We start from the raw sequence: 115,343 nt of genomic DNA, 5'->3' as shown, positions 1-115,343 counted from the left end.
CGTTTTCAGAAAAAAGTGGTTTGAGAAGCCAATGTAACAGTCCCTTTTTCTCCTGCCATTTTTGCTCGACGCCATCGACGAATTTAGGGTAAAAATTATTGAGCACCCACCTGCCGAACCAGCTCCCGGTGCTGGAATAAGGGCTTCCCAGCAGCATTTCAGCCGTAACCGACAGCCCTTTTCTTACCAGCGCCCACATGGGCAAAGGTTCACCCGCACCAGGCTGCTCAGCCGTTTCTGGCAACACCAGCGGCCAGTTTGTCCACTTGCCCAGCTCCGGGATAAATTCGGTCAGTAATGTCGAATTATTGGCGACAAGGCCATCCTTGAAAAGATCCTGTAATGGGCTGCCGGGAGCAAGGTTATGTTGTTTCCTTTCTGCATATACGTCGCGCAGCAAGCGGAATGTGGTGTCGTACCAACCCTGCAAAATATGAATGCCGTGCTCTTCGATCCGGTCGCATTCTCCACGCCCGGTGGCTGTTTTTCCGCCTAGTCGCCAGCCGGTTTGATAAAGTGTGATTTCATAATGGTCCTGCCAGCCTTCATAGTCGGTCATTTCATGTGCCGCAGAAAGCGAAGCCATGCCGCCACCCAGAATTGCGATTTTCTTTTTCTTTGTCTCCATAGGGTTTCGAGTAGGGAATTTTAGTTAGCGTTTGTGTCTAAAATATTTTGGAAAACAGCTTCCTGAGCCACATTATCAGGGTGATAATCCAGGCTTTGTGAGTATCCGGCAACCGTTCGCCATTTGGATATGCGGGTTTGTGATTTACGATGAGGTTTATCAAACCGGGTTGGTTATTCCATTCGGCGGCTTCCTGATAAAGCTGCGTAAGTTCCGGCTCCACGAGCACGTCATCCAGGAACTCTACGCCCAATTCGGACAGACTGTGGGATTTGCCAAGCACCTCCCTGATCTCTTCGCCCGTCATAGGATAATGTGCTGGATAATAGGCATCCATACTCGTTACGAACTGCACGGAACGGCCACGCGGATCACCCATGATCTTGCCGAGCTTTGGAAACGGAAAATCGCCTTCTACCAGCGATTGGGCAAATAACAGCCTGTACAAGACCATGTTAATAAAAATCCTCTCCGGAATAGTTTCTTTCTCGGCCAGATCGGAAAATTTGAGATAACCATCAATAATGCTGGAATTGTGCGCCTTATACCAATTTACAGCATTGGGCTGCTGTATGAACCGCAGCCAGAACCGGGAAGGGATTGGCAGTTCGGAAATAGGTGTGCCCTTTTCATAGGCTTTCGCGCCTAATTCCGATAAATAAATAAACCAAAGATTGACATCATTCCACCAGGGACTTCCCGGGGGCGCACCGGTGACGGGTCGCAGGACAGCCCTTTTTTCCCATGTCAAAAACGCAATTTCTGAATCCCCGTAACCAAAAGATCCTGAATCACCTTCCTGTCCATATTTTTTGTAAAACTCGCACCTTGACCTGATGCGCGCATCGGGATCATTTTTCAACGGCTTCAACCTTACCCACAAGCTCTCTTCGAATTCTTTTAAATCGCCAGCATTCATGTCAGAAAAAGATGAATTTGAACGTCCTTATTTTCGGGGATTTGCAAAATGGGGGCAACCGGAAAACCGGCCATTGTAGAAGCTATGGGTTTCTACATATGCCAAAAAACACATATAGTTTTACGTAGTGTGTCGCTTACCTACTAGGCCTGAATATAGACTTGATATTTAGTGGGGTTACAGCATTGACTATGCTGCTTTTATGGTTGTCAATGTAGTCATTATTAGCGATTTATTGTAAATAGCTTCACCATTGACAGAAAAAATTTAATTAAATTTAGACAATTCAACCTCCCAGTAAACCTAACCAGTCAGTCGCACCCCACGATGAGATCAATTTTACCTTTGTGTTTCTTTTTGCTTACGACAACAGGACTTTATGCGCAGTCGATCGTGCCGCTTTCCGATACCGTAAACTGGTACGCGATCGGCCGCCACACCGCCTATTTCCGCGACCCCGGTTACCTTCGTGTTGAACAGATATTACAACCGGATTTCCAATCAAAATTCAAGCAATACGAGCAGGAAGTGCCTAATTTCGGCAGCACATCTGACGCGGTCTGGTTTAAATTTACTGTCAGTAATAATACAGATAAGGATTTCTACCTACACATCGGCTCTGCATTTATTGATAGCATTGCCCTTTATACCATTCATGACAATAAAGTGGCCCAGGTGCTGCTAACGGGCGACGACTACGTTTTCAAGCAGCGCGCTGTAATGGTTAACACCTTCCTCTTTCCATTGCAAGTCCCAAAAAACGCGCAACAGGAATATTTGCTGCGCATCAAAACCGTGCAGCCGTTCTTTTTTCCGCTGAGAGTGGGCACATTGCAGGCATTCATGGAAGACACGCACATTCTGGACCTGATCCAGGGGATTTATACAGGCGTCATGATGCTGATTTTCTTCTATAATTTGTTCCTCTATTTTTCTACCCGTGAAAAGATCTACCTGTATTATGTGGCTTACGTATTGAGTATAACGTGGTTTATGTCGAGCGTTTTTCAATATGTTTTTGAATTTATCTGGCCCAATTTTCCGATCCTTAATCAATATGCCGTCGCGGTTTCCGGCCTCACCATTCTCACAGCAACATTATTCACACGGGAATTTTTGCATACGAGCCAACTTGCACCGCGTGCGCACCGGTTTTCAATCGTCTTCATATGCTGGGGAATTCTGGCTTTTCTGCTCGTATTCACACCTTTCAAAATCACCGCGCTGAGCCTGGCGCAGGCAGGAATCGTGCTGATGGCCATTTATTTTCTGGTAGCCGGGGTGATCGTTTACAGGAAAGGTTACGAGCCAGCCAAATTCTACCTCGTAGCATGGAGTTTTCTGATTGCAGGTTTCATAGCGGCTATTCTCGAAGCATTGAATGTGCTGCCGGTCATGTATTATATCAATTCCATGCAAATTGGCTCAGCCATTGAAGTAACGCTCCTTTCCCTTGCGTTGGCCGACCGCATTAATATGTATAAAAAACAACGTGAGGAAGCGCACGCCAACACGCTCCGCATTGCGCACGAAAAATCGGAGCTGATCCTAGAACAAAATATGCTCCTTGAACAAAAAGTGGCAGAACGGACAGTTGCCCTTACGCAATCGCTTAATGATCTCAAAGTCACGCAGGCGCAATTGATCCAGAGTGAAAAAATGGCCAGCCTGGGAGAACTTACGTCGGGCATTGCCCACGAAATACAGAATCCGCTGAACTTTATTACCAACTTTTCCGAAGTGAATATTGAACTCCTGGACGAAGTAGCTGCGGACCTCAATGATGAAACACCCGCCGGAATTAAGTCCTATATCTCCGACATCCGCGACAACAGCGACCGCATTATCTTCCACGGAAAACGCGCAGATGCCATTGTAAAAGGCATGTTACAACATTCAAGAACGAACACCAATGAGCGCGAGGCAACGGACATTAATGCTCTTTGTGATGAATATCTAAGGCTAAGTTATCATGGCTTGCGGGCAAAAGACAAAACTTTTGCGTCGGATTTCAAAACCTATTTTGATGAAAGCATTGGTGCGATTAAGGTTATTCCGCAGGATATCGGGCGGGTTCTGTTAAACCTCTATAACAATGCTTTTTTTGCTGTGAAACCCTCGCTTCAACCGGTTTCTGACGAACCTTACAAGCCGCTGGTAACAGTAAAGACAAACCGGATTGTGTCGCAATCTGGCGAGTCGCTGATCGAAATCTCCGTGAGCGATAACGGCATAGGCATCCCGCATCAAATTGTCGACAAGATATTTCAGCCATTTTTTACAACCAAACCCACCGGTCAGGGCACCGGCCTGGGCCTCAGCATTTCCTATGATATTATCAAATTCCACGGTGGCCAGCTAAAAGTCGAAACCGAGGAAGGAAAAGGAACGACATTTATTATTCAACTACCTGAAAAATAACAGCTTACAATGCGATGTTGCTTGTTACTTAGTAAATTTTTCAACTAACCGCATCCTTGTTTTCTGATCGATACCCAGCTGGTTTTGGATAAAAGAATCCATACCGCCGTATTTAGTATCGATAGTATTAAATGTCGCATTGATAAAACCTTCCTCTACGGTGGTTAAGACTTCCACAGCTTTAAGATCCATTTTCCGTTTGATGATCTTGCCCATTTTTGCCTTGCCTAATGTTTTTTCAGCCTGGGCGTTGCGGTAGTAGTTGGACAGCAGATATTCGTTGACGATCGTTTCCCGATCTACATGAAGAATGGACAAAATCAATGCGGAAACAATCCCTGTGCGATCTTTTCCGGCAGAACAATGATACAAAACAGGCTCATCCGACTCCGCGATGCTTTTGATAATGTTCCGCAATGCTTTGACATTCACGGAGACCGCATCTTCATAGAACTGGGTCGTCATGTCCCGCGCCATCGATTCGGAAATTTCACCATTGATTACCTTCTTCTTCAACTGAGCGATCTCCCCTTCATTATCCGCTACCGTGGGCATATGAAGATATTCCACATTCGGCGGTAAATGATCCTCCTTGCCTTTGATCTCGTGATCCGTACGGAGATCATATACGCGCCCAATGTGCGTGGCATTGAATTTTGTAAACTCGTCGTTCCCAAGTTCAGCCAAATTTCCCGAGCGATAAATCTTACCCAAACGAACGGTTTTCCCGTCCATGGTTTTAATTCCGCCAATGTCCCGGAAATTGAGGGTTTTGCTGAATGGTATATATCGCTTGGCCAAAATCGCCGAATCCTTCCCCTGTACGAGCTGATGGTAGGCCAATTTCCCATTATGGTTCTCTGAAACGCTGACCTTGCAAGAGGCTAAGGCAATAGCGGCTATGAAAATATAAAAAGTCTTTCTCACACCGCAAAATAACAATTTTATTACACTTCCATGCGCTCGGCGTATTGTGAAAGTACCGGCAGCAAAACGAGCCAACGCCTTTCAGGATGCCATTAGTTTGCGGTCATTTGCCAATGACTTTATATTTTTTGAAAACTATTCCTTTAATTTTGATCCTAAAACAGATCTTTACCGTTATCCAGATTGTGTATACGTAAAATCAAGTCATCCCAAATCTCATTTCGAAACCTCTAACTTTAAACAAATGACTAAAAGTATTCTGCTAACCCTGGCCGGGGCAGCTTTTGTAATCGCTTCTTGCCAAAACAAATCATCTGAGAATTCAGATGCTGCGGAAAAAGACACCACAGCTGCGGCGGGCGCTCCTGTTGAAACGCAAAAGGCCAATTCGGATTACAAGCCTTCCTTTGAAGGCCAGACAAGGATCGGCAGCGTGAAATCCACAACCGCCTACGAAGGCAAAGTGCTGACCAGCGACCTTAAAAATCCGTGGGGCGTTACAACATTGCCGGACGGCCGGTTGATCATTACCGAAAAGGCCGGAACAATGCGTATTGCCACCACCGACGGCAAAGTAAGCGCCCCGATCACCGGCATTCCTGCCGTAAATTCTGAGGGACAAGGCGGTCTGCTGGGCATCCGTGTTGATCCTGAATTTGACAAAAACAGAATGGTTTACTGGGTGTTTGCAGAAACGCGCCCAGGCGGTAACCTGACTTCCGTAGCCAAAGGAAAGCTTTCGGCAGACGAGAAAAAGATCGAAGGCGCTACCGTCATTTATCGCGCTACACCTGCATTTCCAAGCAACCTGCATTACGGCGGAAGGATTTTATTTGACAAAAAAGGCGACCTGGTGATCAGCACCGGCGAGCGTTCTGACACGGTTTCCAGGCCGCAGGCGCAACATTTGAATTCAAGCCTTGGAAAGGTGATCCGTATTACCAAAGACGGAAAGCCGGTTGCAGGCAGCCCGTTTGAAGGCAAAGCAGGCGCAAAACCTGAGATTTATTCCTACGGACACCGCAATGTGCAGGGATTGGCATTCCACCCGGTTTCGGGCGATCTTTGGGAAGTTGAATTCGGGCCAAGAGGTGGTGATGAACTCAACCGCATTGAGGCAGGCAAAAATTACGGATGGCCCACCATTACGTACGGAATCGAATATAGCGGCAAGAAAATCGGCGATTCGATCCAGGTTAAAGAAGGCATGGAACAACCCGTGTATTACTGGGATCCTGTTGTTTCGCCAAGCGGTATCACATTTTACAGCAGCGACAGCATTCCGGAATGGAAAAACAATCTTTTCATCGGCGGATTGAGCAGCATGCACATCGCAAGGCTGGTGATTGAAAACAACAAGGTCGTAGGAGAAGAAAGGCTTCTGGCCTCCGAAGGACAACGTTTCCGCGACATTACCGAAGGCAAGGACGGCGCGCTCTACGCGGTAACCGACCAGGGCCGACTGTATCGCATTTATAAAAAATAATTGGGATTGCGTAAAAAAGCGGGTGTTGGTTTAGCTACCAACGCCCGCTTTTTATATACACTGGAATGGGCATGGTATTTTATAGGAATGGATTACCAAGATATCTTCTCCAAAATCATGATTAAATTTTCCGATAGTCTCCGAAGTCTGAATCTCGCCGCATCTCTGCTAAGCCTGGTTTTGATCATTGCCTTACTATATGTGCTGCAGGGCGTTCTGATCCCGCTGCTGTTTTCCATTCTCCTTGCCATTTCGCTGTTTCCTATCACACGATTTTTTGAGAAGTTCAAGTTGAACCGTGTAACAGCGTCATTGTTTTCCGTTTTGATCGCCATCGTGCTGATCGGAAGCCTGGTGTGGTTTATCGTTCACCAGGTTATTGTAATCGGTGCCAATGGAAACGACCTTCAGATTCGCTTTATGCACATTCTCGAAACGATCCAGAAATGGGTAACCATGCGTTTTGGGATAGAAGAAGGGGAGATTACCAAGCAGATCACCGGCTTTTCCAACAGGGTCATCAGCAATGCGGGCGTTATTATCAGCACCGCTTTTGGTTCTGTCGGCGGCATTTTGGCGGGCGTGGTCGTGGTGCCGTTATTCACGTTCTTCCTGTTGTACTACCGCGATTTCTTTCGTGAATTTTTCTTTCATGCCTTTGCTTCAACTTCCAAAGAACTGGTCAGTGAAGTGCTGAACAAGATCTACTATGTTGTGCAAAGCTATCTCGTAGGGCTGGTAACCGTTATGGGCATCGTGGCGATCCTGAATACGGTCGGATTGCTTGTTTTAGGCATTCCCTACGCCTGGTTTTTCGGTATTCTGGCATCGTTATTAATGTTGCTTCCCTATATCGGCATTGCTATCGGCTCGGTGCTTCCGGCTTTATTTGCGCTTGCAACGAAAGACAGCGCCTGGTATGCTGTCGGCGTTGTGGCGTGGTTTCAGGTTGTCCAGTTTTTGGAAGGTAACTTTCTGACCCCCAACATTGTAGGAGGAAAGGTGAGCATTAACCCGCTGATGGCATTAATCGGCCTGTTATTGGGCGGTATGCTCTTTGGCCTCGCCGGATTAATCCTGGCTATTCCAATTACCGCGGTTTTAAAAGTCGTTTTTGATGCTGTTCCATCCATGAAAGCTTACGGTTTCCTGATTGGCGAACCCGAAAAATACCATTTGAAGCGCTTTTCTGCTAAGATCATCATGAAGCGCTGGAAAATCAATCAGGCACCGACGAATCCGGAGTAGATGCCTGCCTGGTAGGCTTATCCTTTTCCAAATGAGAATGTCGCAGCACCCTGCGGCATTTTTTATTTTAATACCTTTTTAACATGCTTTTAACTTGCTATTAACGGTAATGTGCGGTTTTTGTATCGGTATTAGTTAAATCCAATTCTACAAAAATAGAAACCCTCATTTCAATGAACAATGTGATCCTATTCGTGATGGTTTACATCTTGTCTCACAGAAATTTCATAATTCAGGGCTTAGGATTTGATTTAATATCGGGCAAAAACATGCGTAGCAAACCATATTTTATCAAATAGCAAAACCATCATGAAGAGAATTCTCATGGTTCTCAGCTTGTGTGCAACAATGTTCCATACAAGTTGTGAATCCAAAAAAGAAGAAAAAGAAGAGGAAGTTAAGTTCCTGGTTACAAGCCCCCTACAAAAAGACACATTGGTTACAAAGGAATATGTAAGCCAGATCCGGGCGATCAGCCACATTGAATTGCGGGCTTTGGAAAGAGGTTATCTGCAGAATATCTATGTGGACGAAGGGCAATCCGTAAAAAAAGGCCAGTTGATGTTCAAAATCATGCCGATGCTTTACCAGGCCGAACAACAGAAAGCCCAGGCAGAAGCCAATTTTGCAGAAATCGAATTTAAAAACACCAAGTCGCTGGCCGACAGCAATGTGGTTTCCAAAAATGAGCTGGCGCTGGCCAAGGCCAAACTGGACAAAGCCAAGGCAGAACTGGGACTAGCCACAACGCACCTTGGTTTTACTGAAATCCGGGCACCGTTCGATGGTATCATGGACCATTTCCAGGTAAGGTTGGGAAGTCTTCTGGACGAAGGCGATTTGCTGACCACATTATCCGACAACAGCGAAATGTGGGTTTATTTCAACGTTCCGGAAGCTGAGTATCTGGACTACAAAGCCAACGAAGCCACAGCCGGCATGCTGAATGTGAACCTCCGCATGGCCAATAACCAAATGTTCTCCCATTCGGGAACGGTGAAGACGATCGAGGCTGATTTCAATAATGAGACCGGTAACATTGCTTTCAGGGCAACATTCCCTAATCCCAAAAGACTTCTGAGACACGGCGAAACAGGAAATGTTTTAGTAACCGTTCCGATGAAAAACGCTTTGCTGATCCCGCAGAAAGCCACTTTCGAGGTTTTGGAAAAGAAATATGTGTATGTGGTGGATAAGGACAACAAGATCCGTTCGAGGGAAATCACGATTGAGGCAGAGCTTCCGCACATTTTCGTTGTGAAATCCGGTCTGAAAGTGGATGATAAAATCCTGCTGGAAGGGCTACGTCAGGTGAAAGAGAACGAAAAGATCCACTCCACATTCGTGAAGCCTGATTCCGTAATCTCCAATTTAAGTCTGTACGCCGAATAGTCAGCTATCTTAACAAGCACAAAACGACATGTTTAATCAATTCATAAGAAGACCTGTATTTGCAATCGTGATCTCGATCATGATCGTATTTATAGGCATCCTGGCGATTGAGAAATTACCCATTTCCCAGTTCCCGGACATTGCCCCTACAACCGTCAACATCTTCATCGCCTACCCTGGCGCGAGTGCCGATGTATTGGTAAAATCAACATTGATCACTCTTGAACAGGCCATTAACGGGGTTCAGGATATGCGGTACATTGCTACCGATGCAACGAGTGCGGGGGAGGCGACGCTCAGGATCATCTTCGAGCCCGGCACCGACCCGAACGTGGCCGTTATCCGGGTAAAAACGAGAGTTGACCAGGTTATGCCGCTTTTGCCGGAACTGGTTCAGCGCGAAGGGGTTATTATCTCACCCGTTCAGCCTAGTATGTTGATGTATGTCAATCTTTATTCAAAAGATAAAAGCATTGACGAGAAATTCCTGTTCAACTACGCAACGGTAAAAATGATCCCTGAAATCCAGCGGACAAAAGGGATTGCAAGAGCGCAAATTTTAGGATCTAGAAGATACGCGATGCGCCTCTGGCTGAATCCGGAGCGTATGCGTGCTTACAACATTTCTACGGAAGAAGTCATGAAGGCGGTGGGCGAACAAAGTATCGTGGGTCGCCCGGGTCGTATCGGACAAAGCTCGGGTATCGCAGCCCAATCGCTGGAATATGTGCTTACTTATAAAGGTCGTTACGACAAGCCCGAAGAATACGAAAACATCATTGTCCGCGCCAATGCCCAGGGTGAAAGTGTTCACTTGCGTGACATTGCGAAAGTGGAACTTGGATCTGAATTCTTTGACATTTACTCCAACCTCGACGGCCATCCTTCGGCAGCGATCGTGTTGCGTCAAAACTATGGAAGTAACGCGAGCGACGTAATTGAAGAAGTGAAGAAGAAACTGGACGTAATGAAAGAATCCTTCCCTCCGGGCGTGGATTACAAGATCAGCTATGACGTTTCTCAGTTCCTGGATGCTTCTATTGAGCAAGTTATCGACACATTACGCGACGCATTTATCCTGGTGGCCCTCGTGGTGTTCATATTTCTTGGCGATTGGCGCTCTACGTTGATCCCAATTCTGGCCGTGCCTGTTTCGCTGATCGGAGCATTCTTTGTCATACAGGCTTTCGGGCTTTCGATTAACCTTATCACGCTTTTTGCGCTTGTACTTGCTATTGGTATTGTGGTCGATGATGCGATTGTCGTCGTCGAGGCCGTCCATGCGAAGTTTGAGGAAGAGCCGGGGATTTCCCCATTTAATGCGGTAAAAAAAGTGCTTGGTGAGATCAGCGGTGCCATTATTGCGATCACGGCTGTTATGGTTTCGGTATTCCTTCCGATCTCATTCATGTCCGGTCCGGTCGGCACATTCTACCGGCAGTTCTCCATCACCATGGCCAGCTCTATCGTTATTTCGGCCCTTATCGCCTTGACGTTGACGCCGGTTTTGTGTGCGATGCTGCTTCAAAATCACCACGGTCACCAGAAGAAGAAAAACTTCCTTACCAAAGGGCTTGATGCATTTAACAGAACATTTGACAAACTAACCGGAAGATATGTAAGCCTGCTGAAACGCATTGTTAGCCGTAGGGTTGTAACCTGGGTTGTGTTACTGGGCTTCTGCGCAGGGATTGTTTTTGTAAACAAAATTCTGCCCGCAGGTTTTATTCCTAATGAAGATCAAAGCACAATCTACGCGATCATTCAGACGCCTCCGGGATCCACTTTGGAAAAAACGAATGAAGTTTCCCGCCGTCTTCAAAAGATATGCGAAGAAGTGGAAGGAATCGAATCCGTTTCTTCACTGGCAGGTTATGAGATCATGACCGAAGGTCGCGGTTCCAATGCTGGAACATGTTTGATCAACCTGAAACCTTGGCATGACCGCAAGCAGAATGTGAAAGAGATCATGGAAGAACTGGAAAAAGAAACGCGCGGTCTTGGTGCCGTAGTCGAATTCTTCGAACCACCAGCGATCCCGGGTTTTGGTACATCAGGCGGTTTCTCGATGCGTCTTTTGGATAAAACTTCTGACACGGATTACGCAGAGTTTGACAAGATCAACAAGAAATTCATGGATGACCTTGCGAAACGTCCTGAGCTTACGGGCTTGTTCACCTTCTTCGCAGCGAACTATCCACAGTATGAATTGCAGATTGACAATCAGCTGGCTATGCAAAAAGGCGTGTCGATTGGAAAGGCAATGGACAACCTGAACATAATGATCGGTAGTACATACGAGCAGGGTTTCACCAGATTCAACCAGTTCTTTAAAGTGTACGTGCAGTCTGACCCGAGTTTCAGAAGGCTTCCTTCCGATCTTTTGAAATTGTTTGTGAAAAACGACGCAGGCGAAATGGTGCCTTACTCTTCATTCATGACATTGAAAAAAGGTCAGGGTCCGAACGAGATCACGCGTTTTAACCTCTATAATTCAGCTGCGATCCAGGGTCTTCCAGCCAAAGGTTACACCACAGCCGATGCCATTCAGGCGATCCGCGAAGTGGCTGCTAAAACTTTGCCGCAAGGTTATGACATTGCATTTGAAGGTCTTTCCTATGACGAATCGATCCGTGGAAATGAATCACTGGTCGTGTTTATGATCGTATTGGCATTCGTATACTTTGTGCTGGCAGCGCAGTATGAGAGCTTCATTATTCCGTTTGCGGTTGTATTGTCACTTCCAGTTGGGGTGTTCGGTTCATTCCTTTTGCTCAAATTAATGGGCCTCGAAAACAACATTTATGCCCAAATCGGTTTGATCATGCTTGTCGGGTTGCTGGGTAAAAACGCCGTACTGATCGTAGAGTTTGCCGTTCAGAAGCGACACCAGGGCGAAACAATCCTCAATGCTGCTATCGAAGGCGCCAAAGTTCGTTTCCGTCCGATTTTGATGACGTCGTTCGCATTCGTTGCCGGCCTGATCCCCTTAATCATTGCCACAGGCGCCGGTGCGATCGGTAACCGTACAATTGGTGCGTCAGCCATGGGCGGGATGCTTTTCGGGACCATCTTCGGGGTCATTATCATTCCGGGATTGTACTACATATTTGGCACCCTGGCCGACGGCAGAAAAATGATTAAAGACGAGGAAGATGGCTCGCTTACCGAACAATTCGTTCACGCAGTCGACATTTTCCCTCACACTCAAGAAACTCAAAATGATGAGCAATAAAAGAATATTGACGTGGGTGGGGATCACTTTAAGTGCCCTCGCCTACACCGCCTGCAACGCCCCTTCTCAGGTCCAGCGATCTCCTAACAAAACATTATCAGCTGCCTACAATGGTCAGGCAGCTGATTCCACTGCCAATGTCGGCAAATTGAAATGGAGGGATTATTTCACTGATCCTCAGCTGAATGCATTAATTGACACTGCGTTACACAACAACCAGGAGTTGAATGTTACTTTGCAGGAAATTGAAATTTCACGCAACGAGATCCGTGCCCGGAAAGGGGAATATCTGCCTTTCGTGGGTTTGAGAGGCGGAGCCGGCATTGAAAAAGCAGGCCGTTACACGCAAGTGGGTTCCAGCGAAGCCACCACGGAGATTAAGCCGGGAAGAGAAACGCCCGAGCCGCTGCCTGATTTCGTCGTGGCCGCCTATGCGCGCTGGGAAGTGGATATCTGGCACAAATTGCGGAATGCAAAAAAGGCTGCGGTAAATCGTTATTTGTCCTCGGTGGAAGGTAAAAATTTCATGATGACCAACATTGTTTCCGAGATTGCTAACTCCTATTACGAGCTTCTGGCACTGGACACGCAGCTGAACATTGTTACGCAGAACATTGAGATTCAAACCAATGCATTGCGGATCGTGAAAATGCAGAAAGAAGCGACACGTGTAACCGAACTGGCCGTTCGCAGGTTTGAGGCACAAGTGCTCAATACGCAAAACCGCCAGTACGCGATCCGTCAGCGGATCGTAGAAACGGAAAACCGGATTAATTTTCTTTTAGGAAGATACCCGCAGCCTGTTTTGCGAAACAGCCAGAATTTCGAAAATATGCTTCCGACAGTGATTCATGCTGGTATCCCATCCCAGTTAATGGAAAACCGTCCCGATGTCAGACAAGCTGAGCAGGATCTGGCCGCTGCAAAACTGGACATTCTCGTAGCCAGGGCGAACTTTTATCCTTCGCTTGGCTTGAACGCAGCCGTAGGTTTACAGGCTTTCAACCCAATTTATCTTGGGAATGTGCCCAAATCCCTGATGTCAACTTTGGTCGCCGATCTTGCCGGTCCGCTGATCAACAAAAACGCGATCCAGGCTACTTACAAAAGTGCCAATGCAAGACAGATCCAGGCGGTTTACAATTACGAACGCACGGTTTTGAATGCTTACATTGAGGTTGTGAACCAGTTGTCCAACATTAGCAACCTGGAACAAAGCTACGCAACAAAAACCCGCGAAGTGGCCGCCCTGAACGAGTCCACAAACATCGCTAATCGTCTTTTCACCTCAGCCAGAGCCGATTACGTGGAAGTGCTACTAACCCAGCGCGAAGCCCTGGAATCCAGGTTCGATCTCATCGAAACGAAAATGCAGCAAATGAACGCTACGGTTAATATTTACCGTGCGCTTGGCGGGGGTTGGAATTGATTATTCATCATTAGCAGCAGCGGGTTGAAACCCGCTGCTAGCAAATCGGTCGAGCCAGGGACAAAAATAAGCTGGTCTCAAAAGTCTAATAAGCAGCGGCACTGGCCCTGGTTCTGTAAGACCGAGCCATAAAGGCTTGGTCTTTAATTAATTTCAATCCGTTAAGTTCAGGAATAACGATCAGGCTGCCGCCCGGAACCACTCCCCGCTCTATCCAATTAGAAAGCCGGGACGGCTTTATGTTGTATTTTTTGCAATAGTCAGACAATGTCATCCAGTCCCTAAGGTGATACTCCTTGTCCATGATAACAAGTTTGCTTTTTGTGAAATCCATCAACATGGATTCCACATGATCCAGCTTGTTGTTCACTTCAGTAAAGACGCTCTTTTTCTCTTTTATAGTTTCCATTTTTCGGTTCTTAATTATAGGGGTGCGCATACATAAATTTCAGTAAAGCAACCCTGGATTTTACATTTTCAAAACATTATTTTGTTGATATTCTTCCGCAGTAACACCATCGGGAGTGTTGATCAGCAGGTTTTCAGCTTCTTCAATTATTCGCCTAAGGTCCTCGACTAATTTTTCTTTCCTGGTTTTGCTCATTCGTATAGTATGTGTTCCATGTTTTCGTAAATATATAAATTTGTGAAATAGTTTCACAAATTATTTACCGCGCGTTTGGCAAGGTTCGTGCGGACGGGCCGTGCGGTGCCGGTTTTGAAAGCGAAGGGTTACAACATGACGGAAAGCAAGCTCCTGTCCCCGATTCCGGAGGCCGCGATTGACATAAATCCAAAACTTACGCAAAACCTATATTAGAAAGGAAGGTTAGTGATGTTTTGATAACATTAAGTGTCGAAAATTACAATGAAATTCCCCGCCTCGACCATTATGTAGGCGGGTTGGAAAAGGAACTGGAACGCCAAAGGGCCATTTTAAACAACATTAACCCATTATGACCACCCGGATTTTTTTACTATTGCTTCTTTTTCTCATTGTTTCAAAAACCAATGCGCAGCAAAAAGACAAGCCCAACATCCTATGGATCGTGAGCGAAGACAACAGCCCGTTCCTGGGTTGCTATGGCGATACTTTTGCCACCACCCCGAACCTTGACAAGTTTGCTAAACAGGGCATTTTATACAAAAATGCATTTGCAACCGCGCCCGTGTGCGCGCCTTCACGCTCCACGCTGATCACCGGCATGTATCCGCCTTCGATGGGCACGGAGCATATGCGCAGCTCCTATCCTGTTCCAGATTATGTAAAATTCTTCCCTCGTTACTTCCGAGAGGCAGGTTATTACACGACCAATAATTCCAAAAAAGACTACAATACAACCGATCAGCCGGAAGCCTGGGACGAATCGAGTGGAAAGGCCACATATAAAAACCGCAAGGCAGGCCAGCCGTTTTTTGCTGTTTTTAATCTGAATGTTTCACACGAAAGCGGCATTCATACGTCTGTTCCTACGGAGAAATTGAAACATGATCCGGAAAAAGTAAAATTGCCGCCTTACCATCCTGCAACGCCTGAAATGAAGCACGACTGGGCGCAGTATTACGACAAACTGGAAGAGATGGACCGGCAGGCCGGGGCGCTTCTGAAAGAACTGGAAGCCGAGGGACTGGCAAAAAACACCATTGTTTTTTATTACAGTGATAATGGCGGGATCCTGGGACGAAGCAAGCGGTTTGTGTACGAATCGGGCCTGCGCGTGCCGCTGATCATCCGCTTTCCCGAAAAATACTCGGGTTTAGCGCCAAACACGCCGGGCACTGTTACCGATCGCATTGTTACCTTCAACGACTTCGCGCCAAGTGTGCTTAGCCTGGCCGGACTTGAAATCCCTTCGCATATGCAGGGTAAGGCGTTTTTAGGGCCAAAAGAAGTAAAAGAACGCACTTATGCCTATGGTTTCCGCGGCAGAATGGACGAGCGAACCGACCTTTCCAGAACGGTTCGCGACAAAAAATTCAGGTATATCCGCAATTATCTGCCACACAAAATCTACGCCCAATATCTTGAATATCTCTGGAAAGCGCCTTCCATGCCTTCCTGGGAAGCTGAGTTTAAAGCAGGCAGATTGAATGAGGACCAGAAGAAATTCTGGCAGGAAAAACCTTCGGAGGAATTGTTTGACATTGAGAACGATCCGCATAACATTCACAACCTCGCTGCGGATCCCGGGTATAAGAATATTTTGCTCAAACTAAGAAAAGCAAACCACGACTGGCTTATCGAATCACAGGACGTAGGCTTCATTCCCGAGGCATTGCTAAGCAAAATCTCGGAAACCACTCCCCTTCGCGACTATGCAAAAAGCGGAAAATATGAATTAAACCGAGTGATTGAAACCGCAGAAATTGCCTCTTCCAGAGACAAGTCGCAGCTCAGAGAACTCATCAAAAGGCTGAGCGATAAAGACGCAGTTGTACGCTATTGGGCAGTGATTGGAACGATCGTTCTGAAAAATGATGCTGCACCTGCGAAAACAAAATTAAACACCTTACTAAACGATCAGGAAGTGGCTGTACGGATCGCCGCCGCCGAAGCGTTGCTTGCTTTTGGCGAAACAGATCAGCCCGTGCAAACATTGAGCGAAGCACTCAAAAGCGATAATCAAATGGCACGTGTGCAGGCACTGAATGTGCTGGAAACGATTGGCAAAAAAGCGCAGCCAGCATTTGAAAACTTAAAATTACTGCTAAAAGAAAATCCCAGGGATTCTGATTACGATGTGAGGGCTGCCAAGAAGATCCTGGAAACAGAAGTCCAGCCTTTGCGGTGAAAGTGCTGGAACATCCTGTAAAATAGATAATTTGGGCAATTGGATTGCGTCTCCGCTACGGGTTTCTCATGGCGGAGATATGTGTTTTTGGTTTAAATGCCTTTTTCACGGCTGGACCTGCGCCTGCCAGCTCAATATCGTCGATCTTCAACCCGGGCGTTTTAAGTTTCTTACCCTTCTTTTTGCTCTTGCCAAATCCTTTGCGGTTCCACCACACAATAAACCCTGTCACCGGAAGTGAGGCGCCGATGAGAGAAGCGAGAAATGCAAGCACTTTTCCTGGAAACCCAAGAATGCTTCCTACGTGGATATCATAGTTCATCCGGCGAAGTTTGGCTCCCACAGCTGCTTTTTCAAACGGCGTTCCATAAATCGCATTGGCGGGTAATGGTTTCGCCGTATGCTGGTCAAATGTGTAGCTTAGTGCGTTATAAAACTGTCCTGTGCTAGGATAAACTGTCACAAAAATCGCCGATGAGGCTTTTGCTGTGTCGGGGAAACTGTAATAAAAACCGCTCGATTCGGGATGTTTTGCAATGGTGGCCTGCCAGGCTTTGTCGATGGCTTGCTCTGGCGTGAAGAATTTATGTGCATTTAAAGAGTCGGATTTGGTACGGTCGCGCCCTTCCAGTGACTGACCGCCTGAGGTAACCCAGTAAAGTCCTTTGCTATACCATTCAATTCCGTAAACCATTCCCGTAAGCGCAATCGCGAGCAGGAAAAGCAGCGAATAAAAGCCAAGTACATTGTGCAGATCCAGGTTTACCCGTTTCCATGTGCCATTCCACTTGATCTTGAAACTCTTGTCCCGCGTGCTTTTTGTCCACTTTTTGGGATACCACCAAATTAGCCCTGTAATTAACAGGATCACAAAAACCAGTGTTCCGTAATTCACGATCGGCCTGCCTATTTCAAATGGCAGCCACAGAAAACGGTGACCATTAAGCACCCAGCGGAAAAAATCGGCTTCACCTTTTTTATGCACTTTTTCACCGATCACTTTCCCTGAGTACGGGTTCACCAGGAGCGTTACATTAGGACCGCGACGCTCACCCAGGCCCAGGTAAATAGCCCGGCCCTGCTGGTAAGTGGCGTAAGACATTTTCAAACCAGGGTGCTTCCCGGCGCCGATTTTCATCAGCTGCGATGGCATGATGACGGCTTTGTCCTGCTTTTCAACACGCGTTTGAGGTTCCAGCATCGCAGTGATCTCGTCATTGAAAACCCATACGCAACCGGTAATGCAAACGATGAAAACAATGATCCCGGAGATGAGGCCAAGCCAGAGATGCAGCCAGTTGTTGATTTTTTTGAAAGTAGACATGAGATGCCCTGGTTTGAATGTGAAGAGATTAAGGGTTTTTCTATTCGTAGTTAAGCACGTTGATCGCCGTGATCACGCCTCCTTCTACTTTCAGGCCGCGTGTTCCTTTTGCTCCAACCGCATCAATTTCATACACATAACTTGCGCCGTCGGCCTGGGTAATCCCGATATAGCCAGCTTTGCCGTCTTTTGGTGTGTAATTGGTGGTGGTTACATTGGCAATGGTCGCAGGGTCCGGCATGCCATCGATCCATTTGAATGTTTGTTCATATACATTCACCGCTGCAAAGCGCCTTCCAACGGCATACGCCCCTTTTTCGGCCGGGCTTGTCATGGTCAGGATGAAATTTCCTTTGCCTACATAAAGCTGTGAGCTGATATTATAACCACCCGCAGCCTGCTCTACATTGAACAAATAGCTTTTATCAAATTCTGTTGTCCCCGCCTTGATACGCACAATTGCCGAAGGTTTTGTAGAGGTGATCTTGCCATTATTTGTGCCTACCGAAGCAGAATAAGCATACACATCGCCTTGCTCGTCCACAGCCAGTCCGTTGCTGAAATAGCGGCCAATGAAGCCGATGCGGTTGTCTTTAATTACTTTTTCAACGGCTAATGAAGGATAGGAAAGCACAGCTATCCAGGCACTGTCCGGATAGCTGGTTCCGAATGCGTCTGGAGCAACGCCTTTGATGCTCATATAAGGAGCGAAAACCTTGTCGCCCACTTGTGTAGCCCACGTAAAATGTGCGCGCTCGCCGTTTCCAGCCAGTTTTACAATGTTAACCTGTGCCTCGCCTACGATTTTGGACTGCTCTGCATTGATCCGATAAAAAGACGCGCTTTCGTTGCCTGTACGCGGCACTTTAATCGTTAAAACATCATCTGCAACCGGCGCGAACACCTGAACTGTTTCAGCTTGAAAATCAGACACTTTGTTCAGTTCTCCTTTTCCGTCCAGGTTGTAGGTTGTAACCGCACCCGGGTTTCCCTGCCCGTAAAGCAGACTGAAAAAACGGTTTTTGTGCGTTACATAATAACGGTAAGTACCATCCTGTTCTTTGCCGTTCCCTACTGTTGAAACGGTGCCGGATGTCAGGCTTTCCGCTGTCAGCAGATAATCCGCTATCCCGGTTGAGCCCACGGGCAGTGCCGAGATTACGTATTTGGTTTTGCCTCCTTCACCTCCACCCGGAGTTGGGTTTACATTGCTGTCGTCACTGGTGCAGGCAGCCAGAAATATGCCGAAGCCAAGGCCCAGCGTAATGCTTTTTAAAGAGCTTTTCATTTTTTGAATTGGAATAAAATATATGTAGTGGAAATTATTTACTGATGAAATAGCGGAGCTTCGCATAGAAGCCGCGACTGGGTTTTTGCAAGCTGAAGTTGTCGTATAGCTTAGCGTCGAGCAGGTTTTTGCATTCAAGGGAAACATTGTATTTCCCGTTGGCCATAGCATACACAATGTTCACATCGTGGCTCAACTGGCGCGGAATGTCCAGCTTGTCACTGCCCAGACTTGGCCAGTAGAGATAATAAGCATGCACATAAAGAAGATTATACCCGAATGTCAAAGTGTTTCCTTTCGTGCCGAAATCTTTGAGAAAAACAGACGCGTCCGCATTGCCGAACAGGAATGGCATATTGGGGATCCGGTCGCGGTAAAGCGGGCTCTCCGTGGTGTAACCGTCTTCGAAACGCGTGTTATTGCGCAGGTCCTGGTAAGTAAGGTTTACACCAGCTGTGAAAAGTTGTTTAAAAGAATAACGCACCTCCCCATCCACACCGAAATTCGTCACGTCGGCCAGGTTATCCATCACTTGCTTGGTCTGATTGGCATTCAGCTTGGGGCGGATAAAGCCTTGTGCATTCCTGTATAATACATTTGCGTCCACATTCACGCGGTGAATTTTGCTGAACTGTGTCTGGTAACTGAAACCCAGGTTATAGTTGTCGCTGCTCTCTGGATCGAGGTCAATGTTGCCTTCCAGATTGAGCAAATCGCCGTAGAGCTCGTCGGTTTCAGGCAGGCGGTAACTTTTTTCATACGAACCCTTCAACTGCAAGTTTTTCAGCAGAAAGAATGTGGACGCAACGCCGTAACCGAATTTATCAAAACGGTTTTTCTGAATTTTGTAAGCAACATCGCCATAAACACCCGTCGGATTATAGGTAACCGAATACTTATTAAACTGCGAGAACTGTTTCAGGAAAACAGACGTGTTCCAGCGCTCGCTATAATCAAATTTGTAGCCCAGCCCGAGCACATTTTTGGTGTTATAGCGAGGCTGTTCGTAGCGGTCCGCGTCGGGATAAAGCTCGTCGCGGCCTTTTCTGTTAAAGGTGTTATAAACGTTGTTGATTGTAATGGAATGCTTTTCGTCCAGCTGGTAAGTAACATTTGCCGTCACCAGGCCATTGTTATTGCGGAATTTGTAAAGAGAGCGCTCGCGCTCGCTGCCCAGCCCTTCGTATTGTTTGAACTGCTGAAACCAGTTGTAGCGACGGTAAACTGTGTCAACATTTTGTTCCTGACCGAGGTTATAATTCGCTGAAAGGCCCACATTCAAGCCTTTTACAAACAAATCCTTCTTTTGGTATTTCAAACTCGGCATCACAATGTTGCCTTTCCGGTGCCATTGTCCAAAGACACTTACCATTCTTGCGCCAGTCTGGATCTCGGCGCGATTTTGTCCCAGGGTTATGCCAAAAAGCAGTTTATCAGCAAATTTTTTACCTACCACACCCACATTGGCGATTACAGTTTCGTTGTGATAATTGTCGTGAAAACGGCGCAGGCGCTGGTTACGGAAATACTCGCCCGTGTTTACATCGGCTACGTCCACATTGATCCAGTAATTGTTATCCGAATAATTCTGAAATGCATTCACCTGAAACGTGAAGCCCGATTTTCCCGTAAAACCTGCATTGATGCCTGTGCGGTGCGTGTTGAACGAACCATAGGAATAGGAAGCGTCGAGATAACTGTTCTGACGAGAGCCGGTGACAATGTTCACCGCGCCGCCGAGCGCATCCGAACCGAGCCAGATCGGCACCACGCCTTTGTAAACCTCCACCCTTTCGGCCAGATTGATCGGAATGTTGTTGAGCTGAAACGAGGACCCGAAATTATCCATAGGAACGCCATCCAGGAAGAATTTCACCTGTCGACCTGTGAAACCGTTCAGCGAAAAGTTCATATTGGAGCCTACGCCGCCACTTTCCCTTACCCGCACACCAGAAACGCGGTCAAGGGCATGTGATAAATCCAATGTGGAGTTTTGGAGTTTTTTAGCATCAATGGCAGTCACATTATAAGCCTGCCGGTTCACTTCCTTTGCCTCCGAGCGGCCTATCACCGAGACCGATTCGAGCTCTTGTGAGATGGCTTTGAGACGGAAATTGGCCTCCGCTTTTTCTCCTGCTTTCAGCGTAATCTGTTTGGTTTCAGGCTCGAAACCCAGGAAAGAAACTGCGAGCGTAGCTGGCCCGGCGGGCAGGTTTTCGAGCGCATAACGCGCTTTTTCATCGGAGAATGTTCCTTTGGTGACACCGGAAATGGTGATGGATGCCCCGGGCAGCAGCTCGCCGTCATCGGACCGGACGGTGCCTTTTAGGCTTGCCGTTTGCGCAAAAGATGCGCAGGAACAGGCACATAATATGCCTGTAATCAAGATTTTTATAACTTGCATTACTTTTAATTTTTGACGACTTTAAAAGTGAACATGCCTCGGCATGTTTTGGCCGTACGGTTGGCGCCGTGCGGCCTTTTTTTTTGATTGTTTTCCGGCGTTATGGTAGACTATTCTGCATATCACTATTTAGACTAAATATAATTTGTGCCGCAAAAGTAAATGTGAAAAGCTGAAAAGCAATTATTATGCTGAGTTTTTTTGAAGTATTTGTTTCTATTCAGACCAAACTGCGAGCTCGTTATCATCAGGATCTGTGAATTGGAAGCGCTTTCCGCCTGGAAATTCAAAAATATCCCGGGTTAATACGCCTCCCGCTTTCAGGACCTTTTCCTTTGTTGCTTCAATGTCGTCTGAATAAAGAATCACCAGAATGCTTCCCCGGACCGGAGTGCCGATGGTGAAACCGCCATCTACGTAATCGCCGGAAAAAGCCGTGTATTCCGGGCCGTAATCCGTAAAGTTCCAGCCGAAGCTTTTTGAATAAAATTCCTTCACTTTTTCCAGGTCCTTTGAGAGAAATTCAATGTACTGGATCTGCTCGTGTTTTGCGCGGTTATCCGTTTTGTCCATAGCCATATTTTGATTTTTAATAATGTGATTTTTTGACAAAAGGGACAGATATCTATTTAATTTGTCTACCAACCTAATAGATTAAATATTCTGTCAATTACCTTTGCCCTCGCAAATTTAAAATATTACAACCACCAACTTTCTTATTCATCAAAATCCACCGTTTAAAATGTTAAAAAATCTATCAAAGTTTATTCCGAATTTACGGGGATGGGTTTTCTTTTCTGCGTTCATTCTGATCAGCTTACAGGCTTTGGCTCAGAATGTTACAGTAAAAGGGACTGTCACATCCGCCGCTGACAAAACCGGTTTGCCGGGAGTTAACATTGTTGTAAAAAACACCGTTACCGGCACGACTACGGATGCGGAAGGGAAGTATGAGCTCAGCGCGCCTTCGGATGCAATCCTCGTTTTTTCGGGCATCGGGTACGTTACCCAGGAGGCGTCGCTGAACGGCCGTAATGTCATTGACCTTCAACTGGCTGCGGATACGAAGCAACTCGACGAGCTTGTGGTTGTGGGTTATGGCACGCAGAAAAGGAACAGTCTGACGAATTCGGTATCGACCATTAAAGGCGAGGATGTGGCACGCAGGCCGGTTTCCAACATTCAGCAATCATTTCAGGGCTTGATGCCCGGCGTCGCGGTGACAGATCTGGGTGGATCGCCCGGCAAATCGAATGCGACAATTCGTGTGCGCGGGATCACAACATTCAACATTAATGGCAGCAGCACAAGCGGTTATGACCTGGGTAAAAATGATGCACTGGTGATCGTGGATGGTATCGAGCAGCAATTAAGCGATATCAGCCCCGATGACATTGAATCTGTATCTATATTGAAAGACGCGGCTTCCACGGCGATTTACGGATCACGCGCAACCAATGGTGTGGTTTTGATCACAACCAAACGTGCCAAAGGCAGTAAAGTTCAGGTGGATTACCACGGCTATTACGCGATTCAGAAGTCGAACAATGTGCCTAAAATGATGGGTTTGGAGGCTTATATGCGTGAGCAAGTGGCTGCTTATACCAATGCAGGCTCGGCCGTTCCAGCGCGCTTCACCGAAGAGTCCATTCAGGCATATGTGAATGCGACCGACCGTGAAAAATATCCCTTGCCAAACACCTGGTTTGAAACATTGTTACGGACTGCGCCCCAGCACAATCATGCCTTGTCGATCGCAGGCGGGACCGAAGCATTGCGCACGCGGTTGAGCGTTCGTTACCAGGACCAGCAAGGTGTTATCAAGAATTTTGGTAACAAAATTGGCGAATTCAGGCTGAATACGGATTACGATGTTTCCAAAAGGATCCGCGTTAGCGCGGACATTAACTACCGCTCGACGAGCACCGAAAACCCGACCACGAACACAGATGCCTCAACCGGCCAGGTGACTGCACCCCTTAACAACTTCTTTCACGGATCACTTTGGGCAGTCCCCAAATACCCTGACGGCACTTACGGGCTGAGCACGCAAGGAAACAACCCGCTGATGTTCATCGAGATAGGAGGACAATCGAAGCAAAAAACGGATTATCTGGCGGGTTATATCAAAGGTGAATTTGAGATTGCGGAAGGACTTACTTTTTCAACCCAGATCGCCGGTCGCGGACTTTACACGCAGCAGAAAAATTACACAAACTCGTACGTTAACAGGGACAAAATTACCAACATTACCAAGACCATTGCCAATAATAGTCTGTACGAAATCCGCAATACGCTTCGTGAATATACGATCAATAACTTGCTGACCTACGAAAAGACCTTTGGAAACCATAACCTGAAAGCGCTGGTGGGTTATTCGCAAATCGGCAACACGCAAACATTCCTGTCAGCTTACCGGGAACGCTTTTATAACAATGGCATCGGTTCTATCGGCCAGGGTGCCAATGATGGGACGAAAACGAACACCGGACGAGATGCCGAATATGGTTTGAGATCATTCTTTGGCAGGGTCAATTACGATTATGATGGCAAATATCTGCTGGAAGTGAATGGTCGCTATGACGGATCTTCCAAGTTTACCGGTGCCAAACAATACAGCTTTTTCCCCTCATTTTCGGCAGGATGGCGGATCTCGAAAGAGAAATTCTGGCAAGGACTTGAAAGCACCATTAATGATCTGAAATTCAGAGGATCGTGGGGAATTACAGGAAACCAGTCGGTTGATTTGTACAGCTATTACGCTGCACTTACGGCCAATGGTTACAGCTTTGGCGGGTTGCCTGTACAGGGTTATCGCCAGAATACTTTGGCCAACACAAACCTGGGCTGGGAATCGACCACCCAGCTGGATATCGGTTTGGACGCCGCTTTCTTCCAAAGAAAATTAAATCTGACAGTTGATTACTACAACAAAGAAACCGACGACATTCTGCTTAACCTCGACATTCCGGCGACCATTGGTTTAACAGCACCACCACAAAACGCAGGGTCGGTTCAAAACAAAGGCTGGGAATTTAGTTTGAACTATCGCGGAACGCCTACGGCTGGCGGTTTCCGGTATAATGTCGGTGGAAATTTGAGCATTAACGAAAACCTGGTTACGGACCTGAAAGGAACCGGCCCTTACCTGACCGGTTCGGACATTGACCCGCGTTACATTATCAAAAAAGGTTTGCCGATCAACACGCTCTGGGGTTATAAAACCGACGGGTTGTTCCAGACACAACAGGAAATTACTGAATACAAAGCCACTTATGCGGCCAACACCAAGCCGGGCGACGTGAAATATGTTGACCTGAATGGCGACGGAAAGATCGATGCCAATGATATGACGGCCATCGGAAATTCATTCCCGAAATACACGTTCGGTTTGAATGCTGACTTTTCTTACAAGAATTTCGACCTGAACATTCTTTTCCAGGGCGCGGCAAAAGTGGATTCCCGCTTGGCGGGTGCATTGGCTGAAATGGGAAATCAGGAAGGTTTCACGCATGAAATCTACACCGACAATTACTGGACGCCTGAGCGCACCGACGCGCGTTTCCCTCGTCCGGTTAAATTTGACCTGAGAAATGTGGCCACTTCCGATCGCCTGGTTTTGAATGGTTCTTACCTGCGACTGAAAAACGTGCAGCTGGCATACAATGTACCATCGGTGGTGTCTCAAAAAATCCGTTTGAGCAAGATCCGGGTTTATGTTTCGGCCACCAATGTTTTCACCATTTCCAAACTGAATGAGTGGAACCTGGATCCGGAAGCGCCATCGGGCCGTGCGGTTTATTTCCCGCAAACTGCCTTGTATACGGCAGGTTTAAACCTTCAATTCTGATCATTATTAGCATAGCTGAACTGAAAATTATGAAAGCGAATAAATTCAAATATATCATTAGCGGCATGGGCGCCATTGCGATCGCCATTTCATCCGGCCTGCTGGTTTCCTGCGATAATAATCTGCTCGAAACTTTCCCGAACGACCGGCTGTCGGTCGATGTTTTCTGGCAAACTGAAACCGATGCGAAGCTCGCTGTAAACTCTTTGTACACAGACCTCGACAGCACCAACATTATCAGCTGGGATGCATTAACCGAGATTGCGCATACGAACCAGAATTTTGACGTGCAGGCTTATGTGGAGCTGGGCACTTACGATGGCACGAGCTCTAAAATTTACAATGAGTGGAAACGCGCTTACCGCGGCATCCGGGCGACGTCCTACTTCTTGGAAAACGTTGACAAAGTGCCTTCCGGAAACACGGCGTTGATCAATCAGCTAAAAGGCGAAGCAAAGGTTTTGCGGGCTTACCAATACATTAAACTTGCCGGTTTATACGGCAATGTTCCGCTTGTGACAACGTCCGTAACAATTGATGAATCAAGAACTTTGCAAAATAAACCTGTTGCTGAAATCTGGGATTTTGTTGACAAAGAACTGAACGAAGCCGCTGCGTTATTGCCAGCCACTTACCCGGCTTCGGACGCTGGACGGGTAACCAAAGGCGCAGCACTGGGACTTGCTGCGAGAGCGAATTTGTATGCAGGCCGTTACGAAAAGGCCGCCGCGGAAGCGGATCTGGTGATCAAATCGGGCGTTTACGAATTGTACAGTTCTTATGAAAAACTCTTCACTTACGCTGCCGAGAATAATAAGGAAGTGTTGCTTGACAGGCAATTCATCAAAGACAATTATCCGATCAATGTGTTCCCGCTTCTGGCGCCTTACAGCCAAAAAAACAGTCAGAGCACTTACGTTCCTACCAAAGCGCTTGTGGATTTTTATGAAACCACCGCCGGAAAACAAATTAACGACCCCACCAGCGGTTATAATCCTGCAACGCCCTACGTAAACCGCGACCCGCGTTTGAAGTTTTCAGTTTTCCTGGACGGGGACATCCTGCCCAGTGGAATTGCTTTCAAACCCGCGCCTAACAGCGGAACGGCAGACGCGATCGGCAGCACTTACATTGCTTCCACAACCGGATTCAACATTAAAAAGTACGTTCTCGCAGATGACTTCGCGAACCCCGTCAATAGCGGTATTAACATTATCCTGCTGCGTTATGCGGAAGTTTTACTGACCTATGCGGAAGCAAAAATTGAATTGGGACAAATTGATGCGAGTGTTCTGGCTGCCATTAACCTCGTAAGAAATGGCCGGAGCGACGTAAAACAGCCTGCCGTAAAAAGCGCTTCGCAAGCGGAACTGAGATCGCTGGTCCGCCGCGAAAGAACTGTTGAGCTGGCATTTGAAGGACAGCATTTGTTTGACATACGCCGTTGGAAAACAGCTGAGTTGGTGATGCCCGGCCGTGTTTTTGGCATCACTTATAAGGATGCCAACGGTGCCTTGAAAACGGTGGAAGTGGTTGCCGTGAACAAAACATTTGATGTCAGCCGTCATTATTTATGGCCGATTCCACAAAAAGAGCGAGATTTAAATCCATCATTAACCCAAAACCCAGGCTGGTAATATGTTTTTCAGTAAAAAAATAAGGTTCATCATTTTACCCTTTCTTGGTTTAGGCCTGGCAGCATTCCTGGTTGCTATGGCTCCTGAACCGGCTGCCAAAACGCCCAACATTGTCCTGTTTTTTATCGACGATCTTGGTTACGGCGATCTGACGGTGACCGGTGCATTGGGATACAAAACACCCAATATCGACAAGCTGGCTGCGGAAGGAACGCGTTTCACCAATTTCATGGCTGCCCAGGCTGTTTGCAGTGCTTCCCGTGCTGCTTTGCTGACGGGCTGCTATCCTAATCGGGTGGGCGTTTTCGGTGCATTCGGGCCTAAGCAGGGACTCGGGCTGCATCCGCAGGAGGAAACAATCGCCGAATTGCTGAAAGCGAATGGTTATGCAACCGGGATTTTCGGTAAATGGCATTTGGGTAGCGATTCGATCTTCCTGCCCAAACAACAGGGTTTCGACGAATATTATGGCGTCCCCTACTCGCACGATATGTGGCCGCTGCATCCATGGCAAAAGCAGGCACAATATCCGCCGCTTTTCTGGATCGACGGCAATAAACAAGTGAAGGAGATCAAAGACCTGAACGACGCGAGTGCCCTAACACCCACCATTACGGAAAAAGCCGTTTCCTTTATCAAGCGCAATAAAAAGAAGCCTTTTTTCCTTTATGTGCCGCACCCGATGCCACACGTTCCGCTGGCTGCGAGCGCCAATTTCAAGGGCAAGAGCGAGCGTGGCATTTTCGGCGACGTGCTTACGGAGCTGGATTGGTCCGTCGGGCAGATTATGAAAGAGCTGAAAGACCAGGGACTGGATGATAACACGATCGTTATTTTTACCAGCGACAATGGTCCCTGGCTCAATTACGGAGATCATGCGGGTTCAGCAGGCGGTTTCCGCGAAGGAAAAGGAACATCCTATGAAGGCGGCCAGCGTGTGGCTGCCATGATCCGCTGGCCGGGCGTCGTGCCTGCTGGAAGGGTTTCCAACAAGTTGTTGTCCAACATTGATATTCTGCCCACACTCGTCAAACTGACCGGTGCCAAACTGCCCAAGGAAAAGATAGACGGCATTGAATTCGCCGATCTGCTGAAAGGGGATGACAGCAAAAAGCCTCGTGAAAATTTCCTTTATTACTATCGGAAAAATAGCCTGGAAGCCGTTCGGAAGGATAACTGGAAACTGGTTTTCGCACACCCGGGACGCACTTATGAAGGCTCATTACCCGGAAAGGACGGCCAGCCCGGACCTGCCCCTGAAGATCACGCGATCCCGCTTGCGCTTTACGATCTCACGCGCGATCCGGGCGAGCGCTATGACGTGTATTCGCAATATCCGGAGATCGTTGCCGAACTGGAAAAAATCGCAGAAGCAGCACGCGAAGATCTGGGAGATGATTTGCAGAAACGTCCAGGAAAGAATGCCAGGGCGCTTGGCAAAGTCGAAAAGTAAAAGCTGTTTTGCAATCCGGTGAGCCAGTTGGTTTACCGGATTGTATTTTCTAAAACAATGACAGACGGCCCGTACGTCATCCATTTCTGGCCCAGACCCGTCTTATCACCCAGTGGCAGAAAATGTACGAACGAACCTAAAACGAGATCTATATCGCCGTCTGCATCCATATCGCCCGCGTCCATAACCATCCATCTGCCTTTTGATGCTTCCGGAAATGAGAAATCTTCAAATTTCAGGTTCCCCTTATTTTTTAGGTAAATAAAGCTCTCGCCGGGATAACGCAAATAATCCGGAAAAAAGGAAATCGCGGCAATGTCCAAATCCCCGTCCAGATCATAATCACGCACCATTGCTTTATAAGCTCCATTCATTTGGTAAAAATAAGATTGCCGGAAATTTGATTTACCATCATTCAGAAAGATGTATATGCCATGATAATTCTTTAAAATGGGCGTTTTGTCCGCATTGTCGCCACATACATAGAGAATATCGTCAAAACCATCTTTATTGAAATCCGCCAGTTCCATATACTGCGAACCATTCAGCGGCATGAAGGATAGCAAACGCTTTTCCTCAAATTTGCCAGCACCCTGATTGATATACAGAAAAACACCTTCGTCTGCCTGCGCCATCAGCACGTAAATGTCCATTAACCCGTCCTGGTTGGCGTCCTTAATGATTGCCGTGATCGCGCCGGGTTTTTCACGCAGGGGCCGTTTCTCATAGCCCCCTCTCCCATTGTTTTCATACCACGAAAGTTCCCCGGTTTCATTGCCAAATTCACAGGCGACAATGTCTTCGAAACCATCCTTGTTCAAGTCGCCGTAAGCCATCGAAACGGGTCTTTGCAAATTTGCGACTGCAACATTCCCGGATTTAAAACCTTTTCCCGAGTTATTTTTGACAAGCCGTTGCAGCGCACCATCGCGTGCTTCCGTGGGAAAAATCCCATTGCCGATCATGGTCAGGTATAATTCCTCCCCTTTTTCATAAAAATCAATAGGCGTTGATTCCAGGCGCATACTGTAATTTTCGCTGAGATCGGGTTTCAGGAATGTGAGTACATTGCTTTTGCCTTTCGCATCACTATATACGATGCCGCGTTTATCGGACAGGATTTTCACCATGGAAGTCATGGCGGGGCGGTGGGAGAAGGACGTTTCCCGATATTTGAAATGTTTCAGACCCATCCGGATTTTACTCTTGCGGATTGGCGCAGCAAACGAATCCGGTGCAGCGTCCATAAAATATCGCTCTAACTTCTCCCAGTCTGCTTTCGCCAGGATCGGGCCCATCCGCTCATGCATGTCGGGAAGCACTTTTTTCCAATTTGATTTCCCCAACAGTTGCGGCGGAACAAAAGTGTGACAACGGCTGCAATGTGTTGCTGCCAACTCCCTGCCCGACTGTCCTGAAACGGCCGGCTCCTTTATTTCAGCTGTATTATTTTGCTTTTTGGCATTACAGGAGATCAGTAAGAACAGCAAAATATATAGCAGCAAATGTTGTCTCATATAGGCCAGTTGCAAGGTCAGGTTTCGTGATTGTAAACCTAATAAACAATGTCCGTAATGTCGTCACGCGCTGTTGCAAAGTGAATATTAGAAAACTATTAGAGTTTGTGCGAAACGGCCTTTCGAGTTGATTTTGCGCACGGTAATTTGTTATTTTAGATTAATCTAAAAATTGTTGCATGGAGTTATATTATTCTTTTTCTGCCTTAATCGTCCTTTCTGCCATATTTTCGTATATAAATTCACGATTTTTAAAACTACCGCCTTCTATCGGCGTTATGGTCATTGCCCTGCTCGTTTCGCTGGGTTTGATTGCTACGGATACAATTTTCCCAAAGATATTTTTGCGGATCACGACGCTGATCGGCAGTGTGGACCTCACCGAAATCCTGATGGGCGCCATGCTTAATTTCCTGCTGTTTGCCGGCGCTATCCACATTCACCTTGAAGATCTGCGTGAACAGCGGCTTCCGATCATTATCTTTTCGACGGTCAGCGTGCTGATGTCGACATTTATCATAGGCTTTTTGGTTTATTATCTGCTGCCGTTGACCGGCCTGCATATCCCGCTGATCCAGTGTCTTGTTTTCGGGGCACTGATCTCCCCTACTGATCCTATCGCGGTTTTAGGAATTTTGAAACAGGCGGGTGTTCCCAAATCTATCGAGACTAAAATTGCGGGTGAATCGCTTTTTAATGATGGGATGGCAGTCGTGATTTTTATCCTTATGCTCGCACTCGCAAGAGGGGAAGAAGTCAACACTACATTCGGCGGGATAACGATGCTCTTTGTGAAGGAAGCTTTGGGCGGAATTGCACTTGGACTGGCACTCGGATTTGTGGGATCCAAAATGATTTACAAGGTGGACGGTTATAATGTGCATGTTTTAATCACGCTCGCGATCGTGATGGGAGGACATTTGGCGGCGCAGGCATTGCACATGTCGGGCCCGCTCGCCATGGTTGCAGCCGGACTTGTGGTCGGTAATTATGGCAAAAATCCAGGTGCGGTTTCCGATATGGAACGTGATTACATTGATAAATTCTGGGAGCTTATCGATGAGATCCTGAATGCAATTTTATTCCTAATTATCGGCTTTGAATTGTTGCTGATCCCCGATTTAAAAAGATTCATGTCGGCAGGAATGATCGCCATTGTGGTGGTCTTGCTCGCGCGTTTTATCTCCATTTATCTGCCCGTTAAGTTAATTCCGTTCAGAAATAAGTTTGGAAAAAAATCGATTGCGATCCTGGTGTGGGGAGGTTTGCGGGGAGGTGTTTCGATAGCTCTGGCGCTGTCGATTGACAAAGATCTGAACAAAGATATTTTCCTCGCCATAACTTACTTCGTTGTGCTGTTTTCGATTATTGTTCAGGGACTTACCGTTGGGAAGCTGACCAAGCGCTTTCCCGAGGAAAAGATTTAAGCAATGCGTATCCGCTCATCGCATATCATTAAAATCAATTAAATATTAGGGGAATCCCCTAGTTAAGTGTCTAGTTTAAAAAGCCATGTCATATTTAAAAATTGTCGATATGAATCCATTAATTGACCCGTCCATTCAACACAAAAACTATTTTGAAGATGTATTTATTCAGGAAGAAGATTTAGAGCATCGCGTCTGGATTAATTGCGAATTTGTACGGTGCAATTTTCAGGGCAGCGACTTAACAGGGAATAACTTCATCGAATGTCGCTTCATCGATTGTGATTTTTCTCAAACCAGAATTAATGACGCCGGTTTTCGCGATGTTGTATTTTCAAACTGCAAAATAAATGACGTTGACTTTTCAGTTTGTAATGCCTTCATTTTCTCATTTTCGTTTGATCAATGCGTGCTGGATAATGCCAATTTTTTCAACACTAATTTAAATAAAACAACATTCAAGAACTGTTCCCTGCTCAACACCAACTTCGAAGAATCGGATTTAACAGAAGCGGTTTTTGAAAACTGCGACTTGCACGGAGCCCGTTTCATTGATTCTATTCTCGAAAAAACCGATTTCAGAACGGCTCATAATTTTAACATTGATCCCACATTGAACCGGCTTAAAAAATCCAAATTTTCCGGATCCAATTTAACCGGATTGCTTCAAAGATATAAACTCGATATCGACAATAATTAGTAAATTCTCCTCAGACTATCCGTAATGAAAACATGGGGCCGGGCTTATAAAAATCATTATGATTCCGGCCCCATTATTTTATTTAAACCCGAATATCAACGGGAAAACAAACGTAACGATAATGGTCCAGACGAAATAAACGGGCAAATAAGAGCCTATTGTTTTTCCGACTTCCATAATATCCTTTTTCCTGGTCATCACTTTATAAATCTGTATGGCTACCAGCAGCAAGTTGATCAGGATGAGCGTATTGCTGCCCAACACCGCAGCCCTGTTCGGTGTAATCCCCCATTCCGAGATCCTGAACAGAATGGCCGAAAGGGCAATGCCATTTACCGCAATAGTCACAACGGATAGCAGGAAAATCACCCAAACTTCGGCTTGTCCTCTGCTCGTCTTTGTCGTTTCTGCAACGGAAAAGAAAATGATCGCCATCACTCCGATCAGCAATGCATTGAAAAGCAAAAGGAATTCGCGGTCGTTATAAGGATCTTTTCCCGAATAAATCATCGCAACCAGGTAAATAACCAGCATTACCAACACCAGCGGACTGAATATTTTGGCAATAACCGGGGAAACTTTGCCTACCAACTGTGGATTGGTCTGTGTAAGATAAGTGCCAACAATGGGTGCAGCCGCAAGGCCAAAAACACCGATATTCTGAAAATAAAATTCATCTATTTTAATGCCGATCAACAGAAAAAGATTGATCGTTATGGCCGTTAGAATGCCTCCTGCGATGAGGATAAGCCCTGTCATGACGACCAGATCACCATTATATTTCAGAAATCCAAGTCGCTTTTCACTAAGGTTACTCCGGTCACCGACAAACGCAAAGCCTAATAAAGACCAGAGAAACAAAGCCAAATGAATACATGCCAGCACCAAAGTGTCGCTTGTTTGCACGTCGGGTAAAAGGTTAATGTAAATCAAACCAGCCAATGTTGCGCCCGCTAAAACCAGGATATTCCTTTTGTGCATTTTATTTTTCCAAAAGAAAAAGGCCATCAGGGCTGGAAAGACGACGAAACCAATGTTGCGCGGATAGAAAAAATCCTCATTGATCTGAAACATGGACGGGATTTTTGCAATAAAGCCCGAAATGAGCGAAGCCACAATGACAAATGTCAGTTCCTTGCTGCTACCCCAGGAAATTTCCTCCCCGGCGAAATTGAGCCGTTCGTTCCAGAAGTTGGCCAGGACATTGTCCTGCAATTCCGGATATAAAGTTTTGAACGCACGCTTGAAGCTCGGTTTGTCTGTCCGGTAGAGCTTTTCAAGCTGACCGGGGTTGTCGAGATTTAACAGGATTTGATCTTTCATAAAACAATGGCATGATTAAAGTCGGATACCTAAAAGTACTTTGCGATACAAAGTAAATGATAAAAAAATAGATATTCCAAACCGAACCCAGATTTTTTTATAATTTAAATAACGCGGTTTCTTTTTGCTAAAATTTTGGCATAGTGTTTTTGTATGCACATATTGATCCTTTCTCTTGGATCATATGCTTGACTAAGGGTCAATTACTATTTTGCTTTTTAAAACCGCAATACATGGCAGGCCGGGCTAACGCATTTGATACTGACAACACCCTAGAAATACAACGTCTCAATCTTGCTCTGGAATCCGCAGGAATAGGAACCTGGGAACTCGACTTTCCAACCGGGCAAATCCGTTTATGCCGACGTACAAAGAATCTTTTTAAACTCAGCGGCAATGATATCATTGATTTGGAAGTCCTTCTGGACCGGATCAATCCTGATGACAGCAGTAAGTTGACCAAAGAAATTGCCGATACATTAAACCAGGTTTCCCAGCGTTCTTTTTCTCTGAAACTCCGCACGCTTGAAACGGGCACTGAAACGAGTCGCTATGTGCTTTGTAAAGGCCAGTCGCACGTAACTACCACCAACATTAAGCGGCTGCTGGGCAGCTTTATTGACATTACGGAAGAGGAAGGCAATGTTTCCGCACAACTGCTGGCAAAAAAGTCATTAGAGGAAAGCGAGGCTAAATTGAGGACAGTTATCGAGTCTGCGCCGGCAGCGATCGGGCTTTTCGTTGGACGTGACCTGGTTGTGGAAATGCCCAATCAGGCGTTCATCGATATCGTGGGAAAAGGTCCCGACATTGTGGGCTTGCCGCTCCGAGAGGTGATGCCGGAATTGCAAAACCAGGCATTTTTAAAAATTCTGGACGACGTTTATACAACTGGGGTCACATTCCAAAGCTTTGGAACGCAGGTAGATATCGTACAGCAGGGAGTGATGACGCACAATAAATATGACATCACATACTCACCTGTTTACGACAATGAAGGAAATGTATATGCAATACTGGACATTGCCATTGATGTCACAGAGCGGGTTAATATTGAACAGAAAATAAAGCAAAGCCAGATGCAGTTGCTGGAACTGTTTGAACAATCGCCTGTGGGCATTGCCATCATCCATAAAGACAAGCTGACTTTCACGATGGCAAACCAGTTTTACGCAAAGCTGGTGGGAAAGCAGCAGCAGCAGATTGTCGGCAAACCCTTGGTGGAGGCTATTCCCGAAATTGCGGGCCAGGGTTTCGAGCAGCTCTTGCAGGATGTTATAGATACGGGTGTGCCGTATGTTGCCAAGGAGCAGGCCGTTGATATCGAATTTGACGGCGTGTTACAAACCATTTATGTGGATTTAGCCTATCAGCCGCAAAGGGATTCTGCGGGCAACATTACAGGCGTTTTTGTGGTAGCAACCGACCTTACTTCGCAAGTGTTAAGCAGAAAGAAGCTGGAAGAAACCGAAACTTTTCTACGGGGTGCGATTGAGCTTGCGGAGCTCGGCACCTACTCCATTGATCTTGAAACCGGCATGCTCGACTATTCCGATCGGTTGAAACAATGGTTTGGCGTGGAAAAAGAGGATCAGATTACATTTGAAAAGGTTTACGCCGCTATTTCCGGGGACGATTTGCCAGCTGTCGTTGCGGCGGTGAACCGCGCAATAGCACCAGGCTCGGACGGAATATATAATATGGAATACAAGATGGATGCCGGGAAAACCGGGGCTGCCAGGGTTCTTCACGCGCAGGGCAAGGTGCTTACGGACGAAAACGGCAAACCACATACGATGATCGGCACTGCCCGGGATGTGACCATTCAGCGGAAAATCAAGGTTGCACTGGAATCCCAGGTGCAGCAGCGCACGGAACAACTGGAAGCTATGAATGAAGAGCTAGCGGCCTTGAATGAGGAATATGTAGCAACCAATGAAGAGTTATCCGACTCCAATAACCTGCTGCAGCAGTCTAATGTTAACCTTCAGCAATTTGCCTATGTGGCGTCACATGACTTGCAGGAGCCGCTGCGTAAGATCCAATCCTTTTCCGATTTGCTTGCCAAACGATATGCAGCCAACCTGGGCGAGGGCATTAATTACCTGCATCGGATGCAGAATTCCGCCAAACGCATGTCTGACCTGATCGAAGATCTGCTGTCGTTTTCCCGGATAACGGAACATAAGGATGTCATTGAACCTGTATCGCTCAGCAGGGTTGTTTACGAGGTTTTAAATGATCTTGAATTGCTGATAACGGAAACGTCCGCGGTGATCACGACCGAACAACTTCCTGAAATACACGGAGATAAAATGCAGTTGAACCAGCTTTTCCAGAATTTGATCAGCAACGCACTCAAATTCAGAAAACCTGAACTGGCTCCGGTCATTCACATTACCGGTAAAATTATCACGAGCGCAGAACTCCCTTCTTCTGCGAAGGTAATCCGTAGCGCATATATGTATCATCAGATAGATGTGTCGGACAATGGAATCGGTTTCGACCAGCAGTACGCTGACAGGATTTTTCAACTATTCCAACGGCTTCATGGCAGAAGCCAGTATTCGGGAACGGGTATTGGCCTCGCTATTTGTGAGCGTGTTGCAGCCAATCATGGCGGCGCTATCACGGTTACCAGCAACCCGGGAGAAGGTGCAACATTCAGCATCTATCTGCCCGCGCAATAAGTGCGGGGCACAGTTATTATAATCAACGACTACTTTCAGGAATCAACAAAACTAAAAATTGAAAGAATATGGATGCGGAGCAAAAAACGAATGTGATTGAGATCGAGCGGAGTTTTGATGTAGATGTGGAAACGCTCTTCAAGGCCTGGACAGAGGCAGAACAATTAAAACAATGGTGGCATCCTATGGGAGATACACTCGTTGATGTAAAAAATGAGCTCAAAGAAGGTGGCGCGGTGGAATACCATGTGGGCGAATCGGGATTGCAGATTACCGGCTCTTACACCGAGGTGGTCCCCAATGAAAAGCTGGTGTACTCGTGGGTGTGGAATATGAGCGATGAGGGTTCGGAAAGTGGCTACACATTGCACATTACGTTTTCCTCGGAAGGCGAAGGAAGCAAATTAAAGGTGTTGCAAGAAGGATTTTCAGGCCCTGAATTTTTAAAACCGCATGAAGAAGGCTGGGAAAAAGGCCTGAACGATTTGAGTTCCTATTTAACTTCCGGTTCCACAGAAGGCGGAAGCTCGCAAGACACAGGCGCATCAAATCAGGACGCGACGGAACAGGATAATGTTAAAAGTGATGAAAATATGACCGACCGCTCTGGCGGATATAACGAAGCACCCGAACAAGTGAAAGTCGGTGGTGGCTGACAGGAAAGAGTTGCTATGTTTTTGGCGGGGATTTGGGTAAGTGTGTCAGTTTTTTAACAACAGGCTCGCGTCTGGAATGGAGGGCATGGAATTTTTGCTATCTATATTATACTTAAAAAAACAGACTATATGAGTACTGAAAAAGCCATTTTGGCAGGTGGTTGCTTTTGGGGAGTAGAAGAACTTTTCAGACATCAACCGGGTGTCATCTCAACGGTGGTTGGTTACACCGGCGGCGATGTTCCCAATGCTACATACCGAAACCACGGAACGCATGCGGAAGGAATTGAGATCGTTTTCGATCCTTCACAACTTACTTACCGGGGTTTACTTGAATATTTCTTCCAGATCCACGATCCAACAACACGCAACAGGCAGGGAAATGACATCGGGACTTCTTATCGTTCCGCCATTTTTTATCTGGACGAAAGCCAGCGTGAAGTAGCTGAAACATTAATCGCGGAAATGGAAACTTCGGGCATATGGCCGGGAAAAATTGTTACGGAAGTTGTCCCTGCGGGTGATTTCTGGAATGCGGAAGCCGAGCATCAGGACTATTTGCAAAAACACCCCGGCGGATACACCTGCCACTTTGAACGACCAAGCTGGAAATTGAATTAATAAAGAGGAACTTCGAAGCAAAAAATAAACACGTCGATTAAATCGCCGTGTTTATTTTTTGTGCCTATAGAAGCAGGGGAAACTCAAATGGACAGGATCGGGCCATGTGAATCTTCATATTCCCCAACTTTTTGCATCACAAAGGCAGCTGCCAGTCCGCCTAATAAATACCACGCCACCGTCATCACCTTAGTTTCTGTGGTTTTGGTAACAGGTTTATCGCTTAATCCCAGCTTCTGCGTGAGCCCTACCGCACCCAGGCCTGCAAAAAGGCCATAACCGGCGCCGCGTAACAACAAGTTCTCTTTCGATCCCTTGCCTATCATGGCATAATACATGGTATTGCTTGCTATATCAGCTGCCAATGTTGTTCCAAAAAGCGCATTGCCCGTCGGAGCCGATGCGCCAACCGCATGCAGCGATTTTGTCAATGCTTCCTCACCGACTTTGTCGATACGGGGGGCTTTATGCGAAAATCTTTTCGCGGCTTCGTGAATGATATTCAGGACAATGGCGCCAGCCAACCCGCCTGCCAGACTTCTGATTTCAGGTTTCATGTTTCTAATGTAGATGTTTGATAAATGTTCATTAAAAACTGTTCCACAAGCTTCATGTTCTCAATTAATTATTGCTGTAACTGAAAATTGCTTATAAGGTCAATTAAAGAATGGCTTCCGGCAAAAAGACCTGCACGACAATCGAGATTTATGCTTTAATTAGGGCAAACAAAGGTAATTTACCGTCTATGCATACGCTTTTGCCATTTCTGCTTGCCATGATCGCAGCCATCGTGATGCTGAACATGTTGGCTAGCAAATTAAGGATCGCCTATCCTATCCTGCTGGTTGTGGCTGGTCTGCTGGTCAGTTTTGTCCCTGGATTACCCATGCTGCGGATCAATCCCGACCTGATTTTTTTTATTTTTCTCCCGCCGCTGCTTTTCGAAGCCTCGTGGACGATCTCGTTCAAGGAAATGAAAAAATGGTGGCGGATCATTGGCAGCTTTGCCTTCCTGGTGGTGTTTTTTACCGCGCTATCCGTGGCTATCGTGGCCAACCATTTTATACCCGGGTTCACCATTGCTTCCGGATTCCTATTGGGCGGAATCGTATCGCCGCCGGACGCCGTCAGCACGGGAGCTATTACGAAATTCGTAAAAATACCCAAGTCCACCGCAACCATCCTGGAAGGGGAAAGCCTGCTTAATGACGCTTCATCGCTGATCGTTTTCCGTTTTGCGCTGGTGGCCGTCGGCACGGGTCAGTTTATCTGGCAGGAAGCTGCATTGAGCTTTTTATGGATGGCCATAGGCGGCGCAGGGCTGGGTTTATTGCTCGCCTGGCTTTTTGTTCAGGCACATAAGCGCCTGCCGCTCGACGCGCAATCAGCCATTGCACTGACACTTATCGAGCCGTATTTTATGTATTGGATCGCGGAGCAGGTGCATTGCTCGGGCATACTCGCTGTGGTTTGCGGCGGCTTATACATGTCTGCCAGGCGGCTCATTTTTTTGGATAGCGCCAGCCGCATCCAGAGTTTCAGTGTCTGGGAAAGTTTTGTATTTATTCTAAACGGCGTGGTCTTCCTGATCATAGGCCTCGAATTGCCGGAGATTGTGGAAGGCTTGCGAAATGAAGGTATTTCACTGCGCATTGCTATCGGTTTTGGTGTGTTGGTAACGGGCGTGCTGATCGCCGCACGCATGATCAGCTCTTATGCAGCGTTACTGGCAACAATTATCTTCCGCCCCGGCGTAGTGCCGCGCGCCCGCAACAACAGAAGGCGCTGGCTTATGCCCCTGTTGCTCGGATGGACGGGAATGCGTGGCGTTGTGTCCCTTGCCGCAGCGCTTGCAATCCCTATCACATTAGACAACGGTGCTGCCTTCCCTCACAGGAACCTTATTTTGGTAATCACATTCGTAGCGATACTGTTAACACTTGTTGTACAGGGCCTTACATTACCCTATCTCATAAAACGGACGGAATTATTCGACGGATCCGCTGATGAAGAGCTGGAAGAATCCACCAGAAAAAAGATGAAACAAGGCTTGAAGCAACACGTTTACGAATTTCTGAAAACAAAGTATGATAATGACGTGATCGGTCACGCCGGTATGGAAAAATTTCTAAAACAATGGGAAGAACGCGCCAAGGCTTCTGACGACAGCTGGATGAATTATAAAACAAAAGTCATTTTTGTAGAAGTCCTGGAAATCCAAAGGCAATATCTTTCTGAATTAAACAAAGACCCGCTGATCGACGAAAATATCATTCGCCAACAACTCTATCAGATTGATCTGGAAGAAGAGCGGTTGAAGATTATTTGATTAGCAGCTATTTTGAATGGCGGAATCTGGTAACAAAACTGGCACAGCTAAACGTTGATTAGCTGTGCCCGTGGGATATCTGCAATTTTTTAGAAATTGTAAGTGATGTTGGCTAGCAAGGCGCGTGGCGTTTGGGGAGCGATCGTGGACCAGCCTTTGTAGTATTCCTTATTGAATGCGTTGTTGAGCTTAATGCCGATGCGATAGTTTTCGGCCTGATAAAACAGCGATGCGTTTGCTACTGTGTAAGCCGGAAGCATGAAATTTCCCGTTGAAACGTAATTGATCGCAAATCTTTCACTTGCGCCGTTTACGCCTGCCCCAATGCCGAACCCTTTCAATTTTCCGCCAGGCACCTCGTAGTTTGCCCAGGCATTGTAAAGGTGCTTCGAACCTGCGTCCAGCGGTCGCTTGTCCAGGATTTCGGTGTTATCCGACTTGGTTGTCTTGCTGTCGTTGTTGCTATATCCAGCCCTAATGTTCAGGCCATTGACCGGGTTGGCATTTAATTCGATTTCAAAACCCTTGCTGTAAATTTCCCCGCCCTGAATTTTGTTAAAAGGAGATGACGGATCTGTGATAACTTGATCTTTTACTTTGATATCATAATAACTGATAGTCGCATTCAGCTTGTTTTTAATGATATTGGTTTTAATACCAAATTCAATCTGATTCGCTTGCTCAGGCCTGAAAGTCTTGATGGTTTGCGGGCCGTCTTCCGGATTTCCAACCAGCGCTGGCGCTACGTTGGTGAACCCGTTTTGGTAATTGGCAAAAACAGAAACTTTGTCGGCAACAGGCTGATACAGGATCCCGAATTTGGGAGATAATGTTGTCTGGTTATAATCATCTTCCGAAGTGGTTACGCTTCCCACGTTATCAAAATGGTCCAGGCGGAGGCCTACCATTACGGATAAACTTTTAGTAAGATTCAGAACGTCAGATGCATAGGCACTGTATATATTGTATTTAGACTTCGCGTTAGACACCGGTTGCAACGCCAGCACAGCATCTACAGCGGCAGTGGAAAGCGGATAATCCCTCGTTTCAACTTTCGGTGTAAACGGATCATCACCATTAGCACCGCCCTCAGGCGTTACATTGCCATAGAAGGCATAACCCGTTCCGTTGCTTGTGGAAATAGCCGAGAAATAATCCAGGCCGATCACAACCCGGTTTCTCATAGCGCCCAAATTGAAATCACCAATGAAGTTTTGCTGGATATCGGACGTTCCGGTGTATTCATTTTGTTTATTCAAAAACCTTGAAAATGTATCATTCCCCAAAATTCCATAGTCGAACAAATAGGAATAATAACCTTTCGTCGAAGTAGCGCTTTTTGATATCAATGTTTGTGACTGCCACTCGTCGGAGAGTTTGTAATCCATCTCAACGCGGTAATTTTGCGTGGGATTTTGCAAGGTCAGATCATTGCTGGTAAATGAAAGCTTGTTATTATATCCCAGTTCTTTGAGGTTTTTAGACTGCGTGGGAGCGCTTCTGTTCAGGAAAAGGAACATCGGGTTGGTTTGCTCCGCCTGTGTGATTTCCCCGTAAAAAGAAAATGACAGATTATTATTCACCTTGTAAGATAGCGAAGGCGCTACAAAAAAAGACTTTCTGAAACCCGCATCCTGGAAGCTCCGTTCTGTGGCGTAGGACGTGTTGAGTCTGAAATAAAGGTTTTTTTCCTTGCTCAAAGCCGTGTTGAAGTCACCCGTAATCTGGTTCAGGCCGTAAGAGCCGGTCGTAAAAGAAAGCTCTCCGCCGGTCCCTACATATGGTTTTTTGGTAACTACATTAATAAGCCCGCCGTAAGAGCTGACCGCATTTCCGAATAATGTCGCCGACGGCCCTTTCAGGACTTCAATGCGTTCAATGTTCGCCGGGTTGATCGTGCCATTGGTAAGTCCGGGAAGGCCATTCACGAGTTTGGGCTGAACAGAAAATCCGCGAAGTGAAAAGTATCCTGCGCCATCTCCGCCGCGACCGGTTGATGTCCACAAATTTTCGACGCCGGTTGCATTTTTCAGGGCGTCATCAAAATTCGTAACGATCTGGGATTTCAACAAATAGTTGGTGATGGTGCTGTAAACCTGCGTGTTCTCGAAATCCCTTAGCGGCAATTTGGAAACATATGCCGTTTTGCTTCTCGAAAATTTATTCTCCCTTTCCCCTTCAATCACGACTTCCCGCAATATTTCATCACCGGCGTAAAGAACGATGGTTTTCAAATCCACCTCATTCTGCGAAATGGTGAAGGGCACTTCTTTTGTCTTAAATCCGACAGAAGATATCGACAAAATATAATTTCCGTCGGCTACATTAGCTATTTCAAAGAAACCCGTATCGTTGGTCTGCGTACCAATGCTGGTGTTTTTGATGAGAATATTTGCCCCGGGCAAACCAATTTTGGTGTTGTCCATGATCGTGCCGCTCAGTTTTCCTGTTTGCGCAAAACACTGGGACGACAAAAGCAGGGATATTACGATTGATAGAAGAACTTTCATTAAACTTATTTAGACAAATTACAAATAAATTGAGCTGCAAATGTATTTTGCCAGTGGAACACTTCCAAATGATTTTAGAAATTTAGTTAGGGATATACTTCACCGATTTCCGTTTTGCCCAGAATGTGCAGCCGGATTGCACATTCCAAACTTACTCCGTCTTTAAAGACTTAACGGGATCCAGCCGTGCAGCGCGGATTGCCTGATAGCTGACCGTTAACAGGGTGATGCTCAATGCTCCAAGCGCGGAAACTGCGAAAATCCACCAGGAAATTTCAGTGCGATATTTATACGAAAGCAGCCAGTTATTCAACAAATACCAGGCCAGCGGAATAGATACAATGCACGAAATGATCACCAGCAGCACAAAATCCTTAGACAAAAGCGCCCAAAGATTTGGCACCGACGCACCCAGCACTTTCCGGATCCCGATTTCCTTGGTGCGCTGCTCTGCTGTAAAGGAAGCTAACCCAAACAATCCAAGGCAACTGATCAAAATTGCCAGAACCGCAAACACGGCAGCCAGCCTGGCTATGCGCTCCTCAGTGGCAAACTTGACTGCAAATTGCTGATCGGCAAATGAGTAATCGAAAGGACTTCCGGGATTGAGTTTGAGAAAAACAGAAGTTATTTTTTCCAAAGATTCATGCGCAGAAAGGCTTGGATTGAGCTTAATATTGATCACATTGGCCCAGCCATAATTAACCATAAAAACCGCGGGCCGCACGAGCTCAAACGGGGATTCCATGAGCATATCTTTGATTACACCGACCACTGTAAACGGCTTTCCGTTCCATTTAACGGTTTTTCCGATAATGTCCGACGGTTTCTTGAAACTCATATATTTCAGGCATGCCTCATTCAGGACCATTCCCGAAGAGTCCGTTGAAAATGTCCTTGAAAAATCACGGCCGTCAATGAACTGCCAGCCGACAGTTTTGCCGTAATCATGGGTGACGCCAATGGTCGTGAAATTTTCCTTAAAATTGGGATCTTTACCCTCCCATTCAAAGCCGCCATTATTTGAGTTGGACTGCGTCGGCGCCGCGGAAGATGTCGACATTTCAACAATAGCCCCGGTTTCATGCAGACTGCTTCTGAGCACATTATACTGATTATAAAGCTCCGGCGTGTTAATGTTGACGGTGATCAGCCCGTTTCGATCAAAGCCGATGGGGCGGTTTTTAGCGTGCTGGATCTGGCGGTAAACAATTATTGTACCAATGATCAACGTCACAGAAACTGTGAATTGCAACACGACAAGCACTTTACGCGGAACCGCCGAATATCTACCCAGTGAAAATGTGCCTTTCAACACCTTAACAGGCTGAAAGGAAGACAAATACAATGCAGGATAGCTTCCGGAGATGATCCCGGTTATCAGACAAAACAAAATTCCAGCCAGCCAGAACATGGGATTGTCCCAAATAAAAGCGATTTGCTTGTCGGCGAGCGAATTAAAGGACGGAAGCAGCGCCACTACCAACAATATCGAGAGCAAAAATGCACACGCCACCACCAGCAGCGACTCGCTCAGGAACTGCCCGACAAGCTGCCCGCGCATGGAACCGATGGCTTTCCTTATTCCTACTTCTTTCGCCCGTTTTTCAGACCTTGCTGTGCTGAGGTTCATGAAGTTGATGGCTGCCAGCAGGAGCACAAAAATGCCGATAATGCCAAAAAGCCAGACATACTGAATGCGCGCATTAAGGTTACCAGACGAATCCCAGCCGGTATAAAGATGCCATTTCGCCATCGGCTGCAAGTAAACCGCCGGTTTCAGATAAGCAGTCTTCGGGGAATGTTTCAATTTGATGTCTCTTATCTTCCTTGAAATGGATTCAAAATCCGATTTTGGATTGATTTGCGCGAGGATCTGCCAGGAATTATTGTCCCACTCAGCATTATCGAGGGCCGTTTTCACCCAATCCTGCGTGGACACATAAAGGTCCCACGGAGCAATAAATGTCATATCCCTGAACTCGGTATTATAGGGCAAGTTTTCATAAACGCCAGTCACTTTCAGGTTCATACTGTTGTTTAGCTTAACAATCTTGCCGATTGGATTTTCAGTACCGAACAGGACCGTGGCAACGCCTTCTGACAACATGATCGAGTACGGGTCGTGCAAGCCAGCGCGCGTTCCCCGGAGCATTTTAAGCGAGAACATTTCGGGTGCTTCCGGGCTCATGTAAATGCCTTTTTTGGTAAACTTCTTATCCCCGTGAGCCACAATGTGATCGCCGGAAAAAGATGACATGACCACATATTTAAAATCGTCCGCGAAAACGGTCCGGAGCTCATTGCCGAGCGGCGCAGGCATGTATTCACCGTGATATGTGGTTCCTTCCACCTCTACGGTCTGCATTACTTTCGCTATCCGGTTGTAATTCTGATGGTATTTGTTGAACGAAAACTCATCGTAGATCCATAATCCGATCATCATGGCCACCGCCATTCCAGTCGCGAGTCCTCCGATATTGATTGCTGAATAGCCCTTGTTTTTGGTTAAATTTCTGATTGCTATTTTTAAATAGTTACGAATCATGGCCGGACTGGTTGAATTGGTTTTTGAATATTCCTGCGCCTTTTTGTTTCTGGCAAACGGGCGCATTAGCTTGATTACATTGCGTATATAACGGAACTTAGCATCACGCTCGCCGACGCTGACGACCCAGTGCTGATACATTTCCAGCAAATCCCCCTGAACTTCTTCCGAAGTGTTGGGATCTGCAAAACGGGCAAGAAGCTTGGTTGCCCAATGTGGCGGAGAAGTCTTTTTCATTCACCTTGAAATGTTCTCTTTATAAACTCCTTTTGATTTACTCCGATTATGTCGATAAAATACTGTACCAAGCATGGAAAAACCAAATAATCAATTGATTATAAATACGTTACCAATAATATAGAAACAAAAAAACTGTTCAGATCTGAACAGTTTTATAGAATCGTCCGGTCTCCATGCCTGACTAAAAAAGGCAACCAGCCTTGTTGCTGATTGCCTCCCTATTCTTGTGTTCGCTTCTTTTTGTTGAATACTGCATCGAAATCGAATGCTGCAGAAACGCCAATTCCCCTGAACGATTGGTTATACCAGATTTAATCGCTGGTCCTGCACGTAGCCCTTCCATGCGGGAGCGCAGGAATTGTAGCATTCAAATTCCGGGACCAGGCCGACATGCGTAAACACAACTTTTGTTTTTCCGCCTTCTGGAAAAAGCTCGAAAATGATTCTGGTCCCCTGCCATTCATTGGTGTTTTCTACAAAAGTGAGATTGCTTTCAGTAACGAGCCAGACAACCTTCCTATCCTTCTCCAGCTCCACCAACTTCTGCTTGCTGTAATGCATCCCGCCGCCTGCCAGAAAGCTAAATTCATCACTGATTTTTTCTGAGCTGCCTTCAAATGACTCTCCGTATAAACCGGACCACCAACCTCGAACATTCAGGATGGCATTATACACTTCGGCCGGCGTTTGGTCTACAATAATACTTGTTGTGAAATCGTGGTTTTTCATGGCTTTTATTTTTATTCTTTTGATTCCATTCCGATTTGTTCGTGGCTCGTTATTTCGGTTCCTTTATTTGGCGCTCCTGTCCCGGCTTCAATGAGCGGCAGCAGGCTGTTGGTAAGGTAACCACTCCATGCATTATTACAAATTTCATAGCATTCATATTCGGGCACCAGCCCTTGATGCGTGAACCGCACCTGTGTTTGGCTGCCTTCTTTTGAAATGTCGAAAACCACTTTGGTGCCGATCCATTCGCTTTTGTCTTTGGTAAAATTGAAATAATTGTCGGTAACGAGCCAGGCCACTTTTTTGTCCGGGATAAGTTCAATAACCTTCATTTCGCACCGGTGCAGATCCTGGTAATGATAGCTCCATTCTCCATTGACCTCATCCGTGGTGCCGACGATTTCCTCAGACCACCAGGCACGGGGATTAATAATGGCATTGTAAGCTTGGCTGGCCGATTTGTCTACCAGAAAAGTGGTCGTGAAATCTTGATTTTCCATTTTTTCAAAAGTTAAGTGATTGATAAATCTTGCAAAAGGACTTCTCTTTGTTCCCTAATAATAAATGCAAAGCTATTGTCGTAAATCCACTTTGTCAGAGGGGGATAAAGACATTATGACGGGTTGATTAAGACAACTTGAATGGCTAACATTGTGTAAAAAATCCAATGAAGCACATTGCTATTATCGCACCGGACGGCCAAAGCAACTTATCGAGCGTTGCTTGCATTGTGGGTTCCTACGAAATATTCTCGGAAGCTAATGCTTACTGGGCAAAAAACGGCCACAACCCTAAGTACGAGATTCAGATCGTAGGTGTTTCTGATCGCGCCGAATTTAGCAAAGGGCTGGTCAGTATTAAGCCGCATACGCATATTAGTGAGCTTAAAAAAACGGATCTTATCATTATCCCTTCCCTGGCCCGCGATTTCGAGCGTGCGCTGGCGGGTAATATTGCTATGGTGGACTGGATGTCGGAGCAATATAAGAATGGGGCAGAGCTTGCGTCTATGTGTACGGGAGCATTTATGCTCGCTTCGGCGGGTTTGCTTAACGGCAGGACCTGTTCTACACATTGGTCTGCCGTAAATACATTCAGTGTTTTGTTCCCTCATGTAAAATTGCAGTCACACCGGACGATAACGGACGAAGCTGGAATTTACACCAATGGAGGCGCATACTCCTTTTTGAACCTGCTGGTTCACCTGATCGAGAAATTCTACGACCGGCCAACAGCCATTTACTGCTCAAAGCTCTTCCAGATTGACATTGACAGAGAGTTTCAATCCATTTTCACCATTTTCAGCGGGCAAAAACTCCACGACGATCAGGAGATCAAGCAGGCACAGCAATACATTGAAAGTAAGATTGATGAGAAAATATCGGTAGATCAACTCTCATCCAAATTTTCAATCGGCCGGCGAAATTTTGACCGCAGGTTCTTAAAAGCCACTGGTAACACCCCTTTGGAATATGCACAACGGGTAAAAATCGAAGTTGCCAAACGGTCGTTTGAAAATTCCCGGAAAACCATCAATGAAGTCATGTATGAAATAGGCTACTCCGACTTGAAAGCGTTCAGGGAAGTGTTCCGGAAAATCACGGGCATGTCCCCGCTGGAATACCGCGAACGTTATCATAAAAGTTTGGCTTAGGAATCCGGCGGACCGCTCGGTTTTAGCAACAGGAATGCTTACATCAGGAAGTTGAACCCGATCCGGCCAAATGCATAGATTTTTTGCGTATTGAACAAGTCGCCCGGTGTACCCGTTCTTTCGGGGTTAATTGCGCGGCCGTTGAACTCCTTGCTATTGAAATTCACATTGCAAAATACCATTGTTTTTATCGACCGGAAACCACAGAAAAGGTCGGTATAAATCATATTGCGGTTGATGATGCTCTTACCCAGCGTCCACTTGGAAAGCGATTCGTCTGATGTTCCGTCGTTGTCAAACTCGCGCGTCCTGAACCATCCAAATCCTTCCATCATGCTGTTGTGGACAATGTAACGATATTTGACTTCGCAGGAGAAGATGAAATTAAAGATCCTCCCCGGGCGGTTTTTCACCATTTGCGTCCCGCTACGCTCCTTAAAGTTCAAGTTACTAAATCCAAGTCCGGCACCCGCATAGGTAGCTTGCTGACCTACCCGCCCTTCTATGGAGCTGTAAATATTGATCCAGTCTTTCAAATTCTGCCTCCCCTGATAGCCTTTGATTCTCTCAGTGTGTCTGAAAACATCATTTTCTTTGGATAACAGCATAATTTCCATGGCCTGGCTCATGTTGATCGTCAGCCGTCCCCCATTGGCGATCTGCTTGTCCCAGCCGATAGGCGCCGGGGAATCAATGGTAAGATCCCTGTGCAAGGCAGATTGAAAGGCCTCTCCTATCTTACCGCCAAGAATTCCTATTGAAAATTCTCCTCTGGTCCTCACTGTTCCCATTTGATTGATCCGGTATTTGGCACGGCCCACGTAAGCTATTCCTGCAAACGGCCTGTCATTAAGATAACTGTTATCCCTGCTTAGTTTCGCCAGCGATGCATATTGGTCTCCATTCATCTTGAGTGCCGTTCCCGCAGAATCGAACCTCAGATAGGGCGTGTAAGCTTCTATCCCGTAAAAAAGGCTTTGATAGCTGATATTATCTATTTTAAGCCTTCTGATTTCTTTTGAAAAGAAGTTAATAACCGGAATTTTTGAAACAAATCTGAAAGCCCTGCCGCCAAGAAAAGTATTGGCAAAAAGCCTGATTTTTATGAGGTCAGTTGTCAGCTCCAGCCTTAATCCGCCAGTGTAATTCATGTCCCTGTTGATTACAGGACAGAAAAAATCGTTATCATGATAGATATTTATTCCTTTCAAAACCTGCCTGCTTGTTTCAGTAAAGCGGTATTCCGAAAATTCCTTGCGGGAAATGAAATTGGATTGGTCAGCGATCTGGTCGAGGTTGCTTTCGATGCCCCTTTCGAAGCTTGAAAGTTCTTCCTTAAAATGAATGTATCTCGCGAGTTCCTCGTACAGTTCCTGAAGTGCTACATAACTATGGATTTTTTCCAAAGATTCTTTTAATATCCCATTGCCCTTCAACGCATTCAGGCTAACCAGTTCATCATAGGTTTCTGCATCCCTTGGAATGTAAATCCCATTGTTTTTTAACCTGCCTTCCAGCGTCCCTTTGATCAGTTCGAGTATTTCAAAAGAAGTGAAAACAGCATGCCGGTCCATTAGTTTCCTAATAATACTGTCCGGAAGCGCCTGTTCAATGACAGCGGTGTCCAGGTCCTGATTCCAGCTTTTGATCCGCTTCTTCGCTTTCACAATCGCAGTATCACTCCTGATGCCAGCACCTTCTCTTGACTTCTCTCCTAACACAGGAGTTGGCTGCTCTTTCCGGTAACTACGTTTGCTTTCGATGCTGTCCGTTAAAGTCTGGACTTTTTGCTGGGCGGGAGTCATTTGCGCCATCGCCGGGGCAACAAAAATGTAATAAGCCACGATTGCGGCAAGAAGACGGGAGTATAGTTTTAGTTTCATAAATGAAGGGGTGAATGTGCATAAGGAATTTAATAACTATCTGATACAGAATCAAATAGTTATTATTTAGCGGTAAGCACATTCCCTGCTCAATACACCCTTTCAATTATTCGGCCTCATCCGAAATTACGTCCGCATGGGTGTCGGCTTCGTAACTGTCGGCGTATTTTATTTCATCAAGCCAATATGCGGAACTTACAATGTCGTAGGTTACTGAACTTTGATCACCGGAAATCTTTTTCAACTGCCACAGAATGTCCTTAGCCTCGGAAAAACGATCCCCTTCAATCTGGTCGGAAAAAAGACGCTGGATCAAGCTTCGGTCGGATAAACCAGCGGCGAGAAGCCTCACAATGGGCGCCTCGGGATTTTCTTCAAAAATACTTACATCACCCTTCATTTCGACCGTGAACTGAACGGCTTCCGGGCGTGGAAATTTGCCATTGTAAGCATCATAGAGCAGTTGGGTTGATCGGTAAAGGTCGGGGTGTAATGGTAGTTCCGGATATTCCTCCCAGAGCTTTTCAGTAAGGATTTCGTGAGAAAGATTTCCGATCTGACCTTCGGTGAGACGCCCGGCTATTGTATAATCCAAAACTATTTTAGCGGATTCTTCCGGCTCGAAATCCGTGAGGGACATCATGCACATTTCTTTCAGCTCCGAATCCTTGATTTCTGCGGGATTGCCATAATCCATCGCATTCAACAAATTCACATAATCACTCTTTTCCCAGGAACCCGGCAACTCTTTAATTTGCTCGAATGACAAGATATTTACTTTGAACTGACTCATTTAATGTTTGTTATGTTTAAAAAAATCCTGCTTATTCTGATTGTACACTATTTCTTACCGAGATTTTGCTCATCTTCGACAACCTCCTCAATGGCCGGTTTCGTTTCCGGGTGGCTGTCGTCCTCTCCCAGCAGGATACCCCACGGATTGAGGCCCTCTACACGGTCGAATATGACTTTAAAAATGGCGATCACCGGGATTGACAAAAACATGCCGGTAATTCCCCAGATCATTTCTCCCAGGACAAGGCCAATCAGAGCAATAAATGTATTGATCTTCACCTTCGACCCCACAATTTTGGGCATAATGTAATTGCTGTCGATCAAATGTATCACCACAATTGAGACCAGAACAAACACAACCTGACTGGTGCCCGCCGTCGCGAATGTAACAAGGCTCGCCAGTGATAGCGCAGTAAAAATGCCGAGATAAGGGATAACATTGAGTATGCCGGAGATCAGCCCGAGCAGCAATCCATATTTCACACCTATAAGCCAGAAGGCAGCACATGAAAGTCCGGTGACCAGAAGCAGCTGCAAAAATAATCCGACAATGTATTTTTTAACAATGTACTGCACCTGGCTTACAACATCATACACAATCACACTATGCTGCTTTTCAAACAGCGAAACCGTAAACCGCAGCAACAATCTCCTATGCAACAGCATAAAAAAAGTGTATAGGAATATGAATAAAAGCGACAGCAGAATCGATGAAACCGAAAGCAAGGTGTGTCCCAGAATAGAAGTTCCCGTATCCACCGCCTTGGTCGCCGATTCATTGATATAGCTCATTTGCTCTTCATTATCTACATGAAAAGTAATCTCTATCCAGCGCTGCAAACTGGTGGTGGTGGCCAGCAATTGCTGTTTGAATGCAGGCCAGTCCTTCGCCAGCGCAGTTAATTGAGAGCCGAGAATGGTGAAAATTGCGGCAATAGCAGCGGTCAGGGTAATAACTGCCACCATAGAGGACAATGCTCGTGGAAATTTCAGGCGATATTCGAGAAAACCTGCAAATGGAAGCAGCAAAAGTGCAAACAGGAACGCAAAAATGAGCGGAGCCAGCAATGTTTGCCCGATGATGGCAATGTATACAAGCGATATGATGCTTACCAGCACATAGGCAAGCCGGGCGTAAAACGGTAAAGAACGGATCATAATAAATGAATGTAAGTATTTCTTATCCTAACATAATCATGCCTGGATACGGCGGCACGTGAAAATCCAGTTTCTGCTTGCATAAAGCCTGGATGATCCTTGCCATCATTGCGTTTTTGAAAACATTAATATTCTTTAACAAGGACAAGCACCTCCGCCGGCCTGATATCCCGGATTTCCACGAATGTTGGCGCGCCGGGACCTTCTCCTCCTTTCACAATTATTTTTGAACCAATGGCGTGCAATCCATTATAGACGTTCCCGGCCGCTTCCGCCGCAACTTGCTCCGTATTGGCAACTACTGTGAATGCTGTTCCGGCTTTCCACAATTCAGAAGAAACAATGACATCTCCGCCCCGCACAGCATTATCCGCTCCGTTACAGTTCACGCAACATAACGCTTCCTGGTTATCCAGCAACCGGGACCAGGCCACAAGTTCGCCGACCGCCGGAAACTGAAATGCGGCATCAAAATTTCGGGTCTGCCGCTCATACTGACGCCCGATTCTGAGGACCGGATATTTTGCTCTCAATGCACACAAATGGGCAAGGCGCACATATGCAGGGCTTTTTGTGTCAAAACAATGCAGACCGGAGGTTCCAAAGGGCCCGAAGCCTGGTAAGGATTCGTCTTTTGCGGTGAGCTGTGTAAGTTGGTCGTTACTGTGATGCGCCCTGGGGTGGTCGGCCCCAAACATGGTTTCCCGCAGATATCGGTCGCCGAAATTACTACCGTCTTTCCACCCTTCACCGATCAAAAACGGTATCTGGGATTTGGGCGGGCCCGAAAAAGCCTGTTCGGTGCCATAGTAAATGCAGGGTATGCCCAAAATAAACAACTGAAAAGCGGTTGCAGCAACGATCTGATAGTCCTTAACCTCAGCATTGTCCCCTATTTCCGCAGAAAACCTGACTTTTTCTCCACTCACATGATCATGGTCATCGAGGATGGATACATGCCGGTTGCCAAGGCTGCGGTGCGAGCCGAAGCCCTGGCTGTTTTCGTTAAAGTCGTCAAAATAGTCTTTGGCAGAAACCATTCCTTTCCCGATCCCCTGCAATTTGATCCTGGCGTTTCCAATATCAAGTGCCGCGCTGAGATTGCGCTGAAGGACGGCAAGATTATCTGCGAAATAGTCCTGAAATTCGTCTCCGCCTGCAATCTCCCCTACCAGAAAAAAGTTTCGTTTCCCGAGCGTGTCCGCGAACTCCCGGATGGAACCGCAGAAGTTGCGCGCTTCTTCCAGTGAAATGTGCTTTAAAGTGTCGATCCGGAACCCATCGCAATCTGTCAGCGCAATCCAGTATTTGAAACAGTCAGAGAGAAACGAGAGCGCTCCCGGGGCATCCAGCGCAAAGTCCTTCAACGAAAAGAAATCTGTTCTTTTGTGCTCCGCATGCGGATCAGCAACATTACCATTCCCCAGGTCCCCTTTGCCGGCTCGTGTATACATGGCTGTTTGCTGCAATTCCCGTGGCCAAACACCCTGATCAACCTGTACAATATCGGATGCCTGCACCGAAAACCCTTGCTCCTGATCGTCCCGCCAGGCCAGTTGCCAGTCTTTGGAATCGCTATTGGAAGGATTGCCGTAAAAATCAGGAAAGGGCTTGAAACGGGGTTCATTAATAGCTTCGTCAACCGGTTTTTGAGGCGGCACATAGCCCCAGTTGTCGCCCGAATGATTGATAATGATGTCGAGTATGATCCGCATGCCTTTCAAATGGGCTGCTTTTACGAGCTCAACGAGGTCACTTCTGGTTCCAAACCTTGGATCTACATCCAGAAAATCCTGGACGCCATAACCATGAAATGTGTCAAGCCGCACACGCTGCTTGAACACGGGCGCGATCCACAGGGTCGTGATGCCTAACCCTTCCAGATAATCAAGCTTGCTCGTTATGCCATTGATCGTGCCGCCCTGCCACCTCCGCCCGGAAGCGGCCCACTGTTGCCAGTTGGTTTCGGACGGTCCGGTTGCCGTTCGCAACGCATTGATCTTTTGCCTTGTCAGCAACTCCCTGCTGCTTTCCAGGCCATCACTGAAACGGTCGGGCAGCAGGAAATAAAGAAGCTCGTCACGCCAGTCCATAGGTGACGGAAAGAACGGAATGCTGTCTCTGCGGGCCTGGTCCAGCAGCAGGCGAACTTCCGATAATGTATCGGGACGGTTCGCTGTAAGGAGTGTAGAAGAATCTGGCATAGGAGTTGGATCGTTGATTATTAAAACATACTTACTACTCTGTATATGAGAAATATAAGCAATTTTTAATTCTCAAAAACCTAACAGGCAACATTACCAAAACGACGGCTTCCTGTTGGTTCCTCCCGCCGTGCGACAATCCGTACACTCGGGAGTTGCCACCAGCACGTAATCTGCTCTCGGTCCCCAGTAGGTAAGCAACAACTGTTGTGTGTTGAAGGCACAAGGGTCGTCCGGAAATCCGGTGCATTGGACCGGGATGGTGTCCGGCTCAGTGCATCTGGGGAAGATGCCCAGGTTTGGGGAAATAGTGATCCGTTTGGTTTCCTCGGTTGAAGCGCTGAAATAGCCAAAAACAAGGTTTTTAGCATCTGCAATATTTTTGATATTTCCGGTGACCTGCCCAGGCTGCGGGTCGAAAAGGCTTCCCGTCAGCTGTGTAGATTTTGATAGTTCTGTCCAGTATTCAAAGGCCTGACGGGACAGGCCGTATTGTCTTACGAGAATGCTGTATTTCCTGAAAAGCTTGTTGGATGAGATCGGGACGGTGTTGAGCGGAAGGTCTTTAATGATGTCATCACTAAGCCGGACGGTGCTTCCCAGCAAAATACTGCCGCTCCTTTTGTTTCCCCAACATTTGGTAATGTTTTCTTTTCTGGAAACGATCTGACTATCCACGATTTCCAGGGCCGAAGAATAGGTCGATTCGTACTCCCAGGTCTCCTCAAACTTCCATCGGTAAAACTGCGTTTTGTTCTGCTCATCATGCGCATTGATGTAAAATATCATCGCATTCTGAACACGGTCAAGTTTGTAGGTAAGGCTGTCAATAGCAGGCGTCCGGCTCACTGTGACAAAATCCGAAAGATATTCCTGCCCATTTTCCGTCCTGATCCGGATCCGGTATTGATCCTGCATATTATAAGAACCCGGCGGCAGCAAGTATGATCCGTCCCCGGACTCAGCAAATGTATACGTTGCCCCTCCTTCCGCTTCAACGGTGACAGAAGCTCCGGTTTCTATTAAGGGCTGGTCTGTTTGATTTATATTTTGCGTCCTTCGCAGTTCAATCCGGCTGCTGTCGGTGCCACCCACATTAAAAAAGCCGTCAACAACCAGATATTGCTCGTCCAGGCTTACTTCCGGTGGTGAAAAAGGGACAATGCAGCTTTCGAGAGTCAGTAATAATACAATTAGATATTTCAGGCTGTAAATGCGCTTTGACAAAAAATTCATAACCAATTCCGGTTCGTTTTAAAACTTAAAGGAATACAGAAAAGTAGCCCCTCTTTCCCCGCTGCGTCGCCATGAAGACCAGTCTTTCATTTCCCACCCAGCGGGGCACATAGTCATCCGATGGGATAATGTCAGGTAACAATTCGACGCGACGCACCTTTCCTGTTGCTACATTCCTAACCCAAAGGCTGTAAGACATGGCTAATGAGTCGGTTCTTGTGCTAAGAAAAGCCAGTTGCTTCCCATCGGGTGAAAAAGCAGGATTTGCATCGATCCACCCGGGTTGTGTTTCAAAATATTTTACCTCGCCACTTCCCTCGGGAGAATAAAGCGAAACTGCAACCCGCCATAGTTTTTGTCCGCTCTCGCTTCGGGCCTTTGATACGGCAATAAACTGACCGTCAGGCGACCAGCTGATATCTGTTGGCCGAATCTGATTGGCCTCGCGAACAGGCATCGGGGGCGTGAGCGGGACCGGCGAGCCGCCCATTGCAGCTATCTTCCAGAGGCGGGATTCCAGGTCGGATACAGTCGTGAAGGCAAGCCACTTTCCATCGGGAGACCAGTCCAAACCCACCATTCCGGCAGCGTTTTCAACCGGAATTCTTTTTGTCGTCGCAGATCCGATATCGTAAATGCTTATTTCATTCCCTGTTCCGGAAACATAGGCCAACTGCTTTCCGTCATTTGAAAATTTAGCCGCTCCGCCCAGCTTGTCCACAAGTTTTGCATCAACGGGTTTTTCATTTTCGAGCCCGGCCAGGTAAAGCGGCGCCGTATATTCACCTGAATTTGCCTGGGTTAATATATTATATGCGGCTTGCTTGCCATCCGGAGTGACATCTCCCCCGATCACAGACTCCGAAACCCCAAATCCGGGATAGAATGCAGATTGGGATAAGAAACCGCTTGTGGCCATCACCGTATTGGAATTCATGGGCGGCGCGGCTTCGGCTTTTGAAACGATCCGGGCTACTAATTGCTCCCCGCGCCCCGCTGCGGGGATATCAATCGATTTTTTGTCGGCGCTGAGTGTCGCGAAAGTTTGAAATGCTCCCAATTCTTCTGTGGTGATCTGAACCTCATATGCTTCGGCTTCCACGTCCGCAACGTCGGGGCAGGGCGCTGTGATGCAAATAAGGCGTACTTCTTCCCAACTGAGCTTATAAACTTTGTCTTTTACGAGAATTTTCAGATTAACCGGCCTTACGCGAAGAGAAGGATCCACCGCTTTTTCTTTACAAGCGCTCCAGACAGTGAGTGAAATGAATAAGAAAAGAAGACGTTTCATGCGTAAACCGGTGACAAGTTTCAGGTCATTTTGAGACACTAATCCTGCCTAAAAGGTTGTGACACTGACGATCTCCTTACATTGGCCGGGTTGCCTGGTAATCCATTCAATATTTATCGCGGCCATCATGCAACATTTCTCACCTTTTTATTCCCTTTGACGCAGACATTAGCCATTGAACTTTTATGAAAAAAATTTTACAGATTACATTCTTGCTTCTCCTTCCATTTTACACCTATTCCCAAAGTTTCACAGTAGGCGGAACCGTCAAAAACCAGCAAGATGAAAAGATTCCGTTTGCAGCTGTTTCCATTAACAAATCGCTGGACTCTTCGCTTGTAAAAGCAGATGTTGCCGATGAGGCCGGCACGTTCAAAATAGCCGGGATTGCAGCAGGAAAATACTTCCTTCGCATTTCTGCCGTCGGTAACAAGCCATTTCAATCTCCTGAATTCGCCGTTACGGAGTCGGATGTGAATTTTCCGGCTTTCAAGCTGCTCGCTGAGACACAACAGTTGAATGAAGTGAAGGTAACCGCGGCCAAGCCACTCATTGAGGTCAAAAGCGACAGGCTCGTCTTTAACATCGAGGGCAGCATTAATGCTACCGGTTCCAATGCTCTGGAACTTTTGCAGAAATCGCCGGGCGTCCAGGTGGACAAAGACGAAAATATCCTGGTGAAAGGAAAGACGGGCGTACGCATTTATATTGACGGCCGGCCCTCGCCCATGAGCGGAAAAGACCTTGCATCGACGCTGAAAAGTATGAATTCAGCCGATATTGAGGCCATTGAGATCATTACCAACCCATCGGCGAAATATGATGCAGCGGGTGATCTTGGCATCATTAACATTCGGCTCAAGAAAAATGTAAAACTGGGAACAAATGGAAACCTGAGCCTGGGCGCGATGTTTGGCATAACACCCAAATACAATGCGTCCCTGAACCTGAATCACCGGGACAAAAAATTCAATGTGTTCGGTTCCTATGGATTTAACCAGGGTGCGTGGCACAACACAACCTACGATGATCAGATATTGAACGGCGTGGCGTATAATAAGATATGGCAGGGAATCTGGCGCGATACCACACACAGTGCAAAGATCGGGGCCGACTATTTTATCAATTCCAAAACCACGCTCGGGTTCAGTGTCGATGGCCGGATCAGCAACCACAACGGCGGCGGGAAAAGTGAAACATTTATCAGCAAAAGGCAGGATCTGCAGGCCGACTCCCTAATGCTTTTTTCCCAAACATCTAACCCGGAAAAAAATAAAAACCTGAACGTAAATCTGAATTACCATTATGCAGACACAACCGGTCACGAGCTCAATGTTGATGCTGACTTTGGTCGTTTTGTGTCGCGCGGGATCAGTTATCAGCCTAATAAATACTTTTTCAGCCTCGATAACAGGGAACCGCTGGAACGGAACTATGTGAGTAAAACGCCCGTAGACATTACGATCCGTTCCTTTAAGGCTGATTATGAACAACGTTTGAATAAAGGAAAACTGGGCTATGGCTTCAAATTATCGGACGTTAAATCGGATAACACTTTCGACTTTTTCAATGTGATCAGCAATGTTGAGGTTATTGATACGAACCGGAGCAACAGGTTTAAATACACCGAGCGTGTTTATGCGGCTTATGTGAATTATAATGTTCCTTTGGGTAAAAAGTGGGATTTGCAGGCGGGCGTAAGGGCCGAACATACCAAATCACTGGGTGACCTTACGAGTTTCAAACATAATGATCTGGACAAAGTGGATACGACGTATCTCAACTTTTTCCCGAGCGGCGCGCTATCCTTTAAAGCTTCCAAAAACCATAACTGGAATTTGAATTACAGCCGCAGGATCAATCGCCCGAGTTACCAAAACCTAAATCCGTTTGAATACCGTGTGGATGAGCTTGTTTATTCCAAAGGCAATCCCTTTCTGAAACCCGAATATGCAAACAGTTTCAAACTAACCCACGTTTACAAAGCCAAACTGACAACCTCACTGGGATACCGAAGAACGCGTTTCCCGGTCGTGGGCCTGCGGATCCCTTACGATAGCAGCAGGACTTATTTCATTACCCAAAACCTGGATCATTCCCAGGGCTTTAACCTGGATGTGAGCATTACAACTGCTATTACCAAATGGTGGGACGTTTATTTCAACATCAGCGGATACCATAATATCTGGAAAGCAGCGCTGGATAATGGCCTGATCATCAATAACAGCACAACAGCATTCAACATGAACGGCCAGAGCACATTCAAGCTGAAAAATGACTGGACACTGGAACTGACGGGCTGGTATAACTCGCCTTACCGACGTATTGATTACAACTGGGCGATGGGCATGATGGATGCGGGCGTCCAAAAGAAATTCTGGAAAAGCAATGCGACATTGAAACTGTCATTCAGCGATATTTTTCATACTGCCAGAGGCGGATATGAATCTGAATATGCGGGAATAAAAACCAATCTCCGTTTCCGTTTCGAAGGCCAGATGCTCAAAGTAAACTTTAATTACCGTTTCGGAAGCAAAGAAATCAATGCTGCCCGCAGCCGGCGCGCGGGCTCGGAAGATGAGTTGAACCGGATAAAAGGGGGTTAAGGCGTTTCAATAATTTTCTCACGATGCTGCTTACCCCACTTGTGCATGGCAATGATCACTTCTGAAAGTGTGTCGCTGTAAGGGGTAAGCGCATACTCCACCGTGACCGGCCTGGTGTTGCACACCGTTCGGGTAACCAGGCCATTCATTTCCAATTCCTGCAATTCCTTGGACAAGATCCTGGGTGAAATTTCGGCTTCCCGGGATAGCTCCCGAAATCGCTTTTTCCCATCTCGCAAAATCGAGATCAAAACCAACTTCCACTTGCCGCCTACCACATCCAGGGTGTCCTGAATGGTCATTCTTGCCTTTGGGCAATGATCTGCATTACCTGTAATGCATATGTGCTGCTTTGCCATGGTATCCTTTTTGTAACTGGTATCCTTTGTGTAACAGATAACAAAAGTATAACATCCCCACCTTAGTTTTGCTATCGCACCTGCAAAACAAAATCAACAATCAATTTTATCAAATCAATTTGAAATGAATCTTTTAAGCGAAATAAAACTAGGAAATAACGTATTGAAAAACAGGATGGCTATGGCGCCCATGACCAGAAGCCGCGCTTCAAACGACGGAGTCGTGAATGCCCTCACTGTTTTATACTATACCCAAAGAGCTTCTGCGGGATTGATCGTTACGGAGGGGATTAATATCTCCGAACAAGCGAAAGGCAGCCCTGCAACACCCGGCATATTCACAAAAACCCAAATTGATGCCTGGAAAAAGGTAACGGAAGCAGTGCATCAAAATGGAAGCGTCATATATGCACAACTTTGGCATACTGGCCGTGTAGGCCACACTTCGGTTAGAAATGGCGCTTTGCCTGTCGCGCCTTCGGCGCTGGCTATTGAAGGGCAGCAGCATTTCACCGGCAAAGGCATGGTTGACTATGAGACACCCGTTGCACTTTCTTACGAGGAGATAAAACAGGTCATTCAGGATTACAGACAAGCGGCTGTAAATGCAATGGAAGCAGGTTTTGATGGTGTCGAGCTTCACGCAGCTTTTGGTTACCTGCCCAATCAGTTTTTGGCTGAAAGCGCTAATCAACGAACTGATGATTACGGCGGAAGTGTAGAAAACCGCAACCGGTTTACATTGGAAGTTATGCAGGCGCTTGTTGATGCGGTGGGTGCAGATAAAGCCGGGATCAAACTTTCTCCTGCCATTCCATATAACAACATTACCCACCAAGAACCGATTCCGCAATTTACCGCGTTAATAGAAGGCCTCGACGAAATGCCACTTGCTTACATTCATTTCATGAACGCAGGTTTTCCGGTCGAAAAATTCCCTCATTATCCTCAGAATATTCTCGAAACATTTGGCAAACTAACCCGTCACACCGTCATCGGTAACATGGGATATACCAGGGAATCGGGTGAAGAGGAGCTTGAAAAGGGCATCGCGAAAATGATTTCCTACGGCGTGTTATTCCTGGCAAACCCGGATCTGCCTAAACGCTTTGAACTGAATGCAGAATTAAATGAAGCGGACAGGAACACCATGTACGGAGGCGACGAACACGGTTACACCGATTATCCGTTTTTAAACGCGGCACGAGAAGTGCAGGCGTAATTTTTGAAAACCTCTTATAAAAAAGGTGGCGCAGGAATTCCCAGCGCCACCTTTTTAACATTTAAACATCCGCTTTCACGGATTTTGGGTCAGTTTTGGATTGCGATCAATTTCCGCCTGCGGTATAAAGAAAATGGTGCGGGCATCGGTTGGTAAAACCTTTTGCGTAATGTTGGTTGTTGGCGTATTGTTCAATGAATGTGTTCCCGGATAATTTCTTTCCATAGGTAAATTATTACGGAACAGGTCATACGAACGGTGCCCTTCGAACGCAAGTTCGAGCCAGCGTTCTTCCATTACTACATCCAGGACTTTTTTCGCGCCCAGATTTCCTACGGTGTAAAGCGCGTTTCCAGATAATCCTGCGCGTTGACGAAGCAGGTTTACATCTTCCAGCGCCGCTGCTGTTTTGCCCGTTTTTGCATTGGCCTCCGCCCGGATCAGGTGCATTTCTGCAAGTCGCAGATACACTGGTGAGCTGAGGTTAATTACGCCTTCCTGCATGGAATATTTGTTAATGTAATACATGGGCGTGGAGGGCGATAACTTTATATTGTGCTGCAAAACGCCGTTAATTGTGTACGGAGAGATAAAGTTGCTTCTCAGGTCGGCTGGATTTTTAGCCAGAAAATCAACATATTTTTTCGAAGCATAAATCTCTGCCCAGCCACTTACACCCTGGCCCTCAGCAGTTCCCGAAGCATCGGCGCTGAAATACATGGATCCGATGGCAGAAAAACCCCTATCCTGCACTTTCGTATGGCGAATCGCGAAAATCGTTTCCTGGTTGCTGGCAGGTGCTGTTTTGAAATAACTGCTGAATTCACCGCCCTGAACCAGCTTGTAACGGCCCGATTTAATAACCAGATCGGCATATTTGATCGCATTCTCATTCTCACCTTTGTACAGATACACACGTGCAAGCAGCGCCTGCGCGACTTCCTTCGACGCAAAAGAATTGGATTTATCCTCTGACATTAAGTCGGCGGCTTTGATCAGGTCCTGGATGACCGAGTCATACACTTCCTTCACCGGACTGCGCGTAATATTATTAATCGCGTCGTCGCTCATTCCGTCCATCAACAGCGGAACGCCTGGGTTATTACCGCCTTCCTGCGTATATGGCCTGCCGAAAACACGCACCAGGTTGAAGTGCATCATTGCTCTCAGATAAAGGTTTTCACCTTTGAGCTGCCGCAAAATCACAGACGATTCGTCCGGAACATAGGCAATGATTTTGTTCGCCGCCGCGATCACCTTATAAGCCTGCCCCCAGAAGTTGGTAGCGTGGCCCGAAGTGTTGATATGCGTGTAACGATAAGCCCGCGTAAGGTCGTCACCGGAAGATTGTCCCTGTGCCACTTCATCACTTGGGTATTCCATCAGGAAATGCACACTGCGAACGTAAGCTGCATTCAGTAATACCGCATAGGTTCCAATGGTAGCCGTTTCTACGTCCGCAGCATTGGTAAGCGCCGACTCTTCGTCAATGGAGGTGGTAGGTTCGTAGTATTTTTCACACGATGCTGTAACGAACAGCAATGCCCCCATTAACAGTAATTTATGTATTGAATATTTTCTCATGATATTAGAATGAAAAGTTGATTCCGATAAGATATTTTTTGCTGATTGGATATCTTAAGCTGGACAAACCCGAGCTTAAATCAACCTGTGATAAAGTAACCTCCGGATCCGGGCCCGAGAACTTGGTTCCCGTCCACAGGTTATCGCCACTTACGAAAACCGACACTCTCGAAAAACCATTTTTACCCAACAGATTATCAGGAAGAGAATAGCCAACACGTACGTTTCTCAGGCGGATATAACTGCCATCTTCCAGATAACGTGAAGAAGATTGGTTGGAATCCTTGTTACCGCCGACAATTGGCTTCGGGTGCGTAACGACATCGCCAGGTTTTTCCCAGCGGCTCCATCCCTTGGCAAGGACCATTTGGTTGTAACTTTCGTAAAGACCGTCGTTATCAAAATAAACACGGCTTTCGTTATACACCCAGTTTCCATAAACGAAGTTGAAGAAAGCGGATACTGTGAAGTTTTTATAGGTCACTGTGTTCGAAAGACCGCCTGTGAACTTCGGAGCAGCCGTTTTTCCAGCGAACTGGCGTGAGTCGGCAGTCTGAGCCTGGTTATACGTGCTGGTAAGCTCCTTGGTGACATTGCCATTCGCATCCTTTACAACTTTTTCCCACTGCGGATCACCATTTTCAGGATTTACACCCGCCCAGATCGGCAAATTGTATTCGTCCATATTGTGGCCGACAGCGATTGGCTGGCGTGCACCGGAATTGAAAACGGTGGAACCATCGCTCAGTTCAAGCACTTTGTTGCGGTTGAAGGCCATGTTCAGGTTGGTTTCCCAATTAAAATCCTTGCCTTTAATGTTGGTGGATGTCAGGCTGAACTCAATCCCTTTATTGCGAATAGATCCCGCATTCACCCAAACATAGCTGTAACCCGTGGTTGCTGCGAGTGGTTTGCGATACAGCAGCTCGCTGGCCTCTTTCACATAGGCGTCAACAACCAGATCGATACGGTTAAAGAAGCTCAGGTCAAACCCAACATTGGATGATTTAATTTTTTCCCACGTCAGGTCCGGGTTTCCCTTCTGAGAAGGAGCTGCGCCCGGAAGTCCGGAATAAGACGCATCCGAAGAGATCGTATACAACCCTAGTGAGGCAAAATTACTGATCCCGTCTGCATTACCCACTGTTCCATTACTTGCACGGAGCTTGGCGAAGGTCAGGGTTTTGTTGTTTTTCAAGAATTCCTCATTGCTTAAAATCCAGGACGCGCCCAACTGGTAGAAGTTCGCAGTAGAATTGTTTTTTCCAAACAAAGAAGAAAACTCATTTACAAAAGAACCAACGAGGAAATACTTGTTGTCGTAGTTGTAATCAGCCTGTCCGAGAAATTTACGAAACCCAACCTGCTCGTTTAATCCGGTTGGGTTGGTGAGGATGTCCGTGGCCACAGACATTACATCGCGGCCAGGCGGCAAACCTTTACCTGCCGCGCTGGTGCTGCTGGAATAAGTGGTTTCAGCTTCGGCAACACCGAGAACCGTGAGGCCGTGTTTACCGAAATCTTCTGAATAACGAATACGGTTCGACGTCAGCAAACGACTCGAATAAGATGTTCCGTTATAAAGCTCACCGCTGTTAGCACCTCCTTGCTTGGTGCGTTTATCATTGTAGCTTGCACTGAGGCCATTCCCGAAATTAATCCGGTTGTAAGAGGACAATGTGATTTTATCGGTCAGCTCGTAATCCAGGTTTACATCCGTTGTAACATTCAGACTTTGCGCCTTGGAATAATTGTACTGCACCGAATGCAGGAAACTTTCGCGGTCGCGTCCCAGCCAGTTCGGGTAAGTCCTGCCATCTATCGGCTGACCGTCCGCATCATAGGCCGGGTCAAACGGAAGATTGTTGTAGGCATCGTATAAAGTATTACTGTTGGCATAATTGTCCTTATTGAATGTTCCATTAAATAAAACCTTGGCAGTAAGCCTGTTGGTCAGCTGCGATTGCAGGTTCGCCCGAAAGTTATAGCCGGTTTTATCATTTTCGATCTGTGTTCCCTGTTCTTTGTAATAATTGGCAGAGATGTAAAAAGTGGTCCTTTCACTTCCGCCGGAAGCAGAAATCGTATGGTTGTTCACAAATCCTGTCCTGAATGCTTCATTCCACCAGTTGGTATTTGTTTGAAGAACCGATGCTTCGCGAGGGTAAAAGGTGCTTTGGAAATCGTATAATTGCTGCGAATTCATCAACCGGAAATTTCCCGTCGTAGCCTGCGCAAAACCCATGGTGTTGGCAAAGCTGATTTGCGTTTTTCCAGCCTTTCCCATCTTGGTGTTCACAATAATAACCCCGTTTGCGGCACGTGATCCGTATAACCCAGTTGCAGCGACATCTTTCAATACGGTAATGCTCTCAACATCCACGGGATTGTAACTTCCGCCAATGTTGCCGTCTACTACAATTAACGGCGAAGTGCCCGCAGAAATCGTCCCTGCACCGCGGATTAATATACGTCCTGCGCTGGTAGGATCACCCGATGCGCTCGAAACCACAACCCCAGGCGCTTTTCCCTGAAGCAGATTAGGAAGTTCGTTGGATGTTACATCCCTTAGTTTTTCATTGTTGATCGTTGAAACGGAACTCGACAGGTATTTTACCTTTTTGGCAGAATATCCCACCACCACGACCTGCTCCAGCTGATTGGATGCAGATGTCAGCGCAATGTCAAACGTGTTTTGCTCGCCTAATGCGGCTTCAACCGGTGCGTATCCGATGTAGCTGAATACCAGCGTAGCATTGCTGATCAGGTTTTCGGGAATGATCAGCGAAAAATCCCCATTAAGATCGGTAGATGCACCAATAGCATTATTACCTTTAATGGTAACGGTTACACCCACGAGCGGTTCTCCATTTTCATCTTTCACTTTACCGGTAACGGTCCGGTCCAGACGGATGACTTCAGCGGTTGCGTGATTTGCAAATGGGAGCGCGATGCTCTGGGGAGAATGAATGAGTGACATCCCAATCATCATTGCGAGCGGATAGCGCAACGAACCTTTTCTGGGGAACCACATTGTTGGTTTGGGCTTAGGTTTTTTCATTGAAGTAAATTTTTGTTTACGTGCCAAAGTAACCGTTTTTTACTTCATATTAATATGGTTGTTTTAAAAATAATGCAATTTTTCATTTGCCAATTTTCTGCATTCCCATATAAATTTTGGTCTTTTACCGCGTAATGCAGCTTTTTTGAACATTTTAGTGTTCTCGAAAACGCAAATTGTGTGTACGTAAACGCATCTTTTTATTTTGATAATAATTCGTAAAGCGGACTTAGCCTTTCACAACTTACTGTATTTAGCTCAACTTGGATTAACCATATTGAACACTGATTTGCCAATGCGAAAAATACGGACTTCCTGCGCTTGTTTCCTCGAAACCTCCTGTGATCCCGCTCCCTGATTGTATATATAATGTTCTAAATATTATAATAATGTTCATACTGGCTGTAAAATGTTCAATATCGAACAGATAGTACATTCATTTGTCAGCTAAATAACTGACTTCTAATGACTAACGAAAACGGCATGGATTTTTTGAAAACCATCATATAATACAAACCCATTATCACCAGGATCATGACCGGGAGCTACTTCAAAACTTCGGCGCGCAGCCTGATGCGCAATAAACTGTTCTCTTCCATCAACATTGTGGGCCTCGCCGTAAGTATGTCGGTCGGATTACTGCTGATCGCTTTCGTACTTGACCTGCGTTCGTATGACAAATTCCATGAGAATGGTGACAGGATTTACCGTATCACCAACGTAGCGACTTTCAAAGGAGAGCAAGGCAGCGGCAAATATTCCTCGACATCCCTGAAAACCGGCAAACTAATCCGCGAAAAAGTGACCGGTATCGAAGAAGTGGTTACCATTCGAAACGACTTTTTACAGGATGCGCGCGTGGGTGATAATGTGCTCCCTATCAAAGGATTTTGGGCCGAGCCGTCTATTTTCAGGATGTTTACATTCCCCATGCTGGAGGGCAATCCCGAAACAGCGCTGAAAGACCCCTACTCGATCGTTCTGACCGAAACGGCGGCAAAAAAGTTATTTGGTAACAATTCCGCGCTCGGTAAGTCAATTAAATTCGACACGATCGATTACCAGGTCACGGGTATCATGAAGGACGTGCCGTTCTTTTCCCATATCAGCTTTGAAGCATTGGTTTCGCTGTCCACAGCACGCCAACTTAATAAAAATGACAAAAATTTCGAGGACTGGGCAAATATGTTTTCGAACTCAGTGTATGTCATGTTGCCCGAAAATGCAGATCTCGCATCGGGCAGGGCATCCATTCAGTCGCAGCTGGACGCCATTGCAAAAGAAGAAAATCTGGCCGAGGAAAAAACTAAGATCCGGTTGGAGCTGCTTCCTTTACACAATATTGTAGTCGGGGAAAATCTTCATTCCGGCTCTATGAGTGGCTCTTCGGGTCCTCATATGCCTCCTGTTGTTATATGGATTCTGGGTGGTCTTGCGCTGGTGGTCATATTATCAGCGTGTTTCAACTACACCAATCTTTCCATCGCCAGGGCCATGCGACGGTTTAAAGAAGTTGGGCTTCGCAAAGCCATCGGTGCACAAAAGTATCAGATCAAGCAGCAGTTCCTGGCCGAAGCGATTATGATCTCGCTGTCTGCACTGTTGCTTTCATTTGTGCTATTCCTGATATTGCGGCCGCAACTGATCAATATGGCCCCGGAGATGCAGCGCACTGTGAAACTGAATCTCACGCCTGCAATGGTCGTGGCTTTCGTCCTCTTTTCGGTAACGGTAGGCATTATTGCCGGTATAATGCCTGCCGTATTTTTTTCAAAAGTCAGTGCGATCAATGCGCTCAGGAACGTGTCGTCGGTGAGGTCGTTTAAACCAGTAACATTCAGGCGGGCACTGGTGGTGATTCAATACACAGTCACATTAATTTTTATAACAACCACCGTGGTTGGTTATGTGCAGTATAAGAACATTCTGGCTTTTGATCTCGGATTTAATACAGAGAACATTCTGAATATCAATATGCAGGGCAATAAACCCGATGCAATGGTGAAGGAACTGAGTGAAATGCCGGAAGTGACTGCGGTATCCCGGTCGCTGATCGTTACGAGCGTTGGAAATGCCTGGGGCGGCTACATGAAATATAAAGATTCCCGCGATTCTGCATTGGTTATGACCAATAATGTAGACGAAAACTACATGCCGCTGCATGGGTACAAGCTCATTGCAGGCGGAAATTTCATAGGACGCCCCGCCACAGGCGACGGCGCCCGGGAACTGATTGTCAATCAGCAGTTTTTGAAGCGCTTCAACATTGGTAACGGCGATCCGGCGAAGGCAATCGGCGAAGAGATTACATTCAGTAATTTTAAATTAAACGACCACCGGATGAGCATTGTCGGCGTCATGAAAGACTTTCATTATGGCAAAGTTGAAAACCTGATAGAGCCCGTTGCATTCATGTTCTGGACGCCGGAAAATGGCGCAGTTGTGAATGCTAAAATACAAAGCAAAGACATGATGGCAACCATGGCAAAAATTGAATCCACCTGGAAAAACATTGATCGTGTTCATCCGTTAAAAGCTGAATTTTATGAGGAATCCATAGAAGAAGCATACAGCGAATTTTCAACAATGATAAAAATCATTGGTTTCCTTTCATTCCTTGCCATTTCCATCGCTTCCATGGGGCTGTTCGGAATGGTGGTATTTACCACTGAAACGAGGCTGAAAGAGATTGGCATCCGCAAAGTAATGGGAGCAAGCTCGGGCAATCTTGTGTATTTGCTGAGTCGCGGTTTCTTGGTCTTGTTATCCATATCCGCACTTATCGCGCTGCCCGTTACCTACCTGTTCTTCGAAAGCTTCGTACTCACCAGATTCCCATATCACACGCCCGTGCAAATCTTCGAACTCTTTGCAGGTTTACTGACTGTATTAATTATAGCCTTTATCATGATCGGTTCACAAACAATGAAAGCCGCAAGGAGCAACCCGGTTGAGGTTTTGAAAAGTGAGTAAACGAAGGTTACATCTGGCTTTTTTTGCTTAAAACCAGATATTTATGAAGCCTGTATATCCGTTTGCAATTTTATTTGTGGTTTGCATGAGTTGTGCAAAACAGCCTTCATTGCCACCAGATACCAAGTTCAATGTCACAAGCCGTCTAAACGATTCTTTGTGGTATGGAACCGGAAAAGTGCTCCGTCTTCGAAAACAAGGGGAAATGCCAGAAAAGGTCAAGACATTTAATTTGGTGATCTTCACAGACATTGACTATCCCGGTATGGGGGGCGGACCCAATCCCAACACTGCCAACGGTTGCTTGGATCCCGAGTGTACGAAAACGCAAAGTCTGGTCATTTATAATATTCCATTAAAAAAGCGCCGGAATAATATTAGGAAAATTAACCAGCGCGGGGGTACGGATAATTACTACGCAGCACTTTCTTATATCGGCAATGCGGGCGGTCTCACCAAACGCTATATTTACCAGAACGATAAACCGGGATGGATCAAAATCACTAAAATTGATAAAGCTTCCGGGACAGTAAATGGGAACTTCAATTTTATGTTTCGTGATGACAAAACGCAAAATACAATGAAGGAATTACCCGAAACCGCCCGCTTTTCAGATGGGCGATTTCGGATTAAAATTACAGATGTGTTACTGCGGTAAAACCTCTTCCAGCGGCGGAACATTCTTGTCTGCCCCTACGTAGCCTTTGTTTTGATTGATCCGGCCCTGGGCGTTTGCGGTGATCATGTTGTCGGCGATGGGCCACTGAAAATTGTAAGGAGCGATCCGCGGGCTTTGACCCAAAAATGAAAGATCGGTATAATGGTCGTAAAAATTATTGTGCTTGTCCACACGGTCGAAGAACCAGTTTTTTTCATGAATGCTGGCCAGACTATAACCATTAAGCCCTTTCGAGGCCATAATGTATGAAACCCGGTTTAACTCATTCTGCCGCGGCTCTTCTGCAAAAAGTTCACGGGCGCGCTCATCGAAAATATAGTCGATCGTTACATCGCCAGCCTTTATTGGCAATGCTTTGGCGCGTATTCTCACCTGATTGATATCTTCTGCAGCGGCAGCCATTTGTCTCAGCCAGTAATGTGCCTCTGCTCTCAGCAAATAGGTTTCTGCAAGCCTGAAAATATACCAGTCGCCGTTGCTTCCCAGCGGAATTCCGGTTTGTCCGGGTTTATTGGGCACATATGTCTTATACCAGGGCATAGCAAAAATCCGGGCCCAGTATTCCGACGGCACATCCATATTTTTAGGATCAAATGGCTTGCGATACTGGCTGGACGCCGGGTTATTGTAAAATAATTCCTCACGGTCCCACCAGTTGATGTTCGCGCGTCTGAGATCCGGTGTTGTCTTATAATTGAAACCATTTTCCTTCCAGATGTTATACGCCTGATAATCCGTTATCGCCACATCGCAATTTCCGCGGCCCAGGGAATCGTAGAGCGTCCCGGAGGCGATCATCCCCAAGTTTCCATCTTTGTCCTTGGCAACCGCATTGTTGTACCACGCACAATGGTAAACGCGCATGGTAAAAAGCCCTACTGTCCGGGCTGCCTGCGGTGCCTCCCAGCGATCTACAAAAGCGAGGATCGTCTCCTTATTTGCAGCAATATTCTTGTTTTCCGGGCGGTGCAGGTCCCAGATCACATTTTTGCTGGCCACGCCTGCCTCGCTGCCAAAACGGCTGCTCATGAGCGCATAGGGCCCGCTGATCACGCGCGTGGATGCCTCAATGGCTTTTTGGAATTCCATGTTCGCCAGGTAAATTTTGGTCAGCAAATGATCCGCAGCTCCCTTGGTAGGAATTCCCGGGCCGGCAGTTACTGGCATCCATTGTGTTGCAAACTCCATATCTGCCTGGATTTTGTCCAGAATGGCCCAGCGCGAATGTGTCTTGAAATCCAGCTTCACGCCTTTCACTTCTTCCTGCACAAATGGCAGGTCTCCGTAGTTCCCAACCAACCGGTAGTACCAGTAAGAACGGTGCCAAAGCGCCTCCGCCAGAATCTGATTTTTTTCCTCTTCACTCTTCCAGGTAATGTTGTCAATGCGGCTGATGATCGTATTGGCATTCTTGACCATAGCGAAAATATCATTGATCTGCGTTACAAACTGCTGATAATTGTCCGAATTAGGCGTCAGCATTGTGAAGTCCATTTGCAGCCAGGGAACACCTGATTCCGAGGCGGCCGACTGGTGGGCCATGAAATTCTTCTGCGCAGTCTGCTCGCGTGTGAGGTCTTTTCTCATGGTGATCAGCAGGGCTTCATAACCTTGCTTATCGACGAAAACATTCTCGGGTGTGAAAAATGAAAGCGGTTCAGGTTTGAGAAAATCCTTGGAACATGAGGTCAGCAGCCACGCGAACCCCATTAAGCTGGCGAAAATGAATTTATTTGATCTCATTTCTTTGCTGTTTAGTATCTGGTTAAATGTTTTGGGAGGCCGGTTAAAGCGAAAGGTTCAGGCCAAATGTGAATGTCCGGGGCATAGGAGTATTTCCGGATTCGGGATCCCAGCCAGGCCATTTGGTAAATGTGAAAGCATTCCTGACTGCTCCGAAAACCCGCACATCCCGCATTTTGATCTTCTCGGTAAGGTCAGAAGGCACCGAATAACCCAGCGAAATATCCTGTATCCGCACGAATGCAGAGGATTTGTAGGGCATAAGCCCGCCTCCGAAAGGCGATTTGTTGTTACCAAGTCTTGGGAATTCGTTGGACCTGTTCTCAGGCGTCCAGTAATCATAGTTGGCTGTGCTCCGGCGGTCGAATGTCGAATATTCTGCAATCGCCCAGGGGAATGCACGAAGGTGTCCCAGATCGGCACGGACGAATATGGAGGCTGAAAAATGTTTTAGAAAAGTAATATCATTCCTAAGTCCGAAGAGCGAACGCGGAACGGTGTAACCGATAAATGTTTTGTCCTGTAAAGCTTCCAAAACACCGTTTCCATCCAGATCTGCAACCTTGTAATCCCCTGGTCGGAGTCCGTAGGCTTTGGCTAGTTCCGCCTCTTCTTCCTGCCAGATTCCCTGCACGTCGTAATCCCAGATCGCGTCAATGGAATGTCCGGGGAACCATTTGTTAGTATAATCCGGCACTTCTCCTTCGTGCGATTCGCCTTGCAGTACATAGCTTCCCGTGTTGCCAAATAGTCTGGTGATTTTATTTCGGTTTAATGAAAAGATCAGCGATGATTCCCAATTGAAGTTGTTTTTTTGCACATTCACTGTTTTCACCGTCAGCTCCAATCCGCGGTTACTCAATGCGCCAATGTTTGTCGTAACTTGATTAAACCCGGTAATGCTGGGCAGCGAACGCCGCACCAGGAGCTGGCGCGTATTGCTCATATAATAATCCATGGTCACCTCGATCCGGTTTTTAAACAAACCTGCATCCACACCGAAATTAAGCGATTCTGTTTCTTCCCACGACAAGTTAGAATTGGCCAGCGTGGAAGTGTAGACGCCAACAAGCGTCGCCGAACCATTGTAATAAGGCGAAGCGCCCAGCTGCGAGAATGAAGCATAAGGCCCTATTTCCCTGTTCCCGTTTCTGCCCCAGGAGGCACGCGCTTTCAGCTGGTCAAAAATGTTGGATTGGAAAAACGATTCCTTGTGCACCTGCCAGGCCAATGCGGCTGCCGGGAAATAGGCATAAGGGTTACTTTGACCGAAACCGCTGTAACCATCGCGTCTTATCGAGCCTGTGATCAGATATTTGTCGAGCAATGTATAGTTCACGCGGGCCATGAGTCCATCTCCCGTATAGCGGATGTCGTTCGTATACATTGTGGGTTTGTCACCATACTGCATGCCGTGCACGCCCAGGTTCGCACTCGGTGCAAATCCCTGGTTGGTAAGGCTGTCACCCCATGACTTGAACTGCTCCATATTATAAAGCAATGTTACATCGAACTGGTGCGACCCGAACTTTCTGTTCCATTTGATCAGGTTGTCCATCAGCCACTCCGACGAACTCATGTTCTCCCTTCTCGCAAACCCGCCCGAATAGGTTTGAGAACCCATAACCGTTTGCGGCGACCAGAAATTATGGTCTTTGGTAGCGGTCATCCTGGGCTGGAACGAGAGCCGGTATGTGATGCCCAGCGGCAGTTTGATTTCTGTATAAAGTGCTGCGAAAATGCTGGAAGTAGTAAATAGGCGGTCCTGGCCTTTGTAATTGATCAGCGGATTTTCTGCTCCGCCTACATAGCCATTGGGATACAATTTAATCGATCCGTCTGCATTGTAAGGTGTTGAATATGGGCTGGCCGTGTACATACTCGCCAATGATGCCACCACTGAACTTTCGTCCCGGAACGCGTATTGGGTGTTAAGGCCAACATTGAGCCAGTCTGTCACTTTCAGGTCGAGGTTCAGCCGGGAGCGGATCGTGGAGAATTTGTCGCCTTTAATGATCCCTTCATTATTCTGGTAACCAAGTGACCAGTAATAGCTTAACTTATCCGAACGTCCGCCAACACTAAGGTCGTATTCCTGCCTGATCCCATTTTGAAGTACTTCCTTTGCCCAATCGGTCGTCTGCCCGGAAGTGTAGCTTTCTATTTCCTCCGGGAAGAAATTCAGCCTGCTGAGCCATTCACGCGTGTTATCCGCGTTCGGATTAGCACTCGCAGCCCGCCACTGGTCCAGGGTAACGCCCGCCGGCAGTTGTTGCGGATTAAAGTAAAAAAATGCTGGCCGGGTCCCGCCGAGAGTTTGCAGATAATCCCTGCGATAATCCAGATATTGCTGTGGATTCCGGTAAGCCACTTTATCCGAAGTAACCTGGGTAACCCCTACCCTCGTCGACAAATTGATCGTGGGTTTGCCGGAAGTGCCTTTTTTGGTTGTAATTAAAATAACACCACTGGCTGCACGGGCACCGTACACTGCCGCCGAGCTCGCATCTTTAAGGATATCCATGGTCTCAATGTCATTCGGATTAATGTCCTTAATACTGCCATTGAAGATCACGCCGTCGAGCACCACCATCGGCGAGGTTGCCGCATTCAATGAGTTGACGCCCCGGATCTCCATAGAACTTCCACCGGCCGCAGAAGTTCCCTGGTTTGCCTGGAAACCTGCCACCGTTCCCGTCAGCATATCAGTAAGCTGGGTCATAGGCTGATTTTGGAAAGCCTTGGCATCCACCCGTGCGATCGATCCGGTGAGATCGCTCTTTTTAGCCGTTCCATATCCGATCACGACCAGCTCGTCCAACGCCTTGGAATCATCTTCCATGACGACATCGATTTGGGACTGATTACCCACCGAAACCTCTCTGGTAACGTACCCGAGAAAGGAAAAAATAAGTGTGGCGGTGTTATCGCTTACTTCAATCTGATAGTTTCCGTTCTCGTCGGACAGGCCGCCGCGTTGGGTGCCTTTTACCAGAATGCTGACACCCGGAAGCACCTCGCCTTTTGCATCGGTGACCTTCCCTTTTACCAGGACTGCCGCTGTTTCATGAACTGGAACCAGGTATTTCTCCCCGGCATATCCGGATGCTGCGGGTAGATGCAGGCAGAGCGTAGAACAGAGCAAAATACGGCAGAGCGTCGGGCTGCGCCTTGCAAATTTGCCGGAATTAGGGGGTTGTAAAAATGGCTTCATGCTTTCTAATGGGCTTAGTTACGTGTACGTTACCGTCAAATGTATAAAAAGATAACTAATTACCAAGTAATGGCTTCACATTTTTACATTATTCTGATATTATTCATATTAAAGAAATATTATATGCACAAATTCAATAAACGCAGAAATAATATACTGAGTGCTTAAACACATTTGCCTCGCTGCTTACGGTACATTCAGTCCCTGAGGCAGCCAAAATTTTTTATTTCAGATTTAAACACATGATTTAGAACTTATACTACCTTTGTTAACGTACACGGAAAGTCATCTGCTTCCGACATTGCCTGAGAATTCTAAACCAACACCTTCATGAAAAATCAGCTTACAAGAAGAGAGTTTATCAAGAAGAACGCCCTGACCGGTCTGGTAGCGGGATTACCCGTGAGCCTGCTGGCAAACCACAATGCGCAGCCCGCCATCCTGGGAGGTGCACCCGCCTGGAACAAGAACAACTGGCCCATTTGGCCGCAATGGAACCCTGAAACGGATGAAAAAGAGTTAATTTCCGTCATCAGGAGCGGAGTATGGTCGCGGGCGGCAATGGTTACGGAGTTCGAAAAGCAATGGGCTGCAGCGGTCGGCACGCAACGTTGCCTGGCGGTTGTGAATGGAACAAATGCATTGGTTACCGCCCTCGCGCAATATGGTATCCAGGCTGGCGACGAGGTGATTGTGCCTCCTTATACTTTCATTGCCACCGTTTCAGCAGTGTTAAGCAATGGTGCATTGCCCGTGTTTGTGGACGTAGACCCGGAAACCTTCCAGATCGATCCGGCCAAAATCGAAGCGAAGATCACACCGCGCACCAAAGCGATCATCCCGGTGCACATTCTTGGCTTGCCGGCGGATATGACACCGATCATGGCCATCGCAAAAAAGCATAACCTCGTCGTGATCGAGGATGCTTGCCAGGCACATTTGGCTGAGTATCAGAACAAAAAAGTCGGAAGTATCGGTAATGCAGGTTGTTTTAGCTTTCAAAACTCCAAAAACCTGGCTGTCGGCGAAGGCGGTGCGATCGTGAGCAACGACAATGCATTTATGGACCGCTGTTTTTCCTTTACCAATTTTGGAAACCCGTATGGCACTGCGGTGGGCTCTGTCAGTACGGGCAGCACCATGCAGGGCACCAAACTACGCTGGACGGAATACCAGGCTGCAATCGGACTGGCGCAGCTTCGGCGTCTTGAGGCGCAAACCACACTCCGAAATGAGAACGCTGCTTACCTGAAATCCAAAATAAAAGATATCCCCGGCATCCGCCCCTACCGCCTTTACGACCAGGTGACCCGGGCGGCATTCCACTTGTTTCCGTTCCGTTATGAAGCGCAGGAATTCAAAGGACTTTCACGCGCCGACTTCCTGGAAGCGCTTCGCGCTGAGGACATTCCCTGTTCGTCCGGTTATGCCGTACTGAATACCCAGCCGTTCCTGGCCGACACCTTTAAGTCCAAAATTTACCAGAATGCCTATTCAAAGGAAACGCTGAGCAGCTATAACGAACACAATCATTGTCCGCAGAATGATCAGCTGTGTAAGGAAGCCGTATGGTTTACCCAAAACATGCTGCTGGCATCCCGCAACGATATGGACAGAATTGCCTCGGCCATTGAAAAAGTGTATCAAAACGCTGAACAAATTAAAAAACGGGCCAAAAATTAAATCAAAGCCTTTTCAGACCATCCAAACCCGATTCCCTTTTAACCAAATCATTGATGATAACATTGACCAAAACTACGGCTGAACCTGCAAGTACGCAGCCGCACCTGACCGCAAACCCTTACTACTCAGGATTTCCCCTGGCACACGACACCTATAATGCCATTACCGCAGCCAGCGACGGAAATATTTACTACGTCCTTTGCTCTGAATCTTATGAAACAGGCGGACAAATGTACCGTTATGACCCGCTCACCAACCAGACGCATTTTTTGGCAGATCTTACAGAAATTTGCGGTGAAAAAGACCTTAAAGCCATTCCGCAAGGCAAAAGCCACGTCCGTTTTTATGAGCATGAGGGCAAGCTTTATTTCGCAACCCACCTGGGAGTTTACGAAATGATCGATGGCATGGAACGCCTGCCCGTGAATCCGCCACTGGGCTGCAAACATTATCCGGGTGGTCATTTTATTTCGTATGACCTTACTACCGGAAAGTTTGAGGACCTGGCACTGGCGCCGGAAGGGGAAGGGATATTGACGATGACCATCGACAAAGCACGCGACCACATTTTCGCCCTTACCTGGCCACTGGGCTATCTGCTGGATCTCGACCTGAAAACGGGCGCACTCAAAAATCTCGGGCTTACCTGCGGAAAGGGGGAAGGCGGCACCGTGGGCGATGATTACCGGGTAATTTGCCGGTCGATGTTTGTAGATTCAAGGTCAGGGAATGTTTATTTTTCTAATTCGGAGGGAGATATCCTTAATTACAAGCCTGGAACGCCCGCCTTTGAGCTGTTGGAAAACGCAGACCTTCGCCTCGATTATTTTGGTCATTATGACCCTACCAGGCCGGGTTCAATGGGTTATAACTGGCGGAAGATATTCTGGCACGAGGAAGAATCGGTGGCGTATGGGGTGCACGGTAATTCGGGTTACCTCTTTCGTTTTGACCCTGAAAAAGAAGAAATAACGGTCTTGGACCGCATCACATCGCTTCCCTCCCGGAAAAGCGGCATGTATGACCAGTTCAGCTACGGATATCTTGGCTTTCAACTTGGTCCGGATAAAGAAACGATCTACTATCTGACGGGCGGGCCGATTTATGAGAATGGTCGGCGCGTAAAAGGTGCTTCTCAGATCGCAAAAGGAGCAGCAAAAGGGCTCGAAAATTTACATTTAGTCACTTACCACATTCCAACTGCCCATTACCAGGACCACGGACCTATTTTTTACGCCGACGGTTCCCGGCCAACATATGTCAATGCCGTCACCATTGGTTCTGACGGGTCGGTTTATAGCCTGGCGCGGTTCATGCATGAAGGCAGTGAAATCCAGGATCTGATCCGCATACCGAATCCTTTTGCGCAGCATCATTGATACAATTACCGCAACGGTTCGATGGAAGTGCTTTGTGCGAAACCTCGCTCAGTTGCGGTAAACGTGAAAATTTGTACGGGTAATGATATCAATAGGCATAAACTCCTTTCTTTCCGGGATCGCGCCGTAAGCCAGATGCTGATACAATGTGAGCATTGCGCGATATGCCTGCTCCACCGGCTTTTGACATATCAAGAAGTCGATTACGCCTTTTTCGAGGTAAGCCAGATTTTCATCAATATAATCATAACCGATCAGCAGGACTTTTTTCCCTGCCTTTTCAAGAAATCTGGCCACTGCTGAGACACGGGAATTGGTTACGAAAACTATTTTGATGTTTCCTGCAAGAAGAAACTCCCCCGCAAGGTGTTCGTCTATGGATGTTGGATCCGTTTTGCGGATGTCAACCTTACGAATAACCGGAATGGGTGATTGCGTTTGAAAATAGGCCCGGAACCCTTCTTCTTTTTTTAACAAATGGTGATGGCCATCGATTTCCTTGGAGATATTGACAATCAAAATTTCATCCCCTGGCTGGACTAGGTAACTGGCCAGATGGCCGCTGAGATATCCGCTGTCAAACAGATTTGGGCCTGTGTAGTTGATGCTTTCATCATTCGGCAAATCCGAGTCGATGAGCACATAAGGAATTTCCAACCGCTTGCACGTGCGCGAGAAGCTCACAGATTCTTCTATGAATGACGGTGCGAAAAGGATCCCATCCGGTTTGCTTTGCAGTATAATGCCTGTTTTTTCAACAAACGAACCAATCGAATCCTGATCATAAAAATAATGGTCACTTACGATTCCTTGCTGTCCAAGCTCTGCACTGGCTTTCTCGATACCCTGTAATGGTGCATGCCAAAAGCTCGTTTCCGCCGATGCTGTGGGAATGAGGGTAGCTATGCGCAGGGTTTTGCGTGATGCAAGCCGTTTGGCCAGCAGGTTAGGCTGATAGTCCAGCTCACTAATGATCTGCAGAATGGTTTCCCTGGTTTTTTTCGCTACGCCGGGCCGGTTATGGATCGCCCTGTCCACCGTCCCAATAGACACATTTGCCCGACGCGCAATTTCTTTTACCCCAACCAGTTCTTCCGACTCCTTTTTATTCATGTTCACTTTTTCAAAATACGCACGCAAATTAGTAATTTTTAAAATGAAACCCCGTTTCAACGCGTCGTTAACCTACACAATAATACAAACAAGGCTGTTCACCACTTCGCTTTCGCATCGTGGGAACAGCCCTGTTGAGCGTACCGTTTTTTTATTTAGACACCGTCACTTTCAGGAATGTAGCGGGAATGGAAGTCGTGTTTTTGTCTGAACTCTGATTCTGACTTTCGAACAAAGCCTCCAACTCACGCTGCAAATCGGCTTCTTTTCCATTTTTTTCTGCCGCTTCAAATGCATTCATCGTTGGTCCGTAATATTTCCTGAATGTATCCAGAAAAACGGCAGGCGAGAAAGGCGCCTGAAATGTGAATGTTTCCCTTTCGAATGAAATGCTGTCCTTATTCGCGCCGGCGGCAACGAACCGATCTGTAACATTGCTCTCCACGCCCCAGAGCATCGGACTCACAAAACCTTCCGGTGGCGCGGGTGTATAAGCGGAGCTCACTTTCAGGATTTGCGCAACGAGCGTAGGGTCGCCTGGGATCCAGTTGCCCATCACGATCCGTCCACCGGGCCGCGTCACGCGGAACATTTCTTTGGCTACATCAAATGGCTGGGGCGCGAACATGGCACCGAAAATACTTACTACCAGATCAAAATTGGCATCCGGAATGTCGCTCAGATTAATCGCATCGCCCTCGCGGAATGTAATGTTGGTCAATCCCTCTGCTTTTACACGGGCGTTGCCGGCTTCGACAAGGTTCCTGGCAATGTCTACGCCTTCCACATCAGCGCCCATTTTGGCGGCGGGTATGGCGGTGGTGCCGTCGCCACAGCCCAGGTCGAGCACTTTCAGACCTTTTGTGATCCCCAATTTTGATACCAGTGCAGAACCGCTTTCACGCATTGTTGCTGCCAGACGAGTGAAATCACCCTTTTCCCAAAGTGCTTTGTTTGCATTCATTTTATTTTTCGTTTTTGTTAATAGATACTGATTTGAAATTCTTATTGCCTGCTAACCGCAAAATACGGTGTGCCATTTACCTTGATCTCACGTGTTTCATTGGCAATCCTTAATATGTAGTGCGCAGAAATTTTATCCGAATTGAGGGTCAGCTCGTAGTCACCCACTGCCAATTCCGAAACATCCAGGAGATTACCGTAATATCGCGCAGCTGTTTTGTCTTTATGCAGGGCATGTCCGGCCGCGTCATAAAAATGAAAGTTAAGGTCAATGCGATTAGGATTAAAAATGTATACAAACACTTTCCCATCGTCCTTGATTGTAATCCTTGGCAACACCGCAAAATGAGTAGTCAATGGATTTGCAGCTGAACCTGCGCTTGTGAAAGCGTTCGTTGGAGGCGCATCATGTTGAAAATGGGTGTGACCTGCATAGGCCAGATCATTTGCTTGTGCAATGCTTTCATAAAAAAGTAAGGAAAGTAAAAGCGCAAGCAGCAAAGTCATTAATTGAAGATTTTTCATAGCTAAAATTTTTTGTTGTTTGAGGCTGCAAAGTTGCTATGAGTTGCGCCTCCGAGACTTGTAATCTGGAAGCATATCCAGGTAATTATGCGTCTTTTTGCGAAATTCGGGCAGAATATTCGGTTGGAGTCTCACCAAATTCCTTTTTAAAGCTCTTGCTGAAATATGATTGATCATTAAAACCAACCGCATAGCCGATCTGCGTGATCGTATCCGCTTTTTGCCGGATCATCTCCGCAGCCTTTTGCAAACGCAAGTCCCGGATAAAGTCATTAGGGGCAAGTCCGGTGAGGGCTTTTAGCTTCCTAAGCAGCTGTGTGCGGCTCAGGTTCATATCCTCGGCCATCTTCTCGACCGAAAAAAGCACATCTTCCATATTCGCCTCAACGATTTCTTTGGCCCGCATCAAAAATTTGTCATCGAGCGACATTTCCTCCGGTGTAGTCACATGAACACGAATGCGTTCCCGGTAACGCTCTGCCAGTTTTTTTCTGAGTTCAATCAGATTTCTGACCCTGACGGATAATTCTTCAACAGAAAATGGTTTGGTCAGATAGTCGTCCGCACCCGTTTTTAACCCATCGATCCGCGATTCTTGGCCGCTCTTTGCAGTGAGCAAGATCACGGGAATATGACTGGTGCGCTCGTCTGATTTAATGTGGCCGGTGAGCTCCATACCATTCATTTTGGGCATCATCAAATCGCTGATAATCAGACTTGGCAGCACTTTGCGCGCACAAGCAAGCGCTTCCACGCCGTCAGGCGCCTTGAAAACGGTGTAATCCCCTTCAAGCAGCGATTCCATATAATCCCTGAGCGCTGTATTGTCTTCCGCAATAAGAACCGTTTCCCTAAGTTCCGGGCTGCGGATCTCCGGTTCTGTTTCCTTCCACACAGGCTTGACGGGAACGTCTAAATTCGGTTCCAGAACTTGCAGTTCATATTCGCCGGGTTGATTTTTAATACGCTGGCCTTCGTTATAAGCGTTTTTGTGAATGGGTATTTCAATTGAAAAAACAGAACCTTGGCCCAGCTCACTTTGAAGCTTGATGCTTCCATTGTGCAACCGCACAAGCTCCTTGACGAGCGCTAATCCTAAACCAGTCCCGCCATCCTGATTCTCGACGGTTTGCCGGGCCTGATAAAATGATTCAAAAACCTGCTTCTGTTCGTCCGGCGCGATTCCTTTCCCTGTGTCCGATACAGCAATGTGAAGAATTTGCTGACCTGCCTGCTCTTCTGTACGGGCGGTAAATGTCACTAAACCGCCCTCTTGTGTAAATTTGAATGCATTCGAGAGCAGGTTAATGATGATTTTTTCGAGCTTATCACGATCAAACCAGGCTACTGCTGCGGGCAGATCGATGTTCTTTTCAAAACTAAGCCCCTTATGCTGTGCGAGTGAGTCAAACGAGGAGGACAGAATGTTCAAAAATTGGTATAAATCACCTTCTTGGACCTGCAATTCCATTTTACCGGCTTCCAGCTTCGACAGGTTCAGGAGTTGGTTCACCAGTTCCAGTAACCGGTTGGCATACCGCTTCATCATTAGCAGCCTGCTTTGTTCGGCCGTTGGTTTTTGGCGTAATTCTTCTTCTAATGGTGCCAGAATGAGCGTCAAAGGTGTCCGGAATTCGTGTGAGATATTGGCAAAAAACCGTGACTTCATGCGGTCCATTTCTTTCAGTTCTTCGGTTTGCTGCATGATTTTCTCAGTGCGTTCACGGACCGTATTTTCAAGGATCAGCTTTTCATTTTGTAATTTTCTTTCGCGAAACCGGACCAGCATAACGGCTAGTCCGCCCAGCAGCAGCGCATAAGTTGCCACCGCCCACCACGTGCGATACCAAGGCGGAAGAATGGTAAATGCAAGCCTGTCTTCTGCCCCCGCCTGACCATATGCGTCCCTTCCCCGAACGCGAAAAACGTAATGTCCTTCCGGCAAATTGGTAAAATCAACGAATGATTCAGCCGACCAGACTGACCAGTCGTCCTGAAAGCCTTCGAGAATATATTGAAATTCATTCCTGGAAGAAAGATCATAGCTCGGTAATGCAAACTGAAAACGCAATCCTTTATGGCCAAAGGCAATTTTCGGTGGCGATTGCGGGTTTCGAAAACGGATCAGCGAATCCTTATTGATTGAAATCTGCCGGATCAATGTTTTAAATGGTTTTATAGCAGCAGTTTTAATGTTCTTATCCAAAAGCACGATCCATTTGTTTGACCCGAAAAGCATAAATCCATCCCGATTATCGTGAACTTTTGAAATGAGCGCATCAGAAAGTCTTCCCGAAACGGGCAATCTGTGTAAGCCATTTTTTGCATATTCAAAAACGTGGCTTTGATAATGATGGTAAAGTGTAAACCACATGGCACCATCGCGGCCCGCAACAATCTCGTTGATCCAGCCACCTTTATAAGACGCTACACCGGCCGTGAGCACGGAATCAACTTCAAAACGGCGCGTCGACGGGTTAAATCTGTGCATTGCTTCGTCCGTGGAAGCGTAAACCGCATTCCCTACCCTTTCGAGCCAGCGGATTTTATTGGATGACAGGCCATTTTCAGGGCCGTGGTGAATGAGCTTAAATGTGTCGCGGAGCGAATGCGCTTTCCCGGACGTTTGCCAGGCCATTTCATAGATGCCATTTCTTCGGCTATTGATTAAAATCGTCCCGTCAGCGGCGCGCGCAAAGCTGTCTGAATAGAATTGCATATTATCGCGCCTGCCACCTTGAACCCATTTGCCATTTGAAAAAATCAGCTCGGTGAGCCCGTTTCCTTCCAGGCCCACCATTAATTGTAAGGGCATTTGCGCAGTCCGCGCTTCCTCCACGCGGACGACATTTTCTTTGGCTATTTTTGAACGCTTTCCATTTTGGTCTAAAACAAAAACGCCGTCGTAGTTGGACACAATTAACTCATTACCAAATGCCTGACAATGCATTGTCAGGTTATCAATCCCGTCTATTTTTTTGAAATAAGGTTTGAAAATACCTTGTGAGAGCACGCTGTTCAGCTCAAAAATCCCCTTGCTGTTGGTTGTAAAAAGCTTGTTGTTAAAGACCTCGATATCCATCGGGTTTTCGTCCAGGCCATGATTTTCATTCAAAACCCGCAGCGGCGAATTAATTTCAAGACGGCTGATGCCATTGTCCGTTGCCAGCCATACATCCCCTTCCGCATCCTCAAAAACCGAATAAACCGCGTCACTGGGCAGCCCCTCCTTGCGCCCAATGTTATTCCGGATCGTCCCATTCCGATCCAACAGATAAAACCCCGAACCCGTGGTTGCCAGCGCATAATCTCCATTGCTCAGCCGCAAACCATGATACACCGCGTCTCTGATCTGCACGCTTCGCTCATCCTTGGTAAACGGTTCAAGTTTGGAACCGTCATAAATGAAAAGTTCCTTGCTAAGCCCCACCGCCAGCATCTTATCTCCTTCATAGGGCAGCAAGCTGGTGAGTCCCATTCCTTTAAATGCCGCACCGCCTTTAATGAGTTTCAGCGAATCCTTTTCTTTCTTTAACAACCCGTGCTCGCTCGCACTTACATACAATGTGCCGTTGATCATCCACGCAAAACCAAGTGCTCCCCTGTTGCTTTTCCAAACTTTGAACTTCCCGTTGACCAGTTCGAGAATATGCAGATCGCAGACGAAATAAACGGAGCCTTTGTCCGCAAATGTGAACCAGATATTCCCAAAATTCCAGTCTGCGCGGTTAAGCTTATTCTTCAGGGAATGGAAAACCATTCTATTTTGGTCATTTGCAGCCAGGTAGCCCACTTCTCCCGACCCGCCCACATAAACGCGCCCTTCGGAATCCTTCGCCAGCGACCGCACCGGATTGCCTTCGGAAGTGGGAATAAGCTGCCAGGATTTGCCATCAAATTCGAGCACGCCCGAGTTATTGGCTGCATACATGATGCCATTATCGCCCTGCACCAATGCCCAGTTTTGAAAAGCAGCCTTGTAATCGTCTGTTGAGTAGTTGGTAATAAAAGGGAGGCTCTGCTGCCAGATCCGGCAAAGCGGTGAATCCGTTTTTTGCGCTGACACGTTCAGGCTCAGTGCCAAAGCAAAAAGCAGGAAGATTTTTTTCATATAACCAACATTAAGTTGATTTTTAGCAAGTTAAAAGGAATAAAAATATCGCTTTTCAAAAGCTTGTGCAATGCATGCCAAGCCGTTACGCCAGGTAAGTTAGTTAACGGGATAAAGAGCAGCGGGATGACAAGTAAAAAGGCTTACCCTGCTCGCTTTTTCTGTCGTTACGTTCATTAACACGTCACAATAACCCAGTGGATTCCGATTCTTTACATAGTGCCGAACAGACTCCTCGTCCGATAATCCTTCACAAAAACGATTTCGAGGCACTTTATAGGGAATACTGGCAGCGATTGTATGACTTTGCGCTCTGCAAAACGCACGATAAAGACGTCGCCGAGGAAATTGTTCAGGACCTTTTTGTCAACATCTGGGAAAAGCGTAAAGAACTGCGTGTTGTCAATGTGCAGAGTTACTTGTTCGTTTCTGTCCGAAATAAGGTCATCACATATTATAAGCAAAAGGTTTTTGCGGACCTGGACACAGCCAGCGACACTGTGGCTCCCGACTACCCATTATTTCTGGAAGAACTGGAAGCGGCATTGCAAGGTGCGATGGGTCAGCTGCCTCAAAAAACACACGATATTTTCCTCCTGAACCGCTTTGAAGGCAAGTCGGCCAGGGAAATCGCTGCCAAGCTGCACATTCCTGAACGCACCGTAGAATACCACATCACCCAGGCACTCCGCCAGCTTAAAGTCTTGCTCAGAAACAGCACAACGTTGCTGCTCGCATTTATTTCCAGTATTACATTTTAAAGATTAAATCCATTCAATTGCATTAATAGTATAAACTTTCCATGAATTTTTATGCTCATTTGCGGTGAGCGTTCCTTTTTTAGTCTTTATAAAAAGGGGCATTTAAATCGGACATGAGCAAGGAAAATTTTTATACACTTCTAAGCCGCTATCGAAGCGGGAACTGCACGGATCAGGAAAAACGATTGGTTGAGCAATGGTTTGCAACGCTCGACGAAGAGATTCCCCAGCGGACCAGCCAGGAAAACAATGCCATTGAGGAACGGATCTGGAATGCGATACAGCACCAGACGGAAGCTGAGAAGCCGGTTTTTCAAATGATGATCTGGAAGTGGGCTTCGGCGGCGGTGATTATTCTGGCATTAGGCTGGGCAGGATATCAGTATAAAAATTCCCGAAACCCTTTGCTGACAAACTCCGCCGTCAGCAGCGTGATCCATAAAAACCTGACCACAGAAACCAACAGCACCAACCAGCCAAAAGCCATTAAACTGCCCGACGGCTCTCAAATTGAGCTTTCTCCAAGTAGCAGCATTGCCTATGAGCCTTCCTTTTCAGGCGTCCGTAGAGAAGTTTTCCTGGAAGGCAAGGCATTTTTTCGGGTTCAAAGGGATACAGAGCGGCCATTTTTTGTGCATACCGGAGACGTGGTTACCAAAGTGCTGGGAACCAGCTTTTGGGTCAATGGCAGTGAAGATAAAAGCGCGATCGAAGTTTCTGTACTAACCGGTAAAGTTTCTGTTTCGCAACATGCCCGGGCTGACGGAACCGAAACGAGCAAAATCAAGGATGGTGTTATACTAACTGCCAATCAACGCGTTAAGTACACCGTACAAACACGCTCTTTCGAGACCGGCCTCGTTTCCAATCCTGTTCCGGTGATGGCAGAGAAAAAAGGGAAACCGGTTGCTGAATCATTTGATTTCCAGGACAATCCGTTTAGTGAAGTCATTGCAAAACTGGAAGAAACCTATGGAATCGAAATCATTCTGGAAGACGAAACCTTCACGGGTTGCCTTTTTAGCGGAAACATTACCAAACAGCCTCTTTTTACAAAACTGGACCTGCTGTGTAACTCGGTGAATGCAAGTTACGAAGTTAGGGGCACCCGGATACTGATCAGTGGGAAAGGCTGCGCAGTCACCAACTAAACCAGGAATACGATGAAGTAGATTGCCCGTAAAAAAAGAGCCGAACGTGTTGCGAGCACCTTCGACTCTCAGTTATCCCCCTTACTGTGTCTAACAAGTCTTCATTAAAAATTAATGAATGGAGAGGGGTTTTGCCCAACTTTTTCAAGCCCAAACAAAACGTTCAAAACTAATGAAAAAACGAATACGCCTTCATCCTCTCATCCTACAAATTATGAGGATCACCGTTTTACAGTCCATTTTATTATGTGTTGGCATATCTCTGGGCTATGCCCATGAAGGACGCACCCAGGATTTGCTGGACCGTTCTATCACGATCAAAGTGGAGAATACCGAAATCCGTAAAATCCTGACGCAGATTGAAGCGCAGGCCAAAGTGGAGTTTGTTTACAGTTCCAACGCCATCGGTGCCAACCGCAAGATCAATGTGGTGGCCGTAAATAAGAAGTTGTCGGAAGTGCTTAGTATGGCATTAAAACCACTGAACATTTCTTACAGCATTGTGGGCGGCCAGATTATGCTGCAAAAAATTCCCGAAAAACCTGCGCCCGGCAACCCTGAAAAAGAGGAAGCTGCGATTATTGACAAACAAATTTCAGGAAAGATAAGCGATTCAAAAGGAGGTGCATTACCCGGTGTAAGCATTGTCCTGAAAGGTTCGCAACAAGGCACGATCTCGGACGCTAATGGAGCATTCTCAATCAATGTGCCCGATGAAAATGCCGTCCTGGTGTTTTCATTTGTGGGATATACCAGCCAGGAAATTGCTGTGACCAATCAGAGCAGCATTGAAGTTGTATTGGGAGATGACGAAAAATCACTCGATGAACTGATCGTGGTAGGTTACGGAAAGCAATCGAACCGTCAGCTTTCCAGCTCCATTTCCACGGTAAGCGGTAAGGATCTTGCCGACTTACCCGTATCTCAATTCACACAAAAATTGCAGGGAAAGCTGGCAGGCGTACAAATTTCGCAAGCAACCGGCACGCCCGGTGCAGGCATGACCGTGCGTATCCGCGGCGCGGCGTCCATTACTGCCGGGGCCGACCCCTTGTATGTAGTTGACGGAAACCCCATCGTGGGCGGCATCAGCAACATTAACCCAAATGAAATTGAAAGCATCAGCGTGCTCAAAGATGCCTCGGCAACGGCGCTATACGGTTCGCGGGCCGCAAATGGCGTGGTTCTTATCGAAACCAAAAAGGCCGTTGCAGGCCAGACGCGCATTGATTACAGCACTTATTTCGGATTCCAGCAAGTGCCTCAGCGCGGCCGTCCGGATATGATGGATGCAAGGGAATTCGCGACCTGGCGTAAGGAGCTGGCCATAGAAAGAGGCCTGGATGTAGATCCTGTTTTTCAAAACCCAGAGCAATATGGAGCGGGTACCAACTGGTATGATGCCATCACCCGTACAGCACCTATGACAGATCACAGCTTGTCTTTGAGCACAGGTTCCGAAAAGTTCAGCACCACGGCTACGGCTGGTTTTCTTAGTCAGGATGGCGTGGTCGTAGGTTCGGGTTACAAGCGGTATTCGTTGCGTGTCAACACCAATTTCCGCCCGCATGAAAAATTCAACATTGGGCTGAATGTGGCTCCAACCTATGCTACCAACACCAATACGGGCGTTGACAACGTGGGTGGTGCTTTCAACGAGGCCCTGCAAACATCTCCGCTGGCGCCGTTAAGAAATCCGGACGGAACATTGACATTGACTGCTTTTTCTCCGGGGATGTTTGCAACGCCCAACTACGCCAGAACGCTGACAGACCGGGTGGTGAACAACAAAGACATCCGCATCCTTTCCAATATGTACGCTGAATATCAACCTTTAAAGGGATTATATCTGCGCACATCCGGCAACATTGATATGGGAAGCTCGCGTGGTTTTGTGTTCAACGGCACAACCACGGGTGAACGTGGTGTTGGTTTGTACAAAACACCAACATCCGTATTGAATCAGGGGTCTTACCTTTCCTGGGTTAATGAAAATACAGTGAATTATCAGAAAGAAGTTGGTCAACACAGCTTCGACGCCCTGATAGGATTTACTGCGCAAAAATTTCGTGAAGATGCAAGCGCCGTTAATGGAAGCAATTATCCGGATGATAAGGTGCAAACCATCAGCGCTGCGGGCACGATCACAGCATCCAGCGGCGTGCAGGAATGGAGCCTCCTGTCCTATCTGGCCAGATTAAATTATAATTACAAAGGAAAATATCTGGTTTCCGCTTCGATCCGGCGTGATGGATCGTCCCGTTTTGGCGTAGAAAACCGCTGGGGTAATTTCCCCTCGCTCTCGCTGGGATGGATCTTGTCTGAGGAAAGCTTTCTGGCAAGCATTAAAACAATCTCTTTCCTTAAACTCAGGGCCAGCTACGGGATTACCGGAAACTTCAACATTGGAAATTATACGCATATTCCTACCATATCCACAGCCAATTATGTTTTCGGCGGTGCACTGGCCGGCGGCAGAAGAGTGGATAACCTCGCCGATCAGGGAATTGGTTGGGAATCCAATGAGCAGTTCAACATTGGCCTGGACCTGAACCTGCTCAATGACAGGATCAATTTCACTTATAATTATTACCGCAAAAATACCAGCGACTTGCTCTTCAATGTCGGCGTTCCCCGGGCATCGGGCTATGGAAATATCCAGACCAACATTGGCGGGCTGAAATTCTGGGGACATGAATTCTCCGTGAGCACTTCCAATGTTCAGCGCGAGCATTTAAGATGGAATACAGATTTCAACATTTCCTTTGACAGAAATGAGGTCGTTTCACTGGGTAACAAAACTTCCCGCCTGATCACAGGTCCAGGCAGCGGCGTTATCGGCGGTTCGCACATTACAACCGTCGGGCAGCCGGTAGGGATGCTTTACGGGATGGATCACTTGGGTGTTTATAAAGATCAGGCGGATTTTGACAGTTCCCCCAAACACACCACTTCGCAGGTTGGCACGGCTAAATTCCGTGATGTGAACGAAGACGGCATCATTACTGTAGACGACGCGACCATTATCGGCAACCCGCATCCCAAGTTTATTTTCGGGATGACCAATACGCTTCAATACAAAAGCTTCGACTTTTCAGCAACCATATCAGGGACTTACGGCAATGATATCCTGCGCGGTTCGGAACAGACTTTGACGAATCTGGACGGTGTTTTCAATGTACTGGCCGATGTTAAGGACCGCTGGCGGTCGCCGGAAAATCCCGGTAAAGGCAGATACGGAAGTCTGGCGGCAGGGACCACTGGCCTGGAACGCGACTGGTGGGGCAGTCACATGGTTTATAAAGCCAGCCACATTTCCATTAACAATGTGACCCTGGGCTATGCTATTCCCCTTAAAACGACCAAAGGCCTGAAACGGCTTCGGGCCTATGCAAGCGTTCAGCAGCTGCACATTTTTACCAAATACCCTGGCTCCAACCCGCAAGTGGCCGTGAGCACAGCGTCAACAGGCTTGGGCATCGACGGAGGTTCCTATCCGGTTCCACGGACTTATACGCTCGGAGTTAATGTTGGGTTTTAAATATTTAAGCTAAAATTTTAATCGAATAAGGTCATGAGAATGAAGACCATATATATTTTATTGCTGTCCGCAGCGCTGGGATCGTGCAGCGATTTCCTGGACGTTTCTCCGCAAAACGCAGTAGTGCCCGCCAATTTTTTCCAGTCGGAAGCTGATTTTGCACAGGCTGTAAACGGAGCCTATGCGCCGTTGCAGACATTGTATAACAACCCGAGCAGCTGGGCAATGGGTGAAATGCGTTCAGACAACACCCACTTTTTTTATAACAATGATTTCCGCTCGCCTATGCCCGAGGAGATCGACGAATTCGTTAATGGAGCGGAAAACACGGTCACTGCCGATCGCTATTACATTAATTTTGACGTCATTGCGCGCGCCAACAAAATCCTTTCGGCTATTGATGACGTGAGTCTGGACAAAGCAAAAAGTGACAATTTCAAAGGGCAGGCGCATTTCCTGCGTGCATTGGCCTATTTTGATCTGGTTCGCTATTATGGCGGAGTTCCGCTTCCGTTGACTCCGGCCTCCGATCTGGCAACGGCAACATTGCCCAGGTCCAGTAAGGAGCAGGTTTATGCGCAAATTATCGAAGATGCCACTGCTGCCACCAGCTTACTGCTCGACAAAGCAACTCAGGAGCCGGGAAGGGCCACTTCGGGCGCTGCCTGGATGCTTCTGGGTGATGTGCACCTGGCTCTGAAAAACTGGCCCGCAGCCGAAAGCGCACTCGCCAAAGTGACGGGTTATGCGCTGGTGGGTGATTATGCTGCGGTTTTTAATCCATCCAATAAAAACAATTCGGAATCCGTCTTTGAAGTGCAGTATCTGCAAGGAACTTCACTGAACCTGTCCAGCTCATTCCCTTATGCGTTCGTGCCGCTCACGCCGGATTATGCAAAGCTTACATTGGGTCCGGTAGGATCGCAATCGGCTTCCGGTTCCGGGTGGAACATTCCTACTGATGATTTGCTGGCAACTTACGAAAGCCGCACCGTGGACAAGCGCTTTAATGCTTCAATTGGCTTTATCACAGGCCCTTCGACCGTTTCCGACACGAGCTATGTCAATTTGCCTTACATTAAGAAGTTCCAGTATGCGCATTCCGTATTCAACCAAACCAACACAAATTTCCCGATCTATCGTTATGCGGAAACTTTGCTGGCGCAGGCGGAGGCAGCGAATGAACAGGGAAAAACGGCTGATGCCCAAAACTTTCTGAACCAGGTGCGCAAAAGGGCGGGGCTTGCCAATACAACCGCGAACAACCAGGCAACACTCCGGGCGGCGATTTTGAAAGAACGCCGGATAGAACTGGCTTTTGAAAACAAACGCTGGCTGGATCTGGTCAGGACGGGTAATGCGATCAGTGTCATGAATGCTTACGGAGCCAAATTGAAGGCGAATCCAGCCTATTTCTACCTGACGCCGGCCACTTATACGCTGACTGAGAACGATCTTTTGTTCCCTATTCCTTTCCTCGAAATACAGGTCAATCCCGATCTGGATCAGAATCCGGGATATTAATGCATTATTAAAAGATTATTCCTAAACCCCGACGAAGTAAACGATCCCTGGCGCTCACCGACCAGGGATTCGTTTTCAAATGTTATGCAAATCAAACATTATGAAACGAAAATTGAAATTAATAACATTCATTGGCCTGCTTACAAGCTGCTTAACCGTATCAACCCAGGCGCAGCAAAAGGAAAAACGGGCTTCGCCGATCAAATTTGAGAAGAAAATGGTCGCTTCCGAAAGCATTGAATCCGTGGGTGTTTTTGATGTGGATAATGACGGCAAGCCAGACCTGGTTTCAGGTGAATTCTGGTATAAAGGCCCTGAGTTTTTCGACCGTTTCTACATCGGCGAAGTGAAGCGGGTAAGAGAATATTGGGATGATTTTGCCACCATTCCCATGGACGTCAACGGAGATGGCAAAATGGATTTCATCACGGGCGGCTGGTTTAACAAAAGCCTGATCTGGCGCGAAAACCCGGGCAATAACAAAGATCCCTGGAAAGACCATATCATTGACGAAACAGGCAATGTTGAAACTGCGCGCGCATGGGATGTTGACAATGACGGACACCTGGAAATTGTCCCCAACAACCCGAATCTCCCTTTCAAATTCTACAAACTGGACCGTGATAAATCCGGGAAAGCATTGGGCACATTCACAAAAGTCCAGATAGCCGAAAAGCAGGGCCACGGACTCGGTTTTGGTGATCTGAACGGGGACGGACGCGGCGATTTCATCATTAGTTCAGGCTGGCTGGAAGCGCCTAAGGACGTCCTGAAAGACAAATGGATCGCACATAACGATTTTATTTTTGAGGACGCAAGTGTGCCTATGATTGTAGCAGACGTGAATGGAGATTCCAAAAACGACATCATCGTAGGTCAGGCACATAGCTATGGATTGGATTGGTATCAACAAACATCAAAAGCTGGTAAAATAGCCTGGACAAAGCACGTGATCGATCCTTTCACTTCTCAGTATCATTCTATGGATTGGGTGGATCTGGACGGAGATGGCAAAATGGAACTGGTAACCGGAAAGCGTTATCGGGCGCATAACGGAGGAGACCCGGGCGAAAAGGATGTGGTAGGGCTGTATTACTTTCAGTGGAACGGGGAAACATTTGTGAAGCAAACCATTTCCCACGGCCCTTATGGCATTGGAAAAGGAATTGGGGTTTATTTTTCCATTGCAGATCTGACCGGGAATGGTCGAAAGGACATTATAGTGGCAGGGAAAGACGGGCTTTGCGTGTTTTTTAACAAGGGTAATGAATAGTTAAAACTTGAATCAAAAAGGCAACCAGCGCTCACCGGTTGCCTTTTTGATTTATTTAACTGAACATTGAGATTACTTATATGCCACCCGATAAATCACACCGTTCGTATCGTCTGAAAAAAGCAGGGAGCCATCTTTGTGCATAGCCACACCAACCAGACGCCCAAAATGTGCACGGTTATTATTCACAATGAAACCCGTTACAAAATCGTCAAAACGAACGGGCTTACCATTTTCAAAATGCATGCGCACGATCCGATAACCAACCGGAGAGCTCCGGTTCCATGAACCGCGCATGGCCACAAAAGCATCGTTTTTGTACTCACCCGGAAACATGGAACCTGTGTAAAAGGCCATGCTCATCGGCGCGGAATGTGCCTGATAAGTAAGCGAAGGCAATGTAGTTTTTTGCAAATACTGCTGGTAAGTGGTGTCGCCCGTCGGCCTGGTCCCGGGATTATATTTCCCTTCTCCATGAATAAAGGGCCAGCCATAATGCGCATTCTGCTTGATCTGGTTTACCTCTTCCTTTTGTTCGTCATCACCCAGCCAGTCGATCCCGTGATCCATTCCCCACAATTCGCTGGTTTCCGGATGCCAGCCAAAACCGATTGTGTTTCTTAATCCTTTTGCAAAAATCTTGCGGTTGCTGCCATCTTCTTCTGCCCGAAGAATTGTTGCAAGTTCGGGATTGGGCTCCACGCAGGAATTACAGGTGCTTCCAACAGTAATGTACATCTTTTTATCCGGCCCGAAGGCAATGGTGCGGTTTGGATGTTGACCGCCGTCCGGCAAATCGTCGATCAGCATTTTCGGCTGCCCCAAAGTTCCGTCCGCATTCATCGCGGCTTCGTACACTTCATTAACCGTCACCATATACATCTTACCATTGTAAATCGTCAGGCCGTGAACCTGTTTTAGCGTCGCAACAGTTTTTTTATCCTCAGCAATCCCGTCGCCATTCGCATCCGTAAGCATTACCACCACGCCAGCTTCCCGGTCGGACGTATAAACGTTTCCGTTGCTGTTTACCACCAGGATTCTTGGCTTGCCTACTCCTTCTGCAAATTTGTTAATCGTAAAACCAGCGGGCACTCTCAGTTGCGCAACATTAGCCTCAGTTGCAGGTTGTACTGCCGGATAAAAAACATAGCCTTCCACCTGGGTAGTCGTTTCCTCTTTATCCGTTTCCGGAATCATTGCGTCCCAAAAGCTGTCATCGTCGTCGCAACCCGCCACCAGCATTAGCATGGAAAGGCTAAAAATCAGTAGTTTGAGCCCCGTTCGTAAAGTTGGGTGAATCTTCTTCATAATGTAATCGTGTTTTTTGAGTTGATGAATCAATTGTTTTTCCTTTAAAGCCACGTGTATAATAAAAACCATTCCCGTAGTTGGCAGGATGCTGGCAAGCCCCCGGTAATGGACAATGCCTTGGTACGGTTTTATTTAAAATTTTTGCCAAAAAAAGATTTGTATGGAAAATATCATCAACAGAAATCAAGAAGAGCTCACGGCGGGCAACCAGGCAGGAAGCATTGGCCGCGATGGCTATAATGAAAGCCTGTGGCAAAAAAGCGCAGAAAAAGAAAGTGCTATTGGAAACACCGATCCTTCCGTTCTATATGACGCGCTGATCGTGGGTGCAGGGATTACGGGAATGACCACGGCCTTGCTGCTGCAAAAATCCGGGCTTAAATGTGTGCTTGCAGATGCCCATAATCCCGGCTATGGCACAACCGGTGGCACTTCCGCACACATAAACACATTTGCTGATACAACATTTGCGGAAGTTGAAAAAGCCTTTGACAAGCAAGCTGCAAAGCAATTTGCTGAATCGATCGCTGAATCCGTCGAGCTTATTGCTACGAATGTCAGAACGTACAACATTGACTGTGATTTCCGCTGGCAAAACGGTTACGTGTATGCCGAGACAGACAAAGAAGTGGATGAGCTCAATGATCTGTATGAAAGCGCCTTGCGCGCAGGCGTTGTTGCTGAAATTGCGGATCAGGCGCCTGCGCCTGTCCCCTATCAAAAGGCCGTCGTATTTGAAAAACAGGCACAATTCCATCCGCTGAAATACCTCGTGGGTCTCCAAAAGCAGTTTACCGAGCTGGGTGGGATTATTCTCGAAAATACACGTATTGACGAAATTGACTCACATGCGGATTTTCATATAGCGAAATCCGGTGAGAGGCAGATTAAGGCAAAAAATGTGGTTTATGCCACGCACATTCCTCCCGGCGGCGTCAATGTGCTCCATTTCAGAAATGCCCCATATCGCAGTTATGTCATTGCCGCTACATTAAACGACGATAGCTATCCCGATTCCCTGGTTTATGATATGAAAGACCCTTATCATTACTTTCGGAGCCATGAAATGGACGGACAGAAATATCTGATAGCAGGCGGGCATGATCACAAAACAGGCCACGGAGACCCAGAACAATCATTTGCGGATTTAATTAATTATACCAAACGGTGCTATGAAGTAAAAAGCATCCATTCGCAATGGTCAGCACAATATTATGTGCCAGCCGACGGCCTGCCTTACATTGGCCATTTACCCGGTGCTTCCAATGGTATTTATACAGCTACGGGCTTCAATGGGAACGGCATGATCCTCGGGACAGTGTCGGCGATAGTGCTCAACGATTTAATTTTAAAAGGCCAAAGTCGCTACGAAAGTCTTTTTAGTCCTGGCCGGATTAAGCCGATCGCCGGTTTTACAGAAATGGTCAAAGAGGGCGCAGATGTAGTTGGCCGATTCATAGGCGACCGTTTTGGACTCGAAGAGATAGCATCCGTGTCTGAAATCCCTGTTGGCTCGGGAGAAATAGTAACTTACAAAGACCAGAAATTAGCAGTATATAAGGATGTTCAGGGTAACATCCACGCATTAAATCCAGTGTGCACGCATATGAAATGCATTGTACACTGGAATAATTCAGAAAAAAGCTGGGATTGCCCCTGCCATGGAGCGCGGTTTGATCCCGATGGTGTTGTAGTGACCGGTCCGGCCAGAGCAGATCTGGAAAAGGTCAATCTGGATACAGACCAGTAAACACTTTTAAAAGGCCAGCAAGCTGGCCTTTTTCATTTTCTGACCCGCCGCCACCAGAGCAAAAACCCGGTGACAGCCAGCAGGCCCGGTGTAAGGCCAATCAGCACATATAAGATTTTCACCGCAAGTCCGCCAAAATTGCCAACATGCAAAGGAAAGAATGTTGCTTCGATACGTTCTCCCAAAGGCTTCTCAGCAAACCGGCTGATTTGAAGAATTTCACCGGTTTGCTGATCCATCCGCACAGAATTTCCGCTACCCCATAATTTTAATTGTCCTTTTGTATAACCACGGACCTCGAATTTGCGCCCGGGCTGTGTAGGCAAATATACATAGGTGGGTTCCAGGTCCGGCATAGCCGACAATGCACGACGATACATCTGATCAGGCGAGACGGAAATAGGTGTGTTCGCCTTGGTTGAAGCCATTTCGTTCTGCCACGTTTTTGCTTTGAAGGCAAACATGTTCATCCAGAAACCCGTGAAGAAAATCACCGCGTTCAGAAGCAGGGACCATACTCCCACAATGCGATGCAGATCAGAGCTGATCGTCCGCCAGTTCTTGCGGTTGATCTTAACGCGAAAGGATAAGACTTTCCAAAGCATTTTCCTGTACACGATCGCGCCTGTAAGCAGCGACAACAACATTGTGGTGCCAAAAATGGCGGTCAGGGCAGCACCTGGAATACCAAGTTGAAAACTGAAATGAAACTGAAAAAGCCACTCGATGAAGCTGGGTGTAAACTGGCTCGCGGGCCCCTCACGCAGAATGACACCTGTATTGGGATCAAAGGAAATCAAAGCCAGATCATAGGTCATCAGGCGGGCGTCGTTGAAATAAATCCGGAAATTATAGGCTTCACCGGCCCCGGCGTCGGGATTTACCCAGGCAATGCCGTCCAGATTCGGATAACGGCTGATAACGGTCTGATAACAATTCTTCAAGACCTGATCCGGCACCGTTTTCTCCAAAGATGAAACGTGCAGCAAATCCCGATTGAAGAAATGGTCCAGCTCTGTTCTGAAAACCAGAACGGAGCCGCTTAACCCGAGTAAAATCAAAAATATGCCCGTGATCAGGCCAAGCCAGCTGTGCAGCTTGAAAAGGCTTCGGCGAAACGATACTTTTTTCATGTAATAGTCTGATAATTATGATTTTAAATTACCAGAGCTGATAGCTAACCCCCACCCTTACATTAAACGGATCACCCAATCCGGCCAGCGTTACACCTGAACGGCTTCCTGTGAAATAGTGCTTGTTTGTCAGATTGTAAGCATTAACCTGCACCTGAAAACGATTACGCTGATAAGAAAGCGCCGCATCCAGAACGGTGTAGGAAGGGAAAAGAAAATTTTGATTGCTTAACAAGCCAACCTGATCACTTACATAGCGAACGCCCGCCGCCACTCCGAATCCTTTAAGCACACTGGACGGAAGTGCATATTTGCCCCAAAAATTGAGCTGATGTTTTGGCGCGTTGGCAAAGCGATCACCTTTTTTACCATATGTGCTTGTACTCACCAGCACATGCTCATTGAATGCATAACCGGCGATCAGGCTCAGCGCATTAAGATTACCGGTTACGGAAAACTCCCCGCCTTTGCTCCTTGTGCCGTCTATTGCTGCCTGGCGATGCGAATTTTCTTCCGTAGGTGCCGCTGTCAGAATGTTTTTATAATCAATTTGATATAAAGACAAGGTGGCCGACAAGCGATTACTGAGCAGGTCCGCTTTTGATCCGACCTCATATTGGGTTGCCTTACGGGTTGGGAACGGGCCGCCTGCGAGCACATTATTAGAGGTTTGCGGATTAAATGACTTCAAGAATGTTCCGTAGATAGAGACATTCTTTACCGGTAAATATACCAGCCCGATCCGGGGAATCCAGCCCGAAGCCTGCAATTCATCGCCCTGTTTATTATCGCGGTCTGACAATGGCGTTTCCTTACCATTGTAATTGTCGTAACGCAGGGAAAGCAGCACTTTTAATTTGTTGCCGACACTCATCTGGTCCTGAATATAGCCGCCAATCAGGTTGGTAACACGCTTATTGTCATCCGATTCGTCTGCCGGAACCGATGCATCGGGGATACTGCCTGCATAATCCGGGTGAGGAATAGAGATCCTTGTGGATGATTTGTATTGATAGTCATTTTGGGTCCAGCCATAACGGTTGTAATCTACGCCTGCAATGACCTGATGGCCCAGGGAGCCTGTTTTGGCAGTATATGTTGCAAAAGCGGTTGTTTGCAGACTGAACCTGTCGGTTTCCCAATCCTGATATCCGCGGCTGATGGAATCGTTCCGGATCCTTCCAACCGGGATGTGGTCCGTATAGTCCAGCACATTTCGTACCGCCCGCTCGACGATCGTGAGTTTCAGGTTGTCATTGATCTGATGGTCAAAGGTTAATGTGGCCGATGCATTATGCGTTTTGCCATAATCCGTCGGACTTTGGATCGTCAGATTGTTGGGATAATAATTGAAGTCGAAACTGCCGTCTGGTCTTGAATATACAAAGCTCCCGTTGTCATATTGCTGAACGGCCTTTTGATAGGCGTAATTCAGTTCAAGATTTATTGAAGTTTTTCTGCTAAAAAGGTAAGTCAGCGACGGTGCGACGAACAGGTTCTTTTTTTCCTGATAATCCCTGAAACTTTCAGAGCGGTCGTACCCGACAATGGCCCGGTACAAAAGCTTTTTCTGACTATCCACAGGCCCGGTAAAATCTACCGATGCCCGCCCGAAGCCCCAGCTGCCCAGAGAAAGATCCAGGCTCGCCCGCTTCTCGGACAAAGGTTTCTTGGTAACGAAATTGACCACTCCGCCCGGTGAGCCTTCACTAAACAATGCACCAGAAGGTCCGCGAAGCAATTCAACAGATTCAATGTTATAAAGCAGCGGCTGCTGACTCCACAAGAACAGATTTCCCCGGATTCCGTTATAAAGTAAAAAACTGGCATCATTGGGCGAGTAAGCCGTAAAACCTCGGATCTGAAAGTTCCCATTCCCATTATTGGCCTTCATCCCTGTAAAAGACCCTGCAATCTCATTCAACGTGAAAGCCTGGCGGTCGCGCAATACGGCTGCAGACATTACCTGCACCGACTGCGGCGTAGCAAGCAGCGGCGCATTCGTACGGGTAGATGCATTGGAATTCAGCACCTGGTAACGTGTTCTGGCTGTGCTTACCACCACCTCTTGCAGCTCCTGCCTGCTTTCCGAGAGTTGCAGGTTGAGAAAAGGATTTTTCCCTTTTGAAATGCGAAGGCTTTGGGTAAAAGCCGTATAACCGATGTTGGAAACAGAAAGAATATATGACCCAGGCATAATGCCTGCCAAGCTAAACTGGCCTTTTGCGTCGGTAATTGTTCCCAGGTCCGTGTTCTGCAATGTAATGGACGCCCCGGTAATCGCCTGTTGATCCGCATTCATAATACGGCCATTTAAAGTGCCAGCCTCCGTCTGTGCAAATACATTTGTGGAAATCGTTGTAATGAAAAATAACAGCAATAGATATTTGATATGCATTAGAATATACATTTATAGATGTGCCGCATGCCGTTTCCGGAATGAGCCCATGAATGCCTTGGATAGAAAAAGATGATGTCAGCCGCATGAACATACGGTTCAACGGCTAAAAAACAAGCGTACGAAAACGCAAAGTGTGCTTACGCACAGGGAGGTGGAACAAGAATGGATAGAGGTGCCTGATAAGAGGCTAAATGATAGGAAAAATTAAGCTCCTGGCACAACGAATAATCCGTTGCTAAAAACTCGAAAGATGTGATCGGTGAGGCAAAGAGTTGGAGAACAGGGATGTTCTGAACGCGATCGCTGGTTTGCTTATCTTGCTTTTCCTGCTGCTCTTTCAGTTTTTTTGCCAGAAAGCATTTACCGTTACAATGCAGCTGCGGTTTATCACGGTTTTCGCAAAGGACGCGGGTAATGTATTCTTTGTTGATATGATAATATGCAATAGTCCCCCACTGACTGAAAGTCGGCAGTATCGTCGTGATAAGCCATATGTAGACTATAACTGTACGCATAGGATTGCGTGGCAAATATATATCAAAAAGGTTGCTTGGCGCAACCTTTTTGATATTACCATTACGGACGGCTCTTAACCGACTGCTTGGCATCGCGGTTTTGATAGTTACCTGTTTTACCTGTATGGTTTTTGGTATTTCTATCGGCTGATCCGCTTCCTTCTTTGACAGTCGTATCCGATTCCGTCAAATTCTTCTTACGTTTTGCGATTGCTTCCTTGGAATTGAAAGACTTAGGATCTTTGCTTTCAGTATCAGAGTAGCGTCCCACATCATTTGCATTTTTATGGGCTGCGCCGCCCGGGCGCGTGCTTCCATCTCCCTCCGTACTTTTCCGCGCACGATTTTCAACTGCCTTGTCGTCTCCGGCGCTGGTTGCTGCTGCCCCTTGCGCTGGCTTGCTGGCACTTGCAGCCTGGCTTCCCTGCGCTTTTTGGTCCTGTTTATCGGCCTGGCCTGAGCTGGATGTAGTTTGTGCATGTGATAATGTTGCAGCACAGAACATAGCGGCAAGTGCCAGATTTATCGTCCTTTTCATAAGAAATTAGTTTTAAGGTTGTGATGATTTCCCATACTCACTTTAAAAATCGTACCAAAAGTGAGTATCGAATCTGTACAACCCTCCACCTTACTTCTTAGCCTCCTTGATCGCTTTTATTGGAAAATCCCCATATTGGGATGATATGATGCCCTGCAATGTATCGCCTGTCTGTGCAAGGCTGTATTTAAAAACCCCTGCCTGACTTTCAGTAGTGAAGGTCACTTTTCCCTGGTCCACAACCAGCTCTTTCATCTCTTGTTTTTCCGTATCCCCGACATATCCCACCGTTTTGCTTTCTTTTTCTTCAAAAGTAAAAAATCCGGATTCGTATTCGGGCGGTACGTCGCTGATCAGATACTTCCAGGTGCCTACGATGTCGTTGGCCACAACTGCTCTTTTTGCTGCAATGGAGAAAATGGCCAATGCCATAACAATCAGGAAATAGTACTTTGTTTTCATCTTGAATAGAAGTTTAAGTTTGACAAGCCACTACATTTTTCCTAAAAACTACAAATATTTTTCTATTTAATTATATTATTTTAACATAACTTGCTAAGTAATGAATGGTTACTAAAACCTCAATGTCAAGCAAGATGAAATCAAATTTCTACACTTCATTGATCCTGGCCGGACTTCTCTTTTCCTCTTCAGGCGCTTTCAGTCAGGGTAAGTTTGCAATTTCTGCAACAGTGGCCCCATTTTACGGACATTCCAAAACCGTAGCAGAAGTAATCCTGCCCGATTCATATAGCAGCGGAACATTAACTACTCAGATCTGGAAGTCAGAGTTATCATCAAAAGGTTATTGGGTTGGTTTGAACGGAAGATACTCTTTCGCAGAAAAATGGTCTGCTTCAACGGGCTTATGGTTCAGCTACGCCAAAATGAAACAGTCTGGCACCAGCAGTCGGTCCCATAATTTTTCCATTCCCGTCTTTGTCAATTTTCAGCCGTCCGAGAGAAAATTTTCGCCTTATTTTTCGGCAGGCGCGTTATGGAATTTTGGCACAACAAGTAGGGTCAATATCCCTGATATCGGAACGGTAACTTTTAAGTCTGACCGTAACACGTCCAGAATATCGCCTACGGTTGGAGCAGGTGTAATTTACCATTTTGCGAAGCATTTGTCACTCATTGCGCAGCCCACTTTCAGCTACGCGATCCCGCCTTCCGCTATCAACACCAAAGCATATCAACTGGGCCTTAATGTGCAATTAATGCTTAAACTTTAAATGAACTGCACCAGGGAGCTCTACTCACAGGCAAACTAAAACTTCTTGAAGTAATCGAGCGGAGGTCCCACCCTTTCAAATCCGTGTGCTTTTCTGAAGTTATCCTGTTCAAGTTCGGATTTCCCTTTCAGTACGCCCTGCGATACCGAAGTAAAGAATTCCTCCATTTTACCGGCAGGCTGGAATGTAATGATCATCCTTGCAACACCTTCACTTACTTTGGAAAAGGTGTGCGGGACGCCCCTCGGTCCAAAAACACTGTCCCCGGCTTTGGCTTCGAAAAGATCATCACCAATCTTAATTTTGAACTCACCTTCCAGAATATACCACCATTCGTCCTGGCCGGGATGAACATGAAGCGTAGGTCCTCCATTTTTGACACGGGTAGATTCAAAAGTATATAAATCGCCGTTGGTGTCCTTCGATGATATCTTGGTATAGAATGTGTCCCCTTCCAGCAATGAGATGCTCTTATCAAACCGGTCCTGACCAGTAACCACCCGAAATCCTTTTTTTACCCTGTCCGTACGAGACAGTTTTTTAGGTTTCATTGAGCCGGGCACAAACGGCAGCGCTAATGTAAGGTTGAAAAATTCGCTTCTTTTCATAACAGTGATTTGTTTCATCAGACATTAAAAAAAGGTGATAGAGAAATCTTGGTGCGGCAACTCAATATAACTCACACTCAGAAGATTCCGACATGCAAGTTAGTTTCCGGTGAAAGTTGTCATGAAGCGACTTAGCAAGTGCATTACGTGAACTTGATTTTTTGCAGGGCGAATGCAGTCATCCTGAGCAGTAACCATCCGTGTTTGAACCGTGAAATATTCGTTTCGCCGTAGGTTCGGGCGCGGTAACGGATGGGAATTTCAACAAATTTAAGATTGAGTTTAGCAGAGCCAAAAATGAGGTCAAAGTCTCCGAATGGATCAAAATCACCGAAATAAGATCGGTTAGCGGCTAATTTCAGATAATTTTTCTTCGAAATCACTTTCGTACCACAGAGCGTATCCTTCAAATTCTGTCCCAGCAGCCAGGAAAATGCGAGGCTGAAAAATTTGTTGCCAAGCAAATTCAGGAAACGCATTGCCTGCTTTTCCATCGGATACACAAGCCGCGAACCATTGATATACTCTCCTTTGCCGGAAGCGATGGCATTAAAAAACTTGGGCAGCTCCTCGGGCGCAACCGTCATATCCGCATCCAGAATCATAAGAATGTCTCCGCTGGCCAGGCTGTAACCTTTTCTTACGGCGTCTCCCTTCCCTTTCCCATCCTGCTGCGCCCATTTTATGTCATGAGATTCCTGGTAATGCGCACCCAGCCGCTGAATTTCCTCCCAGGTCTGGTCGGTTGAATTTCCCTCAACAAAAACCAGTTCGGTGTGCTTGCCCATTTGCGGGGTGCGCTGAATCAGTGCTTCGATATTGCCTTTTTCGTTGCGTGCCGGGATGATCACGCTTACGCTCATTTCACTAGCGGGTTCGCAAGCGACCCTTTTGCTTCTGGCTACAAGGCAGGTGATTAATCCCAGGCCATTGATCAATGGCAGGTTCCCGATATACCGGTTCAAAAAATTGGAAATAAAGGGAATGTATCCGGGAAAGATCATCTTCCGGTGATGATCGATAAGATCGAAATCGGCAAGATGCAGAAGGGAAATTATATCGCTGATATCCAACCAATTTTGCCTTTTCTGCGGCATTTTTAGTCCTAGAGTTTCAGCAAGATTAAGAACCGGCCGCCAGAGGAAATTAGTGGATGTAATAACCAGACGCGTTTGCGGGGTGAATACATGATGGATAGCTTCAAACACCATCTGAACATCCCTGAAACTGCCGATCGTATCGCTGATGATCACATAGTCAAATGTTGCATCCAGGTTAATGCGCTCCGCATTCATCTCAAAATACACATTGCCTGGGCGATGTATTCTGGCAAAACGGATCATTTCTTCTGAAATATCAATCCCCACTCCCCTTGCCGGTCGGAGCTGATCGAGCAGATATCCTGTACCACACCCGATTTCAAGCACCGAGCTGCCTTCCGGGATGATAAATCTTAAATGCTTTACCAAAGATTTATGATAGTATGCATTCTTCCTGATCCATTTCTCTCTCTCTTCCCCATTCATTTGAATTTCAGATTATACCAGCTCGAATCAGCCAGAATTAAAAGATGCTCATTTGGGATCGTTTTATAACCCTTCGCGGGAAACACATGGTAGGCGCCGTTTTGGACTAATTCCTTTTCATAAACATACATCAACGGTCTTCCAAGGATATGGGCAGGAAGCCGTCCATCCTGAGGCCAGAAACTAGGATAAACCCGCTCGAAATAACGCAAATATTGAAACGGGACGATGACTTCCGAACCCACAGGCATTTCCTTTGCCAATCCATGAAGCTGCCGGGCATCTCCCTCAGGATAAGGATCAAAGCCTAAGCCGGTTTTGATCATATAGGATGCACTTTTGGCTATTGCGCTCGGCTTTGTATCAAAAGTAAAATGATGGGCCACCAGGAACGTGCCGAAAATAAATTGTAGTAAACAACCCGTTAAAATCCAGTTGATTGCATTTTGACCGGGTGTAAATCCCGCCTGCGCCACCCGGTAACTCAAATAAACAAATGCGCTCAGCATAAATGCCCACAAACCGCTGATCCGCGGCGGATAGGAAACACCTGGGTAGATTGCTGGAAAATAATACAGCGCCTCGGTTGCAAACATTACAAACAACACGCCAAAACATCCCGCCAGCACCCAGATAATCAGCCCCTTACGTGGAAATGTGCGCAGCCATGGCATAAAGGGAATCAGGCCCAGACCAAAAGTGAGGGCGCCAACAGCCACGGAAAATACAATGTGATAGAAGAATGTAGTATTCAGTTGTGTATTAGAAAATGCCTGATTAAGACGGCTGGATTGCGATCCGTTCAAATAGGAAAGCCACCACAGACCGATCAGAAATATCACTACCGAAACGCTGGTGATAAGCAAATTTCGTTTGTTGAAAATGTATCTGAACCAATGTCTGGAGGGGTTGAGAATAACCTGGTCCACCACCGAATAAAACAGAAAAAGGCAGCAAATAAGGACAATAGAGGACTCCTTAACCAAAAAAACAAGGGTAAGCCAGACAATGAACATTCCCCATTTGCGCTGAGCAAAGCTTAATGCAAGGAAGGCAAGCAGTGGGATAAAGTACTGCTCCGGGTGCCAGCCAAAATAATCCAGATACATGAAGTAAGCCATCGGCCCGAAGATGTAGACCAGTGCCGTGAGCCAGATGGCGCGCCGCTCGGCGACATTGAAGTGGGCAGAACCCCGGTTGTAAACCCAAAAGAAAAGCCCTACAAAACACACATAGGCCATAAAGAGCCCGTTCACGCCCATGAATCGTGTAAAAATCCCTATCAGCGGTATAAAATAGTAATTATGCTGCTGTGCGTGATTCCCGTAAATTGTATCGAATAGAAACGGACGCCCCTCCAACCAGCCTTTGCTCAGTTGAAGGATCACCATTCCATCGGGATATTGCTCGGGGCTGGTTTGAAATTGAAATACTTTGAGAAAAAACCACACCACACAACCAATAATGGGAAGCACAATCAGAAACGCATTTGCAGATCGGCCCATAGTCTTGAATAACATAACCGCAACTTAACATTCCTTTCTTCAAACTGAAATACTTTTGGCGTTTATTTAACCAACCCGCTGACATAATTATTTTATAAATAAATGGATTCGAGAAGAGAATTTCTAAAAAAAGCAGCATTACTTGCCGGCAGCGGCGCAATGGCCAATATGCTTCCCCCTGTCATTCAAAGGGCACTTGCCATCAACCCGGAGCCCGGAAGTACGTTCTATGACGCCGAGCACGTCGTCTTTTTGATGCTCGAAAACCGTTCATTCGATCATCAGCTGGGCACATTGCAGGGCGTTCGCGGTTTTAATGATCCCCGTGCGATTGATTTGCCAAATAAAAACAAGGTCTGGTTCCAATCCAATGCAGAAGGAGATACTTACAGCCCGTTTCACCTGAATGTTAAAGACACCAAAATTGCCTGGATGGGCTCGATCCCCCACGGCTGGACAGACCAGACGGATGCTATGAATGATGGCAAATACGACCGCTGGCTGGACGTGAAAAAGCCAAACAAAAAGGACTATTCGCACATTCCCCTTACCATGGGCTATTGCGACCGGAACGATTTCCCATTCTACTATTCGCTCGCCGACGCTTTCACCGTATGCGACCATAATTTCTGTTCGAGCATCACCGGCACGCATCCAAACCGCTACTACTGGATGAGTGGGACAGTGCGGGAAAAGAATGAAACCGACGCGCTGGCGCATTTGTGGAATATCAGCAATTATGTATATCCCGAGCTGGATTGGAAAACTTATCCCGAAAGGCTGGAAGAAAATGGTATTCCCTGGAAAGTTTATCAGAATGAAATTACCATGGGTTATGGTTTGAAAGGTGAGGAAAGCTCGTGGCTGAGCAATTTTGGCACAAACGTGCTGGAATACTTTAAGGCCTATAATGTCCGCTTTCATGAGGGAGGCATCGCCAATTTGCAGACCAAAAAAGAAACGGTGCTTCAAACCATCGCGGAGCTGGAAAAACAGCCTGCGGACGAATCGAAAGACAGAAAACTGGCAGCCGCCAAAAAGCTGCTCGCCAACTATGAAACGGCCCAGAAGAAATTCAATGCAGAAACATTCTCCGGCCTTTCCGAAACGGGTAAAAATCTTAATACAAAGGCATTTACCACCAACATCAGTGATGCTGACTTCCAGACGCTCACCCCTTTACAATACAATGACAACGGGACCGAACGCACACTGAATGTACCAAAAGGCGACATATTCCATCAGTTCAGGCAGGATGTGGAGCAGGGAACATTACCGGCAGTATCGTGGCTGATGCCGCCAGCGCGGTTCTCCGACCATCCCGGCGAACCCTGGTTTGGGCCGTGGTATGTAAGCGAGGTAATGGAGATCCTGCTCAAAAACCCTGAGGTTTGGAAGAAAACCATTTTCGTCCTTACATACGACGAAAACGACGGCTATTTCGACCATATTCCGCCTTACACAGTTCCCAATCCTTACAAGGAAAACACCGGTAAAGTGTCAGCAGGAATCGACCCGAAAATGGATTTCGCTACCAAGAAGCAGCAGACCAACCCATCCATGAACGACGCCAAACTGCGCGACGGTTCTATCGGCCTGGGTTACCGCGTGCCGATGATCATTGCTTCGCCCTGGACGCGTGGCGGATTTGTCAATTCCGAAGTTTTTGATCACACATCGTCGCTTCAATTCCTGGAAAACTTTATTGAAAAAAAATTCGGCAAAAACGTTCGGGAAGAAAATATCACGAACTGGCGGAGGACTATTTGCGGCGACTTGACCTCTGTTTTCCGGCCTTATAATGGTGAAAAGATCGAAAAGCCCGCATTTCTTGACAAGAACCAGTTCATTGAAGGAATCCATCAGGCGCAGTTCCGGCAAACGCCCGACAATTTCAAAAATTTGTCAGCATCGGAAATCGCGGAAATCAGCAAAAACTTGCGTGAGTCTCCCGCTTTTCCAACGCAGGAAAAAGGAGTTCGCCCTGCATGTGCGCTGCCTTATGAATTGTATTCCAATGCATATTTTGACAAAACAAAAAATCAGTTGCAATTGTCTTTCAAAGCCGGTAATGCAGTTTTTGGTCAAAAATCGAGTGGTGCACCTTTTCGCGTCTACGCCATGAACCCGTATCAGAACGATCCGCTTCGCTCCTGGGATTATAGTGCATCCGCAGGCGATACGCTATTGGACGAATGGAATATCGGTGATTTTTCAGAATCAAAATATCATTTGCGCGTGTACGGCCCTAACGGTTTTTTCCGCGAATTTAAAGGTGATGGAAACAATCCGCTGCTGAAAGTGACTTGCGCTTACCAAAGTACGGGCAAAAAACTGACGGGAAATATAGAAGTCTTCATCGAGAACATGGATTCAAAATCACACCAGCTGTCCGTTTCCGACAACAGTTACAAAACCGGCGAACAACACAAAACAATCGCAGCCAAAGGAAAAGCCACGATCATCCTTGACCTTTCGAAAACATTCAACTGGTATGATTTCAGCGTTAAAATCAATGGCGGGGAACATTTTGAAGAGCGTTTTGCAGGGCACGTCGAGACAGGCGCCGTTACCAAAACCGACCCCTTAATGGGCGGCATTGTCTGATCCAGAAACAGCCCGGTTACTAGTAGCGACCGGGCTTTATTTCACGAATATAGTCAGCCATTGAGGAAATGGATTTGAATGCCCTTCTGCTTTCCTGTGGTTCCAGAACCTCGATTCCATAGTATTTTTCAAGCATCACTATCAATTCCAGCGCGTCGATCGAATCCAGACCCAGGCCTGAACTATGAAAAAGCGGCTTGTCCTCATCAATGTCGGCCGGCGTTACCTCTTCCAGGTTCAATTGTTCAATAATTTGTTGTTTAAGATCTTCTTTAAGCCTGTCCAGCATCTCGTTATGTTGTGAAGTGAGAATCAAAACAGGGTTTACAGTGCATGAAAACCCTGTCGGAAGACGATGCTGTAAAAAATCGTTCCGCTTGCAAGTGCACACGAGAAAAAGGCTATTCACGAATTACAAGTCACCAAAAAACTCGCCGGGCGTTTGACCAGTGAATTTTTTGAAATTCTTGATAAAATGGGACTGATCAAAAAAACCGGCATCCAGCGCCGATTCAAGGAGGTGGCTGGTCAACGGTCCTTGTCCGATCAATGCTTTCATGCGTACGATGTCGGCAAACTGCTTTGGCGTTGTTCCTACCACTTTGCGAAATCGCTTTTCAAAAACATCCAGGCTGACGTAGAGGTCATCAGACAATTCCTTCACACTGACTATGCCTTTTGCTACCTTTATTTTTTCCACAGAATGCGCGATAAGCAGGTCAGGTTTTCTATCACGGATTCTTGCAATAAAAAACTGCTGGACAACATTGACTTTGCCCGGAATGGATCCCGCTGCTTCCAAATGTTCTTGTAGCAACATTAACTCGGAAGATTTGAAAAAATGATCCAGCCCAACATTCAGTTCGAACAATTCGTGCATGGGCAAGTCGAAGAAGGCAGCCGCGCCGCCCTCCCTGAACTGGACGAGCATGTTGACGCTGTTTTTATCGTATTCCGCTATTTTAACCGATTTCCTTAAACCGGATATAGATAAGACAGGAAGGCAGGAATTGCCATTTTCCTGCTGGTAATGCACACGTCCCTGCAAACGAATAGCTGCTACCACGGATGTATCGGGCAATAACCGGCTTACGAATGTGCCGTTGCTTTCAACAACCGTAAACGCCTTAATGAATGGATTCAGACAGGAAGCAGGTTCGAATATTTGCATGGGATAATACGTGAATATATCAATTTACCTGATTTTCCGCAACCATTCTGCAATGGCCACACCGATTTCCCCGGCAGAATCTTCCTGCAAGTTATGATGTCCGCTCACTGTTATATGGGTCTGATTTGGCCAGCGCATACAAGCTTGCTTTTCTGCATCGGCCAGAGTTCCAGGGATGGCTTCAATGAAGAGTTTCGGGAAAGGACTTTCTGCAAGCCAGCTGCTGTTTTCATTCACGATCCGGATCATTTCCACAGGCTCGCCGCCCAACGGCAACTGCCTGGCCCAGCTGAGCATAGCCCGCCTGCCCTCCCCCGGCTCGGAAAAAGGCCGGCGATATGCTGCCATTTCTTCATCCGATAATGTGCGCAAAATCGTTTTTGGCAAATTAAACTCGATGAACGAATTCCCGGCAAGCACCATTTGCTCCCCCTCGTTTGATCGCAGCTTCAGGAAAGTTTCGCGTGCCGCGCCGGGCACTTCCTCCCAGGAACGCGGCCGCGTGATGGATTCCATGTAAACGATTCCCTTCACTGCACCTGGATGTTTTCGTGCCCAATAAAAAGCCAGCACCGAGCCCCAGTCGTGCACAACAAATGTTATATTTTTTTGAAGGCCGAGCGCACTGAAAAGCGCATCCAGATAACGCTCATTCTTTTCGAAAGTGTAATCCGCCGCCTCTTTGAAATGATCCGAGTCACCCATGCCCATCAGGTCAGGAACTATGCAACGTCCTAAGTCCTGGACATGCGGCAAAACATTTCGCCAAATGTAACCCGACGTAGGGTTTCCGTGAAGGAAAACAATCGGATCACCGTTGCCTTTGTCAATGTAGGCCATTTTAAGCCCGTCAATCCGCTGGAATTTTTTGTGGGATTCGAATGCAATGTCAGTTTGCGCGTTTTGTGTCGTTTCCATATTTATATTTTTAAAACACAAAAATCGGCGTATCCACGGCTTATGGATAGTATAAAATCATTGATTTGACACGATTATGCACCTGGCAAGCACTATCTTTGACAGGATTTTTATAGTGTTTCAGACAATGAATTGGATTACGCGTGAGCGCCCTAAAATTGACCGGATAGCCTGTCCCTGGCTGATCAAAAGATTCATCGATCCGGATGCACAGATCTATTTCGTCCCATTTGATCAGGTGAAAGCAAAGGCACTTGAACTGGATGCCACGCCTTTTGACATTCCGGACACGGAATTCACACATTATGAGGATCGTTGCACATTCGATTTCTTCCTGGAAAGATATGATATCCAGGATCCGGCCTTAAAGGATATGGCAGTCATTATCCGGGGAGCTGACACGGATGCCCATTCGCTGGCTTCTCAATCGTCGGGGCTGTGGGCAATTTCGGCGGGACTTGCCTATAACATTACCGACGACCACGAGTTACTTGAAAAAGGGATGCTTATTTACGATGCACTTTATAGCTGGGCGAAACATCTCCAAAAACAAAAACATACACAAAACCCAACCGAAAAGATGCTTCTGGCTGTTTTCAACGCCTATCTGGACAAACAGAAGACCGAAAACCAAAAAACCCCGAAATGGGCCAAAGAGCTCAAAGAAATTATTCAGGACCAGATCGACACGAACCTTAGTTTAAGCCTGAAAGAAATTTCGGAAGGTCTGCAAATCCATCCTTCATACGTCTCCCGCGAGTTTTCCAAGTATTTCAGCAACTTGTCCTTTGGTGAATATATCCGGAAACTACGCATCGAAAAAGCCATGGACCTTCTTGAGAATCCGGACCATACATTGTCGGAAATTGCCTACCTCACAGGGTTTTCCGATCAGAGCCATTTCAACAGGATATTTAAAGCGCACACGGGCCAAAATCCATCGGACTTCAGGAGAAATTTACCTAAAAAGTAATCCCTGTACAATCCGCCATTCTAATCAGATCACGACCTGCATTTATGGGCGACAAAGTAATTTATCAAAACTCTTTTTCTCCAAATTCGCTTGATGGCAATTTCGACTTTTTGGAGGTCTGATTGATATTGTAGCTCAGGTTGAGCAGAAAAATATCTGTCTCCTGAATGTAATTAGTTGTTGTAAAAAAGTTTTTCCCAAAAGTCGTGATCCGCTGACGGTTAGAACCCAGGAGGCCAAGATCAACATTTTGCCACTGCAATGTGGCCGCAAGTTTCCCTTTCAAAAATGTGCTTCTGGCGGAAAGATTGGGAGTTATAAAACGCGAGTCTTCCCCTTGCGCGGTGACCCGTTTAGACAAATAATTCAGCGACCCCTGGACCTGGAAATTCTTGGCAAGCTTGAATGTTGTATTCGCATTGATGGCGTAAACCCAACTGGCCGTATTGACATTTACATCATCATTAAACAGGGAACCTTTTAATTTATAATGATATAAATTACCGCCAGCATAAATCTGCCACCACTTCCGGACATTAATTGTACTGCCCGTTTCCAGTCCCCAGGACGTTGCCAAGCCGGCATTGGTGTAGATCCGGTTCAATATCGTGTCATTATAAACGCTATTGACCCGGTTTACGACATTTTTAATACGCTGATTATAAGCTGTGACAAAGATGCTGCCTTCTTTAAAGTCTTTGACGATCCCAAGTTCAGACAGGTCGATAAATTCGGGCAAGATGTCCGGATCTCCTGATTCCAGCGTCTCAGAATGTTCACGCTCGGGAAACGGGTTAAGCTCGCTATTCGTCGCGCGCTGCACACGTTTACTGTATCCGCCCCGTGCACGAAGCGATTCGGCCAACTGATATTGCAGGTTAAGCGAAGGAAAAAGGTTAGACAAGTTCAGCGTCCTGGCTCCCTCCATGTCGGCAAAGAATACCCGCTTGGAATATTCGTAACGCAACCCGGCCGTATATTCCATTTTGCCTTGTTTGGCTGAATACTGCCCGTAAACCGAATGGATCTGGTTAGTCACTTTGGTATTACTGCTAAATTCCGGAATAACATTGAATGCGCCGGTTTCCAAATCCAGATCAAGATATTGAAAGGTGCCTTTCTGAACCTGATTCCGGTATTGATAGCCGGTTTCCAACTTTCCCCGGCCCACATTGACGGTATAATCCCCTTTCAACCGCAATGCATTCAGCGGATTGTTGCTTGGGTTCCGGCTGCTTTGCAGGATTTCACCCCGGCCTGGTTCCCGCAGATTGATATTCGTTGTAAGCCCATCCATAGCGGCATGCTCAACGAGCCCAGAAACAGCAAGTGCCGATTTGTTTTTAAAGGTGTGTGTATAATCCAGATTTCCCAATGTTACCCGGCCCGATTTGCGTGCCACATTTGAATTAAAGTAAGTAATGCTTCCGATGGTCTCGTTGGTCGCGAGGTCGGTTTTTGAGTTATTATATACAATGTCCGCACGGCGTGACTGGGAACGGTAACCTGTGTAGAATCCAGCCGAAAATGTATCGTTGGGGCGCGGAGTGAAAGAAACAGCACCTCTGGCCGTATAATTATAACGGACGAAACTCCGCTCGCCATCAGATGGGAATGAGGTAAATATGTTATCAATCGTCGTATTCACGTCGCCGGTACGCTGCCCTGCGATATCATTCCGCAAATAATTGCCGCTCAGGCTAAAATCCCACTTTTCTGAACGAACATTAAAGGTTGCGTCTACTCCGAAACGGACTGGATTGTTCAAATTGTGATAAGTGTGAACGGCAGGTAAGCCGCCTTGCATATTAGCCGAAAAAGATCTGGACCCTGCCAGCGCCGTCTTGGTTGTTATATTAATGATGCCCGATTTTCCGTCCGGATCAAAACGGGCAGATGGCGATGTGATCACTTCCACATTCTCGATCGTATTGGCCGGGATCTGGTTAAGAATGGTTGCCGCGTCTGTTTGCACAGGCTTTCCATTAATTAAAATCAGAAACCCCGATGAACCGCGTAATGTAATGTCGCCTTCGCTGTTGACAGTGACCGACGGCGTGTTTTTCAAAATATCAATAGCTGTACCACCCTGACCGTTAAGAAACTTGTCTGCCCGATAGACCTGCCGGTCGACTTTATTTTGCAGCACCTGCCGATCAGCTGTTACGTTCAATTCCTGCAGCGTCCTGGGATCCGTTTCCATGGCAATGGTTGGAACCTCTACAATGTTTCCCGGCGAAAAAACACCAGGCACCGGGACCGTTAACTTGTTATAACCAATGTATTGCAATTGAAGATAATAGGGGCCGGAAGTTATATTTTCAAATTTAAAATAGCCTTTTTCAGAGGTTAGCAATCCTGTTACCAGTGACGAATCCTGGCTTTTGAAAAGTGCAACAGAACAATATGCCAAAGGCTGTCTGGATTGTCTGTCTATAACATTACCGGTAATGGTCAGGCCCGTTTGCGCCCTAACCGTCAATATGGAAGCAAGTAAAATGAATGCTGTGAGCCGTAAAAATTTCATGTCGAGTAAAATGCCGTTTCTGCTTATTTAGCAGATTGGCAAAATTAACTCTACAAGAACAGTAGACTTTGTACATTAGCGCCGATTTCTGGTACATTCAGGAAATTCCTTTGCGATAAACCCCGGGAAGCACGCCCGTCTGGCGCTTGAAGAACTTATTGAAGTGCGAAGCGTCCGCAAAACCAAGGTCAAATGCCAGCTCAGTCAAATTCTTATGCGAGTACAGAAGCAGCTTTTTGGATTCGGCTGTCAGCTTTTCGTTAATTACCGCACCGGCAGTCATTCCCAGAAACTTTTTGCATGCTGCATTCAGCGTTTTAGAAGTTGTATTCAGGCCATCAGCATAAAATTTTGTTTCATGGTTCACCCTGAAGTTCGCGTCCAATGAGTTGAAGAACTGTTTGAGCAAGGGTGGAGATGGCTGCGCCTGCTCCGAACGGATCTCGCGTTTAAGTAAATTAAAGAGTAGCAGCAAGTAGGTTTGGATTACCGCGCCGTAGTTGGTTTCACCTTTATTATATTCTTGTTCGATATTTATGAAAATATCCTCGAACTTTTCACTTACTGCTTCCAGGTCAAATCCGCTCGGGAACGGCAACGGGAATGTTTGAAAAAGCACATGGTAAAGCGGATGTTCCACCAGAAAATCCTTTTGGATCATAGCCACAAACCCCTTCGGAATTTCAGTAAGTTCCCAGCTGTGGATCTGCCCCGGCATTACCAGATACAGGCTGTGTGGTTTGACAGGAAAACGGTTAAAATCAATCTGATGAAAACCCGCGCCCTGCTCCAGATAAATTATTTCAAGATAATCTTTGTGACCATGTGGATTGGTAGTTTTAATCACCTCTTTCATTCTCTTGATCCTGAAAAGCTCTTTCTCAGACAGCTTATTCTTAATCGGAACTTCCATTCTTGAAAAAATTAGTAGCTACTAATGCTTGTAAGCAGCGAAATTACAAGTCTTTGATCATTTTCTGATATTTATCGACCTGGCTTTCAAAGTTGCGGATACCGGTTTCATAAATGAATTTGAGGGATTCCAAATCATCAATGTCTTTATCATAAACCTCATTACCCTGCGATTCCCTATCCAGTTCCGACAGGAGCTTTTGCAACTTTAAGAGCGATTTTGAGTTCTCTTCTGCCCTGTACTTGTACCAGTTGAGCAACTTCTGATAACTTTTTTTCAGATTGTTATTGGATGCCATGTTATGGGGAACATTAATTTTTTATTTACCCGTTTCTGAATGTGGGGCGTCCACAGGCTTGGACTCCGGCGAACCTTTCTGACGCAGGAAAATAGTTAGCAGCACAATGCTTGCTATTGACAGGAACTCACTTTGCCAGTTCTGGAATGTTTCAAACCAGAAGTTCGCCTGCGTCAGATAATTGGCCACAGTGTCCGTGGGCTGGCCGTTCAAAACCTGCTGCTCATTATGGTCAATCCAACTTCCGTACAGGTGCAAACACCAGCTGACCAGGAACAAGATCGCAAAAACGATGAATAGTGAGTTTTCATAAAGTTTCAGAACGACCCCTCCTTTCCGGACGGGCCAAGGTGCATCCGGGCCCGGCTTGGGCTCCCTGTCAACCTCCTCGGGTTCATCCAGCGATTTGGATTCCGCAGAACCTTTCTGGCGCAGCCCGACCGTAAGAATAACATATAAAGCCATTTGCAGGAATTCGCTCTCAAAATTTTCAAATGTGGCGGAGATAAAATGCCCGGAATTCAGATATTCGACAAAGCCGATTGATGCTGCGTGGTCCTGTTCCAGTTCTGAATTGTGTTCATAAAAGCCAGTGATGGCCTGAGCAAAAAGTGTTACTATAAATAAGGCAGAGAATAGCAAGCCCAGCCCGTTTCTATACAGAAATGAATGCTGTTTGGTTGGTGTACCCATATTCTGTGGTTTATGTATTGTGAAGGTTGTTTGGTAAAAATGTAAATTTTAGAAAAACACTGCCCCAAAAAGGTGACAAGTATTACCACTAAATAACGTGCCAAACCAATCGGGCTATTTGGACACAAGCTCAATTTCTCTAATCAAAATCTCCAATCTTAATGCTGTGAAGCGGTAGCAGCAAATTATTTAGAAGTAATCGTGTAGATTTATATTTGATGACAGAATAGCAAATTGATTTTGATCACTGCAACATCAAATATTATGCAAGAAAAATATATCGAATTGGCAGGCAGCGGACCGGATACCAGCGAGCCGCAACCACTCCTTACCCGGCGTGAAATGATTGGACTTACGGGTATGGCAGGCTTGGCCGCGCTGACCGGCACTGCTCCCGGTTCGTTTGGTCAGACTGCACAAAAACCGCCTCGTATAGCTTGTCTGGTCAGTTATTGGGGCGCTACCAGATCGCATGCGGACTGGATCGTGACCAAGCTGCTGGACGGATATTGGTGGCAAGGCGCCCACACTCCATCACGGGTGGAAGTTGCAGCCGTTTACATTCACCAGTTTGAGACAAGCTTGCTGGGTCAGAAAATATGCAAATCCAAAAATATTCCCATCTATAAAACAGTAGGCGAAGCCGTCATGCTTGGCGGAAATGAACTTGCGGTGGATGGCGTGGTCATCGTAGGGGAACATGGGGAATACCCTACCAACCTGAAAGGGCAGTGGCTTTTGCCACGCTGGTGGATCTATGAGAAAGTGATCCGGGTTTTTGAGCAAAGCAAGCGCTCGGTGCCCGTCTTCAACGACAAGCATCTCTCTTACAGTTGGGACGAAGCTAAATGGATGTTTGACAAATCCCGTGAGCTGAACTTCCCTTTGAGCGGGGGCTCTTCCATACCAGTTTATTTTCGCAAGCCCGAGATCGAACTTGATATGGATACACCCCTGAAAACGTCGGTTGTTATCGGTGGCGCCCCGGATGAGGGAGCACTTTTTCATTGCGTTGATGTCTTACAGGCATTTGTAGAGCGCCGCAAGGGAGGTGAAACAGGGGTCAGGTCGGTGCAATGTATACGCGGCCCTGAAACATGGAAGTGGACCGAAAGCAATCCCTGGGCTGGCAAGCTGCTGGAAGCCGTGCGGACAACCTTCAACCTGAAACCCGGACATTTTCAGGAGATTGCCAAACCAAATGTATGTATCGTGGAGTATAATGATGAGACCAAAGCAGCGGTATATTCGGGCCAGGGTGTAGGGTGGACATATGCCGGCGATATAGAAGGACAAAAAGACCCCACGG

At 46.8% G+C, this 115,343-nt stretch carries 80 protein-coding genes (2 of these 80 cut by a window edge); 33 read left to right on the top strand and 47 right to left on the bottom strand.

What is annotated here, in order from left to right:
* Together B5X68_RS11000 and B5X68_RS10995 are read right to left on the bottom strand one after the other, a co-directional pair.
* On the bottom strand, positions 1–628 hold the 5' portion of the coding sequence (locus B5X68_RS11000) for an NAD(P)-binding protein (protein ID WP_082214719.1). It extends 1,607 nt beyond the left edge of the window; 628 of the gene's 2,235 nt are visible here — the first part of the coding sequence; its start codon is at positions 626–628; the stop codon falls past the left edge of the window.
* A 37-nt stretch (positions 629–665) separates the two neighbouring features.
* Positions 666–1,547: a hypothetical protein gene (locus B5X68_RS10995; protein ID WP_082214718.1), complete on the bottom strand. Its 882-nt coding sequence runs from the start codon at positions 1,545–1,547 to the stop codon at positions 666–668.
* Positions 1,548–1,904: 357 nt separating this feature from the next.
* Here B5X68_RS10995 and B5X68_RS10990 point away from each other — a divergent pair, with 357 nt between their 5' ends.
* Complete coding sequence (locus B5X68_RS10990; RefSeq protein ID WP_170916627.1) at positions 1,905–3,968, top strand: sensor histidine kinase; 2,064 nt, start codon at positions 1,905–1,907, stop codon at positions 3,966–3,968.
* A 24-nt stretch (positions 3,969–3,992) separates the two neighbouring features.
* Here B5X68_RS10990 and B5X68_RS10985 read toward each other — a convergent pair whose 3' ends face one another.
* Positions 3,993–4,895: a tyrosine-protein phosphatase gene (locus B5X68_RS10985; protein WP_229208364.1), complete on the bottom strand. Its 903-nt coding sequence runs from the start codon at positions 4,893–4,895 to the stop codon at positions 3,993–3,995.
* A 244-nt stretch (positions 4,896–5,139) separates the two neighbouring features.
* Between B5X68_RS10985 and B5X68_RS10980 the strand changes: the two genes are divergently transcribed.
* The 5 genes from B5X68_RS10980 (at position 5,140) to B5X68_RS10960 (ending at position 13,685) form a co-directional block, all read left to right on the top strand.
* The gene (locus B5X68_RS10980) at positions 5,140–6,381 is read left to right on the top strand and encodes a PQQ-dependent sugar dehydrogenase (protein WP_082215320.1); all 1,242 of its coding nucleotides are present in this window, start codon (positions 5,140–5,142) and stop codon (positions 6,379–6,381) included.
* Positions 6,382–6,387: 6 nt separating this feature from the next.
* Positions 6,388–7,629, top strand: a complete 1,242-nt coding sequence (locus B5X68_RS10975; protein ID WP_229208363.1) for an AI-2E family transporter — start codon at positions 6,388–6,390, stop codon at positions 7,627–7,629.
* A gap of 309 nt (positions 7,630–7,938) precedes the next feature.
* Entirely contained in the window at positions 7,939–9,021 is a 1,083-nt protein-coding gene (locus tag B5X68_RS10970) for an efflux RND transporter periplasmic adaptor subunit (protein WP_082214716.1), read from the top strand.
* 28 nt (positions 9,022–9,049) lie between these two features.
* Positions 9,050–12,256, top strand: a complete 3,207-nt coding sequence (locus B5X68_RS10965; protein ID WP_082214715.1) for an efflux RND transporter permease subunit — start codon at positions 9,050–9,052, stop codon at positions 12,254–12,256.
* A complete protein-coding gene (locus B5X68_RS10960; RefSeq protein ID WP_082215318.1) occupies positions 12,246–13,685 on the top strand; it encodes a TolC family protein in 1,440 nt (479 codons plus the stop codon). The genes B5X68_RS10965 and B5X68_RS10960 overlap by 11 nt, the downstream gene beginning before the upstream one ends.
* 85 nt (positions 13,686–13,770) lie before the next feature.
* Here the strand turns inward: B5X68_RS10960 and B5X68_RS10955 are convergent, their stop codons facing one another.
* Both B5X68_RS10955 and B5X68_RS29360 read right to left on the bottom strand, forming a co-directional pair.
* On the bottom strand, positions 13,771–14,094 hold the full coding sequence (locus B5X68_RS10955; RefSeq protein ID WP_082214714.1) for a hypothetical protein: 324 nt from the start codon (positions 14,092–14,094) through the stop codon (positions 13,771–13,773).
* A 60-nt stretch (positions 14,095–14,154) separates the two neighbouring features.
* On the bottom strand, positions 14,155–14,289 hold the full coding sequence (locus tag B5X68_RS29360; RefSeq protein ID WP_262485862.1) for a hypothetical protein: 135 nt from the start codon (positions 14,287–14,289) through the stop codon (positions 14,155–14,157).
* A 352-nt stretch (positions 14,290–14,641) separates the two neighbouring features.
* Here B5X68_RS29360 and B5X68_RS10950 point away from each other — a divergent pair, with 352 nt between their 5' ends.
* A complete protein-coding gene (locus B5X68_RS10950) occupies positions 14,642–16,477 on the top strand; it encodes a sulfatase-like hydrolase/transferase (RefSeq protein WP_082214713.1) in 1,836 nt (611 codons plus the stop codon).
* 55 nt (positions 16,478–16,532) lie between these two features.
* On the opposite strand, the gene B5X68_RS10945 is transcribed toward B5X68_RS10950, so the two are convergent.
* From B5X68_RS10945 to B5X68_RS10930, 4 genes are all read right to left on the bottom strand, one after another.
* On the bottom strand, positions 16,533–17,801 hold the full coding sequence (locus B5X68_RS10945) for a PepSY-associated TM helix domain-containing protein (protein ID WP_082214712.1): 1,269 nt from the start codon (positions 17,799–17,801) through the stop codon (positions 16,533–16,535).
* Between the two features lie 40 nt (positions 17,802–17,841).
* On the bottom strand, positions 17,842–19,089 hold the full coding sequence (locus tag B5X68_RS10940) for a DUF4374 domain-containing protein (RefSeq protein ID WP_082214711.1): 1,248 nt from the start codon (positions 19,087–19,089) through the stop codon (positions 17,842–17,844).
* Positions 19,090–19,123: 34 nt separating this feature from the next.
* Positions 19,124–21,493, bottom strand: coding sequence for a TonB-dependent receptor (locus B5X68_RS10935; RefSeq protein ID WP_082214710.1), 2,370 nt, complete (start codon positions 21,491–21,493; stop codon positions 19,124–19,126).
* Positions 21,494–21,709: 216 nt separating this feature from the next.
* Positions 21,710–22,072 (bottom strand): VOC family protein, encoded by a 363-nt coding sequence (locus tag B5X68_RS10930; protein ID WP_082214709.1) that lies wholly within the window; start codon positions 22,070–22,072, stop codon positions 21,710–21,712.
* A 163-nt stretch (positions 22,073–22,235) separates the two neighbouring features.
* Between B5X68_RS10930 and B5X68_RS10925 the strand changes: the two genes are divergently transcribed.
* Genes B5X68_RS10925 through B5X68_RS10915 form a run of 3 tightly spaced genes read left to right on the top strand, consistent with a single transcriptional unit; the run spans position 22,236 to position 28,433 of the window.
* Complete coding sequence (locus B5X68_RS10925) at positions 22,236–25,343, top strand: SusC/RagA family TonB-linked outer membrane protein (RefSeq protein WP_082214708.1); 3,108 nt, start codon at positions 22,236–22,238, stop codon at positions 25,341–25,343.
* Between the two features lie 29 nt (positions 25,344–25,372).
* Complete coding sequence (locus B5X68_RS10920) at positions 25,373–26,980, top strand: RagB/SusD family nutrient uptake outer membrane protein (protein ID WP_082214707.1); 1,608 nt, start codon at positions 25,373–25,375, stop codon at positions 26,978–26,980.
* Position 26,981: 1 nt separating this feature from the next.
* Entirely contained in the window at positions 26,982–28,433 is a 1,452-nt protein-coding gene (locus B5X68_RS10915; protein WP_082214706.1) for a sulfatase family protein, read from the top strand.
* Between the two features lie 32 nt (positions 28,434–28,465).
* Here B5X68_RS10915 and B5X68_RS10910 read toward each other — a convergent pair whose 3' ends face one another.
* Positions 28,466–29,950 carry an FG-GAP repeat domain-containing protein gene (locus B5X68_RS10910; RefSeq protein WP_082214705.1) on the bottom strand — a complete coding sequence of 495 codons (1,485 nt, stop codon included), beginning with the start codon at positions 29,948–29,950 and terminating at the stop codon, positions 28,466–28,468.
* Positions 29,951–30,129: 179 nt separating this feature from the next.
* On the opposite strand from B5X68_RS10910, the gene B5X68_RS10905 reads away from it, so the two are divergent.
* On the top strand, positions 30,130–31,377 hold the full coding sequence (locus B5X68_RS10905; RefSeq protein WP_082214704.1) for a cation:proton antiporter: 1,248 nt from the start codon (positions 30,130–30,132) through the stop codon (positions 31,375–31,377).
* A gap of 109 nt (positions 31,378–31,486) precedes the next feature.
* Positions 31,487–32,077, top strand: a complete 591-nt coding sequence (locus B5X68_RS10900) for a pentapeptide repeat-containing protein (protein WP_082214703.1) — start codon at positions 31,487–31,489, stop codon at positions 32,075–32,077.
* Between the two features lie 78 nt (positions 32,078–32,155).
* On the opposite strand, the gene B5X68_RS10895 is transcribed toward B5X68_RS10900, so the two are convergent.
* Positions 32,156–33,400, bottom strand: coding sequence for a hypothetical protein (locus B5X68_RS10895; RefSeq protein WP_082214702.1), 1,245 nt, complete (start codon positions 33,398–33,400; stop codon positions 32,156–32,158).
* Between the two features lie 233 nt (positions 33,401–33,633).
* Between B5X68_RS10895 and B5X68_RS10890 the strand changes: the two genes are divergently transcribed.
* The 3 genes from B5X68_RS10890 (at position 33,634) to msrA (ending at position 37,367) form a co-directional block, all read left to right on the top strand.
* Positions 33,634–36,090, top strand: a complete 2,457-nt coding sequence (locus B5X68_RS10890; protein ID WP_082214701.1) for a PAS domain-containing sensor histidine kinase — start codon at positions 33,634–33,636, stop codon at positions 36,088–36,090.
* Between the two features lie 68 nt (positions 36,091–36,158).
* Positions 36,159–36,746, top strand: a complete 588-nt coding sequence (locus B5X68_RS10885; RefSeq protein WP_082214700.1) for an SRPBCC family protein — start codon at positions 36,159–36,161, stop codon at positions 36,744–36,746.
* Positions 36,747–36,875: 129 nt separating this feature from the next.
* Entirely contained in the window at positions 36,876–37,367 is a 492-nt protein-coding gene (msrA, locus tag B5X68_RS10880) for a peptide-methionine (S)-S-oxide reductase MsrA (RefSeq protein ID WP_082214699.1), read from the top strand.
* Positions 37,368–37,450: 83 nt separating this feature from the next.
* Here msrA and B5X68_RS10875 read toward each other — a convergent pair whose 3' ends face one another.
* Complete coding sequence (locus B5X68_RS10875) at positions 37,451–37,924, bottom strand: hypothetical protein (protein ID WP_082214698.1); 474 nt, start codon at positions 37,922–37,924, stop codon at positions 37,451–37,453.
* Between the two features lie 188 nt (positions 37,925–38,112).
* On the opposite strand from B5X68_RS10875, the gene B5X68_RS10870 reads away from it, so the two are divergent.
* Positions 38,113–39,696 carry a Na+/H+ antiporter gene (locus B5X68_RS10870; RefSeq protein ID WP_082215317.1) on the top strand — a complete coding sequence of 528 codons (1,584 nt, stop codon included), beginning with the start codon at positions 38,113–38,115 and terminating at the stop codon, positions 39,694–39,696.
* Between the two features lie 89 nt (positions 39,697–39,785).
* On the opposite strand, the gene B5X68_RS10865 is transcribed toward B5X68_RS10870, so the two are convergent.
* The 4 genes from B5X68_RS10865 to B5X68_RS10850 form a co-directional block, all read right to left on the bottom strand.
* A complete protein-coding gene (locus B5X68_RS10865; protein WP_082214697.1) occupies positions 39,786–42,206 on the bottom strand; it encodes a TonB-dependent receptor in 2,421 nt (806 codons plus the stop codon).
* Between the two features lie 151 nt (positions 42,207–42,357).
* Positions 42,358–44,991, bottom strand: coding sequence for an ABC transporter permease (locus tag B5X68_RS10860; RefSeq protein WP_082214696.1), 2,634 nt, complete (start codon positions 44,989–44,991; stop codon positions 42,358–42,360).
* Positions 44,992–45,294: 303 nt separating this feature from the next.
* The gene (locus B5X68_RS10855; RefSeq protein ID WP_082214695.1) at positions 45,295–45,723 is read right to left on the bottom strand and encodes an SRPBCC family protein; all 429 of its coding nucleotides are present in this window, start codon (positions 45,721–45,723) and stop codon (positions 45,295–45,297) included.
* An 11-nt stretch (positions 45,724–45,734) separates the two neighbouring features.
* Positions 45,735–46,223, bottom strand: coding sequence for an SRPBCC family protein (locus B5X68_RS10850; protein ID WP_082214694.1), 489 nt, complete (start codon positions 46,221–46,223; stop codon positions 45,735–45,737).
* 167 nt (positions 46,224–46,390) lie between these two features.
* On the opposite strand from B5X68_RS10850, the gene B5X68_RS10845 reads away from it, so the two are divergent.
* On the top strand, positions 46,391–47,377 hold the full coding sequence (locus B5X68_RS10845) for a GlxA family transcriptional regulator (RefSeq protein ID WP_082214693.1): 987 nt from the start codon (positions 46,391–46,393) through the stop codon (positions 47,375–47,377).
* Between the two features lie 38 nt (positions 47,378–47,415).
* Here the strand turns inward: B5X68_RS10845 and B5X68_RS10840 are convergent, their stop codons facing one another.
* The 6 genes from B5X68_RS10840 to B5X68_RS10815 all read right to left on the bottom strand — a co-directional run bounded on the left by B5X68_RS10840 (position 47,416) and on the right by B5X68_RS10815 (position 55,944).
* On the bottom strand, positions 47,416–49,260 hold the full coding sequence (locus tag B5X68_RS10840) for a lipid A-modifier LpxR family protein (protein WP_082214692.1): 1,845 nt from the start codon (positions 49,258–49,260) through the stop codon (positions 47,416–47,418).
* 106 nt (positions 49,261–49,366) lie between these two features.
* On the bottom strand, positions 49,367–50,053 hold the full coding sequence (locus B5X68_RS10835) for a hypothetical protein (protein WP_082214691.1): 687 nt from the start codon (positions 50,051–50,053) through the stop codon (positions 49,367–49,369).
* Between the two features lie 47 nt (positions 50,054–50,100).
* Positions 50,101–51,213: an AI-2E family transporter gene (locus B5X68_RS10830; RefSeq protein WP_082214690.1), complete on the bottom strand. Its 1,113-nt coding sequence runs from the start codon at positions 51,211–51,213 to the stop codon at positions 50,101–50,103.
* 125 nt (positions 51,214–51,338) lie between these two features.
* Entirely contained in the window at positions 51,339–53,417 is a 2,079-nt protein-coding gene (locus tag B5X68_RS10825) for an alpha-amylase family glycosyl hydrolase (RefSeq protein ID WP_082214689.1), read from the bottom strand.
* 93 nt (positions 53,418–53,510) lie between these two features.
* Entirely contained in the window at positions 53,511–54,653 is a 1,143-nt protein-coding gene (locus B5X68_RS10820; protein WP_082214688.1) for a DUF4249 domain-containing protein, read from the bottom strand.
* A 25-nt stretch (positions 54,654–54,678) separates the two neighbouring features.
* Positions 54,679–55,944 carry a PD40 domain-containing protein gene (locus B5X68_RS10815; RefSeq protein WP_141110265.1) on the bottom strand — a complete coding sequence of 422 codons (1,266 nt, stop codon included), beginning with the start codon at positions 55,942–55,944 and terminating at the stop codon, positions 54,679–54,681.
* 185 nt (positions 55,945–56,129) lie between these two features.
* Between B5X68_RS10815 and B5X68_RS10810 the strand changes: the two genes are divergently transcribed.
* On the top strand, positions 56,130–58,550 hold the full coding sequence (locus tag B5X68_RS10810; protein ID WP_082214686.1) for a TonB-dependent receptor: 2,421 nt from the start codon (positions 56,130–56,132) through the stop codon (positions 58,548–58,550).
* On the opposite strand, the gene B5X68_RS10805 is transcribed toward B5X68_RS10810, so the two are convergent.
* Positions 58,547–58,909 (bottom strand): winged helix-turn-helix transcriptional regulator, encoded by a 363-nt coding sequence (locus tag B5X68_RS10805; RefSeq protein WP_082214685.1) that lies wholly within the window; start codon positions 58,907–58,909, stop codon positions 58,547–58,549. The genes B5X68_RS10810 and B5X68_RS10805 overlap by 4 nt on opposite strands.
* Before the next feature lie 124 nt (positions 58,910–59,033).
* Between B5X68_RS10805 and B5X68_RS10800 the strand changes: the two genes are divergently transcribed.
* Entirely contained in the window at positions 59,034–60,131 is a 1,098-nt protein-coding gene (locus tag B5X68_RS10800) for an alkene reductase (RefSeq protein ID WP_082214684.1), read from the top strand.
* 75 nt (positions 60,132–60,206) lie between these two features.
* On the opposite strand, the gene B5X68_RS10795 is transcribed toward B5X68_RS10800, so the two are convergent.
* On the bottom strand, positions 60,207–61,715 hold the full coding sequence (locus B5X68_RS10795) for a RagB/SusD family nutrient uptake outer membrane protein (RefSeq protein WP_082214683.1): 1,509 nt from the start codon (positions 61,713–61,715) through the stop codon (positions 60,207–60,209).
* 4 nt (positions 61,716–61,719) lie between these two features.
* Positions 61,720–64,776: a SusC/RagA family TonB-linked outer membrane protein gene (locus B5X68_RS10790; RefSeq protein WP_082214682.1), complete on the bottom strand. Its 3,057-nt coding sequence runs from the start codon at positions 64,774–64,776 to the stop codon at positions 61,720–61,722.
* A gap of 534 nt (positions 64,777–65,310) precedes the next feature.
* Here B5X68_RS10790 and B5X68_RS10785 point away from each other — a divergent pair.
* On the top strand, positions 65,311–67,749 hold the full coding sequence (locus B5X68_RS10785) for an ABC transporter permease (protein WP_082214681.1): 2,439 nt from the start codon (positions 65,311–65,313) through the stop codon (positions 67,747–67,749).
* 43 nt (positions 67,750–67,792) lie between these two features.
* Complete coding sequence (locus B5X68_RS10780) at positions 67,793–68,407, top strand: hypothetical protein (protein ID WP_082214680.1); 615 nt, start codon at positions 67,793–67,795, stop codon at positions 68,405–68,407.
* Here the strand turns inward: B5X68_RS10780 and B5X68_RS10775 are convergent.
* Positions 68,396–70,171 (bottom strand): RagB/SusD family nutrient uptake outer membrane protein, encoded by a 1,776-nt coding sequence (locus tag B5X68_RS10775; protein WP_082214679.1) that lies wholly within the window; start codon positions 70,169–70,171, stop codon positions 68,396–68,398. The genes B5X68_RS10780 and B5X68_RS10775 overlap by 12 nt on opposite strands.
* Positions 70,172–70,214: 43 nt before the next feature.
* Positions 70,215–73,385: a SusC/RagA family TonB-linked outer membrane protein gene (locus B5X68_RS10770; protein ID WP_082214678.1), complete on the bottom strand. Its 3,171-nt coding sequence runs from the start codon at positions 73,383–73,385 to the stop codon at positions 70,215–70,217.
* A 330-nt stretch (positions 73,386–73,715) separates the two neighbouring features.
* Here B5X68_RS10770 and B5X68_RS10765 point away from each other — a divergent pair, with 330 nt between their 5' ends.
* Positions 73,716–75,068 carry a DegT/DnrJ/EryC1/StrS family aminotransferase gene (locus tag B5X68_RS10765; protein WP_082214677.1) on the top strand — a complete coding sequence of 451 codons (1,353 nt, stop codon included), beginning with the start codon at positions 73,716–73,718 and terminating at the stop codon, positions 75,066–75,068.
* Between the two features lie 53 nt (positions 75,069–75,121).
* Complete coding sequence (locus B5X68_RS10760) at positions 75,122–76,447, top strand: ligand-binding sensor domain-containing protein (protein WP_082214676.1); 1,326 nt, start codon at positions 75,122–75,124, stop codon at positions 76,445–76,447.
* A gap of 48 nt (positions 76,448–76,495) precedes the next feature.
* Here the strand turns inward: B5X68_RS10760 and B5X68_RS10755 are convergent, their stop codons facing one another.
* The 4 genes from B5X68_RS10755 to B5X68_RS10740 form a co-directional block, all read right to left on the bottom strand.
* Positions 76,496–77,560, bottom strand: coding sequence for a LacI family DNA-binding transcriptional regulator (locus tag B5X68_RS10755; RefSeq protein ID WP_082215316.1), 1,065 nt, complete (start codon positions 77,558–77,560; stop codon positions 76,496–76,498).
* Between the two features lie 151 nt (positions 77,561–77,711).
* Positions 77,712–78,563: a class I SAM-dependent methyltransferase gene (locus tag B5X68_RS10750; RefSeq protein WP_262485867.1), complete on the bottom strand. Its 852-nt coding sequence runs from the start codon at positions 78,561–78,563 to the stop codon at positions 77,712–77,714.
* A 2-nt stretch (positions 78,564–78,565) separates the two neighbouring features.
* Complete coding sequence (locus B5X68_RS10745) at positions 78,566–79,048, bottom strand: hypothetical protein (RefSeq protein ID WP_082214674.1); 483 nt, start codon at positions 79,046–79,048, stop codon at positions 78,566–78,568.
* Between the two features lie 85 nt (positions 79,049–79,133).
* On the bottom strand, positions 79,134–83,159 hold the full coding sequence (locus B5X68_RS10740) for an ATP-binding protein (RefSeq protein WP_082214673.1): 4,026 nt from the start codon (positions 83,157–83,159) through the stop codon (positions 79,134–79,136).
* 197 nt (positions 83,160–83,356) lie between these two features.
* On the opposite strand from B5X68_RS10740, the gene B5X68_RS10735 reads away from it, so the two are divergent.
* From B5X68_RS10735 to B5X68_RS10715, 5 genes are all read left to right on the top strand, one after another.
* Complete coding sequence (locus B5X68_RS10735; protein WP_170916626.1) at positions 83,357–83,920, top strand: RNA polymerase sigma-70 factor; 564 nt, start codon at positions 83,357–83,359, stop codon at positions 83,918–83,920.
* 113 nt (positions 83,921–84,033) lie between these two features.
* Positions 84,034–85,071 (top strand): FecR family protein, encoded by a 1,038-nt coding sequence (locus B5X68_RS10730; RefSeq protein WP_082214671.1) that lies wholly within the window; start codon positions 84,034–84,036, stop codon positions 85,069–85,071.
* Between the two features lie 214 nt (positions 85,072–85,285).
* Complete coding sequence (locus B5X68_RS10725) at positions 85,286–88,612, top strand: TonB-dependent receptor (RefSeq protein ID WP_229208362.1); 3,327 nt, start codon at positions 85,286–85,288, stop codon at positions 88,610–88,612.
* 33 nt (positions 88,613–88,645) lie between these two features.
* Positions 88,646–90,136, top strand: coding sequence for a RagB/SusD family nutrient uptake outer membrane protein (locus B5X68_RS10720; protein ID WP_082214669.1), 1,491 nt, complete (start codon positions 88,646–88,648; stop codon positions 90,134–90,136).
* A gap of 100 nt (positions 90,137–90,236) precedes the next feature.
* The gene (locus B5X68_RS10715; RefSeq protein WP_082214668.1) at positions 90,237–91,409 is read left to right on the top strand and encodes an FG-GAP repeat domain-containing protein; all 1,173 of its coding nucleotides are present in this window, start codon (positions 90,237–90,239) and stop codon (positions 91,407–91,409) included.
* A 72-nt stretch (positions 91,410–91,481) separates the two neighbouring features.
* Here B5X68_RS10715 and B5X68_RS10710 read toward each other — a convergent pair whose 3' ends face one another.
* Positions 91,482–92,720: a PQQ-dependent sugar dehydrogenase gene (locus B5X68_RS10710; protein WP_082215315.1), complete on the bottom strand. Its 1,239-nt coding sequence runs from the start codon at positions 92,718–92,720 to the stop codon at positions 91,482–91,484.
* A 163-nt stretch (positions 92,721–92,883) separates the two neighbouring features.
* On the opposite strand from B5X68_RS10710, the gene B5X68_RS10705 reads away from it, so the two are divergent.
* A complete protein-coding gene (locus B5X68_RS10705) occupies positions 92,884–94,473 on the top strand; it encodes an FAD-dependent oxidoreductase (protein WP_082214667.1) in 1,590 nt (529 codons plus the stop codon).
* Positions 94,474–94,505: 32 nt separating this feature from the next.
* On the opposite strand, the gene B5X68_RS10700 is transcribed toward B5X68_RS10705, so the two are convergent.
* The 5 genes from B5X68_RS10700 to B5X68_RS10680 form a co-directional block, all read right to left on the bottom strand.
* Positions 94,506–95,606: a PepSY-associated TM helix domain-containing protein gene (locus tag B5X68_RS10700; RefSeq protein WP_082214666.1), complete on the bottom strand. Its 1,101-nt coding sequence runs from the start codon at positions 95,604–95,606 to the stop codon at positions 94,506–94,508.
* Between the two features lie 28 nt (positions 95,607–95,634).
* Positions 95,635–98,004: a TonB-dependent receptor gene (locus tag B5X68_RS10695; RefSeq protein ID WP_082215314.1), complete on the bottom strand. Its 2,370-nt coding sequence runs from the start codon at positions 98,002–98,004 to the stop codon at positions 95,635–95,637.
* A gap of 140 nt (positions 98,005–98,144) precedes the next feature.
* Positions 98,145–98,522 carry a hypothetical protein gene (locus tag B5X68_RS10690; RefSeq protein WP_082214665.1) on the bottom strand — a complete coding sequence of 126 codons (378 nt, stop codon included), beginning with the start codon at positions 98,520–98,522 and terminating at the stop codon, positions 98,145–98,147.
* Between the two features lie 61 nt (positions 98,523–98,583).
* Positions 98,584–99,060, bottom strand: a complete 477-nt coding sequence (locus B5X68_RS10685; RefSeq protein WP_082214664.1) for a hypothetical protein — start codon at positions 99,058–99,060, stop codon at positions 98,584–98,586.
* Between the two features lie 90 nt (positions 99,061–99,150).
* The gene (locus B5X68_RS10680; protein ID WP_082214663.1) at positions 99,151–99,522 is read right to left on the bottom strand and encodes a hypothetical protein; all 372 of its coding nucleotides are present in this window, start codon (positions 99,520–99,522) and stop codon (positions 99,151–99,153) included.
* A 134-nt stretch (positions 99,523–99,656) separates the two neighbouring features.
* Between B5X68_RS10680 and B5X68_RS10675 the strand changes: the two genes are divergently transcribed.
* On the top strand, positions 99,657–100,295 hold the full coding sequence (locus tag B5X68_RS10675; protein ID WP_170916625.1) for an outer membrane beta-barrel protein: 639 nt from the start codon (positions 99,657–99,659) through the stop codon (positions 100,293–100,295).
* Positions 100,296–100,330: 35 nt separating this feature from the next.
* Here B5X68_RS10675 and B5X68_RS10670 read toward each other — a convergent pair whose 3' ends face one another.
* The 3 genes from B5X68_RS10670 to B5X68_RS10660 form a co-directional block, all read right to left on the bottom strand.
* Positions 100,331–100,903, bottom strand: coding sequence for a cupin domain-containing protein (locus tag B5X68_RS10670; protein WP_082215313.1), 573 nt, complete (start codon positions 100,901–100,903; stop codon positions 100,331–100,333).
* A gap of 143 nt (positions 100,904–101,046) precedes the next feature.
* Positions 101,047–102,429, bottom strand: coding sequence for a glycosyltransferase (locus tag B5X68_RS10665; protein ID WP_082214661.1), 1,383 nt, complete (start codon positions 102,427–102,429; stop codon positions 101,047–101,049).
* Entirely contained in the window at positions 102,426–103,949 is a 1,524-nt protein-coding gene (locus B5X68_RS10660) for a hypothetical protein (RefSeq protein ID WP_082214660.1), read from the bottom strand. Before B5X68_RS10660 ends, B5X68_RS10665 begins: the two co-directional genes overlap by 4 nt.
* An 87-nt stretch (positions 103,950–104,036) precedes the next feature.
* On the opposite strand from B5X68_RS10660, the gene B5X68_RS10655 reads away from it, so the two are divergent.
* Positions 104,037–106,541: a phosphocholine-specific phospholipase C gene (locus tag B5X68_RS10655; protein WP_082214659.1), complete on the top strand. Its 2,505-nt coding sequence runs from the start codon at positions 104,037–104,039 to the stop codon at positions 106,539–106,541.
* Positions 106,542–106,560: 19 nt separating this feature from the next.
* On the opposite strand, the gene B5X68_RS10650 is transcribed toward B5X68_RS10655, so the two are convergent.
* The 3 genes from B5X68_RS10650 to B5X68_RS10640 all read right to left on the bottom strand — a co-directional run bounded on the left by B5X68_RS10650 (position 106,561) and on the right by B5X68_RS10640 (position 108,630).
* Entirely contained in the window at positions 106,561–106,857 is a 297-nt protein-coding gene (locus tag B5X68_RS10650) for a phosphopantetheine-binding protein (RefSeq protein ID WP_310588646.1), read from the bottom strand.
* A gap of 96 nt (positions 106,858–106,953) precedes the next feature.
* Complete coding sequence (locus B5X68_RS10645; RefSeq protein WP_082214658.1) at positions 106,954–107,712, bottom strand: helix-turn-helix transcriptional regulator; 759 nt, start codon at positions 107,710–107,712, stop codon at positions 106,954–106,956.
* A gap of 24 nt (positions 107,713–107,736) precedes the next feature.
* Positions 107,737–108,630, bottom strand: coding sequence for a haloalkane dehalogenase (locus B5X68_RS10640; RefSeq protein WP_082214657.1), 894 nt, complete (start codon positions 108,628–108,630; stop codon positions 107,737–107,739).
* 127 nt (positions 108,631–108,757) lie between these two features.
* Here B5X68_RS10640 and B5X68_RS10635 point away from each other — a divergent pair, with 127 nt between their 5' ends.
* The gene (locus B5X68_RS10635) at positions 108,758–109,603 is read left to right on the top strand and encodes a chromate resistance protein ChrB domain-containing protein (RefSeq protein ID WP_082215311.1); all 846 of its coding nucleotides are present in this window, start codon (positions 108,758–108,760) and stop codon (positions 109,601–109,603) included.
* A gap of 64 nt (positions 109,604–109,667) precedes the next feature.
* Here the strand turns inward: B5X68_RS10635 and B5X68_RS10630 are convergent, their stop codons facing one another.
* From B5X68_RS10630 to B5X68_RS10615, 4 genes are all read right to left on the bottom strand, one after another.
* A complete protein-coding gene (locus B5X68_RS10630; RefSeq protein ID WP_082214656.1) occupies positions 109,668–112,130 on the bottom strand; it encodes a TonB-dependent receptor domain-containing protein in 2,463 nt (820 codons plus the stop codon).
* Positions 112,131–112,227: 97 nt separating this feature from the next.
* Positions 112,228–113,043, bottom strand: a complete 816-nt coding sequence (locus B5X68_RS10625) for an AraC family transcriptional regulator (RefSeq protein ID WP_082214655.1) — start codon at positions 113,041–113,043, stop codon at positions 112,228–112,230.
* A 43-nt stretch (positions 113,044–113,086) separates the two neighbouring features.
* Positions 113,087–113,341: a hypothetical protein gene (locus B5X68_RS10620; protein ID WP_082214654.1), complete on the bottom strand. Its 255-nt coding sequence runs from the start codon at positions 113,339–113,341 to the stop codon at positions 113,087–113,089.
* Between the two features lie 21 nt (positions 113,342–113,362).
* A complete protein-coding gene (locus B5X68_RS10615; protein WP_082214653.1) occupies positions 113,363–114,034 on the bottom strand; it encodes a DUF6766 family protein in 672 nt (223 codons plus the stop codon).
* A gap of 264 nt (positions 114,035–114,298) precedes the next feature.
* Here B5X68_RS10615 and B5X68_RS10610 point away from each other — a divergent pair, with 264 nt between their 5' ends.
* Positions 114,299–115,343, top strand: the 5' portion of a protein-coding gene (locus tag B5X68_RS10610; RefSeq protein WP_082214652.1) for a hypothetical protein. It continues 305 nt past the right edge of the window; 1,045 of the gene's 1,350 nt are visible here — the first part of the coding sequence; the start codon lies at positions 114,299–114,301; its stop codon lies beyond the right edge, outside the window.

The organism is Dyadobacter psychrophilus (assembly GCF_900167945.1).
Classification (GTDB): Bacteria; Bacteroidota; Bacteroidia; order Cytophagales; family Spirosomataceae; genus Dyadobacter; species Dyadobacter psychrophilus.
Note: the sequence above shows the minus strand (reverse complement) of the source record. Positions and strands in the feature narration are given on the sequence as shown.

What these genes read in the sequence shown, in the direction of transcription:
- B5X68_RS10705 (WP_082214667.1), top strand. Translation starts at nt 92,884, where the DNA reads ATGGAAAATATCATCAACAGAAATCAAGAAGAGCTCACGGCGGGCAAC.
- B5X68_RS10665 (WP_082214661.1), bottom strand. Translation starts at nt 102,429, where the DNA reads ATGAATGGGGAAGAGAGAGAGAAATGGATCAGGAAGAATGCATACTAT.
- B5X68_RS10630 (WP_082214656.1), bottom strand. Translation starts at nt 112,130, where the DNA reads ATGAAATTTTTACGGCTCACAGCATTCATTTTACTTGCTTCCATATTG.
- B5X68_RS10790 (WP_082214682.1), bottom strand. Translation starts at nt 64,776, where the DNA reads ATGAAAAAACCTAAGCCCAAACCAACAATGTGGTTCCCCAGAAAAGGT.
- B5X68_RS10725 (WP_229208362.1), top strand. Translation starts at nt 85,286, where the DNA reads ATGAGGATCACCGTTTTACAGTCCATTTTATTATGTGTTGGCATATCT.
- B5X68_RS10920 (WP_082214707.1), top strand. Translation starts at nt 25,373, where the DNA reads ATGAAAGCGAATAAATTCAAATATATCATTAGCGGCATGGGCGCCATT.
- B5X68_RS10685 (WP_082214664.1), bottom strand. Translation starts at nt 99,060, where the DNA reads ATGAAAAGGACGATAAATCTGGCACTTGCCGCTATGTTCTGTGCTGCA.
- B5X68_RS10780 (WP_082214680.1), top strand. Translation starts at nt 67,793, where the DNA reads ATGAAGCCTGTATATCCGTTTGCAATTTTATTTGTGGTTTGCATGAGT.
- B5X68_RS10930 (WP_082214709.1), bottom strand. Translation starts at nt 22,072, where the DNA reads ATGGCTATGGACAAAACGGATAACCGCGCAAAACACGAGCAGATCCAG.
- B5X68_RS10950 (WP_082214713.1), top strand. Translation starts at nt 14,642, where the DNA reads ATGACCACCCGGATTTTTTTACTATTGCTTCTTTTTCTCATTGTTTCA.
- B5X68_RS10855 (WP_082214695.1), bottom strand. Translation starts at nt 45,723, where the DNA reads ATGAAAAACCACGATTTCACAACAAGTATTATTGTAGACCAAACGCCG.
- B5X68_RS10810 (WP_082214686.1), top strand. Translation starts at nt 56,130, where the DNA reads ATGAAAAAAATTTTACAGATTACATTCTTGCTTCTCCTTCCATTTTAC.
- B5X68_RS10905 (WP_082214704.1), top strand. Translation starts at nt 30,130, where the DNA reads ATGGAGTTATATTATTCTTTTTCTGCCTTAATCGTCCTTTCTGCCATA.
- B5X68_RS10695 (WP_082215314.1), bottom strand. Translation starts at nt 98,004, where the DNA reads ATGCATATCAAATATCTATTGCTGTTATTTTTCATTACAACGATTTCC.
- B5X68_RS10775 (WP_082214679.1), bottom strand. Translation starts at nt 70,171, where the DNA reads ATGAGATCAAATAAATTCATTTTCGCCAGCTTAATGGGGTTCGCGTGG.
- B5X68_RS10625 (WP_082214655.1), bottom strand. Translation starts at nt 113,043, where the DNA reads ATGGAAGTTCCGATTAAGAATAAGCTGTCTGAGAAAGAGCTTTTCAGG.
- B5X68_RS10885 (WP_082214700.1), top strand. Translation starts at nt 36,159, where the DNA reads ATGGATGCGGAGCAAAAAACGAATGTGATTGAGATCGAGCGGAGTTTT.
- B5X68_RS10620 (WP_082214654.1), bottom strand. Translation starts at nt 113,341, where the DNA reads ATGGCATCCAATAACAATCTGAAAAAAAGTTATCAGAAGTTGCTCAAC.
- B5X68_RS10770 (WP_082214678.1), bottom strand. Translation starts at nt 73,385, where the DNA reads ATGAAGCCATTTTTACAACCCCCTAATTCCGGCAAATTTGCAAGGCGC.
- msrA (WP_082214699.1), top strand. Translation starts at nt 36,876, where the DNA reads ATGAGTACTGAAAAAGCCATTTTGGCAGGTGGTTGCTTTTGGGGAGTA.
- B5X68_RS10825 (WP_082214689.1), bottom strand. Translation starts at nt 53,417, where the DNA reads ATGCCAGATTCTTCTACACTCCTTACAGCGAACCGTCCCGATACATTA.
- B5X68_RS10655 (WP_082214659.1), top strand. Translation starts at nt 104,037, where the DNA reads ATGGATTCGAGAAGAGAATTTCTAAAAAAAGCAGCATTACTTGCCGGC.
- B5X68_RS10935 (WP_082214710.1), bottom strand. Translation starts at nt 21,493, where the DNA reads ATGCAAGTTATAAAAATCTTGATTACAGGCATATTATGTGCCTGTTCC.
- B5X68_RS10760 (WP_082214676.1), top strand. Translation starts at nt 75,122, where the DNA reads ATGATAACATTGACCAAAACTACGGCTGAACCTGCAAGTACGCAGCCG.
- B5X68_RS10940 (WP_082214711.1), bottom strand. Translation starts at nt 19,089, where the DNA reads ATGAAAAGCTCTTTAAAAAGCATTACGCTGGGCCTTGGCTTCGGCATA.
- B5X68_RS10740 (WP_082214673.1), bottom strand. Translation starts at nt 83,159, where the DNA reads ATGAAAAAAATCTTCCTGCTTTTTGCTTTGGCACTGAGCCTGAACGTG.
- B5X68_RS10645 (WP_082214658.1), bottom strand. Translation starts at nt 107,712, where the DNA reads ATGCAAATATTCGAACCTGCTTCCTGTCTGAATCCATTCATTAAGGCG.
- B5X68_RS10870 (WP_082215317.1), top strand. Translation starts at nt 38,113, where the DNA reads ATGCATACGCTTTTGCCATTTCTGCTTGCCATGATCGCAGCCATCGTG.
- B5X68_RS10845 (WP_082214693.1), top strand. Translation starts at nt 46,391, where the DNA reads ATGAAGCACATTGCTATTATCGCACCGGACGGCCAAAGCAACTTATCG.
- B5X68_RS10670 (WP_082215313.1), bottom strand. Translation starts at nt 100,903, where the DNA reads ATGAAAAGAAGCGAATTTTTCAACCTTACATTAGCGCTGCCGTTTGTG.
- B5X68_RS10680 (WP_082214663.1), bottom strand. Translation starts at nt 99,522, where the DNA reads ATGAAAACAAAGTACTATTTCCTGATTGTTATGGCATTGGCCATTTTC.
- B5X68_RS29360 (WP_262485862.1), bottom strand. Translation starts at nt 14,289, where the DNA reads ATGAGCAAAACCAGGAAAGAAAAATTAGTCGAGGACCTTAGGCGAATA.
- B5X68_RS10980 (WP_082215320.1), top strand. Translation starts at nt 5,140, where the DNA reads ATGACTAAAAGTATTCTGCTAACCCTGGCCGGGGCAGCTTTTGTAATC.
- B5X68_RS10720 (WP_082214669.1), top strand. Translation starts at nt 88,646, where the DNA reads ATGAGAATGAAGACCATATATATTTTATTGCTGTCCGCAGCGCTGGGA.
- B5X68_RS10690 (WP_082214665.1), bottom strand. Translation starts at nt 98,522, where the DNA reads ATGCGTACAGTTATAGTCTACATATGGCTTATCACGACGATACTGCCG.
- B5X68_RS10745 (WP_082214674.1), bottom strand. Translation starts at nt 79,048, where the DNA reads ATGAAAAATCTTCAATTAATGACTTTGCTGCTTGCGCTTTTACTTTCC.
- B5X68_RS10915 (WP_082214706.1), top strand. Translation starts at nt 26,982, where the DNA reads ATGTTTTTCAGTAAAAAAATAAGGTTCATCATTTTACCCTTTCTTGGT.
- B5X68_RS10815 (WP_141110265.1), bottom strand. Translation starts at nt 55,944, where the DNA reads ATGAAACGTCTTCTTTTCTTATTCATTTCACTCACTGTCTGGAGCGCT.
- B5X68_RS10635 (WP_082215311.1), top strand. Translation starts at nt 108,758, where the DNA reads ATGAATTGGATTACGCGTGAGCGCCCTAAAATTGACCGGATAGCCTGT.
- B5X68_RS10710 (WP_082215315.1), bottom strand. Translation starts at nt 92,720, where the DNA reads ATGAAGAAGATTCACCCAACTTTACGAACGGGGCTCAAACTACTGATT.
- B5X68_RS10755 (WP_082215316.1), bottom strand. Translation starts at nt 77,560, where the DNA reads ATGAATAAAAAGGAGTCGGAAGAACTGGTTGGGGTAAAAGAAATTGCG.
- B5X68_RS10660 (WP_082214660.1), bottom strand. Translation starts at nt 103,949, where the DNA reads ATGTTATTCAAGACTATGGGCCGATCTGCAAATGCGTTTCTGATTGTG.
- B5X68_RS10910 (WP_082214705.1), bottom strand. Translation starts at nt 29,950, where the DNA reads ATGAGACAACATTTGCTGCTATATATTTTGCTGTTCTTACTGATCTCC.
- B5X68_RS10615 (WP_082214653.1), bottom strand. Translation starts at nt 114,034, where the DNA reads ATGGGTACACCAACCAAACAGCATTCATTTCTGTATAGAAACGGGCTG.
- B5X68_RS10895 (WP_082214702.1), bottom strand. Translation starts at nt 33,400, where the DNA reads ATGAAAGATCAAATCCTGTTAAATCTCGACAACCCCGGTCAGCTTGAA.
- B5X68_RS10955 (WP_082214714.1), bottom strand. Translation starts at nt 14,094, where the DNA reads ATGGAAACTATAAAAGAGAAAAAGAGCGTCTTTACTGAAGTGAACAAC.
- B5X68_RS10800 (WP_082214684.1), top strand. Translation starts at nt 59,034, where the DNA reads ATGAATCTTTTAAGCGAAATAAAACTAGGAAATAACGTATTGAAAAAC.
- B5X68_RS10795 (WP_082214683.1), bottom strand. Translation starts at nt 61,715, where the DNA reads ATGAGAAAATATTCAATACATAAATTACTGTTAATGGGGGCATTGCTG.
- B5X68_RS10785 (WP_082214681.1), top strand. Translation starts at nt 65,311, where the DNA reads ATGACCGGGAGCTACTTCAAAACTTCGGCGCGCAGCCTGATGCGCAAT.
- B5X68_RS10890 (WP_082214701.1), top strand. Translation starts at nt 33,634, where the DNA reads ATGGCAGGCCGGGCTAACGCATTTGATACTGACAACACCCTAGAAATA.
- B5X68_RS10860 (WP_082214696.1), bottom strand. Translation starts at nt 44,991, where the DNA reads ATGAAAAAGACTTCTCCGCCACATTGGGCAACCAAGCTTCTTGCCCGT.
- B5X68_RS10960 (WP_082215318.1), top strand. Translation starts at nt 12,246, where the DNA reads ATGAGCAATAAAAGAATATTGACGTGGGTGGGGATCACTTTAAGTGCC.
- B5X68_RS10675 (WP_170916625.1), top strand. Translation starts at nt 99,657, where the DNA reads ATGAAATCAAATTTCTACACTTCATTGATCCTGGCCGGACTTCTCTTT.
- B5X68_RS10640 (WP_082214657.1), bottom strand. Translation starts at nt 108,630, where the DNA reads ATGGAAACGACACAAAACGCGCAAACTGACATTGCATTCGAATCCCAC.
- B5X68_RS10865 (WP_082214697.1), bottom strand. Translation starts at nt 42,206, where the DNA reads ATGAAAGTTCTTCTATCAATCGTAATATCCCTGCTTTTGTCGTCCCAG.
- B5X68_RS10765 (WP_082214677.1), top strand. Translation starts at nt 73,716, where the DNA reads ATGAAAAATCAGCTTACAAGAAGAGAGTTTATCAAGAAGAACGCCCTG.
- B5X68_RS10700 (WP_082214666.1), bottom strand. Translation starts at nt 95,606, where the DNA reads ATGAAAAAAGTATCGTTTCGCCGAAGCCTTTTCAAGCTGCACAGCTGG.
- B5X68_RS10850 (WP_082214694.1), bottom strand. Translation starts at nt 46,223, where the DNA reads ATGGAAAATCAAGATTTCACGACCACTTTTCTGGTAGACAAATCGGCC.
- B5X68_RS10840 (WP_082214692.1), bottom strand. Translation starts at nt 49,260, where the DNA reads ATGAAACTAAAACTATACTCCCGTCTTCTTGCCGCAATCGTGGCTTAT.
- B5X68_RS10730 (WP_082214671.1), top strand. Translation starts at nt 84,034, where the DNA reads ATGAGCAAGGAAAATTTTTATACACTTCTAAGCCGCTATCGAAGCGGG.
- B5X68_RS10900 (WP_082214703.1), top strand. Translation starts at nt 31,487, where the DNA reads ATGAATCCATTAATTGACCCGTCCATTCAACACAAAAACTATTTTGAA.
- B5X68_RS10925 (WP_082214708.1), top strand. Translation starts at nt 22,236, where the DNA reads ATGTTAAAAAATCTATCAAAGTTTATTCCGAATTTACGGGGATGGGTT.
- B5X68_RS10970 (WP_082214716.1), top strand. Translation starts at nt 7,939, where the DNA reads ATGAAGAGAATTCTCATGGTTCTCAGCTTGTGTGCAACAATGTTCCAT.
- B5X68_RS10875 (WP_082214698.1), bottom strand. Translation starts at nt 37,924, where the DNA reads ATGAAACCTGAAATCAGAAGTCTGGCAGGCGGGTTGGCTGGCGCCATT.
- B5X68_RS10820 (WP_082214688.1), bottom strand. Translation starts at nt 54,653, where the DNA reads ATGAATTTTTTGTCAAAGCGCATTTACAGCCTGAAATATCTAATTGTA.
- B5X68_RS10805 (WP_082214685.1), bottom strand. Translation starts at nt 58,909, where the DNA reads ATGGCAAAGCAGCACATATGCATTACAGGTAATGCAGATCATTGCCCA.
- B5X68_RS10830 (WP_082214690.1), bottom strand. Translation starts at nt 51,213, where the DNA reads ATGATCCGTTCTTTACCGTTTTACGCCCGGCTTGCCTATGTGCTGGTA.
- B5X68_RS10835 (WP_082214691.1), bottom strand. Translation starts at nt 50,053, where the DNA reads ATGAGTCAGTTCAAAGTAAATATCTTGTCATTCGAGCAAATTAAAGAG.
- B5X68_RS10715 (WP_082214668.1), top strand. Translation starts at nt 90,237, where the DNA reads ATGAAACGAAAATTGAAATTAATAACATTCATTGGCCTGCTTACAAGC.
- B5X68_RS10945 (WP_082214712.1), bottom strand. Translation starts at nt 17,801, where the DNA reads ATGTCTACTTTCAAAAAAATCAACAACTGGCTGCATCTCTGGCTTGGC.
- B5X68_RS10995 (WP_082214718.1), bottom strand. Translation starts at nt 1,547, where the DNA reads ATGAATGCTGGCGATTTAAAAGAATTCGAAGAGAGCTTGTGGGTAAGG.
- B5X68_RS10965 (WP_082214715.1), top strand. Translation starts at nt 9,050, where the DNA reads ATGTTTAATCAATTCATAAGAAGACCTGTATTTGCAATCGTGATCTCG.